This window comes from Nocardioides sp. F233 (genome assembly GCF_057813895.1).
Genome location: NZ_JBVASH010000005.1, coordinates 280084 through 378968 on the forward strand (window position 1 = coordinate 280084; position 98885 = coordinate 378968).

Genomic DNA, 98885 nt, shown 5'->3' on the forward strand with positions numbered 1-98885 from the left:
CGCAGAAGTGGTTCCGGATCGAGGTCCGCGGCGTCGAGAACATCCCGGCCGACGGCGGCGCGCTGGTCGTGTCCAACCACTCGGGCACCATCCCGGTCGACGGCCTGATGACGATGGTGTCGATCCACGACCACACCGGTCGCTTCCTGCGACCGCTCGGTGCGGACCTGGTGTTCCGGCTGCCCGTGGTGGGCTCCGTGGCCCGCAAGGGCGGCGCCACCCTGGCCTGCAGCGAGGACGCCGAGCGGATGCTGCGCGGCGGCGAGCTGGTCGGCGTGTGGCCCGAGGGCTTCAAGGGCATCGGCAAGCCGTTCTCGGAGCGCTACAAGCTCCAGCGGTTCGGCCGCGGCGGCTTCGTGTCCGCCGCGCTGCGCACCGGCGTCCCGATCGTGCCGCTGTCGGTGGTCGGCGCCGAGGAGATCTACCCGCTCGTCGGCAACATCCCGTCGCTGGCCCGGCTGCTCGGAGTGCCGTACATCCCGATCACGCCGCTCTTCCCGCTGCTCGGTCCGCTCGGCCTGGTGCCGCTGCCGTCGAAGTGGCTGCTCGAGTTCGGCGAGCCGATCCGCACCGACGAGTACGACGACGGCGCGGCCGAGGATCCGATGCTGGTGTTCAACGTGACCGACCAGGTCCGCGAGACGATCCAGCAGACGCTCTACAGCCTGCTGATGCAGCGGGAGTCCGTCTTCCGCTGACGGCGCGTCTCGATACGCCGCTCGCTGGCGCGAGCGGCTGCTCGACGAACCCGTCGGGCTACTTGCCGCCGAGCAGGCCGCCGACGATGCCGGTCAGGCCGTCGACCAGGCCGGGCACGAGACCGGGGTCGGTCGCGGTGCCGTCGGTCGTCTGGGAGCCGCCGTTGATGCCGAGGGTGTCGGTGAGGCCCTTCGTGACCTCCCCGACGGTGTCGCTCAGCGGCTTCGGGTTCTTCGTCGGGTTCTGCACGGTCGGGAGGTCGACCGGCGGCAGCACCGGCGGGACGAGCGGGGCGGTCGGGTCCGGGGTGGTCGTGGTCTGCGGCGCCTTGTTCGGCTGCTTCGACGGCAGCGGTGCCGCGTCGTTCACCGGGACGGTGACGTCACCGGCGAGAACCGCGGCGAGCGGCAGCGCGGCGAAGTCGGGCAGCTCGGCCACCGCGCCGTCGGCGCAGCTCGGGCAGGCCTCCCACGCGGCGGCGTCGATCTGGCGGATCGTCTGGGTCGCGGTGATCAGCAGCGAGCGGCTGTCGGACGGGACGGCCGGGCCGAGGTCGGCCAGGACGGCCATGCTGTCGCCGGCGAAGGCACGCAGGTCGGCGATCCGGTCGGACTTGCCGGTGGCCGCGTAGTCGTCGAGCGCGAACTCGGACGCCTGGCGGGCCTGGTCGGTGAAGTCCTGCAGGGTCGCATTGACCTCGTCGGCGCTCCGGTCGCTGGCGACGAGCGACTGGAGCTCGTCGAGGCGGGCCTCGGCGTGCGAGATGAGGGTGTCGGCCTTGGCTGCGCCGTCGGACTGCAGGTTGGTCTGGGCGTTCTCGAGGGCGCGCTTGACCGGGTAGAGCACGTCACCCGGCAGGGCGTCCTGCGAGGCCATGGCCATCGAGCCGGTCGCGGAGACCACGGCGAAGCCACCGATGACGGCGGCCAAGCGGCGCTCGCGGGAGCCGCGGCGCTGGCGCGGCGTGAGGCGGACGGCCAGGGCCTCATCGGCACGAGCGGGCTCCCGCTCGGCGGCTGCCACCAGCTGGGTGCGCAGCGAGGACACGAACTCGGGGCGGGCGGTGACCGGAGGAACGGCGCGCAGGGCGGCGACCAGCTCGAGCAGCTCGGCGTGAGCCTCTGTGTCACCGGCGCGGCCGGAGACCAGAGCGTCGAACTCCTCGGCGCCGCGCGACCAGGCGTTCCCGCGCATCACAACGACCATCCTCGTGTCGGGAGGGTCCGCACTCCCGTGGAGCACGCCCTCGTGTTCTCTCGAACATCCAACGACAGGGAGCGGTGGCTGGTTACGGTCCGTGCGGTCACAGCGGAGTAGTCCGAAATGATCATCGGCCGTGGCGTGCTCATCGGATTCCCTCGGGCATGAGCTTGGCCAGGTTGCGCACGCCGCGCAGCTGGAGCTGCTTGATCGCACCGTCGCTGCGCCCGAGGGCGGCGGCGGTCTCGGCGATGCTCATGCCCTGCAGGAAGCGCATGACGAGGCAGTCGCGCTGCTCGTTGGGGAGCTTGGTGAGCGACTCGAGGAGGATCTCGTTGGTGAGGCTGGCGAGCACGGCGTTCTCGGGACCCTCGGTCGCGTCGTCGTGCTGGCCCATGTCCTCGGTGGTGAGCTCGAGACGGGTCCGGCCGGCCTTGAAGTGGTCGGTGGCCAGGTTGCGGGCGATGGTCATCAGCCAGGCGCCGAAGTCCTTGCCCTGCCAGCGGAACGAAGACATGTTGCGCAGCGCGCGGAAGAAGGTCTCCGAGCACAGGTCCTCGGCGACCACGACGGAGCGGGTGCGGTAGTAGAGGAAGCGGTAGACCGACGGCTGGTAGTGGTCGTAGAGCTGGCCGAACGCCTCGGCGTCGCCGCCACGGGCCAGCTCGACGAGCGCGATCAGGCGCTCGCGCGCCTCGGGGGAGTCCTCGGAGGAGGTGGCGAGGGTGGAGTCGCCGAAGCCGGGCGACGCCTCGCGGTCGTAGCCCTCGGTCTCGGCGTGGGCCTCGCTCAGCAGCCAGTGGTCAGGGGTACGACGCCCGCCGGCCTGGCCGGCCACGCCGCTCGCGAGGGCGAGATCAGGGGACAGCGCAGCGAGCACGGCCGCGCGCAGGGCGTCCAGCCCTCGCGACAGGTCGGTGCGCTGCCAGGTCATGCGGGTCCCCTCCCTACTGCCCCCGCGGGGGATCCTACGGTGGATCCTTCCGCAGTGGTACCGGAACGCGACAACCGGTCGCCCGGATCCCGGACCACCCGAACGGACCAGGTTACCGTCCGGTAGGGGGTCGCTCAGGAGACGTGGCGACGTACCTGGCGTCGTACGACCGCGCCGGCGATCGCGGCCCCGGTGGCTGCAGACCCGGCGATCAGGCCCGCCCGGGCAGCCTTGCGGCCGGTCCGGTAGTCGCGGATCCGCCAGCCGTTGGCGCGGGCGTGGGCGCGCAGCTTCGCGTCGGGGTTGATGGCGCACGGGTCGCCGACGAGGCCGAGCATCGGCAGGTCGTTGGCGGAGTCGCTGTAGGCCGAGCACAGGGACAGGTCGAGCCCCTCCCGCTCGGCGAGGGCGGTGACCGCCACGGCCTTGGCGGGTCCGTGCAGCATGTCGCCGACCAGCTTGCCGGTGTAGACGCCGTCGACGTGCTCGGCGACGGTGCCCAGTGCCCCGGTGAGGCCCAGGCGGCGGGCGATCAGGCTGGCTATCTCGATCGGGGCCGCGGTGACCAGCCAGACCCGCTGGCCCTGGTCGAGGTGCATCTGCGCGAGGGCACGGGTGCCGGGCCAGATCCGGTGGGCCATCGCCTCGTCGAAGATCTCCTCGCCGATCTCCTCGAGCTCCTGCACGGTGTGCCCGGCGATGAACGCGAGCGCGGAGTTGCGGGCCTCGGCGACGTGCTCGGGGTCCTCGACGCCAGCGATGCGGAAGTACGCCTGCTTGTACGCCGCCCCGACCAGGTCGCGGGTCGTGAAGAACTTGCGCCGGTACAGCCCCTTCGCCAGGTGGAAGATGCTGGCGCCCTGCATCACCGTGTTGTCGACGTCGAAGAACGCCGCCGCCCTCGGGTCGACCGGGTGCGCGAGCGCGGTCTCGACCTCCGCGGCTGCGGCTGCGGCCTCACCGGCCAGGCGCGAGCGCTGCTGCAGGTTGAGCCGGCGGGGTCGGTCAGCGGGCGGCACCATGCGCCCCAGCCTAGAAGAGAGAAGACACGTAGGATCCCTCCATGTCGTTGCCGGACGCCGCCGCTGTCCCCGACGTGGCCGCCCTCGTCGCGTCCGCCGCCGCCGAGCACCCCGAGCGCCTCGCGGTCGTGGAGGCGGGCGGCCGGGGCCTGACCTGGGCCGAGCTCGAGGACGAGGTCGGCCGGATCGCCACCGGACTGGGCCGCGCCGGCGTCGTCGCCGGTCACCGGGTGCTGCTCGCGCTCGGCAACCGGATCGAGTTCGTGACCGGCTACCTCGGCGTGCTGCGGGCCCAGGCGGTCGCCGTACCCGTCAACCCGGGATCGGTGCCCACCGAGCTGGCCGTGATGCTCGTCGACTGCGGTGCCCGGCTGGTCCTCGCCGACGCGCAGACCGTGGCCGCCGTCCGCGACGCCGTGGCGCGCACCGAGGTGATCGCCGCCGCGCAGGACGAGAACCGGCCGGCCCCGCGGGTGGTGCTCGTCGGGGCCGAGGCGGACGAGCTCGGCCCGTCCGAGAGCACGTACGACGACCTGCGGGCCGAGCCCGCCGTACCCGTTCCTCCGCTGCAGGACCCCGAGAAGCTCGCCGTGCTGCTCTACACGAGCGGCACGTCGGGTCGCCCGCGCGCCGCGATGCTCACCCACCGCGCGTTGCTGGCGAACGTCGACCAGGTCGCCTCGGTGCAGCCGCCGATGATCCACACCGACGACGTCGTGCTCGGCGTGCTGCCGCTGTTCCACGTCTACGGCCTCGGCGCCGTCCTGGGCGGCGTGATCCGGCACCGCGCCAAGCTGGTGCTGGCCGAGCGCTTCGACCCCGAGGGCACCCTCGACCTGGTCGAGGACGAGGCCTGCAGCGTCGTACCCGTCGCGCCGCCGGTGTTCGCGGCCTGGCAGGGCGTCGACGCGCTCGCCGAGCGCCTCGGGCCGGTGCGGATGATCCTGTCCGGCTCCGCGCCGCTGCCGGCCGAGACGGTCGAGGAGTTCGGCGCGCTGGCCCAGGTCCCGATCCACCAGGGCTACGGCCTCACCGAGGCCTCGCCCGTGGTGACCAGCACCCTGCGCTCCGCCGCGGTGAAGCCCGGTTCCGTGGGCGCCGCGCTCGACGGCATCGACCTGCGCCTGGTCGACGAGGAGGGCGTCCCGCTCGACGAGGCCGCCGTCGACGACCCCGGCGAGATCCAGATCCGCGGCCGCAACCTGTTCAGCGGCTACTGGCCCGACGGCCAGGACGGACCCGCCGACGACGGCTGGTGGTCCACCGGCGACGTCGGCTTCCTCGACGCCGACGGCGACCTGTTCCTCGTCGACCGGGTCAAGGAGCTGGTGATCGTCTCCGGCTTCAACGTCTACCCGACCGAGGTGGAGGCGGTGCTCGAGGACGTCGACGGCGTGCGCCAGGCCGCCGTGCTCGGCGTACCCGACGAGCAGACCGGCGAGGCCGTCGTCGCGTACGTCGTCCCCGACACCGGCGAGGTCACCGGACCCGTCGCGGACGCCGTGGTGAGGGCGGTGCAGGCAGCGGCGGCCGAGCACCTGGCGCCGTACAAGCGGCCGGTGCGGGTCGAGGTCGTCACCGCCCTGCCGCGCACCGTCACCGGCAAGATCCGCAAGGGCGTGCTGCGCGGCGCCGAGCGACGCAAGGCGCTGGGGATCCTGGAGTGAGCGGCGTGAGCGCGCGGATCACCCTCTACAGCCGCCCCGGCTGCCATCTGTGCGACGACGCCCGGGCGGTCATCGAGGCGGTCTGCGCGGAGCTCGGCGAGAGCTACGAGGAGCTGTCCATCGACGACGACCCGGCGCTCGCCGACCGGTTCGCCAACGAGATCCCGGTGACCTTCGTCGACGGTCGCCAGCACGACTTCTGGCGGGTCAGCCCGGACCGGCTGCGGGCCGCACTGCGCCACTGAGCGGCGCCGTCGTCAGCGGAACGGGCGGACCCGTACGACCGCGCTGCGAACCTGTCCGGCGTCGTTGCGTGCGATGACCCGGACTCGGTGGACGACACCGGGGCGCAGGCCGCGGAGCTTCACCGAGGACCGGCTCGGACCGAGGACCTTGACCGTGACCCAGCCTGTCCCGGGACGGCGCACCTGGACGACGTACGACGTCGGGGTGCCCGCACCCGTGGCCGGTGGCTGCCACGAGATGGCTGCGGCTCGCTGGAGCGCGACGGCGCTCACCTTGACCGGGGCGGGAGCTGTCGGGGCAGGAGCGGCAGGAGCGGCGGGTGTGGGCGGGTCCACGGGCGGCTCGCCCGGGCCGGTGCTCTCGGGCGTCTGCGCCACGCCGGTGGCCCAGTTGCTCGGTCCGGCGGTGCTCGTGGCCCGCACCCGCACCGTGTAGCTGGTCGAGGGCGACAGTCCCGTGATCATGTGCCGCCGCGCGTCAGGGGGAAGGTCGGCGCCGGACCAGCCGCCGGCGCCGTCACTGCGCGACCACTCGACGCGGAACCCGGTCGCGTAGCGCTGGGTGAACTGCCAGCGCACGTCGACGGCGCGCTCGGCACCCTGCACGGAGACGACGGGCGGCTCGGGCGCCGCCCGGGCCGCGATCTGCATCGTCCTCGGGGCGCCGTAGTAGTAGTGGGTCCCGTACTCGGTGTCGTCCCACCGGGTTCCGACGACGAACTCGGCCGAGCCGGGGGCCAGTTGGTCGACGTCGAAGGTGGTGCGCCAGATCCCGTCGGCCGAGGCGTTGTGGAACTCGAAGTACCCGCCGTCGCTGAACTGCACCCAGGCCATGTCCAGGGTCATCCCGGGCTCCGAGGTCGGGGTGTACTCGAAGTACACGGTGCCGCTGAGCGGGCCGCCGACGAACGGGCCGGTCAGGTCACCCGGGACGGTGCGGTCGAGGAGGACCCGGTTGGTGGCCTCGGCGCTGTGGCCGGCCCGGTCAGTGATGCGGGCGTGCACCAGGTAGTTGCCGGCCGGCAGCAGGGCCCCCTGGGCGTCGGTGCCGTCCCAGCTGAAGTCGGCGTGGGAGTCGACCTCGTCGAAGGCCTCGGCCGGCCGCACCACAGCGCCTGCCGCCGTGGTGATCCAGTACGTGCCGGACGCGCCGGGGTAGTCCTCGTCGACGCCGAACCAGATGGTCACGGGGTCGAAGGCGTCGGGCCGGGTGAGGTAGAGGGTCCTGTCGATGCCCGCAGTGACGACAGGCGGCCGGGTGTCGACGCGCCGGACCGCGATCGGAAGGGTGCTGAACCGTGCCGTGTTGCCACCCGGCTCGGTGTCCCAGGTGATGTTGGCGGAGAGCGACGTCACGTGGGGCCTCGTCGAGAGGTCGACGCGGGCGTGCCAGAGGCCGGTGTCGGGGTCGCGGGTCGCGAGGGTGGCGTCGACGTACGCCTCGTGCAGCCGGACACCGCCTCCTGCCGGGGTGAGGGTCGCGTGGAAGACGTCGGGGTCGACCGGGTCCGGCGTCACCGAGAGTGTGGCGGGCACCGTGCCGTCGAGGGTGACCACCACCGGTGCGCCCTCCGTGGGGTGACCGTGCGTGTCGCTCACCCGGGTGTGGACCGTGTAGACGCCGGACGGCTGGAGGGTTCCGGCATCGTTGGTGCCGTTCCAGGTGAGCCTCGTGGAGGACCCGCCGCAGGCCTCGAAGGGCCGTTCGGCCACCACGGTGGTGCCGGTCGGGCCGGTGACCCAGTAGCGGCACGAGCCGATGCCGGTGGCGTCGCTGACGCTGAAGTCCAGGGGCTCGGTCAGGTAGGCGGTCGGATCGCGCAGGACCATGCGCCGGTCCGCGGGGACGTGGACGACGGGCGGCTTGTCGTCGATCCCCGTCAGCGTGATCGACGGGGTGGTGAAGTAGCCCGAGGGGAATCCGCCCGGGGCCTGCCAGCTGATGCCGGCCGACAGGCTGTACGGGTTGGTGCCGTAGCTGGTGATGTCGATCTCCCGGCTCCAGGTGGACGTCCCCGCCTCGTGGGTCGACTCTCCCCGCCACGGCAGGAAGCCCACGCTGCGCACCTCGATGTCGGACCGCGTCGTGACGGTCGCGAGGTACTTGGTGGGCTGGCCCGCCACCGGTGCGACGGCCAGGGTCCCGGGAACCAGCGGGTCGAGCAGCAGCCTGGTGTGCTCGGTGGTGCTCCTGTTGCCGAGTCGGTCGGCCGCCCGGAAGTGGACGGTGTAGAGCCCGGGCGGCAACATCCGTCCGGTGCTGTCGGCAGGACGCCAGCGCCAGGTGCCTGCGACCCGGACGCTGGGGGTCGAGCCGAGCTGCACCTCCGGCAGCACGACCTGCCCCGCGGCGTCGGTGACCCAGAGCTGGGCGCTGGCCACGTACGACGAGTCCAGGATCTCGAAGTCGTAGGTGAGCTCCTGGTAGGTCGCCGAGTCGGTCAGCGTCGGTCGGGAGGTGACCGTCGGCGTCGTGATGACCGGCGCGCCGGTGTCGGAGAGGGTGACGTCGATGGGCTCGGCGTAGCCGCCGGCGGGCCGACCCAGCGGGTCGATCCACGAGAACGCTCCCCTCAGCTGGTTGACCCCGCCGGGGCACGAGGTGGTGGTGAGCTCGCCCGTGTAGACACCACCTGCGGGCGGAGCGGCGAGGGCGTAGGCGCAGGAGCCGTCGTCCGGGTCCTCGAGCAGCGCGAACGAGACCCGGGTGACGCCCAGGTCGGCCGGCGGGGCGAGGCTCGGTCGGATCGTGTCGCCCACCGGACCGGGAGCGACGCCGCCGAGCGTCGGACGTGGGCGCCGGTCGACGCCGACGGGCATGCTCGCGCTGTCGACGTTGCCCGAGCTGTCGACCGCGGTGAACCGCAGCTCGTAGGCGCCCGTCGGCGCTGGGTTGCCGTCGTCGTCGGAGAGGTCCCACACGATGTTGTCGCGGGGGCCGCCGACGGTGGACACCCGGTCCAGGACCGTGCGGACGACCCGTCCGCCATCGTCGCTGACGGTGACCGTCAGGTTGGCGTTGCGGGTCATCCAGTAGCGCACGTCGAGGACCGAGTCGTTCGGGTCCAGCAGCGGGTAGGCAACGCTGGGCTGGTCGTAGATGGTCAGGTCGATCGGACCCGTGGCCGCCGTCGCCGGCGCCATCGACGTGAGCAGGAACACGCCTGCGAGCAGGGCGATCCAGTGCGTCCAACGGTGCATCATGCGCCCTCATTTCCCCATGTGTGCGCGGCCGCGACGGTAACACCGGGCGAGGGCTCCGCGTCCATTTTGTTCTCACGTTCACAAACTCCTACAGTGATCGAGCCGCGTGATTGACACCTGATCGGGCGGCTGGAAAGTGGAGCTGTGACCACACGGAGTTCGACGGATGCCGGCCGGGTCATCCCGGAGGCCACGGTCGCCCGCCTGCCCGTCTACCTGCGGGCGTTGACGGCGCTGGCCGACAGCGGGATCCGCACCTGCTCGAGCGAGGACCTCGCGTCCGCCGCTGGCGTCAACAGCGCCAAGCTCCGCAAGGACCTCTCCTACCTCGGCAGCTACGGCACCCGCGGTGTCGGGTACGACGTCGACTACCTCCGCTACCAGATCGCCCGGGAGATCGGGGTGACCCAGGACTGGCCGGTCGTCATCGTCGGCATCGGCAACCTGGGCCACGCGCTGGCCAACTACTCCGGCTTCCGCAGCCGCGGCTTCCGGGTCGTCGCGCTGCTCGACGCCGACCCCGGGATCGTCGGGCGCGAGGTGGCGGGCGTCGTCGTACGCCCCTTCGACGACCTCGAGGAGATCGTCCGCGAGCACGACGTCGCGATCGGCGTCATCGCCACGCCGGCCGTCGCCGCGCAGGACGTCGCCGACCGGATGGTCGCGATCGGCATCACCAGCATCCTCAACTTCGCGCCGGCCGTGGTCGCGGTGCCCGAGGGCGTCGACGTGCGCAAGGTCGACCTGTCGATCGAGCTGCAGATCCTCGCCTACCACGAGCAGCGCAAGGCCAACGGCGCCGACGCGGCGACCGACGCAGACGGAGGTGCCGCGTGAGCGTGCTGGTCGTGGGGATCTCCCACAACTCCGCGCCGGTCTCGCTGCTCGAGCGGGTCGCGCTCGACCGCGACGGCGTGCAGAAGCTGATCACCGACGCCGCTTCGTGCGAGCACGTCAGCGAGGCGACGGTGATCGCGACGTGCAACCGCCTCGAGATCTACACCGAGGTGGAGCGCTTCCACGGCAGCATCGAGCAGATCTCCCGCCTCCTGGTCGACCGGGCCGGCGAGACGACCGAGGCGATGCTCCCGCACCTCTACGTCCACTACGACGACGGCGCGATCTCCCACCTCTTCCAGGTGGCCGCCGGCCTCGACTCGATGGCGGTCGGCGAGGGCCAGATCCTCGGCCAGACCCGCGAGGCGCTGCGCCGCGGCCAGGAGCTCGGCACCGTCGGGTCCGCCCTCAACAACCTGTTCCAGCAGGCGCTGCGGGTCGGCAAGCGCACCCGCGCGGAGACGGAGATCGACCAGGTCGCCCCGACCCTGGTCAGCGCCGCGCTAGACGAGACGACCAAGGTCGTCGGCTCGGTCGAGGGCAAGCACGTCGTGGTGATCGGTGCCGGCGCGATGGCCGGTCTCGCGACAGCGACCGCCAGTCGCCTCGGTGCCGGGCGCCTCTCCGTCGTCAACCGCTCGGTGGACCGCGCGGTCCGGTTGGCCGTGCAGTACTCCGGCGAGGCGGTCCGGCTGGCCGACCTCGGCGACGAGCTGGCCAAGGCCGACATCGTGATCAGCTGCACCGGCTCGTCCGGCACGATCATCGACCGCACCCTGCTGTCCCTCGTGCGCGGCGACGTCGAGCGGCCGCTGGCGCTGATCGACCTCGCGCTGCCCCACGACATCGCGCCCGACGTGGCCGACCTGGCCGGCGTACGACGGGTCGGGCTGGCCGAGCTCGGCGACCTTCTCCACGGCGGCGCCACCGGCCGTGAGGTCCAGGAGGTGCGCCGGATCCTCGGCGAGGAGGTCACCGCCTTCCTCGCCGCCCGCCGCCAGGCCAGCGTCACGCCCACCGTCGTCGCGCTGCGGTCGATGGCGACCAACGTCGTCGATGCCGAGATGACCCGGCTCGAGGGCCGGCTGCCCGACCTCGACGACGCGGTCCGCGAGGAGATCCGGCAGACCGTGCGCCGGGTCGCCGACAAGCTGCTCCACGAGCCGACCGTCCGGGTCAAGGAGCTCGCCAACGAGCAGGGCGCCGTCTCGTACGCCGCCGCGCTCGCCGAGCTGTTCGCGCTCGACCCCGACGCGGTCGACGCCGTCACCCGTCCGGTCGTGTCCGAGGAGGGCCTGTCATGACGACCCTGCGCATCGGCACCCGCCGCAGCACGCTGGCGACCACCCAGTCCGGCCACGTCGCCGACGCCCTCGAGGCGCTCGGCACGCCGACCGAGCTGGTCGAGATCACCACCGACGGCGACCGCAGCCAGGCCAGCGGGGTCTCGCTCGTGGGTGCGCCCTCGACCGGGGTCTTCGTCAGCGCGCTGCGCGACGCGCTGCTCGCCGGCGAGGTCGACGTCGCCGTCCACTCGCTCAAGGACCTCCCGACGTACGCCACCGAGGGCATCGTGCTGGCCGCCGTACCTCCGCGCGAGGACCCGCGCGACGTCGTCGTCGCCCGTGACGGCCTCACCCTCGGCGAGCTGCCGCTGGGCAGTAAGGTCGCGACCGGCTCCCCGCGCCGGGTCGCGCAGATCGAGGCGCTCGGTCTCGGCGTCGAGCTGGTCGGGGTGCGCGGCAACGTCGACACCCGGATCGGCCGCATCGCCGAGGGCACGTACGACGCCGTCGTGCTCGCCCGTGCCGGCCTGGCCCGGCTCGGCCGGCTCGACGAGGTCACCGAGGTGCTCGACCCGCTCCAGGTGCTGCCAGCCCCCGGCCAGGGCGCGCTGGCCGTCGAGTGCCGGGCCGACGACACCGAGACCCTCGCGCTGCTCGCCCGGCTCGACGACCCCGGCACCCACGCTGCCATCACCGCCGAGCGCACCCTGATGGCCACGCTCGAGGGCGGCTGCGCCGCGCCGATCGGTGCCCTCGCCGAGGTCGCCGAGGGCGACGACGGGCTCGAGCTGTGGCTGCGGGCCGTCGTGCTGTCCGAGGACGGCGCGCTCGCCGTACGCCGCTCCGCGTCGGCCGCGCTCGGAACCGACCCCACGTCCTGGCCGGCCGAGGCCGCCAAGCTCGGCGGCGACCTCGGCGCCGAGATGCTGGCCGACGGCGGCGACGAGCTGATGGCCCAGCTGCGGGACGAGTCCCGCACCCCCGAACCGAAGAACCCCCCGTCCGCACGATCTGCAGAGGTGCTCAACCCATGACGCGAGCCACGACAGCCAAGGCTGCTTCGACTCCCGCCGCCGCCCAGGTCCACCCCGGAGGCCCCGGCTTCACGGCCTTCGTCGGCACCGGCCCCGGCGACCCCGACCTGCTCACCGTGCGGGCCGTCAGGTTGATCGAGGACGCCGACGTCGTCATCACGGAGGACCCGGGTCACGCCGACCTGGTCGCCGTGGTGCGCGCGCGGGCCGAGCAGGTCGGCGACCAGCCGGCCCCGGAGCCGGAGATCCTCGACGGCGGATTCGGCGAGGACGGCCAGCCGCTGACCCACGCCGCCCGCGCGAAGGTCGTCGTCAAGCAGGCCAAGCGCGGCCTGCGCGTCGTCCGCCTCCTCGGCGGGGACCCGTTCCTCTACGCGTCCGGTCCGGAGGAGGCCCAGGCGGTCGCCAAGGCCGGTCTCGCGTTCGAGGTCGTCCCGGGCGTCTCCTCGGTCGGCGCCGTCCCGGCGTACGCCGGCATCCCGCTGACCACCAAGGACCACCGCGAGGTGGCCGTGGTGACCTGCGGCGACAAGGTCGACTGGAACCGGTACGCGGACACCCCGACCCTGGTGCTGCTCTCGGCCGTCGGCCAGATCGGCGACATCGCCAAGCAGCTCATCGCCATCGGCCGCTCGCCGCAGACCCCGGTCGCGATGACCCGGGTCGGCACGACCACGGAGCAGGAGACGATCACCTCCACGCTCGAGCACATCGCCGCCGACGTCCGCGCCGCGCGGATCGCCCCGCCGGCGATCACCGTCATCGGTGCGGTCGTCGACCTGCGCGAGAAGCTGTCCTGGTTCGAGACCAAGCCGCTGTTCGGCTGGCGGGTGCTGGTGCCGCGCACCAAGGAGCAGTCCGCGTCGCTGTCCAACCGGATCCGCGAGTTCGGTGGTGTCCCGGAGGAGGTCCCCACGATCTCCGTCGAGCCGCCGCGCAACCCGCAGCAGATGGACAAGGCCGTGCGCGGTCTCGTCGAGGGCCGCTACGAGTGGATCGCGTTCACCTCGGTGAACGCCGTGAAGGCGGTCCGCGAGAAGTTCGAGGAGTACGGCCTCGACGCCCGTGCCTTCTCCGGCCTCAAGATCGCCGCCGTCGGCGAGAAGACCGCCCAGGCGATCGCCGACTGGGGCCTGCGCGCCGACCTCGTCCCCTCGGGCGAGCAGTCCGCCGCCGGTCTCCTCGAGGACTGGCCCGAGTACGACGAGCAGCTGGACCCGATCAACCGGGTGTTCCTGCCGCGCGCCGACATCGCGACCGAGAACCTCGTCGCCGGCCTGATCGACCTCGGCTGGGAGTGCGACGACGTCACGGCGTACCGCACCGTCCGGGCCGCCCCGCCGCCGGCTCCGACCCGCGACGCGATCAAGACCGGCAAGTTCGACGCCGTCGTGTTCACGTCGTCCTCGACCGTGCGCAACCTGGTCGGCATCGCCGGCAAGCCGCACCCGTCGACGATCATCGCGGTGATCGGGCCGGCCACGGCCAAGACCGCCGAGGAGCACGGCCTGCGGGTCGACGTACTGGCTCCCAAGCCGGACGTCGAGCTGCTCGTCGAGGCCCTCGCCGGGTTCGGCGCCAGCCGCCGGGCCGCGATGCTGGAGGCCGGCGAGCCGGTCACCAAGCCGAGCGACCGCAAGCCCTCGGCTCGGCGTCGCAAGGCCTGACCCGGCCCGAACTGGCTCGAATTTCCCGCCGACCCGGCCCGAACTGGCTCGAATTTCCCGCCGACCCGGCAGAAAGTGGCTCGCGTGCAGGCCACTTTCTGCCGGGTCGGCGCATTTCCGGAGCCAGTTTCTGCCGGGTCGGCGCATTTCCGGAGCCACTTTCTGCCGGGTCGGCGCAATTCAGGAGCCACTTTCTGCCGGGTCAGCGGAACTCAGGAGCCACTTTGTGCCGGGTCGGCGGGCCTGCGGGACAATGGCGGGGTGAACGAGATCCTGCGCCCCGTCGTCCGTCCCCGTCGCCTGCGGACCTCGGCGGCGATGCGCGACCTCGTCGCGGAGACCACCCTGCGCCCCGAGCAGCTGGTGCTGCCCGCGTTCGTGCGCGAGGGCGCGAGCGAGCCGACACCGATCAGCTCGATGCCGGGCGTCGTCCAGCACACGCGCGACTCGCTGCGGAAGGCGGCGGTCGAGGCGGCGGAGGCGGGGCTGCGCGGGATCATGCTGTTCGGCGTACCGCAGGCCAAGGACGCCACCGGCACCGGCGCCACCGACCCCGACGGGATCCTCAACGTCGCGATCGCCGACGTCGTCAGCGAGGTCGGCGATGCACTGGTCGTGATGGGCGACCTGTGCCTCGACGAGTTCACCGACCACGGCCACTGCGGCGTCCTCGACGCGGCCGGGCGGGTCGACAACGACGCCACCCTGGTCCGGTACGCCGACATGGCGGTCGTCCAGGCGCAGGCCGGCGCCGGCATGGTCGGGCCGAGCGGCATGATGGACGGCCAGGTCGCGGTGATCCGCGACGCCCTCGACGGAGCCGGGTTCACCGACACCGGGATCCTCGCCTACTCCGCGAAGTACGCCTCGGCCTTCTTCGGCCCCTTCCGCGAGGCCGTCGACAGCTCCCTGCAGGGCGACCGCCGGACCTACCAGCAGGACGGCCGGCGCAACGCCAACGAGGGCGTCCGCGAGGCCCTGCTCGACATCGAGGAGGGCGCCGACGTCGTCATGGTGAAGCCGGCGCTGGCCTACCTCGACGTGCTGCGCCGCGTGGCCGACGCGGCGAGCGAGCTCGGCGTGCCGACGGCGGCGTACAACATCTCGGGGGAGTACGCCATGGTCGAGGCGGCCGCCGCCCACGGCTGGATCGACCGCGAGCCCGCGATCCTCGAGACGCTCACCTCGATCCGGCGGGCCGGCGCGGACATCATCCTCACCTACTGGGCCACCGAGGCCGCCGGGCTGCTCCGCTGACCTCGGCCGACGCCAGCTCCTCGGCGAGGGCCTGGTTGCGGGCCCGCAGGCGCCGATTGGCCTTCCGCTTCCGCTCGAGGGCGGCGGTGGCTGCGTCGAGGGCGCCGCGGGTCGCCTCGAGGTGGGTCCACAGGTTCGCGATCTCGGCGACGGCGTCGTCGTGGGCCACCCGGACCTGCTCGGCGTACGTCGCCGTGGTGGCGTGGTGCGCCCACAGCACGGCGTACGCGCGCGCCCGGAAGTCGCGCTGCGCCCGGTCCGAGCCGAGCAGCTCGGCAGCGATCCTCCGGTTCTCGGCTGCCCGGTCGGCCAGGCCGACGTCGGTGCGCTCGGCGGCGGGCAGGCTGACCCCCTCGACCGCGAACCGGGTCGCCAGCCGCAGGCCCGGGGTGTCGAGGAAGGCGCGCCACATGTGCAGGTCGCTCCACACGTCGGCGGGTGCGGGCTGCCAGCCGCGGTCCAGGCGGCGGTAGGCCGAGAGCCGGTAGCCCGCGACGCTCGGACCGAAGAAGTTGAACCTCTCGGTGCGCATCCGCTCCCGGGTCGCCGGGTCGGCCAGGTCGCCGAGGTGCAGGGCGATCTCGCCCTCGGGCGTCAGCCGGGCCTGGAGCAGGTTGCCGAAGTCGGCATCGGCGAGCAGCTGCTGAAGCTCGGCGAGGTGTCCGGGGAACCAGAGGTCGTCGTCGGCGACCTGCGCCACCAGGGGGCGCGCGGCCTCGTCGACCTCCTCGAGCACACGGTGGCGGTGCGCCTCGCCGTGCCGCTCGCCCTTCGGCAGGTCGAGGACCCGGACCCGCGGGTCACGGTCGGCGTACTCCTGCGCGCAGGCGGCGGTCTCCGGCGGTGCGCCGTCGCAGATCACGACCAGGTCGAAGTCGGCGACGCTCTGCGCCAGCACCGACTCGATCGCCAGCCGCAGCATCACCGGCGGGCGGTGCACCGGGAGCAGGACGGTGAAACCGGTCAACTGCTCGCTCCGGGGAGCCCGGCCATGGTCCGCAGGGTGGCGATGGCCCGGACCACCCCGAGGGCGTCGCTCGCGCTGGAGCGGGGCGGCGGACCGCCGGCCAGGTGGTCCAGGAAGGCCTGCAGCTCGGCCGCCAGGGGGAGCTCGGCCCCCACGGGCCGCTCCCGGGTCTCGGGCGTGATCTCGACGCCGTCGACGGTGCCGGCCAGCACGATCCGGTCGTCCCAGGAGTCGGCCAGCTGGCCAGAGCCCTGCTCGCCGACCACGACGACCGTACGACGGTTCACCGGGTGGTCGGCAGACACCTCGCACGTGACCAGCGGTCCGTCGTCATCGCGCATCACTGCGAGCAGCCCGCTGCCCGAGGCGTCCGCCGTGGCCGCGAACCGTGGCTCCGGGACGCGGCCGAGGATCTCGACCGCGATCGACAGGTCGTGGGGGAGCAGGATCCACACGGCGTCGACGTCGCGGTGCGGGTTGCCCCAGCCGAGCCGGTGGCTGGTGATGCTGCGGATCGGCCCGAAGGCGCCGCTGCGGGCCAGCCGGGCGAGCTCCACGACCCCGGGGTGGTAGCGCCACTTGTCCATCACGAAGATCCGCTCGCCGGCGGCCGCGACCAGCTCGGCAGCGGAGGCCGGGTCCGCGGTGAGCGGCTTCTCGACGAACATCGGGCGGTTGCGGGGGAGCAGCGCCCGCACGCAGTCGGCGTGCAGCACGGTGACCGGTGCGACGACGTAGCCGTCGGCATCGGGCAGGTCCCCGGCCGACGCCACCACCGAGGCGGCACCACTCTCGAGGGCGGCCCGCCGCGAGGCCTCCGACGGCACTGCGACGTGCACCTCGGCACCGAGGGCACGCAGGTCCCGGAAGATCAACCGCCCCCAGCGGCCGAAGCCGACGAGGCCGACGACAGGTGCGCTCACCCCTCGACCCCGGAGAGGTACGCCGAGCGCATGGTCGCGAAGTCCGGGGCGCCGAGGTCCCGCTCGGAGAGCAGCGGGGCGGAGTCCAGCGACCAGTCGAGGCCGAGCGCGGGGTCGTCGTACCGGCAGCCCAGCTCGTCGGCGACGTTCCAGTACCGGTCGACGCCGTACAGGTGGACGCTCGGCACCGGGAACCAGAACCCGTGGCACACACCGGGCGGGATGGCGACGGCCGTCGGCGCGTCGGCGTCGATGGTCAGCAGCGTGGAGCGACCGGTCGTCGGGCTGTCGGGACGCAGGTCGTGCAGGCCCAGCACCAGGGTGCCGGCGAGGACGGTGAGGTAGTCGTGGTGGGTGACGTGCACGTGCACCCCTCGCATCACGCCGGCACGGGAGCGGACTGCGTTCCACTGCACCGGGCGTACGTCGAGCGGCCACTCGTCGCGGAACAGCTCGACGAACTGTCCCCGCTCGTCCGCATGGGCGGTGAGGTCCACGACCCGCACCCCGGCCAGCACGGTGTCCTTGGTCGTGACTGCCACATCTCCTCCTCCGGGTCTCGGTCGAGACCGCGGGACACGGTAGTCGCTGGAGGAAGCGCCCGCGTGGGTTTCGAGACGGCCGTCGCGGCCTCGTTCCTCGGCCGCGGGCCTCCTCAACCTCCCCGGCTGGTCCTCACCGGCCCTCGTTCCTCGGGCCGGCGAGGGCCGGTGAAAAAGACGAGAGCCCCGGACTGGGGGGACAGATCCGGGGCTCTCGCGGGTCGTGCGTGGGGCTACGGCTTGAGGCCGTAGCTGAGCAGGCAGTTCAGCAGCTGGACCGACTGGGTCAGCTTCGGGAACTCGTCGCGGCACTGGGTAGCGGCCTGCTGGCTGGTCAGCAGGCCCAGGACGCCGCTGATCAGGTTGGAGGTCACCGCGCCGACGCCCTCGTCGACGGTGTCGAGCGGGGCGGGCAGCGGCGGGAGGGCCGGGGCCGACGGGGTCTTGCCGCCACCGGTGCCACCACCGGTACCGCCGTTGTTGCCGCCGTTGTTGCCACCGTTGCCGGCCTCCGCGGGCGGAGCCGGGACGGTCGGGTCGGCGGACGGGGCGCCGGTGCCGGTGCCCTTGGTGCCCTTGCCGCTCTTGAACTTGCCGGGGCCGCGGACGTCGAAGCTCGGCGGCTCGGGGACGACGTAGCCCGCGGCGGTCGAGTTGTTCGGCACCGAGGTGAAGTCGCCCTCGAGGTAGGCGTTCATGATCTTGAGGACCAGGTCGACGTACGCCTGGCTGTGGTTGTAGCGGTAGACCGCGGCACGCTGGCCGACGACCGTGGAGAGGTCGCCGTCGCCCGAGCAGAGGTAGACCGCGGCGGCCAGGGCCGCGTCGTCGATGTCCTGCGGGTTGCGGGCGGCGTCGTCGTCGGCGTCCACGCCGACGACCTGCCAGGTCGACGGGATGAACTGCATCGGGCCAACCGCACGGTCCCACTGGGTGTCGTTGTCGTAGACGCCCGCGTCGGTGTCGGAGATGGCCTTGGTGTTGGCCTGGCCATCGAGCGCCGGGCCGTAGATGCCCGGGGTGGCCACACCGTCGTTGTCGAGGACGTTGCCGCCGTGGCGCCCGTGGTTGGACTCCACGCGGCCGATCGCGGCGATGAGCTGCCAGGTGATGTTGCAGGACTCGTCGGCGGAGTTGATGACCGTCTCGGCGCGCTGGTAGGCGGCCAGGGCGGCGGCAGGAATGGCGTTGGTGGACGCGGCGGAGACGATGCCCGCCTCGTTGCCGTCCTCGAGTCCCTCGATCGAGGCCGGGTCGGAAAGGCTCGCGGGGTCCTCGATGGACTCCTCGGGCACGCTGGTGCCGTCGGTCACCTGGCCGGGCGTCTCAGCGGCCTGGACCGGCGAGCCGATGCCGCCGATGCCGGCGACGGACGCGGTCCACGCTGCGGACAGCAAGGCGAGCGGAATGATGGTGGCGACGCGCTGCAGCCGCCCCAGACGCTTCCTCGACATGTGTAACTCTCTCCCCTGGCCACGAGTGGCCCCATTCGCGCGGGCTCTCCCTCAGTGCCCACCTGTGCACCGAGTCAACGAATCGTGACACACCGGCGTTACGGGTGTCACATGATCCCGGACACAAGTTGGTGAACGTGCTATGGGCGTGGCGCACAAGACAGGTGGCCGGGATGAGGGCCATTGGGACCCATCGGCGACAATGGCGCGGTGTCCGCACCCCTGACCTCGACCTCCGAGGCCCTCTTCGCCCGGGCCCGTGCCGTGACCCCCGGTGGCGTCAACTCGCCGGTCCGTGCGTTCAACGCCGTCGGCGGCACGCCGCGCTTCATCCGCTCGGCCTCCGGGCCGTGGCTGACCGATGTCGACGGCAACGAGTACGTCGACCTGATCTGCTCCTGGGGGCCGATGCTCCTGGGCCACGGGCACCCCGCGGTGCTCGACGCCGTGCAGGCGGCAGTGGGCCGCGGGACGTCGTACGGCACCCCGACGGAGGGGGAGGTGGCGCTCGTCGAGGCGATCGTCGCGCGCACCCCGGTCGAGCGGCTGCGCCTGGTCACCTCGGGCACCGAGGCGACGATGTCGGCGATCCGGCTCGCCCGCGGCTTCACCGGCCGCGACGTGGTCGTGAAGTTCGCCGGTTGCTACCACGGCCACGTCGACTCGCTGCTCGCCGCGGCGGGCTCGGGACTGACCACCTTCTCCATCCCCGGTACGCCGGGCGTCCCGGCCAGCTCCACCGAGCTGACCCTGGTGCTGCCCTACAACGACCGCGAGGCGGTCGCCGCGGTCTTCGCCGAGCACGGCGACCGGATCGCGTGCCTGATCACCGAGGCCGCGCCCGGCAACATGGGCGTCGTCCCGCCCGCCCCGGGCTTCAACCAGTTCCTCGCCGAGACCTGCCGCGCTCACGGCGCGCTGTTCATCAGCGACGAGGTGATGACCGGCTTCCGGGTCTCGAAGGCCGGCCAGTGGGGCACCGACGGTGCCGTCGAGGGCTGGGTCCCCGACCTGATGACCTTCGGCAAGGTGATGGGCGGCGGCTTCCCGGCCGCGGCGTTCGGCGGTCGCGCCGACGTGATGGCCCACCTCGCCCCCGAGGGCCCCGTCTACCAGGCCGGCACCCTCGCCGGTAACCCGATCGCGACCGCCGCCGGCCTCGCCACGCTCACCGCCGCGACCGACGAGGTCTACGCGCGGCTCGACGTCGTCGCCGACGCACTGCGCGCTGGGATCGCCGAGACGTTCACCGCCGCCGGGCTCCCGCACGTCATCCAGTCGACCGGCTCGATGTTCTCGGTGTTCCTCACCGAGCACCCGGTGACGGACTTCGCGCAGGCGCAGGGCACCAGCGTGCCGGCGTACGCCGCCCTCTTCCACTCGATGCTCGACCAGGGCGTGCACCTGCCGCCGTCGGCCTTCGAGGCGTGGTTCGTCTCCTCGTCCCACGGCGACCGGGCCGTCCAGCAGGTCCTCGACGCCCTCCCGGTGGCTGCCCGCGCCGCCGCCGCCAGCTTCGGAGCAGCGCTGTGAGCACCCCCGACACGATCGTCCACCTGGTCCGCCACGGCGAGGTCCACAACCCCGAGGGCGTGCTCTACGGCCGCCGCGACGGCTTCCACCTCTCCACCCGCGGCCGCGCGATGGCCGACCGGGTGGCCGAGGCGCTCAAGGGCAACGACATCACCGTCATCCGGTCCTCGCCGCTCGAGCGTGCGCAGGAGACCGCCGCGCCGCTGGCGTCCGCGCTCGGGCTCGAGGTCGGCCGCGAGGCGCGGGTGATCGAGTCCGCCAACCGCTTCGAGGGCCTGACCTTCGGCAAGGGCAACAACGCGCTGCGCAACCCGCTGCTGTGGCGCCACCTCTACAACCCGTTCAAGCCGTCGTGGGGCGAGCCCTACAAGGCGATCGTCGAGCGGATGATGGCGGCCGTCCACGACGCCCGCCGCGACGCCGCCGGCCACGAGGCCGTGCTGGTCTCGCACCAGCTGCCGATCTGGACCACCCGGCTGGCCGCGGAGAAGCGCTCCTTCCTCCACGACCCGCGCAAGCGCCAGTGCACGCTGTGCTCGATCACGTCGTTCGGGTTCGCCGGCGAGGAGCTGGTCGAGATCTCGTACGCCGAGCCCGCCATCGACCTGATCCCGACCGGCGACATCGCCGCGCCGTTCTCCGCCGGTGACGCACCGGAGGAGAACAGGCCCGAGGGGACGCCCTCGGCATGAGACGCACTGCTGTCGCCGTCCTGCTCGGCGTGGTCCTCCTCGCGTCCGGGTGTTCCCGGGTCGGGGGGACCGGCGACCTCGAGTACATCAACGGCGACCAGCAGGTCGTCCTCGTCAAGGACGGCGACCGGCAGAAGCCGCTCGACATCAGCGGCACGACGATCCAGGGCGAGGCGCTCGACATCGCCGACCTGCGCGGCAAGGTCGTCGTGCTCAACGTCTGGTGGTCCGGCTGCGGCCCGTGTCGCAGCGAGATGCCGATGCTGGTGGAGGCCGAGGACGAGCTGGGCAAGGACCAGCCCGACCAGGTCGCCTTCGTCGGCATCAACATCCGTGACCTCGCCCCCGAGACCGCGGCCGCGTTCGAGAAGGACCGCGGCGTCGACTACCCGTCGCTCTACGACCCCGGTAGCGAGACCCTGCTCGACATGGGCAAGTACGCGCCGTACGCGCCCCCCGCCACGTTGGTCCTCGACCGCGAGGGCCGGGTCGCGGCGCTGATCAACGGTCCGATCCCGTCGAAGACCACGCTGACCAGCGTCGTCGAGGACACCTTGGCGGAGTCCGATGGGTGACTGGTTCCGCGAGCAGGCCATGGTCGGCGGGCTCGGCATCGCGATCCCGGTCGCGATGGTCGCCGGGCTGGTCTCCTTCTTCTCCCCGTGCGTGCTCCCGCTGCTGCCGGGCTACCTGTCCTACGCGACCGGCCTGTCCGGCGCCGACCTGGCCGCCGGTGAGGCGAGCCGGCGCCGCGGCCGGATGCTGCTCGGCTCGGTGCTCTTCGTGCTCGGCTTCGCGGTCGTCTTCGTCTTCGCCGGTACGGCGTTCGGCGGGCTCGCCTCCCAGCTGCAGCGCTGGCAGGACCTGATCACCATCGTCCTCGGGGTGGTGCTGATCGTGCTGGGCCTGGTCTTCGCGGGCTTCGTCCCGTGGCTGCAGCGCGACGTACGCATCCACAAGCTGCCCGGCGTCGGGCTCGGCGCCGCACCGCTGATCGGTGCGTTGTTCGCGATCGGCTGGACGCCCTGCGTGGGGCCGACCTTCGGTGTCATCCTCAACCTCACCTACGCCGACGGCGGCACCGCTGCCCGCGGCGCGCTGCTCGCGCTCTGCTACGCGCTGGGCCTCGGCATCCCGTTCATCGTCGTCGCGCTCGCCTACAACCGCACCGTCGGCGCACTGAGGTGGGTACGCCGCCACCAGGCGACCGTGATGCGGATCGGCGGCCTGTTCCTGGTCGCCATCGGCCTGCTCATGGTCACCGGCTGGTGGGACCACCTCGTCCAGTGGGCGCAGCTGCGCACCGTCGCCTTCGGGGAGACCTTCGTATGAGCGGCACCGAGCGCCGTACCGACGAGCGCCAGCCCGGCGAGCTGACCGCGCGCGAGCTCGGCCGGTGGACGTGGCGGCAGATCACCTCGATGCGCACCGCGCTGCTGCTGCTCCTGCTGCTCGCGCTGGCCGCGATCCCGGGCTCGGTGATCCCGCAGGCCGACGTCGACTCGCTCGCCGTCACCCGCTGGAAGGACGAGCACCCGAAGCTGACGCCGGTCTACGAGAAGCTCGACCTGTTCTCGGTCTACAGCTCGCCGTGGTTCTCGGCGGTCTACCTGCTGCTCGTGCTGTCGCTGGTCGGCTGCATCATCCCGCGCCTGCTCGTCTACTACCGGGCGCTGCGGGCCCAGCCGCCCGTGGCCCCGCGGCACCTGAGCCGGATGCCGGTGCAGGCGTCGTACACGACCGAGCAGGCGCCGGCCGACGTCCTGGACAGGGCGCGGGCCGTCCTCGGTCGGCGACACCGCCTCCGGGTTTCGACGAGCTCAACCACCTCGGCTCCCGACGACTTCGTGTCCGCCGAGCGCGGCTACGTCCGCGAGGCCGGCAACCTGGTCTTCCACCTGTCCCTGCTGATCGTGCTCGCCGGTGTCGCGATGGGCAGCCTGTGGGGCTACCAGGGCGGCGTGATCCTGGTGCAGGGCAGCACGTTCAGCAACAACCTCACGCAGTACGACGACTTCAAGCCCGGTGGCCTGTTCCGCCAGGACCAGATGAAGAACTTCCGGTTCACGGTCGACAAGTTCTCCGTCGACTGGCTCAAGCAGGGCCCGCGCTTCGGCCAGGCCCGCAAGTTCGAGGCCGGGCTGACCTACCGGGTCGGCGACGGGAAGCCGCAGACCTACGACCTCAAGGTCAACCACCCGCTCGAGGTCGACGGCACCGACGTCTTCCTCATCGGTCACGGCTACGCCCCGGTGATCACCATCCGCGACGGCTCCGGCGAGGTCGTGTGCACCGGCCCGACGGTCTTCCTGCCGCGTGACGCCAGCTTCCTGTCGTACGGCGTCGTGAAGTGCCCGACCGCGAAGCCCGGCCAGATCGGGCTCGACGGGCTGTTCTTCCCCAGCTTCGAGATGCAGGACGGCAATCCCGTCACCGTGTTCGGCGACGACCTCAACCCGACCCTGTCGATGCTCGCCTACACCGGCGACCTCGGCCTCGACGACGGTCGCTCGCAGTCGGTCTACGTCCTCGACAAGGCGAAGGCGACGCAGATCAAGAAGGCCGACGGCAAGCCGCTGCGCGTCGACCTGCAGCCCGGCAAGACCGTCGAGCTGCCCAACGGGCTCGGCTCCGTGACCTTCGACCGGGTCGACCCGTGGATCCGGGTCCAGATCAGCCAGACCCCCGGCAAGGGGATCGCGCTGACCGGCGTGATCCTCGCCCTCATCGGCCTGTGCTGCTCGCTGTTCATCCGGCCGCGCCGGGTGTGGGTGCGGGCCGTGCCCGACGAAGACGGCAGCGGCACCCGGGTCGAGGTCGCCGTGCTCGACCGTTCCGGCAATGGTGAGATGGACGAGGTCCTCGCCACCGTGCTCGACCAGCTCCAGGAGAAACCCGAGATCGTGAGGCAGTCATGAGCAACACCGCGTGGGAGACACTGAGCAACCAGGCCGTCGCGACGGCCGGCATCGTCTACTTCCTGGCCCTGGTGGTCTACCTGGCCGAGTGGGCCTCGCTGCGCCAGCCCGCGGCCGACCGGGAGCTGGTGGGCGCCGGAGCCGCTGCCGACGTACCGACGGCGGCAGAGCCCGAGCCCGGGCGCACGGCGTTCCTCGGCCGGCTCGGCATCCTGCTCACCGCGATCGCCGTCGCCGCCCACTTCGTCGCGCTCGTCGGGCGCGGCATGGCCGCCGACCCGAACCGGGTGCCCTGGGGCAACATGTACGAGTTCACGCTCGCCGGCACCTTCGTCGTGGCGTTCCTCTACGTGGTCCTCTACAAGAAGCTCGGCCTCGGCTGGATGGGCCCGCTGGTCGTCGGCTTCGTCGTCGCGACCCTCATGGTCGCCGTGATCTGGCTCTACGACGCGGTCGCTCCGCTGACCGAGGCGCTCAACTCGCCGTGGCTGGTCATCCACGTGATGTCCGCGATCACCGCCACCGGCGCCTTCACCCTCGGCGGCATCGCCTCGGCCATGTACCTCGTCCGGATGCGTGCCGAGCGCCGCGCGGCCGCCGCGGAGCGTCCGCTGAGCAGCTGGCTGGAGCGGGTGCCGCAGCTCGACGCCCTGGACCGCCTCGCCTACCGCGTGCACGCCTTCGCGTTCCCGGTGTGGACCTTCGCGGTCCTCATCACCGGCCCGATCTGGGCGCACGAGGCCTGGTCGCGCTACTGGAACTGGGATCCCAAGGAGGTGTGGGCGTTCATCACCTGGGTCGTCTACGCCGGGTACCTCCACGCGCGCGCCACCGCCGGCTGGAAGGGCCGCAAGGCCGCCCTGCTCGCGCTGGTCGGCGTCGCCACGCTGTGGTTCAACTTCATCGGCATCAACTACTTCTCGACCACGAGCCAGCACTCCTACGCGGTCGAGCGGGTGGTCGACGCAACGACCGGACTTGTCGCAGAACTGCGGTTCTGAGGACGAATTCGGTAGTTGAACCGTCGGCGGGCCGGGTCAGGCGTCGGGGGAGTCCGGCGGTTGCGGCCGGTCGCGGTGCCGCTCCTGCTGACGGCGGCGCCACTCGAGGTCGCGCAGGAAGCCCTCGTCGTCGTCCGGGGCGACCGGACGGGTGGGCGGGTGCGGCTTCGGCGTACGACGCCGCGCCGGCTGGTCGCCGTTCCCGTGGTCCTGCAGCCAGCGGACCGCGAGGTAGGTCACGGCCGCGAAGACGAGGACGACGAGCAACAGCTTCACGTCTCCAGAGTAGGACCTGGGCGGTGAGATCGTGCCCCGTCCCGATGACCTTCTCCGGGCTCTTCGCGCCTAGGCTGGACGGGTGAAGGAGTTCTGGATCTACACGGCCCTGCGGGCCGGCCTGTTCGTCGGTGCGTTCTGCGTGGTGGGTGGTGTCTGGCTGCTCCTCGCCGACACCGTCAACGTGCTGTGGGTCATCGTGATCGCCTTCCTGATCAGCGGCGTCGCGTCGTACCTCCTGCTCGAGCGGCAGCGCTCGGCGTTCGCGGTGAAGGTCGAGAACCGCGCGGGCCGGATCACCGAGAAGTACGAGGAGATGCGGTCCAAGGAGGACGGCGAGGACTGAGGCCCAGCCTCAGCCCACGACCAGGCCGACGCCGGCCAGCACGGCCCAGAACAGCTCGGCCACACCGGTCTTCTGCAGCACCGGGATGAGCGCGGGGCCCTGGGCGCCGCCGAGGACGATCCGCGCCCCCGCGACGGCGGGCAGCAGGAAGCCCAGGCCGAGCAGCGCCCACCAGGTGGTGATCACCGCGAGCACGACGACGGCGGCGGCGGAGAGCCCCACGAGGACCGCGTAGAAGCCACGCGTACGACGGTCGCCGAGTCGCACGGCCAGGGTCATCTTCCCGGCGACCTTGTCGGTGGGGATGTCGCGCAGGTTGTTGGCGACCAGGATCGCGCAGGCCAGCGCGCCGACACCGGTGCCGGCGGCGAGGGCGGCCCAGCCGCTGGTGCCCCAGCGCTCGGTCTGCACCCACGTGGTGCCGATGACGGCGACCAGGCCGAAGAACACGAAGACCATGACCTCGCCGAGACCGAGGTAGCCGTAGGGCTTCTTGCCGCCGGTGTAGTACCAGGCGGCGAGCACGCTGACCGCGCCGACGAGCACCAGCCACCACGACGTGGTGGCCGCGAGCACCAGGCCGGCCACGCCGGCGACGCCGAAGGACAGGAACGCCGCTCGCTTCACGGCGCCCGGGCTGGCGAGGCCGGATCCGACCAGGCGCAGCGGGCCGACCCGCTCGTCGTCGGTGCCGCGGATGCCGTCGGAGTAGTCGTTGGCGTAGTTGACGCCGACCTGGAGGGCCAGGCTCACCACGGCGGCGAGCAGCGCCTTCCACCAGACCCCGCGGTCGTCGTACACGGCGACGGCGGTGCCGACGACCACCGGCGCGACCGCGGCCGGGAGGGTGCGGATGCGGGCGCCCGCGATCCAGTGCGCTGCAGTAGCCATAGCGGTCGATTCAAGCAGGCTGGGTCACGGTGTCGTCCAGCCGGGTCACGTGCCGCTCGGCGGCCCGCGCCGCCGGGTGGATGAGCACGGCCGCGACGAGGACGATCCCGGCGATCACGAACCAGCCCGGCGTGCCCCACTCCATGGCGAGGAAGGTGTACGCCGCGGGCGCCCAGACCGTGCCGAGGGTGTAGCCGAGCTGCGAGACACCCTGGTACTCGCCGCGTCGTGCGGGGTCGGACAGCTCGGCCTGCAGGCCCCACTCGCCGGCCGACTGGAACAGCTCGGCGCCGGTCACCGTGACGTGGCCGATCCAGACCAGCGCGATGGTCACCCAGCCGACGGTGTCGTGGGTGACCAGCACGATCCCGCAGGACAGGACGAAGAAGAACGCCCCGCGCCGCTGGGCGCGCAGCGAGTCGGCGACCGTCGTGACGCCGCGGGCGGCCGCGACCTGGAGCAGCACCGCCATCACCGTGTTGGTGCCGAAGAGCCACGCCACCAGCACGTGTGGCGCGTCGGTCTCCTCGACCAGCCACAGCGGGATCACGACGTTGAGCAGCACCTGGTGGGTGCCGAGGATGCCGCCGCAGACCGCCATCGCGACGTACCCCTTGTTGCGCAGCGCGCTGCGCCGGTCACCTTGCCCACCGTCGACGACCGTGTCGAGGACCTCCTCGAGCGGCGCCTCCTCGGCGTGGTGCGCGACCGAGGGCAGCCGGGAGACGAGCGTCGCGTTGAGGACGAGCAGCGCGGCGGTCGCCAGCGGTACGGCGCGGATCACGTGGTCGTCGTTGGTCGCCAGCGCGATGCCGGCGAGCAGCGCACCGAGGGTGTAGCCGACGTTGCGGGCGGCGCGGAAGTACGCGTTGGACGAGACGCGCTCCTCACGCGGGAAGACGTCGAAGCGGTAGGCGTTGCGGGCCGACCGGCTGGCCGAGGTCACGTTCTCGAGCACGATCATCATCGCGATGAACGTGAGCAGTCCGCCGACCGCCAGCCACGCCAGGTAGAGCAGTGCCTCGACCAGCGAGGCGATCGCCCAGACCCGCTTGGCGCCGTACCGGTCGGAGAGCTTGCCCAGTGGTACGGCGAGCAGGAAGGTCGCCAGTCCCGCCACCGACAGCCCCAGGCCGACCTGGGCCGCGGACAGCCCGACGATCTGGGTGAAGAACACCGCACTGCCGGCGAGGAACACCCCGTCGCCGAAGGCGGAGAGGACGGACTGGCCGGACAGGCGGCGGACGAGCGGGGTGGGGCCGGCGAGGCGAGCGACCCGGTCCGAGAGAAGGGTGGGCATCGAGAGGAGAACCTATGCCCGGCACCCGCCGGCTGTCGAAGGACTTCCGGGGGATCCGGGTCACATCGCGACGAGTGCCGTCACGCCGAGCGCGATGCCGGACAGGTAGGTCAGCATCGCGCCGGAGTCGCGGACCGGGCCGTGCGCGGCCAGCGTCCTCGACGTGAGCATGCCGAAGGCGTGCACGAACCGGGCCGTGGTGGCGGCGGTGCCGGGTGACGTTGGCGCCGAGGACGAACAGCAGCATGCCCATCAGGGCGATGCAGGTGATCACGATGGTGCTCATGCGAGGGCCTCTACTCTCGGGAGGACGTTCGGGAGGAGCCGGCGCAGGGTCGCGCCGGACAGGTCGGTGCCCAGCAGGGCGTCGGTCTTGCTCGTGCCGCCGGGGCAGGTGACGTTGACCTCGATCAGCCGGCCGTCGATCACGTCGAGGCCGGCGACGGCGATGCCGTGACGGGCGAGCAGGGGAGCGACCGCGGCGACGATGCGCCGGTCGGTGGCGTCGACGCTCGCGGGGGCGGACGGCGGCCCGATCCGGAAGTCGCCGGGCTCGAGGTGCCGCAGGACCGCGCCGATCACCTCGCCGTCGACGAGGAAGAGCCGCTTGTTGCCAGCGGCGACGGAACCGAGATGGGCCTGGGCGATCACGTGCCGGCGGCCGCCGGCGGTTGCCGACTCGGCCAGCGCCCGGGCGGCCGCGTCGTCGTGGAGCAGCCACACGTCGAGGCCGCCGAACCCGTCGACCGGCTTCACGACCACGGCGCCGTGCTCGGCCACGAACCGCCGTACCTGAGCGGGATCCGGGCTCACCAGGGTCGGCGGGCACAGCTCGGGGAAGTGCAGCGCGACCAGCTTCTCGTGCAGGGCGCGCACGCCCTCGGGCCGGTTGACGACACGGGTTCCGGCGGCCTCCACGAGGTCGAGGAGGTACGTCGTGTGCAGGTACCGCGCGTCGACCGGGGGGTCGATCCGCAGCAGCACGAGCTGGGCAGCGTCGGCCACGTCGACGGTCTCCGGGAACCCGACGTGGCACCAGGGCGTGCTCACCAGCCAGCGGTGGTCGACTCCACGGGCGCGCGGACCGAGCGTCACCGGGGTGGCCCGGGCGACCACCCGGCCGGCACGCACCGCCAGGTCCTCGGGCGTGCAGACCCGGACGGCGACGCCGAGCTCCTGCGCTGCGGCGACCAGCCCGATGGTCGCGTCGACCGCCGGGTCCAGGCCGGGCGCGCCGACATGATCGCCAGTGCCCACCGCGCCGGGTTCAGCGAGCTCACGCCCGCGCACAACGCGGTGTTCGCGACCCTGCCGCCCGGGGGTGCGCGCGCGGCCGACATGGCCGCCCGCGCCGGGATCACCCGTCAGTCGATGGGCGAGGCGGTGCGCGACCTGGTCCGGCTCGACATCCTCGAGATGGTCGCAGACCCGGCGGACGGCCGGGCCAAGCTGGTGACCTTCACCGCCTACGGAAAGCAGGTCGCCCAGGCGGGCTTCGACCACATCATCGAGCTCGATCGCAGGTTCCGCGACGAGCTCGGCGAGGAGGAGTACGACACCGCGCGTCGCGTGCTCGAGCGGGTGCGGGAGCTGCTCACGCCGTAGGCGTCGGCGTGGGCTCCTCGGCGTCGACAGCACGGAAGTTCCGCTCGGCGAACCGTTGCGCCGCGCGCACCGAGGGCCCCAGCCCGATCGAGGCGACGAGGATGATCGCGGCGATCACCAGCCAGCCCTCGGCGCCCCAGGTCAGGGCGAGGAAGGTGTAGAGCGCGGGCGACCACTGGAAACCCAGTGCGCCGGCGACCTCCTGGACGCCCTGGTACTCGCCGCGCCGGCCGGGGTCGGACAGCTCGGCCTCGAACGACCAGCTGGCCGCCGAGATCGCGAGCTCGGCCCCGGTGACGGTGACGTGCCCGAGCCAGACGAGCAGCACGGTGATCAGGCCGATCGTCGAGTGGGTGATCATCGTGATGACGCACGAGGTCACGAAGAAGGCCGAGGAGATCCACGCGTAGCGCAGGGCGTCGTCGAGGGTCCGCACGCCCTTCGAGGTGTAGGCCGGCAGGAGATGCACAGCACCGTGTTGGTGCCGAACAGCCAGGCGAGCAGGACCTGCGGCGCGTCGGTGGCCTCCACGAGCCACAGCGGGATCACGACGTTGAGCAGGATCTGGTTGGTCCACATCACGCCCAGGAAGAAGGTCGTGAGGATCCAGCCGATGTTGCGCAGCGGACCGGGGCCGGTCGGCCGGGCGCGGACCTCGCCGCTCGACACGCGCAGGTCGTGGGGCGCGGCGGGCAGCCGGGTGATGCCCACGGCGTTGAGCGCCATCAGTGCGGCCGTGACGACCGGGGTCCACCGGATCACCTCGAGGCTGTCCGTGGCGAGCGCGAGGCCGCCGACCAGCGCGCCGAAGGTGTGGCCGATGTTGAGCCAGGAGTACATGTAGGACTGCGTCTGGACCCGGGTCTCGGGCGGCAGGACGTCGTAGACGTAGGCCTGGTGGCTCGACCGGCCGAAGGCGGTGAAGGCGCCCATCACGGCAGCTGCGACGACGTACTGGCCGAACCCGTCGACGAACGGGAGCGCGAGGAACACCAGCGCGCGGGCCACCGCCTGGGCCGCCCAGATCCGCTTGGGTCCGACGCGGTCGATGATCCGTCCCGCCGGGTAGGAGAACGCAAACTGGGCGATGCCCATGATCGTCAGCGCCAGGCCGGCGCGGCCCGCGGACATGCCGACGACCTTGGTGAGGAAGACCGCGCTGCCCGTCATGAACGCGCTCTCGCCGAGCGCGAAGACCATGCCCTGGGTGGCGAGTCGTCGCGGGAGACCGGCAGGTGGCATCAGGCGGGCGAAGAACCCGCGTGGATCGCCCGAGAGAGGGGTGCTCATCGCCGACATCCTCCCGCCGGGGACTAGCGTCTGTCGCGTGGATTTCTGGTCGCCCGACGGAACGCCTGACAGCGTGGTCGCGCAGGCGCGCGCCTGGCTCGACGGTCCCGACGACGTCGACCTGGTCGTCGCCACGTCCGGGTCGACCGGGCAGCCCAAGCGGGTGCGGGTCCCGCGGGCCGCGGTGCTCGCGTCCGTCCGGGCCTCGGCCGCGCGGCTGGGAGCGAGCGGACCGTGGGTGCTGGCCCTGCCGCCGTCGTACGTCGCCGGGCTGCAGGTCCTCGTCCGTTCGCTGGTCGCGGGCCACGAGCCGACGGTGCTGGAGCGCGACGGCTGGCCGGCCGGGGACGGGTGGTTCGTCTCTCTCGTGCCGACCCAGCTGACCCGCATGCTGTCCTCCGTCGAGGACCTCGCGGCGTTGCGGCGGGCGCACACGGTGCTGCTCGGTGGTGGCCCGATCGGCGCCTCGTTGCGTTCCCGGGCCGCGGACGCCGGGGTGCACGTCGTCGCGACCTACGGTTCGGCGGAGACCGCCGGCGGGTGCGTGTACGACGGGATGCCGCTCGACGGGGTCGCCGTCGCCCTGGGCGAGAGCGGCCGGATCCGGATCGCCGGGCCGACCCTCTTCACCGGGTACGACGGCCGGCCGGACCTGACCGCGGAGGTGCTCGTCGGAGGCTGGTTCCTGACCTCCGACGCCGGCCGTCTCGACGAGGACGGGCGGCTGGTCGTGGTCGGGAGGGTCGACGACGTGATCGTCACGGGCGGGCTCAACGTGCCCGGGCCGGCGGTGGCCGAGCGGCTGCGCGGGCATGCCGGCCTGAGCGCGGCCGAGGTGCTCGGCGTACCGGATCCGGAGTGGGGGAACCGGGTCGTGGCCTTCGTCGTGGGCGCGGCCGGGCTGGACGAGCTGCGGGACTGGGTGAGCTCCGCGCACCCGCGGGCCTGGGCGCCGCGGCAGGTGGTCCGGCTCGACGCGATCCCGCTGCTGCCCAACGGGAAGCCCGACCGGCAGGCGCTGCTCCGGCATCCGGAGGTCGAGGAGGTTGCGAAGCAACCGTCACGAGACCAGGCGGCGCGATGAGGGTCGTCTCGATCCCGATGCGGATCCGGTTCCGCGGCATCACCGTGCGCGAGGCCGTGCTGCTGCCCGGGGCCGCGGGGTGGGGGGAGTGGAGCCCGTTCCTGGAGTACCCGCCGGAGGTGGCCGAGCCGTGGCTGCGCTGCGCCGAGGAGGCCGCGGCGGGGTTGTGGCCCGCACCCCTGCGCGACCGGGTGCCGGTCAACGTGACCGTGCCGGCGGTCGGGCCCGAGCGGGCGCACGAGATCGTGCTCGCCGGCGGCTGCCGGACCGCCAAGGTCAAGGTCGCCGAGCCGGGGCAGGGCCTCGCCGAGGAGGAGGCCCGGCTGGAGGCGGTGCGCGACGCGCTCGACACCCTCGGCCCGGGCGGCCGGATCCGTGTCGACGCCAACGGAGGCTGGTCCGTCGACGAGGCGGTCGCCGCGATCGGCCGGCTGGACCGGGCCGCCGGCGGCCTGGAGTACGCCGAGCAGCCGGTCGCGTCCGTCGAGGACCTCGCGCTCGTGCGGCGCCGGGTGTCCGTGCCGGTCGCGGCCGACGAGTCGATCCGCCGCGCCGAGGACCCCTACCGCGTGCGCGAGCTCGACGCCGCCGACATCGCGGTACTCAAGGTGCAGCCCCTCGGCGGCGTCCGCGCGTGCCTGGAGATCGCCGAGCGGATCGGCCTGCCCGTCGTGGTGTCGAGCGCGCTGGAGACCTCGGTCGGGATCGCGGCAGGTGTCGCGCTCGCCGCTGCGCTGCCCGAGCTGCCGTACGCCTGCGGGCTGGCCACGGTGCAGCTGCTCACCGGCGACGTCGTGGACGACTCGTTGCTGCCGGTCGACGGCGCGCTGCCCGTCGTACGACCTGCCGTGGAGGACGCGCGGCTCGACGCCCTCGCGGCCACGCCCGAGCGCGTGGCGCACTGGGAGGCCCGGCTCGCGGAGGTGCGGGCGGTGCGGAAGGATCAGCGTCCATGACGGACAGCTCGTTCGCGCTCGCGGACGCCCTCGTCGACCGGCTGCGGCGGGCCGGCGTGAGCGAGGTCGTGGTCGCCCCCGGATCGCGCAACGCCCCGCTGGCGATGGCGCTCTGGGCCGCCGCGCAGGCCGGCGTGTTCCGGCTGCACACCCGGATCGACGAACGCACGGCCGGCTTCCTCGCGCTCGGCCTGACGAAGTCGGGTGCCCGGGCCGCCGTCCTCACCACCTCCGGCACCGCCGTCGCCAACCTGCACCCGGCCGTGCTGGAGGCCCTGCACGCCGGCGTCGGGCTGGTGATCGTCTCGGCCGACCGGCCCGCCCGGCTGCGCGGCACCGGCGCCAACCAGACCACCGACCAGGTCGGCATCTTCGGCGGCCTCGTGTCGACGTACGACATCGCTTCGGTCTCCGCCCTCGCGGCCGTCCCCGTCCCGTGGGACGCCGTCGTCCACCTCAACCTGCAGCTCGACACCCCGCTCGTGCCGCCTCTCCCCGTCGCACCTGACGAATGGGCTGCGATTCAGCCTGAATCACAACCCATTCGTCAGGTGCGACGCGAGAACCCGCTCACCCCGGGGCCGCGGACGGTCGTGGTGGCAGGGGATGACGCGAGCCAGCGGGCGCGGCAGCTGGCCGAGGCGGCCGGCTGGCCGCTGTTCGCCGAGCCCTCCAGCGGCTCGCGGACCGGCGAGAACGCGCTGCGCACCTACCGCCTGCTGCTCGGCACCGACCTCGGGGCGCGGATCGAGCGGGTCGTGGTGTTCGGGCGGCCGACGTTGTCCCGGCCGGTGACCCGGCTGCTGGAGCGCGCGGACGTCGAGGTCCTCGTGGTGCCCGGCCCCGGCGTGTGGCCGGTGCGACCCGACGGGTCCCGCACGATCGAGGGGCCGACCTGGGCCGGCGACCAGCCGGACGACCCGGCCTGGCTCGACGCCTGGCGTACGCCGGACCGCGAGCTCGGGCGGCGCATCGACCAGCTGCTGGCGGAGCAGCCCGCGCTGACGCCGTACGACGTCGCGGCGGCCACCCATGCCGCCCTCCCCGCCGGCGGCCTGCTCGTCGTGGGCGCCTCGAGCCCGATCCGCGACCTCGACATCATGGCCCGCCCGCCCGCGGTCGGCACCCACCGCAAGGTCATCGCGAACCGTGGCCTCGCCGGCATCGACGGCACCATCAGCACCGCCATCGGTGCCGCGCTCGGTCGCCCCGACGGCGCCCGGAACCTCGCGCTGATGGGGGACCTGACCTTCCTCCACGACCAGACCGCACTCGTCCTCGGGCCCCACGAACCCCGCCCGGACCTGACGATCGTCGTACCGAACGACGACGGGGGCGCGATCTTCTCGATGCTCGAGCAGGGCGCCCCCGAGCACGCCGCTTCCTTCGAGCGGCTCTTCGGCACCCCGCACGGACACGACCTCGCCAGCCTCTGCGCGGCCGCGCGGATCCCGCACCTGCGGGTCACCTCGCGCCCCGAGCTGGACCAGGCGCTGGCCAGCCCCAACGGCGGCATCGAGGTCGTCGAGGCCGTCGTGTCCCGTGAGGGACGACGCGAGCTGGACCTGCGGATCCGCGCCCTCGCCACCGAACTCGCAACCCAGGGGGCCTGACCCGTGGAGATCGCCTTCCTGCTCGTCGCCATCGCGGCAACGGTGCTCACCGTCACCGCGATCTCGGAGCGCGTCGAGCTCCCGGCGCCGCTGGCCCTCGTGGTGGTGGGCGTCGCGGCGTCGTACGTCCCCGGCGTGCCGGAGCTGCGTCTCGAGCCCGAGGTCGTGCTGCTCGGCCTGCTGCCGCCGCTGCTGTACTCCGCGGCGGTCAACACCTCACTCGTCGACTTCAACGCCAACCGGCGCCCGATCCTGCTGCTCTCCGTGGGCCTGGTCGCCTTCACGACCTTCGGCGTCGCGGCGGTCATCCGCCTGGTGATCCCGGACGTCGAGTGGCCCCTGGCGCTCGCGATCGGAGCGGTCGTCGCGCCGCCCGACGCCGTCGCCGCGACCGCGATCGGCCGCCGGATCGGGCTGCCACGGCGGATCGTCACGATCCTCGAGGGCGAGTCGCTGTTCAACGACGCGAGCGCCCTGGTCGCGCTGCGGGCCGCCGTCACCGCCATCGGTACGACGGTCACCGCCTGGCAGGTCGGGCGCGACTTCGTCATCGCAGCAGGTGGTGGCGTGGCGATCGGCGCGCTGACCTTCGTGGTCGTCGGCTTCCTGCGCAAGAAGATCACCGACCCGCTGATGGACACCGCCATCTCGCTGGTGATCCCGTTCGCGGCGTACATCGTGGCCGAGGAGATCCACGCGTCCGGTGTGGTCGCGGTCGTCGTCGCGGGCCTCGCGCTCGGGCACGTCGCGCCGGTGCTGCAGACCGCGCAGTCGCGGATCGCGGAGCGGATGAACTGGCGCACGATCGCCTACGTCCTGGAGAACACGGTCTTCCTCCTCATCGGGCTGCAGGCCGACTGGCTGCTCGGCGAGGTCGACAAGAGCGAGTTCGGGGCCGGGACCATCGCCGCCGCCTGTGCCGCCGCGTTCGTGGCCGTCGTGGTGCTGCGGATGACGTGGGTGTTCGCCGGCCAGGCGTTCCTGTTCCGCCACGGCCCGGACCCGGTGACCGGGGAGCAGCGCTCGTGGCGCTACTCGTTCCTCATCGGCTGGGCCGGCATGCGCGGCGTGGTCACCCTGGCCGCGGCGTTCACCGTCCCCGAGCACACGGCCCACCGGGAGGTGCTGCTGATCGTGGCTTTCACGGTCGTGGCCGGCACCCTGCTCGGGCAGGGCCTGACCCTGCCGCTGATCGCCCGCAAGCTGCACGTCCCGTCGCCCGACCCGCACGACGACGCCCTCGCCCGGGCCACCCTGCTGCAGCAGGCCGCGAAGGCCGGTATCCACCGGCTCGACGAGCTGGCCGCCGACTGCGACGACCCGCACCAGGTCCGTGCCCTGATCGTCCAGCGCATCGAGCAGCGCAACTTCGCGGCCTGGGAGCGGCTCGGCACCACCGAGGGCGAGGAGAGCCCGAGCGACCTCTACTCCCGATGGCGCGGCGAGATGATCGAGGCCGAGCGCCGCCGGGTGCTGGAGATCCGGTCCACCGGATCGGTGCCCTCGGAGATCGTCAGTGAGGTGCTGGCCATGCTCGACGTCGAGGAGTCCATGCTCGACGCCGCCGAGGCCGCCCGCGCCGACCTGCGCGCCACCAGCCGCGTCCAGCGCAACGACGGCTGCGAGCACCTCGCCAGCACGCCGCTCCTCGACCCGCCGGACGACCTGGTGTGTGCCGAGTGCGTCGCCGAGGGCACCCGCTGGGTCGCCCTGCGGATGTGTCTGTCCTGCGGTCAGGTCGGCTGCTGCGACTCGTCCCCGAGCCGGCACGCCACTGCCCACTTCCGCGCTGCCCAGCACCCCGTCATCCGCTCGGTCGAGCCGGACGAGGACTGGCGCTGGTGCTACGTGCACCACCAGACCGGCTGAGCCCGCACCCGACAGCCCAGGACTACCGTGGGCTTCATGCGTCTCACCAAGTTCGGTCACTCCGCGGTCCGGCTCGAGCACGCCGGTACGACGCTCGTCCTCGACCCCGGCGTCTGGAGCCAGCGCGAGTCGGTCGAGGGTGTGGACGCGGTGCTGATCACCCACGAGCACGTCGACCACTACGCGCCCGACCACCTGCGCGCCACGGATGCGCCGATCTTCACGATCGACGCGGTCGCGGCCCAGATCCGCGAGCACGCGCCCGACCTGCTCGAGCGGGTCACCGTGGTCGCGCCCGACGAGGCCTGGACGATCGGCGACATCGCGGTCCGCGCCGTGGGCGAGCTGCACGCGGTGATCCACCCGGAGCTGCCGCGCTTCCACAACAGCGGCTACCTGCTGACCGCGGGGGAGAGCACGGTCTTCCACCCCGGTGACGCGCTGATCCCGCCGGGTGTCACGGTCGACGTGCTCCTGGCGCCGGTGTGCGCGCCGTGGATGCGGGTCTCCGAGGGCGTCGACTTCGCCCGCGAGGTGGGTGCGGCGCGCAACGTCGCGATCCACGACCGGGTGTTCTCGCCGGAGGGGCTCGGTGTCGCCGACGCCCAGTTCGGCCGGTTCCTGGAGGCGGCCGGCCAGGAGTACGCGCGACTGGCCGACGGCACCGACCTCTGAGGACCGGATCTCTCTGACCGGCCCGGTCAGCAGACGCTCAGGATGACCCGGCATGATGGCCTGATGCCGATCGCTCGATCCACCGTCGTGGGCGCCACCACCGGCGTCCTCCTCCTCGCCGGAGCCGTGGGCTTCGGCGTCGGCCTGCCGAAGGTCGTCGACGACACGGCCGCGGTGCCCTCGCTGCCGACCAAGCTCGACGACCGTTTCGTCGCGCTCCAGGCGATCACGCCGGAGCAGGCCGGGGCGACCTCGCCCGACCAGGCTGCGCAGATCAAGACCTTCACCGACCGCGCCGCGAAGTCGGAGGCGGAGACCCGCAAGATCCTGGCCAAGCAGTACGACTCCGCCGCCGTGCGTGCGTACATCGACGTGCCGGCTGCGTCCGCGTCCTCGCAGTCCATCCCCGCCCAGATCGCGGTGACGGTCATCCCCGGCGACGCCGGCCTGGTCAACCCGAGCGGTCCGTTCGTCGTCGACGAGTCGGGCTCGCACTACACGCTCGAGGTCATCCGCGGCAGCCACTGCGCCGTCGCGTGGAACGAGCCGGTCGACCAGACCACCGGCACGCCCACCGGCCAGAAGCCCACGGGCGCCGACTACCGCGTCCAGTGCCGCAAGGAGGTCGACGGCCTCACCTACGACCTCTACACCAACGGCCTCACGCCCAACGAGGTCGCGTCGTACGTCGACAAGGTGCTCGAGCTCACCGGAAAGGCCTGACCGGCGTGGCCCGTGCAGCCCTCGACAAGCAGCCCGCCGACGTCCGCCGGATGTTCGACACGGTCGCGCGACGCTACGACCTGACCAACGACATCCTGTCCTTCGGGCAGGACCGTCGCTGGCGGCGCGACGTGCTGGCCGCGGTCGACCCGTCGTACGGCGACCGGGTGCTCGACCTCGCCGCCGGCACCGGTACCTCCAGCCAGCCGTTCCTCGACGCCGGCGCCGAGGTCGTGCCGTGCGACTTCTCGATCGGCATGCTCCAGGTGGGCAAGAAGCAGCTGCCCCACCTGCCCTTCACCGCCGGGGACGGCACGAAGCTCCCGTTCCGCGACGCGACCTTCGACGCGGTCACGATCTCCTTCGGACTGCGCAACATCGTGGACCCGCTGGCCGGCCTCGCCGAGATGCGCCGGGTCACCAAGCCCGGCGGCCGGCTGGTGGTGTGCGAGTTCAGCCACCCCACGTGGAGCCCGTGGCGCACGGTCTACATCGAGTACCTGATGAAGGCACTGCCGACCGTGGCCCGCACCGTCTCCTCGGCCCCCGACGCCTACGTCTACCTGGCCGAGTCGATCCGGGCCTGGCCCGACCAGCGCGGCCTGGCCGACCTGATCGCCGAGGCCGGCTGGACGAAGCCGGAGTGGCGCAACCTGTCGGGCGGCATCGTCGCCCTGCACCGCGCCACCGCCTGACGGACGAGCCCGTGGACTCGCCCGCCGACCGTGTCGAGTGGACGGTCACCAGCGAGGAGCAGACCGCCCTCGTCCGTACGTCGACCTGGCGCCTGTGGCGCAAGCTCGCGCTCTACGTCGTGGTCCTCTTCGGCTGCGGCATGGCCGTGCTCGGCTCGGCTCGCTGGGGCACGCCGGGCCTGCTCCTCGGCCCGGCGACCGGGGTGGTCATGGGGACCTGGTTCTGGCTGTCGGCCCGATCGTCGGTGCGCAGGATGCTGCTCGCCGCCTACCCGGTCGGTGCCACGGTGGCGGCGGAGGCGACCCACGACACGTTGCGGCTCGAGACGGCGGTCGGGGCCAGCGACCTGCCCTGGGAGCGCCTGACCCAGGTGGTGCCGGGGCCGGTCGTCGTGCTGGCCCGGGACGCGGTCGACCGGCAGTGGGTCACTCTCCCGCGCCAGCTGGTCCCGGATGCCTGGCTGCACCATCTCGCACGCTGAATTACGCAACCCTCTCGTTTGTTAAATCCGCAGGTCAGGGCCGGTGCCGGCGTACCCGAGCGTGCCGGGAACCCCTGATGACCACCCCCCTGTGACGAGGTCTCCGGGCAGTGGCAGGATGTGTGACACGCCACTAGTGATTCTGTTCACAAGATCACGAGAGGGAGGCTCATGGAGCTCTACACGCCGGTACTGGTGCTGGCGGCACTGGCCGCGTTGTTCGCGGTCGGGTCGGTCGTCATGAGCACGATGGTGGGGCCGCGGCGCTACAACCGCGCCAAGTACGACTCCTACGAGTGCGGCATCGAGCCGACTCCCCAGGCGCTGACGGGCCGCTTCCCGGTGAAGTACTACATCACCGCGATGCTCTTCATCGTCTTCGACATCGAGATCGTCTTCCTCTACCCGTGGGCCGTGCGCTTCGACGCCATGGGCTGGTACGGGCTGATCGAGATGGTCCTGTTCATCGCCACGGTCTTCGTGGCCTATGCGTACGTCTGGCGTCGCGGCGGACTGGATTGGGACTGATCTGATGGGCGTCGAAGAGAAGCTCCCGAGCGGAGTCCTGCTGAGCACGGTCGAGGGCCTGGCCGGCTACATGCGCAAGGCCAGCTTCTGGCCCGCGACCTTCGGGCTCGCGTGCTGCGCGATCGAGATGATGACCAGCGGCGGCCCGAAGTACGACCTCGCCCGGTTCGGCATGGAGGTCTTCCGGGCCAGCCCGCGCCAGGCCGACCTGATGATCGTGGCCGGTCGGGTCAGCCAGAAGATGGCCCCGGTGCTGCGCCAGATCTACGACCAGATGGCCGAGCCCAAGTGGGTTCTCGCGATGGGCGTGTGCGCCAGCAGCGGCGGCATGTTCAACAACTACGCGATCGTCCAGGGCGTCGACCACGTCGTCCCCGTCGACATGTACCTCCCGGGCTGCCCGCCGCGCCCGGAGATGCTCATCGACGCGATCCTCAAGCTCCACGACAAGGTCCAGCACACCCCGCTCGGTGCCAACCGTCAGGCCCAGATCCGCGAGCTCGAGGCCGAGGGCCTGGTCGCCCTGCCGACGAGCGACATGAGGGGGATGCTCCGGTGAGCGACGAGGTTTCGACAGGCTCGACCGGCGAGGTCGCCGAGACCGAGGACGCCCCGGCCGCCGAGGTCGAGGTCCGCGCGGTCGGCGAGCGCCACGGCATGTTCGGCGTGCAGGGCTCCGGCGACACCAGCGGGTACGGCGGCCTGGTGGCTCCCGTGGTCCTGCCCGGTGCCGCGCAGCGTCCCTACGGCGGCTGGTTCGACGCCGTCGCCGACGTCCTCGACCCGCTGATCGAGCAGGTCGTGATCCACTGCGGCGAGATCACCTTCCACGTGCACCGCGACCACCTGGTCGAGGTGGCGAAGAAGCTCCGCGACGACCCGAGCCTGCGCTTCGAGCTGCTCTCGGGCGTGAGTGGCGTGCACTACCCGGGCGACACCGGACGCGAGCTGCACGCGGTCTACCACCTGATGTCGTTCACCTGGAACCGCCGGGTCCGGGTCGAGGTCGCCGTACCCGACAGCGACCCGCACCTGCCGTCCCTCGTCCCGGTCTACCCCGCGGCCGACTGGCACGAGCGGGAGACCTGGGACATGTTCGGCCTGCAGTTCGACGGCCACCCGGCGCTGACCCGGATCCTGATGCCCGACGACTGGCCGGGCCACCCGCAGCGCAAGGACTACCCGCTCGGCGGCATCCCCGTCGAGTACAAGGGCGCCAGCGTGCCACCGCCGGACCAGCGGAGGAGCTACAACTGATGAGCACCGACTTCTACGCCGACGGCACCGGGACCACCGAGGGCAAGGTCTTCACGGTCACCGGCCAGGACTGGGACGAGATCGCCGCCGACATGGGCGACGCCGACGCCGCCGAGCGGATCGTCGTCAACATGGGCCCGCAGCACCCGTCGACGCACGGCGTGCTCCGGCTCATCCTCGAGATCGAGGGCGAGACGGTCACCGAGGCCCGCTGCGGCATCGGGTACCTGCACACCGGCATCGAGAAGAACATGGAGTACCGCTCCTGGACGCAGGGCGTCACGTTCTGCACCCGGATGGACTACCTCGCCCCGTTCTTCAACGAGATGACCTACGTGCTGGGCGTCGAGCGACTGCTCGGCATCGAGGACGGCCAAGGAAACAGCACAGTTCCGGAGAAGGCCCAGATCATGCGGGTCCTGCTCATGGAGCTCAACCGGATCTCCTCCCACCTGGTGTGCATCGCCACCGGCGGCATGGAGATCGGCGCCCTGACGGTGATGACCATCGGCTTCCGCGAGCGTGAGCTGGTCCTCGACCTGTTCGAGCTGATCACCGGCCTGCGGATGAACCACGCGTTCATCCGTCCCGGCGGTGTCGCCCAGGACCTGCCGCCCGGCGCCCTCGACGAGATCCGCTCCTTCGTGGCCCTGATGAAGAAGCGCCTGCCGGAGTACGCCGCGCTGTGCAACGCGAACCCGATCTTCAAGGCCCGCCTGGACAACGTCGGCCACCTCGACCTCGAGGGCTGCATGGCGCTCGGCCTGACCGGCCCGGTGCTGCGCAGCACCGGCTACGGCTTCGACCTGCGCAAGGCGCAGCCCTACAGCGGCTACGAGACCTACGACTTCGACGTGCAGACCTGGGACACCGCCGACTCCTACGGCCGGTTCCGGGTGCGCCTCAACGAGATGCACGAGTCCCTCAAGATCATCGAGCAGGCCGCCGACCGGCTGGCGAAGCTCGAGGGGGCACCGGTCATGGTCGCCGACAAGAAGATCGCCTGGCCCAGCCAGCTGTCCATCGGCAGCGACGGCATGGGCAACAGCCTCGACCACATCCGCCACATCATGGGCGAGTCGATGGAGGCCCTGATCCACCACTTCAAGCTGGTGACCGAGGGCTTCCGGGTCCCGGCCGGCCAGGCCTACGTACCTGTCGAGTCGCCGCGCGGCGAGCTCGGCGCGCACGTCGTCTCCGACGGCGGCACCCGTCCCTTCCGGGCGCACTTCCGCGACCCGTCGTTCAACAACCTCCAGGCGATGGGCGTGATGAGCGAGGGCGGCCAGATCGCCGACGTCATCGTCGCCATCGCGAGCATCGACCCGGTCATGGGAGGCGTCGACCGATGAGCACCCAGCCCCTCGACGACAAGACGATCGCCGAGCTGCGCGAGATCGCCGAGCGCTACCCCGAGCCGCGCTCGGGCCTGCTGCCGATGCTGCACCTCGTGCAGTCGGTGCAGGGCCGGATCACCCCCGAGGGCATCGAGGCCTGCGCCGCGATCCTCGAGATCAGCGCCGCCGAGGTCAACGGCGTCGCGACGTTCTACACGATGTACAAGCGCCACGGCGTCGGCGACTACCACGTCGGCGTCTGCACCAACACGCTGTGCGCGGTGATGGGTGGCGACGCGATCTTCGCCCGGCTCAAGGACCACCTCGACATCGGCAACGACGAGGTCGCCGTCCAGCGCCAGGGCGACTCCCGCACGGTCAGCCTCGAGCACATCGAGTGCAACGCCGCCTGCGACTACGCGCCGGTGATGATGGTCAACTGGGAGTTCATGGACAACCAGACCCCCGAGTCGGCGGTCCAGGTGGTCGAGGCGCTCCGCGCCGGCCACGAGGTCAGCTCGACCCGCGGCCCCAAGCTCTGCACCTGGCGCGAGGCCGAGCGGGTGCTCGCCGGCTTCCCCGACGGCCGCGTCGACGAGGGCCCCTCCGCGGGCCCCGCCTCGATCGCCGGTCTCGAGATCGCCCGCGAGCGCGGCTGGCACGCCCCCGACCCGGCGGCCGCCCCCGCCGTCGAGGCCAAGGAGAGCGGAGCATGAGCGACGTGCTGACCCCGGTCCTCACGGACATCTGGGACGCCGAGCAGTCCTGGAAGCTCGCGACGTACGCCGGCAAGGGTGGCTACTCCGCCCTCGACGTCGCGTTCGCGATGAGCCCCGACGACGTCATCACCGCCGTGAAGGACAGCGGCCTGCGCGGCCGTGGCGGCGCCGGCTTCCCGACCGGGATGAAGTGGTCGTTCATCCCGCAGGACAACCCGAAGCCGAAGTACCTCGTGGTCAACGCGGACGAGTCCGAGCCGGGCACCTGCAAGGACATCCCGTTGATGATGGGCAACCCCCACGTCCTCGTCGAGGGCGTCATCATCAGCTCCTACGCCATCCGCGCCAACAAGGCGTTCATCTACATCCGCGGCGAGGTCGTGCACGTCATCCGCCGGGTGCAGGCCGCCGTCGCCGAGGCGTACGCCGCCGGCCACCTCGGCACGAACATCCACGGCTCCGGCTACGACCTCGACGTCGTCGTCCACGCCGGCGCCGGCGCCTACATCTGCGGCGAGGAGACCGCCCTCCTCGAGGGCCTCGAGGGCCGCCGCGGACAACCGCGGCTGCGCCCGCCCTTCCCCGCCGTCGCCGGCCTCTACGCCAGCCCGACGGTCATCAACAACGTCGAGTCGATCGCGTCGGTCCCGGCGATCGTCAAGAACGGCGCCGCCTGGTTCGGCTCGATGGGGACCGAGAAGTCCAAGGGGCACGGCATCTTCTCGCTGTCCGGCCACGTCCAGAAGCCCGGCCAGTACGAGGCGCCGCTCGGCATCACGCTGCGCGAGCTGCTCGACCTCGCCGGCGGCATCCGCGAGGGCCACCAGCTGAAGTTCTGGACCCCCGGCGGCTCGAGCACCCCGCTGCTCACGGCCGAGCACCTCGACGTACCCCTCGACTTCGAGGGCGTCGGCGCGGTCGGCTCGATGCTCGGCACCCGCGCCCTGCAGATCTTCGACGAGACCGTGTGCGTGGTCCGCGCCGTCCTGCGCTGGACCGAGTTCTACAAGCACGAGTCCTGCGGCAAGTGCACGCCCTGCCGCGAGGGCACCTGGTGGCTGGTCCAGGCGCTCACCCGCCTCGAGAACGGACAGGGCAGCGAGGCCGACCTCGACCAGCTGCTCGACCAGTGCGACAACATCCTCGGCCGCTCGTTCTGCGCGCTCGGCGACGGTGCCACCAGCCCGGTGTCGAGCTCGATCCAGCACTTCCGCGACGAGTACCTCGCGCACCTGGCGCAGGGTGGCTGCCCGTTCGACCCCGCGCGGTCGACGGCCTGGTCCGGAACGGAGGTCTCGGCATGACGGTTTCGACAGGCTCAACCAGCGGAGGCGTCGAGAAGACCGACCTGGTCACCGTCACCATCGACGGCGTCCAGGTCAGCGTTCCCAAGGACACCCTGGTGATCCGGGCCGCCGAGCAGGTCGGTGTGCAGATCCCGCGGTTCTGCGACCACCCGCTGCTCGCGCCGGTCGGTGCCTGCCGCCAGTGCCTGGTCGACGTCCCCGACGCCGGCAACGGCCGCGGCTTCCCCAAGCCGCAGGCCTCCTGCACGCTGCCGGTCGCCGAGGGCATGGTCGTCAGCACCCAGGTCACCAGCCCGGTCGCCGACAAGGCGCAGCAGGGCGTGATGGAGCTACTGCTCATCAACCACCCGCTCGACTGCCCGGTCTGCGACAAGGGCGGCGAGTGCCCGCTGCAGAACCAGGCGATGTCCAACGGGCAGGGCGAGTCCCGCTTCTCCGACGACCGCAACCGCGGCGTGAAGCGCACCTTCCCCAAGCCGATCAACCTCTCGCCGACCGTGCTGCTCGACCGCGAGCGCTGCATCGTGTGCCAGCGCTGCACCCGGTTCGCCGACGAGATCGCCGGCGACCCGTTCATCGCGCTCGTCGAGCGCGGCGCCCAGCAGCAGATCGGCATCGCCGAGGACGCGCCCTTCCTGTCGTACTTCTCCGGCAACGTCATCCAGATCTGCCCGGTCGGTGCCCTCACCTCCGAGCAGTACCGCTTCCGCTCCCGCCCGTTCGACCTGGTCTCGACGCCGGGCATCGCCGAGCACGACGCGTGCGGCTCCGCGATCCGCGTCGACCACCGCCGCGGCACCGTGCTGCGCCGTCAGGCCGGCAACGACCCGGCCGTCAACGAGGAGTGGATCAGCGACAAGGACCGGTTCGCCTTCGCCTACACGCAGGGCGACGACCGGATCGGCTACCCGCAGGTCCGCGACACCCTGCCTGATGGAGGACGGGGCTCCCTGCGGCCGGCGTCCTGGCCCGAGGCCTTCACGGTCGCGGCCCGCGGACTCGCCGCCGCGAAGGAGGCCGGCGGCGTCGGCGTGCTGACCGGCGGCCGGCTCAGCGCCGAGGACGCCTACGCCTACGGCAAGCTCGCCCGGGTCGCGCTCGGCACCAACGACATCGACTTCCGGGCTCGCCCGCACTCCGCCGAGGAGGCGGCCTTCCTCGCCACCAGCGTCGTGTTGACCGGCCCCGGCAACGGCGGTGTCACGTACGACGACCTGGAGTCGGCGGCGAAGGTCGTCCTCGTGGGCCTGGAGCCCGAGGACGAGGCCGCCGCGATCTTCCTGCGGCTGCGCAAGTCGGTCCGCGCCGGCGGCACCGAGGTCATCAGCCTCGCGCCGTTCACGACCCGCGGCCTGGCGAAGCTGTCCGCCCGTGTGGTCCCGACCGCGCCCGGCGACGAGCCGACCGCGCTGCGCGCCCTCGCCGGCGAGCTGGACGCCACGAGCGTCGTGCTGGTGGGGGAGCGGCTCGCCACGGTGCCCGGCGCGCTGAGCGCCGCCGCCGAGGTCGCCGGCTCCACCGGAGCCCGCCTGGCCTGGGTCCCGCGCCGCGCGGGTGACCGTGGGGCGCTCGAGGCCGGCTGCCTGCCCACCCTGCTGCCCGGCGGTCGCCCTGTCGACGACGCCCGGGCCCGGGTCGACGTCGCCGCCGCCTGGGGCGTCGAGCACCTGCCCGAGACCGAGGGTCGCAGCGCCGACGGGATCGTCGAGGCGCTCCTCGACGGGACGCTGGGTGGCCTCGTGATCGCCGGCGTCGACCCCGACGACACGAGCAACCCCGCCGCCACCCGCGCAGCGATCGACGCTGCCGGGTTCGTGGTCGCGCTCGACCTGCGTCGTACCGAGGTGACCGACCGGGCCGACGTGGTCTTCCCGGTCGCGCCGACCGCCGACAAGGCCGGCACCTTCGTCAACTGGGAGGGCCGGGTCCGCAGCTGGGAGGCCGCGCTCCACCACCCGGCGTCGCTGCCCGACCTGCGCGCCCTGGCCGGCATCGCCGACGAGATGGGCAGCCCGCTGGGCTTCCGCACCGTCGACGAGGTCCGCGCCGAGATGGCCCAGCTCGGACCGTGGGACGGCGAGCGGACGCGTCTCGATACGTCCTCGCTCGTTCCTCACGAGGACTTCTCGACGAGCTCGGGGACGGTCAGGCTCGCGACCTGGAAGCAGCTGCTCGACAACGGCTCGCTCCAGGACGGCGACAAGTTCCTCAAGGCGACGGCCCGCACGCCGGTCGCGCTCGTCACGCCGGCCGACTTCGACCGCTACGGGCCGACCGTCACCCTCACCGGTGACCGCGGCTCGATGACGCTGCCGGCCGAGATCTGCGACGACCTCGTCGAGGGCGTGGTCTGGGTGCCGGCCAACTCGGTCGGCAACGGTGTCCTCGCCGACCTGGCGTCCGCGGGCGCCACGGTCACCATCACGGGAGCGGAAGGGGTGCACGGGTGAACGAGTCGCTCGCACTGTTCGGCAAGGACCCCTGGTGGGTCGTCGGGCTCAAGACCCTGCTGATCTTCGTCATCCTGGTCCTGCTCACGCTGTTCAACATCTGGTGGGAGCGCCGGGTCGTGGCCCGGATGCAGCACCGGATCGGCCCCAACGTGCACGGCCCCTTCGGCCTGCTGCAGTCGCTGGCCGACGGCGTGAAGCTGGCCTTCAAGGAGGACCTGATCCCCAAGGCCGCCGACAAGGTGGTCTTCGTCCTCGCCCCGGTGATCGTCGTGGTGCCGGCGTTCGTGACGTTCAGCGTCATCCCGTTCGGGCCGGAGGTGAGCTTCTTCGGGCACCGGACGCCGCTGCAGCTCACCGACATGCCGGTGGCCGTGCTCTTCGTGATGGCGATCGCCTCGATCGGCATCTACGGCATCGTCCTCGGCGGCTGGTCCAGCGGCTCGACGTACTCGCTGCTGGGTGGTCTGCGCTCGAGCGCGCAGATGATCTCCTACGAGGTCGCCATGGGCCTCGCGCTGGTCGCGGTGTTCATGTACGCCGGCTCGATGTCGACCAGCGAGATCGTCGCCGCGCAGGGCGACTGGTGGTTCGGGCTGATCCTGCTGCCGTCGTTCGTGATCTACACGATCGCCATGGTCGGCGAGACCAACCGGGCGCCGTTCGACCTCCCCGAGGCCGAGGGCGAGCTGGTCGGCGGCTTCCACACCGAGTACTCCAGCCTGAAGTTCGCGCTGTTCTTCCTCGCCGAGTACATCAACATGGCGACCGTCTCCGCGCTCGCGACCACCCTCTTCCTGGGCGGCTGGCACGCGCCGTTCTGGATCGACCACGTGTGGGCCGGCGCCAACGAGGGCTACTGGCCGGTGCTCTGGTTCTTCGGCAAGGTGCTCGGCTTCATCTTCGTCTTCATCTGGCTGCGCGGCTCGCTGCCGCGACTGCGCTACGACCAGTTCATGGCGTTCGGCTGGAAGCGGCTGATCCCCGTCTCGCTGGTGTGGATCGTCGCGGTCGCCACGATGCGGGCCGCCCGCAACGAGGGCGTGTTCGGCGAGAGCTTCGGCACCAACCCGCAGTTCTGGCTGATCCTGGCCGGCGTGCTGCTGGTGGTCCTGCTGGTGTCCTTCTTCGTCCCGGAGAAGGACGAGGAGGCCGCCGCCGAGCCGGTCCGGCCGCGTGCCGGGGGCTTCCCGGTGCCGCCGATGCCCGCGGGCGGTGCCGTGCGCGGTGCCGCCGCGCCGCTGGTGTTCCGCACGTCCGACAACGTCAGTGAGACCGTCCGCGACGCAGGGGTGAGCAATGGCTGACCAGCCACAGGAGAAGGGCCCGACGCTCAAGGAGCAGTTCTGGGACCCGGTCGCCGGGTTCGGCGTCACCTTCCGGACGATGTTCCGCAAGGTCGTCACCGAGCAGTACCCCAAGGAGAAGTTCCCCACCGCGCCGCGCTTCCACGGCCGTCACCAGCTCAACCGCTGGCCCGACGGCCTCGAGAAGTGCGTCGGGTGCGAGCTGTGCGCCTGGGCCTGCCCCGCCGACGCGATCTACGTCGAGGGTGCCGAGAACGTCGACCAGCCCGACGCCGAGGGGAACTCGCAGCGCTACAGCGCCGGAGAGCGCTACGGCCGCGTCTACCAGATCAACTACCTGCGCTGCATCCTGTGCGGGCTGTGCATCGAGGCCTGCCCTACCCGGGCGCTGACGATGACCAACGAGTACGAGCTCGCCGACGACAGCCGCGCCAGCCTGATCTACGAGAAGTCCGACCTGCTGGCGCCGCTGCTGCCGGGCATGGAGCAGCCGCCCCACGCCCAGCTGCTCGGCACGGACGAGGACTACTACCGGGGCGAGTTCAAGGGGGCCGAGCAGTGACCGCCTTCTGGGTCCTCGCGCCGATCATGGTGCTCGCCGCGCTCGGCATCCTGTTCGTGCGCAAGGCGGTTCACGCCGCGCTGCTGCTGGCCGTGGTGATGATCAGCCTCGCCGTGCTGTACGCCGTCCTCGAGGCGCCGTTCCTCTTCGCGGTGCAGATCATCGTCTACACCGGCGCGATCCTGATGCTGTTCCTCTTCGTGCTGATGCTGGTCGGCGTCGACGCCTCCGACTCCACGGTCGAGACGATCAAGGGCCAGCGGCCGCTGGCCTGGCTGGTCGGCCTCGCGTTCGTCGTGGTGATGGTGGTCGGCCTGACCCAGCTCACCTTCGGCACCGCGGTCGGACTCGACGAGGCCAACGCGGGCGGCAACGTCCAGGCCCTGGCCGACCTGCTGTTCTCGCGCTACGTCTTCATCTTCGAGGCCACCAGCGCCCTGCTCATCACCGCCGCAGTCGGCGCGATGGTGCTGGCCCACCGCGAGCGGCTCACCCCGAAGCGCACCCAGGCGAGCATCGCCGCCGACAAGATCCGCGCGTACGCCGAGACCGGCGCCCACCTCGGCCCGCTGCCGCCACCGGGTGTCTACGCCCGCCACAACGCGGTCGACACCCCGGCCCTGCTGCCCGACGGCAGCCCGGCGCCCGCGTCGGTCTCCCGGGTGCTCGCGGCCCGCGGCACGATGCAGAAGACCGGCCTCAAGGACATCGAGGCGATCAAGGACCAGCTCGGGGTTGAGGAGGAGTCCGATGACTGAGTACGTCGTGCTGAGCGCGATCCTCTTCACCATCGGGTCGATCGGGGTGCTCACCAGGCGCAACGCGATCGTCGTGTTCATGTGCGTCGAGCTGATGCTCAACTCCTGCAACCTTGCTTTCGTCGCCTTCGCCCACCAGCACGGCAACCTCGACGGCCAGATCGCCGCCTTCTTCGTGATGGTGGTGGCCGCGGCCGAGGTCGTGGTCGGGCTCGCGATCATCATGACCATCTTCCGGACCCGTCGCTCGGCCTCGGTCGACGACGCGAGCCTGCTGAAGTTCTGAGGACGGGACGATGCACGCACTCACCGCGCTGACCCTCAAGGCCAGCGAGACGCACATCCCCGTGGTCTCGCCGACCGACGCCGACGGGCCGTTCACCCTGCTCTGGCTGATCATCGCGCTGCCGCTGGTCGGCGCCGCGGTGCTGCTGCTCGGCGGCCGCTACACCGACAAGTGGGGCCACCTGCTCGGTACGGCGACCTCCGCGACGTCCTTCGTGATCAGCCTCGTGCTGTTCCTCAACCTGCTCGGTCGCGACGAGGGGGACCGTCAGGTCTCGCAGCACCTCTACGACTGGATCGACGCCGGCAGGCTGCACATCGGCATGGACCTGCTCTACGACCCGCTGGCGGCGCTCTTCCTGCTGCTGATCACCGGCGTCGGCTCGCTGATCCACGTCTACTCGATCGGCTACATGGCCCACGACCCGCGCCGGCGCCGGTTCTTCGCGTACCTGAACCTGTTCGTCGCGGCCATGCTCATGCTGATCCTCGCGGAGAACTACGTGGGCCTGTTCCTGGGCTGGGAGGGCGTCGGCCTCGCGTCGTACCTCCTCATCGGGTTCTGGCAGCACAAGCCGTCGGCCGCCGCCGCGGCCAAGAAGGCGTTCGTCATCAACCGGGTGGGCGACCTGGGCATGGGCCTGGCGATCTTCCTGATGATCGTCACCTTCGGCACCACCAGCTTCAGCGGCGTCAGCGCCCTGGCCGGCGGGGCGACCGAGACCACGCTCAACTGGATCGGCGTGCTGCTGCTCGTCGGCGCCTGCGGCAAGTCGGCCCAGGTCCCGCTCCAGGCCTGGCTCCTGGACGCGATGGAGGGCCCGACCCCGGTCTCTGCCCTCATCCACGCGGCAACCATGGTCACCGCTGGCGTCTACCTGATCACCCGCTCCAACTTCGTCTTCGAGCTCGCGCCGACCGCCCAGACCGCGGTGGTCATCGTGGCCACGGTGACGCTGCTGTGGGGTGCGATCATCGGGTGCGCGAAGGACGACATCAAGAAGGGTCTGGCCGGCTCCACCATGAGCCAGATCGGCTACATGATGCTCGGCGCCGGTCTCGGCGTCGCGGGCTACGCCTTCGCGATCTTCCACCTGCTGACCCACGGCTTCTTCAAGGCCAACATGTTCCTCGGCGCCGGCTCGGTGATGCACGCCATGGACGACGACGTCGACATGCGCCACTACGGTGCGCTGCAGAAGGCGCTGCCCATCACGTTCGCGACCTTCGCGCTCGGGTTCCTCGCGATCATCGGCATCCCGCCGTTCGCCGGCTTCTGGTCGAAGGACAAGATCATCGAGGTCGCGCTGACCGAGAACCCGGTCGTCGGCATCTGTGCTCTGCTCGGCGCGGGCATCACCGGCTTCTACATGACCCGGATGATGCTGATGACCTTCTTCACCAAGAAGCGCTGGGAGAAGGGCGTCCACCCGCACGAGAGCCCGCTGGTGATGACCATCCCGCTGATGGTCCTCGCCGCGCTCTCCGCCCTCGGCGGCCTGATGCTCGCCGGCAACTGGATCGTCGACTTCCTCAGCCCGGTCGTGGGCCACGCCGAGCACGAGGAGCCGCCGCTGCCGGTCCTCGTGCTCACGCTGATCACGATCGCCGTGGTCGCTGCCGGCGTGGCGCTCGCCTGGGTCCTGGTCGGCCAGCGCGACGTACCGCGCACCGCGCCGGCCGACGTCTCCCTCGCCACGAAGGCCGCCCGTGCGGACCTCTACGGCGACGCGATCAACGAGGGCCTGGTCGTCAACCCGGGCCGCGCCACGGTGCGCGCGCTCACCGACGGTGACCGCACCCTCGTCGACGGCCTCTTCATGGGCGGTACGACGGTCCTCGCCGGCACCGGCGAGCTGCTCCGGCGGCTCCAGAACGGCTACGTCCGGTCCTACGCCCTCGGCATCCTCGGTGGCGCACTGCTCCTCGTCCTGACCCTGGTGGTGGTGAACTGATGCTGTCCCTGCTCGTCTGGCTGCCGATCGCCGGTGCGGTCGCCGTCGTGCTGCTCCCGCGCACGGTGAGCAAGACCGCCGGCCTCGGCGTCGCGCTGGCGACCCTGGTCGTCGGCGTGGTCGTCGCCGCGTCGTACGACGCCGACGGCGGTCGCCAGCTCACCGAGGAGCACGAGTGGATCAAGGCGTTCGGGGTGCACTACGCCCTCGGCGTCGACGGTCTCGGCCTGCTGCTGGTCCTGCTGACGGTCCTGCTCGTCCCGCTGGTGCTCGGCGCCGAGTGGTTCAAGGCCGACGCTGAGGGCTCGGCCGGCGCCCGTGCGTTCGTCGCGTGGACCCTCGCGCTCGAGGGTCTCTCGCTCGCGGTGTTCTGCGCGACCGACGTGTTCCTGTTCTACGTCGTCTTCGAGGCGACGCTGATCCCTGCCTACTTCCTGGTCGGCGGCTTCGGCCGCGAGGGCCGGGGCGCGGCGGCGCTGAAGTTCCTGATGTTCCAGCTCGCGGGCGGTCTGATCCTGCTCGCCGCGGTGATCGGTCTCTACGTCGTCTCCGCCCAGCAGGGCGAGCCGTCGTACCTGCTGTCCGACCTCGAGAAGCTCGACATCGGCACCGAGGCCGGACGCTGGCTGTTCTTCGGCTTCTTCATCGCCTTCGCGATCAAGGCGCCGCTGTTCCCGCTGCACACCTGGCTGGCCGACACGACCGAGAAGGCGACGCCCGGCACCGGTGTGCTGCTCGTCTGCATCCTCGACAAGATCGGCACCTTCGGGATGATGAGGTTCTGCCTCGGCATCTTCCCCGAGGCCTCGCAGTGGGCGACCCCGCTGGTCATCACGCTGGCGCTGATCTCCGTGGTCCACGGCGCGTTCATCGCGATCGGCCAGGACGACATCTTCCGCCTCATCGGTCTGACCTCGCTGAGCCACTTCGGCCTGATCACGCTGGGTGTCTTCACGATGACCAGCCAGGGCGGCACCGGCGCGATCCTCTACATGGTCAACCACGGCCTCGGCACCGCTGCGCTGTTCCTGGTCGCCGGCTACCTCTACGACCGCAGCGGCACCGCCTCGATCCGCGAGATGCGCGGCGTCGAGAAGGTCGCGCCGGTCCTGGCCGGGCTGCTGCTCGTCGCCGGCCTGGCCACGCTCGGCCTGCCCGGGCTCTCGCCGTTCGTCAGCGAGTTCCTGGTGTTCGTCGCGGCGTTCGACTACGGCTGGTACGTCGGTGCGATCGCCGTCACCGCGGTGGTGCTGTCCGCGATCTACGTGCTGTGGATGTACCAGCGCACGATGACCGGCCCCACGCCGCCCGAGGTGGAGGCGACGACGAAGGACCTCGGCGTCCGCGAGATCGTCGCCGTCGCCCCGCTGATGGCCGCGCTGGTGTTCTTCGGGTTCTACCCCGCACCGCTGCTCGACGTGAGCAACCCGATGGTGGGCGACCTGATGCACCAGATGGGGATCCAGGACGACGCGCCGACCGTCGTCCACGCCGACCTTGATGGCGGCCACGAGGGCGAGGGGGCCAACTGATGGAGTTCGTGAAGCCCGAGCTCGAGTACGCCGAGCTGCTGCCGATCCTCATCGTCCTCGGCGGCGCCTGCGTCGGCGTCGCGCTGGAGGCGTTCCTGCCGCGCGGCACCCGCCGGCTGCCCCAGGTGGGCCTGGCCGCGGTCACCGTGATCGCCGCGCTCGTGTCGACCGTCGTGGTCGGCAGGAACCTCGACGTGCACAAGGGCGCCGACGGCGCCGAGGGTCGCGGCCTGGTCGGCGCGATGGGCAGCGTCGTCGTCGACGGCCCGACGGTCTACCTCTGGGGCCTGCTGCTCGTCTTCGCCCTGGGCGGCGTCGCGCTCTTCGCCGAGCAGCGGCTCGAGGGCGGCGTCTCCGCCTTCACCGGCCAGGCGGCCGCGCTGCCCGGCACCGAGAGCGAGCGCGAGGCATCGACCCGGGGGCTCGAGCACACCGAGGTCTACCCGCTGCTCCTGTTCGCCGTCAGCGGCATGCTGCTCTTCCCGGCGTCCGGTGACCTGCTCACCATGTTCGTGGCCCTGGAGATCCTGTCCCTGCCGCTCTACCTGCTCTGCGGCCTGGCGCGCCGACGCCGCCTGCTGAGCCAGGAGGCGGCGATGAAGTACTTCCTCCTGGGCGCCTTCGCCTCCGGCTTCTTCCTGTACGGCGCCGCGCTCGTCTACGGCTACGCGGGCTCGGTCTCCTTCGCCGGCATCAACGAGGCGGTCCGCGCCGGCACGGCCAACCACGGCCTGCTGCTCGCCGGCATCGGCCTGCTCGCCGTCGGCCTGCTGTTCAAGATCGGCGCCGCGCCCTTCCAGGCCTGGACCCCCGACGTCTACCAGGGCGCGCCCACCGCGGTGACCGCGTTCATGGCCGCCGGCACCAAGGTCGCCGCCTTCGGCGCCCTGCTCCGGCTCCTGTACGTCGCCTTCGGTGGCGAGCGCTGGAGCTGGCAGCCCATGCTGTGGGTCATCGCGATCGCCTCGATGGTCCTCGGTGCCGTTCTCGCGATCGTCCAGAACGACGTCAAGCGGATGCTCGCCTACTCCTCGGTCGCCCACACCGGCTTCATCCTGGTCGGCGTGCTGGGCGTGCAGAGCGCCGGCGAGCTCGCGAAGGGCCAGTACACCTCGCTCGAGGGCGTGCTCTTCTACCTCACCACCTACGGCTTCGCCATGATCGGCGCGTTCGCGATCGTCACGCTGGTCCGCGACGCGGGCGGCGAGGCGACGGCGTACGAGCGCTGGGCCGGCCTCGGTCGGACCTCCCCACTGGTGGCCGGCGCGTTCGCCTTCTTCCTGCTCTCCATGGCCGGGATCCCGCTGACCGCGGGCTTCATCGGCAAGTGGGCCGTGTTCACCTCGGCCCTGTCCGCGGGGGCGTGGCCGGTGGTCCTGGTGGCGATCGCGTGCAGCATCCTGGCGATCACGTTCTACGTCCGGCACATCCGGCTGATGTTCTTCACCGAGCCCAGCGCGGACGGCGCGGGCGTGGTCACCCGGTCCTCGCTGCTGACCTCCGGCACCATCGCGGTGTGCCTGGTCGCGACCCTGGTCATGGGCATCGTGCCGGGCCCGGTTCTCGATCTCGTGACCCGTACGGGAGACTTCATCAGGTGAACACACCTGGGGCCGAGCTTGCGCTGCCGATCGACGACTCCGCTCTCGCCGACCGCCTGCGGGCGCGGATGGCGACGGTCGAGGAGGCCCTCTACGGCCACGCGTCCAGCCGGGCGCCGTACGTCACCGAGGCGGCGCGCCACCTGCTGGCCGCCGGCGGCAAGCGGTTCCGGCCGCTGCTGGTCCTCCTGGCGGCCGAGGCCGGCCCCCGGCCCGACGCCGACGAGGTGCTCACCGCGGCCTGCGTCGTGGAGATCACCCACGTCGGCTCGCTGTACCACGACGACGTCATGGACGAGGCCGCGCTGCGCCGCGGCGAGGACTCGGCCAACGCCCGCTACGACAACCTGGTCGCGATCCTCACCGGCGACTGGCTGTTCGCGAAGTCCTCGGAGCTGACCGCCCAGCTGGGCCCGGACGCCGTACGCATCCAGGCCGAGACCTTCACCCGCCTCGTCGAGGGCCAGATCCTCGAGACCGTGAAGCCCGGCCCCGACGAGGACGCGCTGGCCCACTACCTCGAGGTCGTCGCCGGCAAGACCGGCTCCCTGATCGCCACCTCGGCTCGGTACGGCGCGCTGTTCTCCGGCGCCTCGGCGTCGGTCGTCGCGGCGTTGACCGAGTACGGCGAGCTCGTCGGCACTGCCTTCCAGCTCTCCGACGACATCCTCGACATCGCCTCCGAGAGCGAGGAGTCCGGCAAGACGCCCGGCACCGACCTCAAGGAGGGCGTGCCCACCCTGCCGGTGCTCATGGCCCGGGCCTCCACCGACCCGGCCGACGCCCGCCTGCTCGAGCTCCTCGACCCGTCCCGGTCCGACCTGGCCGCCGATGCGCAGCTGCACGCCGAGGCGCTCGACCTGCTCCGCAAGCACCCCGCGATGGACCAGGCGCAGGCGTACGTCGTCGCCCGGGCCCAGGAGGCCAAGCAACTCCTCCAGGCGCTGCCCGAGGGATCGGTCCGGACCGCCCTCGAGGCGTTCGCCGACGTCGTGGCGGTTCGCTCCGCCTGAACCGGCTGGTGATCGGCGCCGCCTGTCAGGGGGTCGGCCGATCCGTTGCAGGCTCCTCTCGGCGAACACGAGTAAAACGGCTAACTTGGTCGGCATGACCTTGCTGGGCACGAACCAGGACCTGGACGCGGTTGCCCTGCGCCGGGCCTTCGGGTCCTTCCCGACGGGCGTGGTCGCGCTCGCCGCGGAGGTCGACGGTCGCCCGGTCGGCCTGGCCGCCAGCTCGTTCACCTCCGTCAGCCTCGACCCGCCCCTGGTCTCGATCTCACTCGCCGCGGGCTCCCGAACCTGGCCCACCCTCCGCGGCGCCCCCTGCCTCGGTGTCACCGTCCTCGCCGACCACCACGGCGCGGTGTGCCGCCAGCTCTCCGGCCCCGTCGACGCCCGCTTCAGCGGCCTGCCGCTCACCGTCGCCCACGACGGCGCCGTCACCCTCGACGAGGGCCTCGAGCGGTTCTCCTGCTCGCGCTACCGCGAGGTCGAGGCCGGCGACCACGTCCTCGTCCTGCTCCGGGTCCACGCCGTCGACTCCGGCGCCGGACACCCGCTCGTCTTCCACCGCAGCGGCTTCGGCCGGCTCGAGCGCTCGGCCTGAGCTGCTCCTCCCGATCGCCTCGCGCGGCGGCGACGTGCACCCCGTCTGCCGCCGCGCGAGGTTCGTCATCTGTTTGGCGCTCGTTGCGCTGGCGCGACGGAGATCCTTCGGCGGCTCAGACCGCGCAGTTCTCGGCGGCGATCGCCAGCTGGCGGCGGTGGTGACGGAGCGCCTCGGTGGTGAGGACGACGAGGGCGACCCAGACCAGCCCGAACCCGATCCAGCGGCCGGTGGGCATCTGCTCGCCGAGGAGGGTGACGCCGAGGGCGAACTGGATGGTCGGCGTGAGGTACTGCAGCAGGCCGAGCGTGGTCATCGAGACCCGCGTGGCGGCGCCGCCGAAGCAGAGCAGGGGGATGGCCGTGACCACGCCGCTCGCGACGAGCAGGAAGACATGGCCGGGGCCCTCGCTGGCGAAGTGGGCGTGCCCGGTGCTGCCGAGCCAGACCAGGTAGCCGAGGGCGAACGGCGCGATGACCGCGGTCTCGAAGGCCAGGCTCTCGATCGCGCCGACACCGGCGGACTTCTTGGCCAGCCCGTACGTGCCGAACGAGAGGGCGAGGACGAGCGCGAGAACCGGGGGTCGGCCGTAGTCGAGGGTGAGCACGACGACGGCGGCGAACCCGATGGCGAGGGCGGTCCACTGCACGGGCCGGAGGCGCTCGCCGAGGACGAGGACGCCGAGCAGCACGGTGACGAGCGGGTTGATGAAGTAGCCCAGGGACGTCTCGACCACGCGGTCGGTGTTGACGCCGTAGATGTAGGTGCCCCAGTTGCAGGTGATCGTGGCGGCCGCGACCACCAGCAGCAGTGCCGTACGACGGTCGCGGAGCACCGCCCGGAACGCGCCCACGTGGCGCAGCGCGACAACGAGCACGCCCATGACGACCAGGGACCAGAGCATGCGGTGGGCGAGGATCTCGAGGGCACCACTGGGTTTGAGCAGCGGCCAGTACAGGGGAAAGGCACCCCACATCAGGTAGGCGAGGAACCCGAGGGTGAAGCCGCGGCGCTGGTCCGACACACTGGGACCCTAGCGACGTGCTGCCGTCTCGCAGGGTTCGAGGTGGTTTCAGGTCGTGCCCAGGTGGGCACGAAGGCCGTGTCCACGAACGAACCCGAGCTCGAGGGGGAGTCCCCGATGCGATTCACTCGCACCATCACCGTCCTGGTGGCGGCCATCACCGCCGCCCTGCTTGGCCTGACGCTGGCACCGACCAGTGCCCAGGCCGCCGATTCCGTCCAGGTCCAGCCTGCCCAGCCTGTCGCCGCGAAGGGCGTCACTCCGCGCACCGTCGGCATCGGCGACTGCGGCCCGCGGGTCGGCGACGACTGCCGCGGCAAGCGCCTGTGGGCCAAGTTCGCGACCAACCCGCTGGCGGCGGGCGTGAAGATCTCGGTCTACGTCAAGCGCAACGGCCACTGGGTCCGGATCGCCAAGGTCAAGACGAAGGCCAGCGGCCTGACCAAGAAGATCTACGTCAAGGCTGAGCGCCGCCGGACCACCCGCTACAAGGTCGTCGCCAAGGGTGACGCCGTGTACGCGAAGGCGACCTACAAGTTCAAGATCAACCCGGTCTTCTGAACCTCGCAGCAGCTGCACCAAAGCGAATGCCCCGCCGAGCTCGGCGGGGCATTCGCTTTGTCCGGGGCGTTGCGTGAGCGTCAGTCGATGGTCCAGGTGTCGCCGGCGTTGATGAGGGCGGTGAGCCGCTCCTCGGGGCTGCCCTGGGCAGCGGCGGCCTGGCTGGCGGTGGCGACCTGGGCACGCGCCTGGTCGTCGTACGTCGGCCGCTCGACCTGGCGGAAGATGCCGATCGGGCTCCGGTTGAGGTAGCCCGCGTCGGTGAGCCGCGAGATCGCGAACGCCGTGGACGGGTCGGGGTCCTGCGCGTCGTGGACGATGATCGCCTCGGCCGCGACGGACGCGGTGTCGGCGACCTCGACGCTGCCGCCGGCGCCGCGGACCAGGGCCTTGTCGCCGAGGCCGGTGGCCTCGTCGCGCACGCCGAACGTGATCGGCTCGCCGTGGGTGAGCGGGATCAGCGCGTGCGCGTTGTCGCGGTCCTTGATCGCGTCGAACGCACCGTCGTTGAAGATCGGGCAGTTCTGGTAGATCTCGACGAGCGAGGTGCCGCGGTGCGCGGCCGCAGCGGCGAGCACCGCCGTGAGGTGCTTGCGGTCGGAGTCGATGGTCCGGGCCACGAAGGATGCCTCGGCGCCGAGCGCCAGCGAGACCGGGTTGAACGGGTGGTCGAGCGAGCCCACCGGGGTGGACTTGGTGACCTTGCCGACCTCCGAGGTGGGGGAGTACTGGCCCTTGGTGAGGCCGTAGATCCGGTTGTTGAACAGCAGGATCGTCATGTTGACGTTGCGGCGCAGCGCGTGGATCAGGTGGTTGCCACCGATCGAGAGCGCGTCGCCGTCGCCGGTGACGACCCACACCGACAGGTCCTCGCGGGCCGTTGCGATGCCGGTCGCGATCGACGGCGCGCGGCCGTGGATCGAGTGCATGCCGTAGGTGTCGAGGTAGTAGGGGAAGCGCGACGAGCAGCCGATGCCGGAGACGAACACGATGTTCTCGCGGCGCAGCCCCAGGTCGGGCAGGAAGGACTGCACGGCCTTGAGCACGGCGTAGTCGCCGCAGCCGGGGCACCAGCGGACCTCCTGGTCGCTGGAGAAGTCCTTGGCCGTCTGGGTCTCGCCCTCGGCGAGGGTGGGGACCAGGGCGGTGCCCAGTGCGGGCATGGGGAGATCGATGGTGCTCATCGGACCGGAGCCTCCTCGTGGTCGGCAGGAAGGTTGAGGCCGTGCTCGCCGAGGTCGACCTCGCGACCCTCGGCGTCGCCGACCAGGACGCCGATGGCCTCGGCCAGCTCGGCGGCCTTGAGCGGCAGGCCGTAGACGTGGTTGTAGCCCTGGGCGTCGACGAGGTACTCGGCGCGCAGCATCTTCGAGAGCTGGCCGAGGTTCATCTCGGGGACGAGGACCTTGTCGTAGCCCTCGAGGATCTCGCCGAGGTCCTTCGGGAACGGGTTGAGGTGGCGCAGGTGGACCTGCGCGACGTTGTAGCCGGCGCGACGGACCCGGCGGCAGGCGGCGCCGATCGGGCCGTACGTCGAGCCCCAGCCGATCACCAGGACCTTCGCCTCGCCCGACGGGTCGTCGACCTCGAGCGGCGGCAGGGAGTCGGCGATGCGCTGGATCTTCTCCTGGCGGATCCGGACCATCTTGTCGTGGTTGGCCGGGTCGTAGGAGATGTTGCCGTGGCCCTCGCCCTTCTCGAGGCCGCCGATGCGGTGCTCGAGACCGGCGGTGCCGGGCACGGCCCACGGGCGGGCCAGGGTCTCCTGGTCGCGGAGGTAGGGCCAGTAGTCCTTCGTGCCGTCGCCCTTGTCGTGGTTGGGCTCGGTCGCGAAGTTCGCATCGATCTTCGGCAGCTCGTCGATCGACGGGATCGCCCACGGCTCGGAGCCGTTGGCGAGGTAGCCGTCGGAGAGCAGGAAGACCGGGGTGCGGTAGGTGATCGCGATCCGGGCGGCCTCGACCGCGGCGGCGAAGCAGTCACCGGGCGACTGCGGCGCGACGATCGGGACCGGCGCCTCACCGTTGCGGCCGTACATCGCCTGCAGCAGGTCGGCCTGCTCGGTCTTGGTCGGCAGACCGGTCGAGGGGCCACCGCGCTGGACGTTGACGACGACGAGCGGGAGCTCGGTCATCACCGCGAGGCCGATCGCCTCGGACTTGAGCGCGATGCCCGGGCCCGAGGTGGTGGTGATCGCGAGCTGGCCCGCGAAGGCGGCACCGATCGCGGCACCGATGCCGGCGATCTCGTCCTCGGCCTGCAGCGTGGTCACGCCGAACGCCTTGTGCTTCGACAGCTCGTGGAGGATGTCGGAGGCCGGGGTGATCGGGTACGAGCCCAGGAACACCGGCAGCTCGGAGCGCACGCCCGCGGCGACCAGGCCGTACGACAGGGCCAGGTTGCCGGTGATGTTGCGGTAGGTGCCGGCGTGCATGCGGGCCGGCTTGATCTCGTACTGGACGACGAAGGTCTCGGTGGTCTCGCCGTAGTTCCAGCCGGCCTTGAAGGCGGCGATGTTGGCGCCGAGGATGTCGGCGACCTTGGCGAACTTCTTCTCCAGGAAGGAGATCGTCGGCTCGGTCGGTCGGCCGTACATCCACGACAGCAGACCCAGTGCGAACATGTTCTTCGCGCGGGCGGCGTCCTTGCGGGACAGGCCGAACTCCTTGACCGCCTCGACGGTGATGCCGGTCAGGTCGACGGGCTGGACCTGGAAGCCGGCCAGGATGTCGTCGACCTCGCCCAGCTTGTCGAGCGGGTTGGAGGTGTAGCCGGCCTTGTCGAGGTTGCGCTTGGAGAAGTCGTGGGTGTCGACGATGATCGTCGCCCCACGCGGCAGGTCACCCAGGTTGGCCTTCAGCGCGGCCGGGTTCATCGCCACCAGGACGTCGGGCCGGTCGCCCGCGGTGAGGATGTCGTGGTCCGCGAAGTGGATCTGGAACGACGAGACGCCGGGGATGGTGCCCTGGGGCGCCCGGATCTCGGCGGGGAAGTTGGGCAGCGTCACCAGGTCGTTGCCGAAGACGGCCGACTCCTGGGTGAACCGGTCACCGGTCAGCTGCATGCCGTCGCCGGAGTCACCGGCGAACCGGATGATGACCCGGTCCAGCTGCTTGACCTGCTTGGTCTGGCTCACAACTGCTCCACTTCTCTCGACATCGACGGCGGCCGTGGGGAAGCGGCGACGGCGTCAGGTGGGTCGAGTCTAGAAGCAAACTAGAACACGTTCCACCTTTCGGTGAATGTCTTTCGTCGTCCCCTGCAGCCGGCGTACGACGCGGCTCTCGAAAACTCTTCACCACGATAGACCGCCACGCTCGCGCACTCGGACCCGTGCCGCCTGATGGGCCGCCCAGGGGTCCGCTGGGGCGTGTGACCTCCGTCATGTCGTCGATTTGTCTAGAACTGAGTCGCTTAACTCGCTAATGTGTATTATTCCGATCTAGTTTGAAGGAACCGGCTCCCGAGAGGCCGGCCTGAGCAAGCAAGGAATGGGTGCGATGAAGCGAGTTCTCAAGGCTGCGGCCCTGGCGATGACCGGCGCTCTGGCGCTGACCGCCTGCGCCAGCGCCGACGGTGGCAGTGGCGACGACAAGGGCTCGACGGTCAACATCGTCGGGTTCGCCGTTCCGGAGGCCGGCAACAAGGCCGCCGCGGCGGAGTTCAACAAGACCGACGCCGGCAAGGACGTCACGTTCTCCGGCTCCTACGGCCCGTCCGGTGACCAGAGCCGCAAGGTCGCGGACACCAAGGGCAAGGACGTCGACTACGTCGTCTTCTCGCTCGAGCCCGACATGACCCGTCTGGTCGACGCCGGTCTCGTGGCCGACGACTGGAACGCCGGCCCCAACAAGGGCATCGTCTCCAAGTCGGTCGCCGTGATCGCCACCCAGAAGGGCAACCCGCTCGGCATCAAGAACTGGGACGACCTGACCCGCGACGGCGTCAAGATCGTCACCCCCGACCCGGCCAGCTCCGGCTCGGCGAAGTGGAACATCCTCGCGCTCTACACCTACGCCAAGCAGAACGGCGCCACCGAGGAGCAGGCGGACGCCTTCCTGAAGAAGGTCTTCCAGAACGTCACCACCTGGGCCGCCAGCGGCCGTGAGGCGACCGAGGCCTTCAAGAAGGGTGTCGGCAACGTGCTGCTCACCTACGAGAACGAGGCCATCCTGGCCCGGCAGAACGGTGAGGACCTGGACTACATCGTTCCGCCGCACACCTTCCTCATCGAGAACCCGGGTGCCGTGCTGAAGAAGTCCGACCCGGCCGCGAAGGACTGGCTGGACTTCGTCCTCAGCGACGCCGGCCAGACCGCGTTCGTGGAGAAGGGCTTCCGCCCCGTCGGTGACCTGGACATCTCCGGCATCGAGGTCGAGGGCGCCAACGACCCGGCCAACCCCTTCCCGACCCCGACCTCGCTGAGCACCGCGGCCGACCTCGGCGGCTGGAGCGCCATCAACGCGGAGTGGTTCGGCAAGGACGGCGAGAAGCTCCGCTTCGACAAGCTGTACGCCGAAGCGACCAAGCAGTGACGGACACACTTGTTGCACCCCCTGGGCCGGCTCGCACGACGAGCCGGCCCAGCGGGCTGTTCCGCCTCACCCCCGCATCGCGGGTGGGGCTGGGTGTGGCGCTGGTCTGGTTCAGCGTCCTCGTGCTGCTGCCGCTCGCGGCGGTCGTGGGGGCCGCTGCCGCCGGCGGTTGGGGGGCGTTCTGGAACACGCTGACCGACGCGCAGACCTTTGCCGCGCTGCGCCTCACGGTCGTCGAGGCCGCGGGCGTCACCGTCGTCAACGCCGTCATCGGCACCGTCGTCGCCTGGGTGCTGGTCCGCGACCAGTTCTTCGGCAAGCGGATCCTCGACGTCGTCATCGACATCCCGTTCGCGCTGCCGACGATCGTCGCCGGCCTGGTCCTGCTCAGCCTGTGGGGGCCGGAGAGCCCGGTGGGCGTGAACGTCGTGAACACCCGCCAGGGCATCTTCCTGGCGCTGCTCTTCGTCACGCTGCCCTTCGTCGTGCGCACGGTCCAGCCGGTGCTGCTCGAGCTCGACGCCGACGTCGAGGAAGCAGCGGCGTCGCTGGGCGCCTCGCGGCTCACGACGTTCCGCCGGGTGATCCTCCCGAGCCTGGTGCCGGCGATCGCAGCCGGGTCCTCGCTGGGGTTCGCGCGGGCGATCAGCGAGTTCGGCTCGCTGGTCCTCATCTCGGGCAACACGCCCTACGAGACCGAGGTCGCGTCGCTGAAGATCCTGAAGTTCCTCGAGGGCGACAACCAGGCCGGGGCGGCGGCGGTCGCCGTGCTCCTGCTGATCGTCGCGGTGCTGACGATCGTCGTGCTCGACGTCCTCTCCAGGAGGGTGGCGCGCCGTGGCTGACACCCGACAGATCCGGGCACGTCGCGGTCCGGTGGCGTACCTCCTGCGGACACTGGTGATCGTCTACCTGGCCGTGCTGGTCATCTGGCCGCTCTACGAGGTCGGCAAGCAGACCTTCGCCCCGAGCAAGGCCGGCGCGGCGGGCGGCTTCTCCGCCTTCCTCGACCGGCTCAGCGACCCCTCGGTGACCTACGCCTTCAACCTGACCGGGACCGTCGCGTTCTGGGCCGTCCTGATCAACACCCTGTTCGGGGTGGGCATCTCGCTGCTCATCGTGCGCTACCAGTTCCCGGGCCGGCGCATCCTCTCGGTGCTCGTCGACCTGCCGATGTCCGTCTCGCCGGTCGTCGTCGGTCTGGCCCTGGTGCTGGCCTACAGCACCGGCAAGGGCTGGTTCGGCGAGGCGCTGGCGTCGGTCGGCTTCTACGTCATCGGCACCACGCCCGGCCTGATCATGGCGACCGCCTTCGTCAGCCTGCCGCTGGTGATCCGCGAGATCGTGCCCGTGCTCGAGGAGATCGGCACCGACGCCGAGATGGCGGCCAGCAGCCTCGGGGCGAACGGCTGGCAGACCTTCCGGCGGATCACGCTGCCCAGCATCAAGTGGGCGGTCGTGTACGGCGTCGTGCTCAGCATGGCCCGCTCGCTCGGCGAGTTCGGCGCGGTGAAGATCGTCAGTCCCGGAGCCGAGTTCCGCGGCGAGACCACCACCCTTCTCATCCAGAACCGTTACAGCAACTACGAGGAGCCCACGGCGTACGCCGCCGCGTTCGTGCTCGTGCTGGCCTCCGTGCTGGCCCTCGTGGTCGTCTCCCTGATCCGCAAGGAGGATCACGCATGAGCATCGAAGTGAAGGGTGTCGGCAAGCGCTACGGCGACTTCGTCGCGCTCGACGACATCAACGTCTCCCTGCCGACCGGCCAGCTGACCGCCCTGCTCGGGCCCAGCGGCGGCGGCAAGTCAACGCTGCTGCGCATCATCGCCGGCCTCGAGACCGCCGACTCCGGCGCCGTCGAGATCGAGGGCGTCGACGCCACGAAGCTGCCGCCGCAGAAGCGCAACGTCGGCTTCGTGTTCCAGCACTACGCCGTCTTCAAGCACATGACGGTCGCGAAGAACGTCGCCTTCGGTCTCGAGATCCGCAAGCGGCCCAAGGCCGAGGTGAAGGCGAAGGTCGCCGAGCTGCTCGAGCTCGTGCACCTCTCGCAGTTCGCGCACCGGCTGCCCTCGCAGCTCTCCGGCGGCCAGCGGCAGCGCCTCGCGCTCGCCCGTGCCCTCGCGGTGGAGCCCTCGGTGCTGCTGCTCGACGAGCCGTTCGGTGCGCTCGACGCGAAGGTCCGCAAGGAGCTGCGCGACTGGCTGCGCCGGCTGCACGACGAGGTGCACGTGACGACCGTGTTCGTGACCCACGACCAGGAGGAGGCCCTCGAGGTCGCCGACGAGATCGTGGTCATCAACGAGGGCCGGATCGAGCAGATCGGCAGCCCCGACCAGCTCTACGACGAGCCGGCCAACGACTTCGTGATGGGCTTCCTCGGCGCGGTGACCCGGCTCGGGCCGCTGGTGCTGCGGCCCCACGACATCGAGGTCGCGGTCCAGCCCGGCGTACCCGGTGCGTCGGCGGGTGTCGTCCAGCGCGCGCTGCGCGTCGGCTTCGAGGTGCGTCTCACCGTCGACGTCGAGGGGCAGGAGGAGCCGGTGCTGGTCGTGCTCTCCCGCACCCACGCACGAGCGCTCGACCTGGAGCTCGGCAGCAAGGTCTGGCTGAGCCCCACGACCGGCGCGACGACGGTCCCGGTGCTCGGGGTGCCGCGGGAGGCTGTGACGTCCGCCTAGTCTGGGGCGGTGAGCTATCTGCGGGCGACGCGGGTCCTGTGCTGGCTGCTCGGGATCGCGGTACTGGTGTCGGTCGTCCACTACGTCGACAACTACGTCAACTACGACGACTACCCGGTGCCCCCGGCTGACGCCACGCTGCCGACCGTGACCAGGGGACTGGTCGCGGTCGGCTGGTTCGTGTTCACCGCGCTCGGGGCGGTGGGGCTGCTGCTGTGGTTCCGCCGCCACATCACCACGGCGGCGATCTTCCTCACCGGCTACTCGGTCTCCGGGCTGATCGGCATCGCCCACTACACGGTTCCCGGCGCCACCGACATGGTCTGGTGGCGCCAGGCGCACGTGGTCGCTGACATCGTGTGCGGCGCGGCCGTCTTCGGGTTCGCGCTGTGGGCGGCGAAGAACTCCGACGACCTCATCCCGCCCGGCGCGAGGCCTCCTGCTCCGCCTGCTTCTTGAGTCCCTCGGCGTGGCGGCGGAAGCCGTCGGCGACCCGGCCCGGTCCGGCGAGGCGGACGAGCGGGCCGCTGAACTCCTCGACGGTGGCGTACGTCGTCGGGCCACCCGGATGCTGCGTGAGCCGCTGGTGGCGCACCCCCCTGACCAGCCCGAGCCGCGAGGGCAGGCCCTCGTAGACGTAGGACATCAGCGCGGTCGTCGTCCCGCTGGCGGGGTCGGTGGTCGGGCCGTCGAGCGCGGTGATCCGCTCGGGGGAGCGGGTCCGCCTGCCGTTGGCCCACACGACGTGGAGCACGATCGGGTTGCCGACGGCGGCGGGCTGCGCGGTCTCGGCGCGCTCGACGAAGGGGTTCCACTCGGCGTACCGCTCGGTGTCGGTCATCACGGCCCACACGAGGTCCAGCGGGGCGTCGATGTCGATCTGCGCGGAGGGGTTCACGAGGTCATCATGGCGGACCCGCGATCATGGTCGCGTGAGCGCGGGAACGATCGGCATCGTCGGCGGCGGGATCGTCGGCCTGGCCGTGGGCCGGGAGCTGGTCCGCCGGCGCCCGGGCGTGAGGATCGTCGTCCTCGAAAAGGAGGACCGGCTCGCCGCCCACCAGACCGGCCACAACTCGGGCGTCGTGCACGCCGGGATCTACTACCGGCCGGGCAGCCTCAAGGCCGAGCTGTGCACGCGCGGGCGCGCGCTGATGCGCGAGTACTGCGCCGAGCACGCGATCGCGTACGACGAGTGCGGCAAGCTCGTCGTCGCGGTCGATCCGGCCGAGCTCCCGCGGTTCGAGGCGCTGGCCCGCACGGCGCAGGAGAACGGTGTGCCCGGGCTGCGACGGCTCGACGGCGCGGCACTCCGGGAGGTGGAGCCGCACGCTGCCGGACTGGCCGCGCTGCACTCCCCGCGGACCGCGATCACCGACTACGTCGCTGTCGCGGAGGCACTGGCCCGCGAGATCGTCGCCGCCGGGGGAGAGGTGCATCTCGGCGCGGAGGTCGTGGGCGTCGAACGGGCCGTGGGCGGCCTCGACGTCCGTACGACGTCCGGCCGGCACCGCGTCGACCGGCTGGTGGTCTGTGGTGGGCTGCAGTCCGACCGGCTCGGCCGGCTCGTGGGCGGGCCGGCGACGCCGCGGATCGTGCCCTTCCGGGGCGAGTACATGAAGGTCGCCCCGACCAAGGAGGGCCTGGTGCGGGGCATGGTCTACCCGGTGCCCGACCCGGCGTACCCGTTCCTCGGGGTGCACTTCACCCGCCGCGTCGGCGGCGGCCTGGAGGTCGGGCCGAACGCCTTCCTCGCCTTCAGCCGCGACCACTACGGCCGGGTCTCGCTCTCACCGCGCGACCTCGCCGACACCCTGGCGTACGGCGGGTTCTGGCGGTTCGCGCGCCGGCACTGGCGCACCGGCGTCGGCGAGCTGCGCGGGGTGCTGTCGCGCACGGCGTACATGCGCGGCGCACAGCGCTACGTCCCCGCCATCGGCCCCGACGACGTCTCCCGCGCCGGGCTCGGGCTGCGGGCCCAGGCGGTCGAGGCGGACGGCTCACTGGTCGACGACTTCGTCATCCAGCACGGCTCCGGCGTCACCGTGGTCCGCAACGCGCCCTCGCCGGCCGCGACGTCCAGCCTGGCGATCGCCGAGCACGTGGTCGATCAGCTGGACCGCGAGGCGTAGACGTTCGCCAGGTTCGCGATGTCGGCGACATAGGCGTCGGAGTGGTTGAAGCTGAAGACCGCGCGCCGCCAGGTGTCGGGGGCGGCGAGGTCGCCGGCGTGGCACAGGTAGCGGGCCGCGGCGAGCGCAGCGTCGTCGATCTGGTTGGGGTCGCTGATCCCGTCGCCGTTGCCGTCGGCGCCCCAGGTCTCCCAGGTGGACGGGATGAACTGGAGCGGTCCGACCGCGCGGTCCCAGGTGGTGTCGCCGTCGAGCACACCGTCGTCGGTGTCGTGGACCGCACCGAACGCGCCTCCGTCGAGCACCGGCCCGAGGATCTGCGGGCGCGGGACGCCGTCCTCGCCGAGCACCGAGCCGTGCACGCTGCCGTGGGTGGACTCGATGCCGCCGATCGCGGCCAGGCTGTTCCACGCCACGCGGCACCCGGGCTGCTCGGCCGCCACCCGCAGGTGCGCCCGGGCGTACGCCGCCAGGGCCCGCGGCGCGATCCCCGTCTGCCCCGCCACCCGGGCCAGCCAGGCGTCGTCGGGGCGGTACGGGTCGGGCGCCGTCGCGGGGAGGGCAGGTGCGGCCGGCGCGACGGGCGCCGGGGCGCCGGTGAGCGCGGGCGCCTGCGCGGCCGGGTCCGGGAACGGCGTACGACGGGAACCGGCGTCGTACGCGAACGCCACGCCGACACCGATCACCAGCGCGACCGTGACGACAGCGAGGCCGATCGCGCCGGCCAGGTAGCGGTCGGGACGGGGCATCAGGGGTGCGTCAGCGGTAGTTGGTGAACTGGACCGCGAAGTCGTAGTCCTGCGCCTTGACCAGCGCCTGCACGGCCTGGAGGTCGTCGCGCTTCTTGGAGGAGATCCGCAGCTCGTCGCCCTGGATCTGCGCCTTGACGCCCTTGGGGCCCTCGTCGCGGATCAGCTTGGAGACCTTCTTGGCGTCCTCGGAGCTGATCCCCTCCTTGAGGGTGATCCCGATCTTGGACACCTGGCCGGACGGGCGCGGCTCGGAGGCGTCGAGGATCTTGAGCGACTGGTTGCGCTTGATCAGCTTGTCCTGGAAGACGCTGAGCACGGCGTTGGCACGGTCGTCGGCGGACGCGCTGATCTCGATCGCGTGCTCGCCCTTCCACTCGATGGTGGCGCCAGTGCCCTTGAAGTCGAAGCGGGTCGAGATCTCGCGCGCCGTCTGCCCGAGCGCGTTGTCGACCTCCTGGCGGTCGATCTTGGAGACGATGTCGAACGAGGAGTCGGCCATGGGTGTCACCTGCTGATTCGGAGGGGTCAGTCCTGCTGCGCTATTGTTCCGCGTAGCGGTCCGGTCGCCAAAAGCGGTCCGGATTGCACCGAGGCAGGTTGCCCGAGCGGCCAATGGGAGCGGACTGTAAATCCGTCGGCTTTGCCTTCGAAGGTTCGAATCCTTCACCTGCCACGGCATGAACCGCCCCTGGCCCGCGGAGACGCGGACCAGGGGCGGTTTGCTTTACTCGCCGTCATGACCGACGCCGACCGCCGCGAGATCCACGACACCGTGCTGCGCTACTGCCGAGCGGTCGACCGGCTCGACTACGACGGCATCCGGGCGGTGTACGCCGAGGACGGCGTCGACCACCACACCGGGTTCAGCGGGCCGGCGGACGACTACGTGGCGTGGCTGCGCGAGGTGCTGCCCCGGCTCGACGGGACGATGCACATCATCGGCAACCACCTGGCGGAGGTGGCCGGCGACGAGGCCGTGGCGGAGACCTACGGCACCGCCGTGCACTGGGGGACGCCCTCGAGCGAGGCGCGGCTGAACTTCACCACGGGCTTCCGGTACGTCGACCACGTCGTCCGTACGCCGGCCGGCTGGCGGATCCGGGAGCGGTTCGCCGTGCGGGAGTGGACTCGCAGCGATGCGGGGCGGCTGCTCGCACCGGAGGGCGCCGGTCCCCGGGGCCGCCGCGACGGGAGCGATCCGCTCGTCGTCCTGCGGCAGGCCGTGCTCGGGGACCGGGCCCGGGTCCAGTCCTAGGGCCCCTGGAAGGGGAACAGCGCCCGCGACGCCCAGCCCGAGCCGGACGGCGCGATCGCGGTGGCGGTGCCGGCGACCGCTCCGGTGGGCGTCCAGTCGGCTCGGGTCAGCGAGCCGTTGGTGCCGGCGAACCAGAGCTTCCCGTCGGCGACGAAGGCGCCCCGCATCCCGCTGTAGCTGACGCCGGTGACCGACGGGAACGAGTACAGCTGCTGGCCGACGACCCCGGACTCGACCTCGAAGCCGCGGCGGAACAGCTGGGACGAGCCGGCCTTGGTGAAGTAGATCCAGCCGCGGTCGTAGAAGAGGCTGGTGAGGAGCGGGACGTCGCCGTTGTGCCAGTCGGACTGGAAGACGAGCTGGTCGGCGGCGTTGATCGTCGTCGGTGCGCCGTACGTCGTGCCGTCGAAGGTACGACGGGTCAAGGTGCCGTTGGCGTAGGCCGTGTAGAGGCTGCCGTTGACCATGAAGGCGCCCACCGTCGTACCCCACCCGGTGCCGTTGGGCGCGTCGGTGGGGACGGTGGCCGTGGTCCCGTCGAAGCCGACGCTGACCAGCTGGGAGCCGCCGCTGGCGACCCGGTAGACGGTGGCGGGCAGGGCGGTGGCCTGGCGGGCCGGGAGGGTCGCGCCCGAGGCGAGCGGCACGAAGGCGACCTTGCGGTGCGTCTCGTTCGCGAACACGTCGGTGTCGGAGCCGACGAACAGGCCCTCGGGCGTGGCGACCATGTCCTTCACGCCGACACCGAGGGTGCGGGTCGGGTTCCAGGAGTACGGCATGCCGTTGGCCACGTCGAGGGCACCGATGCCGGGTCGGGACACGGCGCCCTGCCCGGCGGCGTCACCGCGGGTGGGGTTGTTCTGCCAGCGCATGTGGCCGCCGACGTACACGACGTCGGCCGTGACCTCGGTGTCCCAGGTGGTGTCGCCGCCGGTGTAGGCCACCCAGGTGGGGCGGACGTTCGTGCCTGAGGCAGCGGACTCGTAGCGGGCGACGAGGTCGCACCCGCTCGTGCCGGTGAGGCTGGCGGTGCCGCCGTACGCACCGGTGGTCGAGACGATGAAGAAGCTGCCGTCGGGGGAGAACTCGACGTCGGTCAGGTAGGTCTCGAACGAGGAGCTGCAGGCCGACTGGTACTGCGTCGTGTAGTAGTTCGCGAGCGCCATGCTCGCCCCGGAGATGTCGAGGACGGCGAACTGGTGACGCTGGGCGCCGTTGACGGTGCCGAAGTTGCCGACCAGCACCAGCTTGCCGTTGCCGGGGTCGGTCGCGATCTTCTGCACGTTGGTGATGCCGCCGTTGTGCACGCCGGCGATCACGCCGGTGTAGTAGGGATCGCGGGCGCCGGTGGTGGCGTTGAGCGTGCCGAGCGCGGCGCTCGGCTGGCCCTGCAGGTGGGTGAACTTCCCGGCCACCCACAGCCGGTTGCCGATGACCGAGAGGTCGCGCACCTGGCCGTTGATGGTGCCCGGCTGGAAGGCCGCGATCCGGTTGCCCGTGGCCACGTCGGCCTTGTAGAGCCGGCTGACCGCGACACTCGCGCCGCCCGACGTGGCGCTGGTGAAGGAGCCGCCGATGTAGACCGACGTCCCGTCGGCAGCGGGGGCGAGCGTGTAGACACGGTTGTTGGGGTTGGGGACGAAGGTGGTGGACACCTGTCCCGTGAACGCGTTGAAGGCGAACAGGTTCACCCGCGGGATGTCGGTCGAGCTGCCTGCGTTGCGGACCCGGGTGAACGTGCCGCCGACGATGACCATGTCGCCGACCCGGGTCATCGCGTAGACGGCGCCGTCCATCACGTGGGGCGTGAACGCCACCGGGTTGTCGTCCACGATCCGTCCGGTCTGCGGCGCCGAGTTGCCGGTGTCGGCGGCGTGGGCCGGGGGCGAGAGCGTCGCCGCCAGGAAGGTCGCGACGACGATCCCCACGAGGAGCAGCAGACCGGTGGTCCTGCGCGCGTTCACGGTTCCCATGCGAGTGGTTCCTTTCAGTAGGCGCCGCGGCCGCTGAGGACGGCGCCGGCAGTGCGGAGCAGGATCCGGGCGTCGAGCAGCAGTGACCAGTTGTCGACGTACTGCTGGTCGAGCCGGACCGTGTCGTCCCAGGACAGGTCGGAACGGCCGGAGACCTGCCACAGGCCGGTGATCCCGGGGCGGACGACCAGCCGGTGCCGGACGTCGGGCAGGTACGCCGCCACCTCCGACGGCAGGGCCGGGCGCGGTCCGACGAGCGACATCTGGCCGAGGGCGACGTTGATCAGCTGCGGGAGCTCGTCGAGCGACGTACGGCGCAGCCACCGTCCCACGCGGGTGATCCGTGGGTCCTGGTGGATCTTGAACAGCGGGCCGCTGGCCTCGTTGAGCGCGACCAGGTCGGGTCCGTCGGTGCCGGCGTCGCGGCTCATGGTGCGGAGCTTCCACATCGTGAACGGCGCGTCGTCCAGGCCGACCCGGGTCTGCCGGAAGAAGGCCGGGCCCGGCGAGTCGAGCCGGATCGCGAGCGCGAGCAGCAGCAGGACGGGCGACAGCACGAGGAGGGCGAGCGCGGCGACGGCGCGGTCGAGGAGGTGCTTGACCAGGTGGGACGGGCCGAACCGGCGCGGTGCGCCGAGGTGGAGCAGCGGCAGCTGCTCGGCCAGGTCGAGCCGGGTCCGCCCGACGGGCGACGTCAGCAGGCCGGTCCAGACGAAGATCGCGACGCCGGCTTCCTCGAGCTGCCAGCACAGGCGCTGGAGATCGGGCGCGGGGATGGTCGCGTCGGGGGCGAGGATCACCGCGTCGGCGTCGCCTTCGCGGGCTGCATCGACGCAGGAGGAGATCGCGCCCGCACCCACCACCTCGAAACGGTGGGACGGAGAGCTCTCGAGGCGCTCGAGCAGGCTGGGCAGTGCGTCCGTGGTGCCGGCGACCACCACCCGGTGGCTCACCCCGCTGAGGCGGACCCCACTGCGTGCGACGACGGTCATGACGCCACGGGCGACCCCGCTGAGGCCGGCGCTCGCCAGGCACACCGCGGAGACGGTGCTGGCCGACAGGGGGTAGCCGACCAGGTCGGCCACCAGCAGGGCACCCGTCGGCAGCACCAGGGCGGCCACCAACAGCCGTCGGCAGCGGGCGCCGAGGTGACCGGGCAGCTGGTAGTCCCCGGTGGCACACACCGCGACCACCCACATCGGCACGAACAGGAACGCCGGCGCCAGCCGGGAGATCGCGTCGGGCACCAGGCTCGCGACGAGGACGACGAGCAGGGCGGCCACCGCGTCCGAGACCGCGAGCATGCGGCCGGCGTGGTGGAGCGGGGCCGCGGCCCGGGACTCCCCGTGCTCGGCCGTCATCACCGCCGTCGTGCGGGCACCGAGGACCGTCATCGGTGCACGAGGTCCTCGACGAGCGCCTCGAACCGGGCGAGCGTGGGGGAGACCCGATGCTCCGTGGGGACGTGGTGGCCGGTCAGCACGGCGAGTGAGAGCCGGGTCGCGAGCTCGTCCTCGTCGTACGCCGTCACGACGAGGCCGGTCCGGGAGACGAACCGCGCGAACCGCTGTTGGTGGTCGTCGACGTGCTCGCCCTGGTAGGGGTCACGGGGGACGACGATCGGAAGGTGGCCGTGCTCGCGGGCATCCATGATCGAGCCGGGGCCGCCGTGTGTCACGACGGCGGCGGCGCGGTCGAGCAGGTCGGCCAGCGCGGCCGGTCCGAGCAGGGGAGTCCCGGTGAGGCCGTCGGGGAGTGGGGTGGCGCCGTGCTGCACGTGGAAGGCGAACAGGCCCTGCTCGGACAGGCTGACGACCCAGCGCAGCAACCGGTCGAACCGGTGGTGGTCGGTGCCCAGGAAGACCGCGACGAGCGGTGGTTGCGCCGGCGTCACCACAGCTCACCGACCAGCACCGAGGAGCGGTAGAGGTGCTGCTGCTCGGGCCACTGCACGAGGAACAGGTCGGTGGCCGGCCGGCAGAGCTTGCCCGTCAGGGTGCGGGTCTCGACCCGGTCGTAGACCTCGAGGTAGATCGACGAGGTCTGCCGGCGGTGACGCAGCCAGAAGTAGGGGACGGCAACGGCGGCGCCGGTGGAGACCACGATGTCCGGGGCGAACTCGTCGAGCACGTGGTGGGCCTGGACGGAGTTGCGCGCGAGGTTGACCAGGTTGCGGGTCGTCGGGTGGTGCGCCCAGGTCACGCTCTCGCCCTCGAGCTTGGCGACGGCGTCCGCGGTGTCGAAGGTGACCCAGTGCCGGTCGTGCTTCTCCCACCAGGGGCGCAGGCACATCAATTGGGCGAGATGACCTCCCGAGGAGGAGACGAGAAGTACCCGCATGACGCACTCCCGGAGCTTTGGTGGCTGACGGTGATCCCCTGACCCTAGGTAGGCGTCGAAGGGCTGACATGCCCCAAATACGGCATGTCTGAGCCGTTCAGCCGAGGGCTGACGAGGGCGGGGCTCAGGCGGCGTAGTCGTCGGCGAGGACGATGGCCTGCTGTGCGTGCAGGTGGAACTCCGCCTGAGTGATGGCGGTGGTGCCGTCGCCGGTGACGAGTCGGTAGAGGCCGTGGGGTGTGCCCCAGACCCACCTGTCAGGGCCGAGCTGCAGCACGGTGTAGCCACGTACGTGGGTCTTGGCGCGGTGGTGGTGCCTGGTCAGTGGGGTGTCGTTGTGGTCGCCGGTCTGGCCCGGTGGACCGTGCTTGTCGTAGGGCGTGGTGTGGTCGTGGTCGGGCGCCCTGCGCCGCTTGGTGAAGAGGCCGGTGGCGTGGGGGAACACGTCGCCGATGGTGCGGAGCTCGGTGCGGCGCTTGACGTCGGTGGGGTGCTCGTAGCCGTTGACCGACCTGCCGGTGTGGAGGTCGATCACCGGGGTGACCGTGATGTTGGCGTGGCGGCGGAGGAGGTCGCGGACCTGGTCGAGGAGGCGGGGGCCGAGGTTCTCGACGCGGGCGAGCGGGCCGAGGGTGCCGTCGGCGTCCATGGAAAGGTGGATGATCAGGTCCGCGGTCGGGTTGCGGGGGTCTCGTGACGCTCGCTGCGCGAGCTCCTCGACCTCCGGGGTTGGCTGCGCGAGCTCCTCGGCCTCCGGGTCGTCGGACATCGAGGCGAGGAAGGCGAGGACGGCGGCGGGGTCGGCGAGCATCGCGAAGGCTTCGGCTCGCCAGTGGTCCATCCCGAGCGGCTCCTCGCCGTCGGGAACGTCGGCGTGCTCGGCGAGGGCGGTGGCGAGGTCCTCGACCATCCGAGCATGCTCGGCGGCGTCGGCCTCGTCGATCCGCGCGAACACGACCCCGATCCCAGCGGTGTTGTCGGTGTCGTCGACCTGCGAGCCGGGGCGGGGTTGGGGGTACCAGACACCCTTGCCCTTGCGGTTGTCCTGGATCCGCTCGGCGTGGGCGACCGAGTCGGCCTCGATGACCTTGGCCTCCGCGATCGCGAGAATCCGCGAGGGTGCTTCGTCCAGCGCGGCAGCAACAGCATCGTCGACGATCCGGACCTGGTGGCGGTCGAGCTTGCGCGACATCCGGGCGACCTTCCGCACCACCCAGACCTCGCAGCGTCCGTCCTTCACGCCGGCCCACACGGCAGGGAGCCGGTGGCGCAGGTCGAACGCATCAGCCAGAGCGCTGCGGGTCGACATGACCGACTCGTGGCGGGCTATCGCGATCTCGACCAGCGCGAGGTCGACCACCTCAGGTGTGCCGTCGCCGCCGAGGCTGATCAGCTTCGGACCACCGAACCTCACCGGAACCGCGTCGGGCTCGGCCTGCGGGTCACCTGAGTGCAGGTCGGCCCAGGCGAGCAGCAGCTCGAGCTGTCGCACCTCGGCCGTACGACGGTCGCGGACGCCGCCCTCGGAAGCGTGGAGCAGTTGCTCCGGCGTGGCTTCCGAGAGGTCCGAGATCATGATCCGATTCTATCGCACACATGTTCGAACGACCAGTGTTGACGGAGGACTTTCGCCTTGTTTCTAGCGGGTTTTCGAGGTTGTTGCGGTGGTCTCGTGACGGTCGCTGCGCGACCTCCTCGACCTCCGGGGAGGCAGGCCGACCGCGGAACCCAGCCCCCACGTACCCTCCTCGTCGCTGCGCCTTTCAAGAGACTGTGCCGGCTACGCGACCGCAGCCCACCGACATCCAGCGGGAGGACCGCCGGGTTCGAGGCTCGTCGCCGGCGCTCCTCGCACCTCAACCACCGGCGGGGGCTCAGCCCTGGGGCGGGTGCCAGCCGACCTTGTACGCCGCACCGACGGCGGCGAGCTGGGAGCTCATCTCCAGCTTGGCCAGGATCGACTTCACCTGGGTGCGCACGGTGGCCTCGGAGACCACGCTGGTGCGGGCGATCTCGCGCACCGGTGCGCCGCGCATCAGGGAGCCGAGCACCTCCATCTCGCGCCGGGTGAGCCGGTCGAGCCGGGTGCGGATGTCGCGGACCTCGTCGCGGTCGTGCAGGGCCAGCTCGATCAGCGAGCCACGCTCCTGGGCGTTCATGAGCGGGAGGCCGTCACGCGCCCGGCGGACGGTGGCGACCACCTCGTGCAGGGGACAGGTCTTGACGAGCACGGCCTTGGCGCCGCGGCGCAGGCACTCGCCGCGGCGGGCGCTCTCGCCGCTGCCGGTGACCACGACCACGGCGATGCCTGCGGCGGCGAGCGGCGTGATCAGCCGCATGCCGTCGCCGACGCGGCCCAGGTCGAGGTCGAGCAGGATCACCCGGGGCGCACTGCGCAGGGCGGTCGCGAGCACGGTGGCCAGGGTCGTGTGCTCGTCGGTCAGGTCGATCCGGCGTACGGCGTAGCCCTCGGCCTCGAGGGTCAGCGAGACCGACTCGGCGAACAGGGCGTGGTCGTCGATGATGGTGATCCGCATCGGGCGGGGGCGTCCGGTCGACATCGGCGTCAGCTCGCGGCTACGGCCGTCGTGACCGACGGCTCCGGGGACACGGACGAGGGGATGAGCAGTGCCGTCGCGGGATCGACGTCGACGCCCGCGTTGCGCAGCGTGACCACGAAGGTCGCGCCGCCACCGGGACCGGAGGCCATCGGGTCGTGGTGCAGCGAGCCGCCCAGCTCGAGCATCAGCCGGTGGGCCCGCTGGAGGCCGATGCCCTGGCCGGTCGAGCCGGACCCGCGGGCTCCCCACTGGAAGAGCCGGTCCTCGAGGCCGGGCTCGAGGCCGGGGCCGCGGTCGGACACCCGGATCTCGACGCAGTCCCCGCTCACCTGCGACACGACGGTGGTGGCGTGCCCGTGGGCATGCCGGTGGGCATTGGTGAGCAGCACGTTGAGGACCTCCGCGAGGGCGTCGTGACGGGCGAGGACGTGGTGCCCGTCGGGGTGCCAGTGCACGCGGTGACCGAGTGCTTCCTGGGCGATGACGAGTGGCTCGACCACGTCGTCGACCGCGAGCTCGGCGAGCTGGTCGGGACCGTCGTCGGTGCAGGTGCGACCGAGGCGCGCTGCCTCGACGTCGACCATGTGCTTGAGCGCCAGCCGCCGCGGTCCCGGCGGGACCTGGTCACTGGCGAGCAGGTGGACGCCCGCGACGATGCCTGCGGTGGCGGCGCGCATCTCGTGGACCACCTCGCGGTCGTGCTGGACGGTTGCCTCCGCCTCGGCGGCCCGCAGGACCAGGCTCGCCTCGCGGGAGCTGTGCTCACGCAGCGATGAGACCAGCATCCCGATCGCGGTGGTGGCCACCAACGCGCTGCACAGCACCACCCCGACCATCACGACCGGCGGCGGCGAGGTCGCCTCGGTGACCGTCGCCCAGACCCGGGCCGCGAAGATCACGAAGATGCCGCACGCGATCCGCCGGGCCGCCCAGCCGGGCAGCGGCGAGCGCAGAAGTCGCAGGGTCACGAGGACCGTGACGCCGGCGATAGCCGCGAGCACCAGCACGTCCTGCCACTGGTCGATCGACAGGAACGGCGACGGGTCGGTGAGGATCAGGCCGAGCCTGGTCGCCAGCACGCCGAGCCCCAGCAGCAGCCCGCCGAGCATCGGGTTGAGCCGTGGCGGGTGCTGGTCGCGGGTGCCGACGGAGAAGACGCCGTACAGCACCACGACGGTCACCAGGTGCCCTGCGGTGAGCCGGTAGCTGTGCCCGCCGTGCGCGGCGTCGCCGAGAGACATCATCACGAGCGGCAGGTCCTGAACGGCGACCAGGGTCGCCGCGGTCGCCATCCGGGCCTTGGCCTGGCTCTGCCCGATGCTCACGTCGAAGGTCAGGACGAGCGCACTCGCGAGCAGGGCCAGGTCGGCCAGCACCATGCACAGGTGCCCGGCGGCGGCCACGGATCGGGCGGACGGGTCCTCGAGGAGCAGGACGCCGTACGGGTTGAGCATCAGACACGCGAGGAGCAGGGCCCACCACAGGGGCGCGCGGTCAGCAGCTCTCATCGAGGAGAGTGACGGCCGTCCAGCCACCGCCCGAGAAAGCGCTCGGTGAGAGCGCCGGGACTGACGGCCCTGGTGCGGACCGGTCATGTTGGCGATTATGCGCGGGTGTCCGGCCCCACGTCGAGGAAGGCCTCAACGTACCCAATTTTTGGGCGACCTGCTCGGCGTGTTGGTACGGCGTCACCATCCTCAGGGTGTGCTCACGGTGACCTGGCGGGTGGTCGTCGTGGCGACCCCCCAGCCGTCGGTCACCGTCAGCTCGACGGTGTAGGTGCCGGCCGCCGGGAAGGTGTGCGACACCGAGCTCGTGGTCGCGTTCGCGGTGCCGTCGCCCCAGACCCAGCGGTAGGTGATCGTGTCGCCCGTGTCGGGGTCGCTCGAGCCCACGGCCGAGAAGTTGCAGACCAGGGCCGAGCACGCCGGCGGGTTCAGCACCGCCACCGGTGCCCGGTTGCCGGGCGGCGTGGTGATCGTGACCGTCTGCGTCGCGGTGCCGGTGTCGCCCCACTCGTCCCGCGCGGTGAGCGTGACCGTGAAGGTGCCGGGCGTCGCGTAGGTGCGGGTCGGGAGCGGACCGGTGCCAGTGCCGTTGCCGAAGTTCCACGAGTAGGTCAGCGTCGCGGCGTTCTCGTCGGTCGAGCTGCGGGCGTCGTAGGTGCAGACGTTGTTGGTGCAGCTGACGGTGAAGCTCGCTACCGGCGGGTTGTTCGGCGGGTGGGTGACGGTCGCGTGCCGCTCGGACACGGCGCTGACGAAGTCGTGCTGGTCGATGGCCCGCACCTGCACGGTGTAGGCCCCGGCCGGGATCACCGGCGTCGTGTAGGAGAAGTTCGAGCCGGGGGTGCCGGGACTGTTGAGGAAGGCCGTGCGCCAGCTCGCGGTGGTGCTGGTGAACGTCCCCGTCGAGCTCATGTACTGCCCGGCGGAGTTCACGATCCCGACCTGCACCTGCTGCATCGCCTGGTCGTCCTCGGCCCGGCCGCTCACGAAGATCTTGCCGTCGGGGAACTCAGCGCCCTCGGTCGGGCTCAGCAGCGCGTCGGTCAGCACCGGTGGCTGGTCGCCGGGGTAGATCGGGTAGCGCGACGTCGCACCGGTGGTCGACGGGTCCTGCTGGCCCGCGGTGTCCCAGGCGTACGCCGTCACGTTCCAGTCGCCCTGGGTCGGGAGCGCCCGGTTCAACGTCCAGGTGGTGCTCGTCGCTCCGGGACTGGCCAGGGTGGCGTCGAGGTAGGCGAGCGAGGCGGACATGGTGCCGTCCGGTTGCAGGTAGCGGCTGGTGTCGGCGTCGCGGAGCGAGACGGCGACGCGGGCGACGCCCTTGTCGTCGGTGGCCGCACCCGACAGGTTCAGCAGCAGGACCTGCTGGCCGGTGATCGTCCCGGTCGGCGTGATCGTCGCGTTGGGCGGGGCGTCGCCCGGGATCGTGGCGTTGAGCGTCAGCCGGCCCTGGTTGGCGGACGACGTCGACAGGCCGATGTTGTCGTCGGCGCTGACCGTGAAGGTGTAGCTGCCGGGACTGAGGTTGAACGGCGTCGTGTAGCTCCAGTTGTAGCTTCCCTGGTTGATGTTGACCGGCGAGATCCGGTACGAGCCCGCGATCACGTTGGTGCCCCACGAGCCGTCGGCCGCCAGCCGCTCACCCGTCGAGGTGTTGCGCAGCGTCACCCACACCTGGTGCAGGGACTGGTCGTCGTTGGCCGAGCCGGCGAACGTGATCGGGCTGCCGGGCGTCACCGTCACCGGCTGGACCGCCGTCGGCGGCACCATCGACACCGGCTGGCTGATCGACACGGTCGGCGCCTGTCCGTTGGCCGTCACGATCCAGCGCCGGTCGGCGGTGTCGAGCGAGGACTGGCCACCCGTGTCGGAGGAGCGGGCCTGGGCCCACCACTCGTCCTCGAACGGGACGGTCACCTCGTAGGACCAGGTGGTCGTGGTCGCGCCGACCACGTCGGGCGTGATCTGGAAGGAGTTGTAGGTGAAGGACACCGTGCCGTCGTCCTGCAGGTAGCGGTTCTGCGTGTCGCGCAGGGTCAGGCTGACCCCGTTGACGCCGATGTCGTCGGCCGCGCTGCCGGTGATGGTGAAGGTCGTCTGGGCCTGCGGGCTCGGCGGGCCGGTGATGCTCGTCGTCGGCGGCGCGTCATCGGTCCCGAAGGTCTCGAACTTCTTCGACGCCTTGGTGTTGTCGCCGGTGCCGTTGCTCGCCACCGCGCGGGCCCGGACCAGCAGCTCGCGGTTGTTGGTCATCGTGACCGGGAGCCGCCAGGTGCGGGTCGGGCCGGTGCCCGGGTCCAGGGTCGCGTTGAAGGTGTTGAGCGTCGTCGTGCCCCACGTGGTGAGGTCGTCGTTGAGGTAGCGGTTGGAGTTGCGGTCCTGGATCTCGACCTCGACCCGGTTGATGCCGGAGGCCGCGGTCGCCGTACCGGTGATCTCGTACTGCTCGTTCACCGGCTCGATCCGGCCCTCGATGGGCGCGGTGATCGTGGTCTGGGTGCTGTTCTGCGCCGGCACGCTGGTGAAGTCCAGGAAGGCGATCCGGCCGACGTTGTAGCCGCCCTTGGTGTTGCCGTCACCGCCCACGAACAGGCCGCGCGGCGTCGCCTCGAGGTACTTGTCGCCCTCGTTGGAGTTGGACGACACGAACCACTCCAGGGCGTGCCCGTCCACCGGGTCGAGCGCCGCGAGGTGGGCGCGCTTGACCACCACGTCGCCGAGGGCGTACGCCGACAGCCCCTGGCCGGTGCCGTAACCGACGTCGTCCAGGCCGGGCCACGGCAGCGGTGCGGTCGCCGACTCGGACCACTGGAAGTGGCCGCCGACGTAGATGCCTGCCTCGGTGATCGCCACCGAGTACGTCGAGTCGAACTGCCGGGTGATCCAGACCGGCTGCGCGTTCGGGTCGTCGTTGAGGTTGAACCTGATCACCGTGTCGTTGATCGGCGGCCGGTCGCCGCCGGAGCCGCTGGAGACGATGAAGTACGAGTCGTCGGGCGAGATGTCACCGCCGTAGGCGCGCTGGATGCCGCCCACGAACTGGAGGTTGTCCTGCCACAGCGTGGTCTTCCACGGCGTCAGCTTGTTGGTGCGGGTGTTGATGATCGCCACGCCGTACCGGTCCTGGCCGTTGACCTGGCGACCGGTGTGGACCACCAGCAGCCGGCCCTCGTCGTGGCTCAGCTTGAGCCGCTGCACGGCCAGGTCGCCGTTGGTGCCGATGCCGCCGGTGATGTTGTTGACGAAGTCGCTGCGGACCGCGCCGGTCACACCGTCGATGGCGGCGAGGGCACTGCGCGGCACATTGTTGATCGTGGTGAACCGGCCGCCGGCGTACACCGTCGAGTTGGTGACGGCCAGCTCGTTGACCTTGCCGTTGGCGTTGGCGACGAAGCTCGCGATCGGCGCACCGGTCGTGGGACTGATCTGGGCGATCGCCTTCCTGGTCTGGCCGTTCACGGTGCCGAAGGTGCCGGAGATGTAGAGCTTGGTGCCGTCGGGCGTGGCCTCGACCGCGTCCACGCCGCCGTTGGTGAACGTCGGCCGGAAGGTCGTGTCGACCTGTCCGGTGCTCCAGTTGTACGCCGCCAGGCTGGGCTGGTTGATGATCGCGCCGTTGTTGGGCTGCCGGATCGAGGTGAACGTGCCGGCGATGTAGACCCGGTTGCCCACGACCTCGATGTCCCAGATCTCACCGTCGGTGATGGTCGGCTGGTTGGTGCGCGGCGTGTCCGGCACCAGCGTCGTGTGGCCCGGCCTCGGGTCGGACGGCACGGCCGTGGCGGAGCCCGTGGTCTGGTCGGTGTGGCCGTGGCCGTCGTTCACCGTGAGCGTGACCGTCCGGTTCCCGGTGGTCGCGTAGGTGTGCGACGGGTTGACGCCCGTCCCGGTCTGCCCGTCCCCGAACTGCCACGTGTAGGTCAACGTGTCCTTGTCGAGGTCGTAGGAGTGGGACGCGTCGAACTCGCAGGTCATGCCCGCGCAGCCGGTCGAGAAGTCGGCGACCGGGGGCTCGTTGGTGGAGGTCGCGTCGACGCCGGGGTCGATGACGACCGAGAGGAGCATGTCGCGCGAGACGGACGTGCTGGTGGTGGCGGTCCGTCCGGGGACGGGACCGACCGGCACCGCGCCGTCGGAGTCGCCGAGGATCGCGCTCACCTTGCCGGTCCCCGCCGCCGCGGCCTGGGTCCGCGTCTTCTCGCTGGCGGGCAGGGTCCACACGGTGTCGGTGGAGGACTTCTCGCTCCACACGTTGACCAGCCACGAGTTCGCGTTGGCCGCGGTGACGGCCGGTGCGGTGTGGCTGGTGGCCGGGGCGTCCGCACCCCCCAGAGCAGACGCCCCGACCACGGCAGGTCCGGTGCTGCGGTAGGCAGCCACGGTCATCGCGGACTTCACGTACGTCGTGCCGCTCGACACGGTGACGTCGCGGCCGGCGTCGGCCGCGGTCGCACTGCGGGTCCAGGCGCGGCCGCGGATCCCGTTGCCGTCGCGGGTCTGGATCAGGGTCCACCCGGCGGGGTCGTCGATCGGGACGGTCGTGGTGTTCGTGACGAAGAAGAGGACGAGCCGGTCGCCCGGCTGGACGGAGCCGGGGATGGTCACCGAGCGTCCGGGGGCGTTGCCGGCGCTGCTGGCCGCGTCGACGTACTGGATCTGTCCGGCGGTGACCGCCACGTCCGGGTTGACCTGCCGGGTCGTGACGTCCTGGTGGCTGCCGTCGCTGACGGTCAGGGTCACCGTGCGCAGCCCGGCGGTGGCGTAGGTGTGGGTGGGGGTGCGGCCGGTGCCGGTCTGCCCGTCGCCGAAGGCCCACGCGTAGGTGAGGGTGTCGCCGTCCGCGTCGATCGAGCCCGACGCGTCGAAGGAGCAGGTGAGCCCGCTGCAGCCCGCCGTGAAGGAGGCCTGGGGCGCCGTGTCGCTGAGCTGGCCGGGGCTGATCACGACGGAGAAGGTCGCGCTCCGCGAGGCAGCGGCCGTGAGCGTCGCGGTGCGCGCGGACGCCGTACCGGTGGCGACAGGTGCGTTGGAGTCCCCCCACACGCCGCTGACCTTGCCGCTGCCGGTGGTGGCGGCGGTGGCGCGGCTGGTGGTGCCGGCGGGCACCGTCCAGGTGCTGTCGGTCGAGGACTTCTCGGTCCACACGCCGACCAGCCACGAGCCGGCGCCGGCGACGGGGATGGCCGGGGCGTCGACGCTGGTGCTGGAGGTGTCCGAGCCGCCGGCGAGAGCGGTGACCGACGGCGTGACGCCGGTGCTGCGGTAGGCGCCGACCGACATGAACGACTTGGCAGCGGCGGTCGTCGTGACCGTCACGTTGACGTTGGCGTCGGCGGCGACAGCCGTGCGGGTCCACAGCCGGCTGCGGATGCCGTTGCCGTCGCGACTGGCGAGAGGGCTCCAGCCGGCCAGGTCGGGGATCGCCTCCGTCGTGTTCGTGGTGAGCTCCAGGAGCAGCACGTCACCGGCCTGGACGGTGCTCGGGACCCGTACGACGTGCGCCGTCCGGTTGCCGGCGGTGCTCGCCGCGTCGACGAAGGAGACGGCGCCCGGTGCGGCCTGGGCCGGTGGGACGAGTGGGCTGAGTGGCGCGAGTGCGGGGACGACCACGAAGGCGGTGATGATGGGGACGACCGCCCGGGCGACGCGCCGCCATCGTCGGCTAGGGACCGGTTGACGCCGACTGGTGGTGGTTGTGCGCATCTGCCTCACCGTCCCCGCACTCGCATGTTCCCTCGGTCCTTGAGGGCACGGCGATCGTGTCAACGGTCGTGCAGCGAGGGCATGACCGATATTGGGCAGGATTCGCCCGCACTTTCGGGGCTTCCGGCGACGTGCAGCGTACCCATCCCACAAATTGGGGGTATCTGCCGACGCCCTGCTCGCGGGCCCTCGGGGGCGCCCATGATGAACCGGTCATCGAGCGGACCGGCTCGGTCGACCAGACCGATCTGCCGGACCTGGACCGGGGAGGTGGACGTGGAGCAGCGCCGTGTGGTTCCACTGCGAGTCGTCGCGCTCGCGCTCCTGGCGGGCCTGCTCGCGGGCGCCGCGGCGTGGGGCTGGGGACAGCACCGCGCCCAGGAGCACGTCGGGACCGCCACGATCATGCTGCACCCGCTGGAGGGCAACGCCTACAGCCCCGGCGGCCGCGGCGACGACCTGGTCAACCTCGAGACCGAGGCGCAGGTGCTGCGCTCGGACACGGTGGCCCGCGCGGTCCTCGACCAACTGCACGAGGGCGGTACGCCGTCCGACCTGCTCGCGGCGGTCACCGTCGTGGTCCCGCCGAACACCCAGCTCCTCCAGATCACCGCCCGCGGCAAGGACGACGCCACCGCGGTCGCCCGGGCGTCCGCGTTCGGGGACGTCTACCTCAAGTTCCGCCGCTCGCGCACCGAGTCGGCGGTCTACGAGCAGACCTCGCGCCTCGAGGAGCTGGTCAAGCAGCGCGAGGACGAGCGGGACGCTGCGGTCGCCCACCTCGACCAGCTCAAGAGCGACGCTCCGGAGCGGGCCCTGATCCAGCAGCAGGTGCAGGAGGAGGTCGTCCAGATCGGGTCCCTGCGCGCCCAGCTCGCCGCGGCCCAGGCGGTCGCGCTCGACCCCGGCCAGGTGGTGACGCCGGGCCAGGTCGTCGGCGCCGGCCTGTGGGCCTCGCCGACGCGGGTCGGCGGGATCGTGGGCGTCCTCGCGGCCCTGCTGGTCCTGGGGATCGCAGTGGTCCGCCGGACCAGCGCGGCGCCCGACGTGGTGCGGCACCTGGACGACCTCGCCGACGCGGGACCCACCGTCCTCGGTGAGCTCTGGACCCCGGTCCGGGCCGACAGCGACGTGATCGCCCACGCGCGATCCGTGGTGCTCGCTGTCGGTTCGGACCGGCCGCCCGTCGTGGCCGTCGGCGCGGTCGTCGCCGGTCCCTCGATCACCTTCCCCGCACTCGTCGACTCCTTCGTGCGGGCCCGCTACGAGGTCGTCGCCGTCGACCTGACGCGTCGCGCGGACCGCCAGGCGATGGCTGAGCTGGTCCTGCAGGACGCCGTTGTCGCCGACGTCCTCGTCGAGGACGGCCACTTCCGCAACCGGCTGCGGCCCCTCGAGCCGGTGCCGGGTGCCCCCGACGCCGCGCCGCCGACGGACGACCTCGACGACCTGGCCGCCTCCGCGGAGATGCGCCGCATCCTCGCCGAGCTCGCCAAGCGCGCCGACCTGGTCCTGCTCCGCTCGCCCGGCCTGGGTACGACGGTCGGTCGCGCCGTGCTGGCCGCCGCGACCGTCGTGGTCGCCGAGGTCGCGCAGGGATCGGCCACCGAGGCCGATCTCGCCGTGCTGAGCGCCGAGGCAGAGCGCGTCGGGACCGTCGTCGCGGGGCTGATCCTCACCCACGGGCGTGAGGACGAGTCGTGACGGATGCACCCGGCTCGGGCCTCCCGGATCTCGAGGCCCACCACCTGCGCGCGGTCGCGCGAGGCAGCACCGCGACCCTGCTCGGTGCCGTGCTCAGCACGGTCGCCGGCTTCGGGCTGGTGCTGGTCGTGACCCGGGGCGTCGCCCCGGACCCGGCCGGCAGGTTCTTCGCGGCGACGGCCGTCTTCCTCGTCGCGCTCGCGGCAGCCGGGCTCGGGACCGACACCGGGCTGGCCCGGTTCGTGCTGCGGACCGACCAGCCGGCCGCCGTACACAGGCTGGTGGGGATGGCGGCGATCCCGGTGCTGGTGGTCGCCGGCACGCTGGCGCTGGCCCTGGCGGCCTGGTGGCCCGACACCCGGTGGCTGGTGTGGGCGCTGCCGCTCGCCGCCACCTCCGACCTGTGCCTGGCCGCGGTCCAGGCCCACGCGACCTTCCGCGCGGCCGTCCTGATCGACCGGATCGTGCGGCCGGCGACGCAGATCGTGCTGGTGACCGCGGCGGTCGTCGCCGGACTGCCCGGCGCGGCCCTGGCGCTCGCCTGGGGAGCGGCGTACCTGCTCAGTGCGGTGCTCGCCGTCCGTGCCCTGCGGGGCGTGCTGCGCACGACCCGGACCGAGGCCGTGGCGGGCGACCACGTCACGCCCCGCGAGTTCTGGGGGTTCACCTGGGCGCGCGCGGCGGCGCGGATCGCGCAGGTCGGCGTGCAGCGGCTCGACATCGTGCTGGTCGCCTGGCTGCTGTCGCCCACGGACGCCGCCGTCTACACGGTGGCGACCCGGTTCGTGGTGTTCGGCCAGCTGGCCAACCAGGCGGTGTCCTCCGTGGTGCAGCCGAGGTTCACGCTGATCCTCGCCGGCACCGACGACGGGGACGCCGGCGCCCGGCGGGCGCTGCTCAGCCGGGTGTTCGCGGTGACGACCAGCTGGAGCGTGCTGCTGGCGTGGCCGGTCTACCTGTGCGTCGCGGCGGCGCCGCTGGCCTACCTCGGGTGGTTCGGTACCGCGTACACCACCGACGACGCGCGCACGGTCGCCCTCGTGATGGCCTGCGGGATGCTGGTCGCGGTCGCCTCCGGACCGGTCGACACCCTGCTGCTGATGACCGGGCGCAGCACCCGCAGCCTCGCCAACACCCTGGTCGCGCTGGTCATCGACGTCGGTGGCTGCCTGCTGCTGGTCCCGCGGATGGGCATCGTCGGCGCTGCGCTCGCCTGGGCGGTCGCGGTCGTCGTCCGGTGCTCGCTCGCGGTGGTCCAGGTCCGGCCGGACATCGGGCTGCTGCCGGGGCGACGCGTCCTGCTCGTCGCCGCAGCCGTTCCCCTCGGCTGCGTCGGCGTACCGCTCGCGCTCGTGCAGGTCCTGCGCGGCCTGACCCCCGCCACCTGGCTGCTGGCCTCGGCGCTCGTCGCCGTGGCGTACGCCGGCGTCGTGTGGCGGCTGCGCACCCGGCTCGCCGTTGACCTCTTCCTGCCCCGGCGAGAGCTGGTGACGGCATGAGCGGCCTGCGCGCGGCCGTGGGGAAGGCCCGGCGCCGGCTGCCCGAGCCGGGCGTCCGCGCGGCCCGGGCGCTTCTCCTCGGGTGGGGCTGGCTGACCGCCGACCTGCGCGAGGAGCCCCGTGTCATCGTCGTCGGCGCGCAGCGGGCCGGGACGACCACCCTGTTCCGGCTGCTGAGCGAGCACCCGCAGCTGCGCCGTCCCACGGTCGACAAGGGGACCGGCTACTTCGACGACGGCTACCGGCACGGCCGGCGCTGGTACCGCGCCCACTTCCCGCTGCGCCGACCCGGCCGGTGGCGCCGGACCAGCTTCGAGTGCAGCGGCTACTACCTCTTTCACCCGCTGGCCGCGGAGCGGATCGCCCGCGACCTGCCCGGCGTCCAGGTCGTGGCCATGGTCCGGGACCCGGTCGCGCGCGCTCACTCGGCGCACCGCCACGAGCTCGCCCGTGGCTTCGAGACGCTGCCGTTCGCCGAGGCCGTCGACCGCGAGCCGGCCCGGACCGCCGGGGTCTCCGCCCGGCTGGCGGCCGAGCCCGGCACGCTGAGCTTCGAGCACCGGCACCACGCCTACCTGCAGCGCGGAGAGTACGCCGCGCAGCTGCACCGCTTCGTCGCGGAGCTCGGCCCGGACCGGGTGCACGTCGTCGAGGCCGACGAGCTCTTCGCCGACCCGGTCCCGGTGTACGTCGACCTGCAGCGCCGCCTCGGCCTGCCGGTGCACCGCCCCGACGAGGTCGGCCGCTGGAACGAGCGGCCCGGCGATCCGCTGCCACCCGACCTCGAGGCCCGGCTGCGCGGGCACTTCGACGACCACGACGCCGCCCTCACCGAGCTCCTCGGCCGGGTGCCCAGCTGGCGAAAGGAATCACTGCGATGACTGCTCTCCATCCTCCGCGCGGACGCCACACCGTGCTCTCGGGCCCCGTCCGTCACCGGCTGGCGCGGGGCACCCGCTGGCACCCCGGCACCCGCGAGGTGCGGCTGTCGCACCTGCTCCTCGGTGGTCAGAACGGGATGACCGGCCACGAGTTCGCGACGGCGATGATGGACCCGCTGTGGCCCTCGCGCCGGGTGGTCGAGGGGCCCCACGCCGAGCTGCTGGAGAGGGGACCCGGGCAGTCCGACCAGGACATCCTCCGTTCGACCTATGCACGGATGGCGCGGGCGTGCATCCGGCACACCGGCGTCTACTTCGATGCGACCGACGATGCCGGGATCGTGGCCCAGGCCCGGCAGATCCTGTCCCGGGCGGCCGGCGAGTCGGCGGAGGTGCCGACCGGCGTGATGCACTCGCCGCCGGGGCAGCCGGTGCTCGTCGTACCGATCGCGGACTCGAGCTGCTTCCAGGTGATCGACGGGCACCACCGGATCGCCCTGGCGGCCGTGGCCGGGGAGACCACCGTCCCCGTGCGGGTACGCCGCGGCAAGGTCAGCACGCCGCTGCAGGACCTGCTCCACGAGATGTCGTGGCTCGAGGGCGGCCGGGAGCTCTACCAGCCCGTCGACTCGCCCGAGCTGACGGCGCTGTGGCCGATCGTGCGTTGCTGCGTCGACCGGCTCGAGGCGATGGAGGGCTTCCTGCGCCCGCGGGGCCTGCTCGAGGGCCGCTACCTCGACGTCGCCAGCTGCTACGGCTGGTTCGTCGGCCAGATGGCGGAGCGGGGGATGGCGGCCGAGGGCATCGAACGGGACCCGCTCGGCGCCACCCTGGGCCGGCTGGTCTACGGCGTGGACCCGGACCGGATCCGGATCGGGGACGTCGTCGACGTGCTGCGCGGGACCCGGGAGACGTGGGACGTGGTGTCGTGCTTCAGCCTGCTGCACCACTTCGTCCTCGGGCGCGGCGCCTGCGACGAGGTCGAGCTGATCCGGCTGCTCGACAAGTCGACGCGGCGGGTTCTCTTCTTCGACACCGGCCAGGAGCACGAGCGCTGGTTCCAGAAGTCGCTGCGGGGCTGGAACCCCGACCACATCCGCGACTTCCTGCAGACGAACACGACCTTCGACCAGGTGCTCGACCTCGGGCCGGACCGTGACGCAGTGGGCCCGTACGCCGAGAACTACGGGCGGCACCTGTTCGTCTGCATCCGCGAGGGTCGGTGAGAGCGGTGGCCAGCGAGCTCCTCGACACCGTGGCCGAGCTGTGGCCCGGCGCCGACGTCGTTCCTGCAGGGACGGCGGGCGACGGCCGCCCCGTGCGGGCCCGCTACGCGCTGCTCAGCCGCGGCGACGACCCCACCGTCCTGGTGCCCGTCGAGTCGGCCACGGCCGCCGGCGCCTCGCTGCGCCGGTTCAGCACCGCTTCCTCCTGGTGGGAGACGACCTCGCGCGTGGCCGCGGGCGCGGCCGTCCGTGCTGTTCCCGGGCTGCTGCGCCAGCGCGTGGAGGTCCGGGGCGGGCACGACGGGCTGGCCGAGCACCTCTCGGAGGTCCTCGGGACGCCGGTCAGCTTCAGCCTCAGCATCGGCACCGCCCGGGTGAACCGGAAGCCCGTCCTCCAGGTCTTCGACGCGGAGGGCCGGTGCCGGGCGTTCGCCAAGGTGGGATGGTCGGAGAACACCTGCGCCGACGTGACGGCGGAGGGGCGGGCGCTGGCGACGGTGACGGCCCTGGAGTACCAGCACGTCGTACCGCCCCCGTTGCTGGCGCGTACGTCGTGGGCCGGGCGGCCGGTCCTCGTCATCGGGCCGCTGCAGCCCTCACCGTGGCGACGCCACCGGCGGGCCTGGACGCCCCCCGAGGAGGCGATGACCGAGCTGGCGTCGTCCTTCTCCTCACCGGACGGTCGGCTGACCGACTCCGCGTGGTGGCAGCGCCAGTGGGAGGCGACCGGTTCGCTGGTCGACCCGGTGCTGCGCGGCCGCTTCGGGCGGGCGATGGAGCGGGTCGACACGATCGTCGGTCGGCGGGCGCTGAGCTGGGGCGCGTGGCACGGCGACTGGACGCCGTGGAACATGGCGGTGGCCGGCGACACGGTCCTGCTGTGGGACTGGGAGCGCTTCGAGACCGGTGTGCCGATGGGCCTGGACCCGCTGCACTACGTCGTGAACTCGTTCAACGCCGGAGTGCCGACCTCGACCGAGGGGGTGCTGCGCGCGCTGTGCTTCGCGTCGTACCGCGACCGCAGCCTGGGTGGCGAGCCACACGTGACCAGCCTGCTCTACCTGGTCGCGATCCTGACCCGGTACCTGCGCCTGGTCGACGTGCCCGGCGGTGAGCACATCTCGCCGCGCGCGATGCAGACCCTGATAGCACTCGAGCGCCTGACCCAGGTGTGAAACCCGGGGCAGGCGCTCGAGAGGGGTGCGTCAGCGGTGTGCGTCAGCGCAGGCGGGGCGAACCCGCCAGCACCTGGGCGAACTCGTTGCGCTTCTCCGGGGTGCCGAGCGTCCACGGAGCCGTGCTGTTGAGCTCACTGTCGAAGTAGGAGTAGGCGATGCCCCCGAAGTCCTGCATGCTCTTCACGGTGTTCGCGATCTCGGTCGGGCGGTCGATGGCCGCCTTGTCGGTGATCCCGGTCTCGCCGAGCGCCCACTTGACGCCGACGGTGCGGGCCCAGGCCGCGATCTTCTGGAAGTAGCCGGGCATGTCGACCCAGCGCAGGTCCATCTTGCCGTTCTTGACCGAGCCGTACTCCTGGTAGATGTCGAAGCCGGCGATGTCGATCTTCACGCCGCGCGGCCAGATGTTCGCCAGGCTGTACTGCGGGTCGCCGTAGAACTGGTGCCACCCGGTCACGATCACGCTGAACGCCACGTTGGGGGCGTTGTTGCGGATGATCGGCGCGAGGTGCTCCTGCATCCGGCGCCACTCCTGGATGTCGCCGTCGTTCTCCGGCTCGTGGTGGAACGCGATCCAGACCGGCCCGTTCAGTGCGGCGAGGCGCTTGGCCAGGTCGGTGGCCCAGGCGTCACCCACGCCGTTGGCCATGTCGGTCCAGCTGTACGGCGGCTTGAAGCTGATCCACGGCAGCCGGCCGGCGGCCAGGTCGGCCGTGGCGTTCTTGACGGCGCTGGCGACGCCGGTGCCCGTGTAGTAGGTACGGCGCACCGCGAGCTTGTTGCCGAGCTGCTGCTCGAGCGCGGCCGGGTCGGTGTTGCCGCCGTGGGCCGCGCCGATGTAGGTGCCGCAGGACGGGATGCCCCGCGCGTCGCGGCTGCAGCCGTTGGTGAGCGAGCCCGTGGAAGCGTTGCCGCCGCCACGGGTGTTGACCCGCAGGTCGTCGACGAGCAGGCGCTGCGCCGAGGTGAGCGAGGGCGTGCGGAACCGGAGCTTGAACACCGAGTTCGCCGCCTTCGCGGTCATCGTGACCTTCACCCGGGTCCAGGCCCGGCCCTTGGCGTTGACCGTCTTGGTCTTGGTCTGGAGCGTGCTGCCCTTGACCTCACGGACCTGCAGCGCGACGGTGCGCTTGCCCGTGGAGCGGACCCAGGCCCGCACGACGTACTGCGTGCCCTTGGCGTGGGCGCCACCGAACTTGTGCTTGCTGACGGCAGCGGCCGGTCCGTGGTTCTTGGTGCGCACGACCAGCGCGCGGCTGTGGTTGCGGCCCTGGCCGGTGCGCGAGAGCGTCACCCGACTGCCGCCGACACCGGCGAACCCGTCCAGGTGCGACTCGAAGGTCCCCGTGGGGACCGTCGCCTGTGCCGCTCGGCTCGGCTGTGCCGACGTCGGCACCGCCGCGACGGCACTGGTCAGCAGCACGGCTGCCAGGACCGGCAGCCAGAGCCACTTGATACGGCCGTTCTTGTTCTTCGTCTTCTCGGCGTCGTGCAAGACGCCACCTCCCCGGATGTCCGGGGCCGTCGGAGCAAAACTACGGCCCGCGTTCTCTCTTGTCTTCGGCTCGATTGGAACCGGAACGAGAGATCGAGGCCAATATCCTCCCCCATTTGAGGTATGACGAGCGGGGAGTGCCGGGAGGCAGAACGGGGCCGGGGCAGCCAGGGCGAGCGCGGTCATCTCGGCAGGCCCCGTGGGTCTAGATCCCGTGCCCCCGTCGGTGCGCCAGGTGCAGCAGCCGCTCGGCGCTCACCAGGTGCAGGGCGACGGCCGCGGCGAGGTACGCGCGCGGCTCGAGCGGGGAGCTCCAGGCGGTGCGGGCGGCCCACGGCAGGGCGTCGCGCCGGCCGAGGGCGGCGAGGGCGAACGCCTTGCGACCGGTCTCCCGGGCCAGCGCCCTCCTGTCGTCGAAGAAGACCGGGTGCTTGGCCAGGCCGTAGTCGATCGCGGCGGCGATGGTCGCCCACTGCTGCGAGAACTGGGACCCGCCCCACCGCACCCGCACCAGGGGCGCCTCGACCAGGGCGAAGCCGCCCTGCTGGGACGCGCGGATCATCCAGTCGAAGTCCTCGCCGTAGCTGCCGGGGATCTCCTCGTCGACGAGCCCGATCCGGTGCACGAGGTCGTGGCGTCGTACGACGACCGAGGAGGGGTGCGCCGCCATCGTCCGGTGCCGGACCAGCTGCCGCAGCTCGAGCTCGGCCGGCGTCGGCACCCGCCGCGTCGAGGTGCCCTCGTAGGTCACCTCGATGCCGGTGACGGAGGTGGGGGCGTCGCCGGCCGCGAGCGCCCGGACCTGGCGCAGCAGCTTGCCGGGGAGCCAGAGGTCGTCGTCGTCGCAGAACGCGACCAGGTCGCCCTGCCCGGCGAGGATCCCGGTGTTCCGGGCGCCAGCGAGTCCGGGGCTGCGGGTGTTGCGGACGACGTCCACCTGTCGCTCGACCTGGGTGCGCACGAGCAGCGGGTCGGGCTCGGAGCGGTCGAACACGACGATCACCCGGATCCGGCCGGGGTACTCCTGCTCCAGGACCGCTGCGATCGCCTCGCGCACCATGACGGGTCGGTCGTGGGTCGCGATCACGACGTCGACGTCGGGCCAGATGTCATCCAGCATGGACCAGCACCTCCTCGGCGGGCACGCGCGGTGCGGGTGCCGGCTCTTCCGTGTTCCGTGTCTTCTCCCGAGGTCGCCTGCGTCGGGGCAGGCGTACGCCGATCAGCCCGGCCAGCAGGCCGAGCGCGAGTCCGCTGGTCACCGGGATGCCGCGGTCGGCGCCGACGGAGCGCACGGGCGTGAGCCGGATCAGCGTCCCGGCCTCCGGCCGGTGCGTGGTCAGGTAGTCGATCGCGGCCCGCAGGTAGGTGCGGGTGGCGGCCCAGGCGGGGTCGGTCGGGTCGATCGCGGCCAGCCGTTCCTGGAGCCGTGCGACGAGCGTGGTGCGCCGGTCCTCCAGGTAGGTGCGCCGTGCGGTCAGGTACTCCTCGGCGACGGCCCGGGCGGCCGCCCGGGGATCGTGCGCCGCCGTCGTGGTCAGGGTCAGCTCGAGCACGGTCGACAGCGGCGGCGCCGAGACGCTGATGTCGTCGCGCAGCTCGCCCGGCGTCATCGCGACCCGTTGCCCGGCCCTGGCCAACGCCCGCTGCGTACGGACCAGGGCCGCCTCGGTGTCGATCGTCGCGGCGACCGGCTGGACGACGGGCTGGTCGACCAGTGCCCCGATGGTGACCTCCCGGGCGAACTCGCCCACGTCGAGGTAGGTCGGCGAGGGGGTGAGCGCGACCGTCACCGTGCTGGTGCGCTGCTGCGCATGGCCGACGGTGGTGGCCGCGCCGACCAGGCCGCCGAGGGCCGCCGTACTGGCCACGACCGCGACCGCCCGGGCGCCGGGGGCCCGCAGCCGGTTGCCGCCACCCTGCTCGCGCCAGGCCAGCCCGATGCCCGTCATCACCAGCATCATCGGGAGCTCCATGGTGTCGTACACCGACAGCTGGAGCAGGAAGACGCCGATCACGAAGGTGGCGACGGTCTGGTTCACCGTGCGACATCGCCAGGTGCGCCGCAGCGCGAGCACGAAGAAGGTCAGGAAGAAGGCCGTCCCCACCCAGCCCTGCGAGAACAGCACGAGCCAGAGCTGGCCCTGGGTCCCGAGCGGGGGTACGCCGCAGGCCGGGCAGTCGGGTTTCGCCCCGCCTGCGATCGAGGTGAAGGTGCCCGCGACGTTGCGGGTGCTGCCGAAGCCGACCACGGGCGAGCCACGGGTCATCGAGTCGACCGTCGCGACGAGCAGCTGGGAGCGGCGCTCGTTGCTGTGCGGGTGGCTGAGGCGCTCGGAGATCGTCGTACCGAGCGGCGTGCTGGTGAGCGCGAACCCGCCGAGGACGACCACGACGACGAGGCCGGCGAGTGCGGTGTGGTTGCGGCGGGTCGCCAGCAGCACGAGCAGGCCGACGCAGCAGCTGCCGACCGCGAGCCACAGCCCGCGGTTGAGGCTCCACACGACCGGGATCGCGGCGAGTGCCAGCACCACCGGTGCCAGCAGCCGCCACCGGGAGCGCGACCGCGCGATCGTCGCGACGAAGTACACGAGGCCCAGCGACATGATGCTGCCCCACGTGTTCGTGTAGGGGAACGGCGCCTTGGGCCGGGGTTCCGGTACGCCGAGCACGGTCTGCACGTCCGAGGCGCGCGCCGACACGAGGGTGCTCACGAAGCCGTTGCTGCGCAGGCCGTGGGGGAGCACCCGCTCGGCGAGCGTGGTGATCGACAGGTCCGGAGCGAGCAGCCCGAGCAGCCCGCCGGCCACCGCGACGACGAACACCGCCGCCATCATCCGATGCACGACGCGGTCGGAGAGCCGGTCCCTGGGTGTGTTCCCCAGCCAGACCAGCACGACGGTGGAGGCGAGGTACCAGGAGAACCGGTAGCCGAACACCATCAGCCGGCCCGTGCCGCCGCCGGTCTCGGCTCCCGGTGCCGCGGCCCACAGGGTGCCCAGGCCGAGCAGCACCCAGGCCAGGAAGAGCAGCCACCACCCGAAGCCCGGGGGGACGATCACCCGGCGGCGGCGCCGCAGGTCCAGTGCCAGCACGACGGCGACCACCAGCGGCACGACCGATGCCAACCCCAGCACCCACCACACGGGCAGGCCGACGATGCCGACCACGAAGCAGCGCACGGTACGCCGTGTCGGTCCCCGTCCGGGCCGGTCCCCCGGTGACGTGGCGGACGTCATGGACCAAGCGAACCCGGCACCCGCGGATGGCGGCTCACCAATTTTGGGGGACTAACGGCGCACCCCGGCCGGGGCCGGTTGGACCGTCCTAGTGTCGCCAGAACCCGTTCATCGGACCGGTGGGGAGGGGAGGTCGCCATGAGACGGATCGCTGCTGTCGTGCTGTGCTGCGTGACCCTCCTGGGCTCGTCGCTGCTGGTCACGCCCGCCTCCGCCGGCTGGGAGGACGGTGGCACCCTGGTCGGCGAGGTGCCGGTCGCCGGCACCCCGCAGGTGCTCGACGGCGAGGTGCTCGCCATCGTCCAGGTCGGCGGCACGATGATCCTCGGCGGCACCTTCACCCGGGCCCGCGACGACGGCAGCGACGTCGAGCTCACGCGACGCGGCCTGCTCGCCTTCGACGCGGCGACGGGCCGGATCGACCCGGCGTTCCACCCCGACCCGGACGGAGCGGTCAACGCCGTCGCGGTGGGGCGCTCGGGCACCGTGTACGTCGGCGGTGAGTTCTCCACGATAGGCGGCCTGCCGCGGGCCGGGATCGCCCGGGTCGCCCTCGCCGGGGGGACGGTCGTGCCGGCCTTCGACGCCGGCCGGGTCGACGGCCCGGTCCGCGACCTCCGCCTTGTCCGCAACAGGCTGTGGGTCGCGGGAGCGTTCTCCCGGATCGGCGGGCGCAAGCAGCGCGCCCTCGCGGTGCTCGCCGCCCGGACCGGGCGCGCGCGGCCCCAGCCCGACCTGACGATCGCGGGCCGGGCCCGGCACGGCCTGGGCCGGACGTCGGTGTCGCGGATGGCGGTCAGCCCCAACGGGCGGTACCTCGCGCTGATCGGGAACTTCCGCTCGGTCCAGGGAGAGCGACGTGTGCAGCTCGCGGTGCTCGACCTGCGCCACGCAGCGGGGGTCACCTCGTTCCGCACCCGCTTCTACACCGCCACTTGCGCGGACATCTACTACAGCTACGTCCGCGACGTGGACTTCGCGCCGGACGGCTCGTACTTCGTCGTCGCCACCTCCGGCGGTCCGGGCGGTCCGGGCTCGCCCTGCGACAGCGTCGCGCGCTTCGAGACCCGCGGCACCGACCGCGCTGCTCGTCCGTCCTGGATCTCGTCGACCGGGGGTGACACGCTCCAGTCGGTCGAGGTCACCTCCAGCGCGGTGTACGTCGGCGGCCACCAGCGCTGGTTCAACAACCCGTACGGCGTCAACAGCGCCGGCCCGGGCGCAGTCCCCCGTCAGGGCATCGCCGCACTGAGCCCCGCGAACGGACTGCCGTTCCGCTGGAACCCGGGCCGCACCAGGGGTGTCGGTGTGGGTGACCTGCTCGCGACGGGCGCCGGGCTGTGGGTCGGCTCCGACACGGACCGGATCGGTGACCAGGACCGAGCCCGGATCGCGCTGCTGCCGATGGGCGGGACCTCGTACCCGGCCGTGGGGACGCCTGGGCGGCGGGCGACGGTCTACAGCGGCCGGGGCAGCGACCTGGTCCGGCGCAGCCTGCGGGGGAGTCGGGTCGGCCCCGTGTCGGCGGCGCCGGGCGGCGGGCCGGACTGGAGCGCCGTCGCCGGTGCCTTCGTGCTGGACGGCCGGCTGTACGTCGCGGGCCGCGACGGGTCCTTCACCCGCCGTACCTTCGACGGCACGACCTACGGACCGGCCGAGCCGGTCGACGCGGCCGACGGCGTGGTCCCGCTCCAGGCCTGGCACGCCGAGCTGGCCACCGTGACCGGGATGTTCTACGACCGCGGCCGGATCTACTTCACCCTGCCCGGGTCGCGCGCCCTCCACTACCGGTACTTCAACTCCGAGAGCGGCATCGTCGGCGCCCAGCGGCTGGTGGCGTCGCGCCGGGTCGGCGGCTTCGCGCCGCGCCGGGTGCGCGGGATGTTCGTCGCGGGCAAGCACCTCTACTGGGTCACCGGGTCGCGGCGCCTGAGGCAGACCGGGTGGACCCAGAACGCCCAGGCTGGCGCGCCGAGCGGCGAGGTCACCGAGGTCGGCGGTGGTCGGTGGGGGCCGGGCGTGGTGTTCGCGGGTCCGGCGCGACAGGGCGGCTGAGTCGTGTCGGCCCCGTCCCTGGTGGTGGTCCTGCTCGCGATCGGTACCGCGGGCGGGTGCGCGATGAGTGGCGACACCGTGACGCCGACGGCTGCACCACCGTCCGGCCCGCCGGCGAAGGGGCTCGCCAAGGTGGACCTCGGGCTCGGCTTCGATCAGGTGGTCGTGCCCGGCGACATGGTCCCGGGCACGGTCAACGGCGGCACCGCGCGGGTCGACATCACCGTCGTCACCCAGGGCGGTGGCCGGCTCACCTGGACGCCCGGGCGAACCGGGGGCTCGGCCATCCGGACCCCGGCGTACGCCGCCGAGGGGCCGGTCCCGGCGGCCGCGCTCGTCGTACGCACGGACCCGTCGGCCCCCGACCCGCTCGACCCCGGCACCGGCGACTTCCTGGTGGCGGTCGACTTCCGCGCGGATGCCGCGACCGCGGGACGCCCGGAGGACGACGGCGACAACCTCGTGCAGCGGGGTCGCTTCGGCCAGCCCGCACAGCTCAAGCTCCAGCTCGACCACGGGGTCCCGTCCTGCCGGCTCGCCGGGACGCTCGGTGAGGTGCTGGTCGAGGACTCGAAGCCGGTGACCCCCGATCGCTGGTACCGGCTGACGTGCACCCGGACCGGCCCGTCGGTGCGCATGCGGCTGGTGGACCTCGACGGCGGCGCCGATCCGCGGGAGCAGACCGTCACCAGCGACCCCGGCGCCATCAGCTTCGACCACGCCCCTCTGTCCATCGGCGCCAAGGTCTCCGACCGCGGCCGGATCGCCCAGGGCTCCACCGACCAGTTCCACGGAACGATCGACCGTGTCGTCCTCGATGTCCGTTGAGGAGCCGGTCCGGCGCGTCGCGCTGGTCGCCGAGCGGAGGCTCGTCGGCCAGGCGATCGCCGCAGCCCTGCGCGGGCGCGGCCTGGCCCCAGTCCTCTTCGAGTGGCCCGAGCGCGGCGGCCGGCTGTCGTTCCGCCAGGGCCTGGCCCGCAGCGGCGCCTCGGTCGGCGTGATCCTCTGCGACCTGCGCACCCCCGACCTACTGCACGACGTGGAGCTCCTGGTCAGCCGCGGCCCGATCCGCTGGCTGGTCCTCACCGACAGCGAGTTCGGCCCACGCTGGGGCACCGTCCTCGGTGCCGGGGCGACCGGCGTACTGCCGACCACGACGACCACCGCCGGCCTCGCCAAGGCCGTCCGCGACACCCTCGCCGGCGGCTCGCCCACCCCGGACGTCCTCCGCGAGCGGGCGCTGCGCGAGTGGGAGAGCGTCGCCGAGGAGCAGCGCGAACTCGTACGCCGGATGGAGCTGCTCACTCACCGCGAGTACGAGGTCCTCGGCGCCCTCTACGACGGCCTCTCGGTCCGCCGGATCGCCGACGCCTCGGGCGTCGCCGAGGCCACCGTCCGCAGTCAGGTGAAGTCGCTGCGCCGCAAGCTGGGGGTGGACTCGCAGCTGGCTGCGGTCGCGCTGTACCGGCGGTCGCTGGAAGTGTTCCCGCGGGCTCGGCAGTGAGGGTGTTCGTCAGGCGGCGCGTGGTTGCGCGGGTGCGTAGGTGACGCCGGCAGCCCGGAGGCTCTCGAGGGTGTGTCTGGGTGGTGGGGTCCAGACGGGTTGTCGAGTGTCGGGGTCGACGTGGACGGCCCAGGGGGTCTGGTGGATGAGGACGTGGTGGTGGCGACAGAGCATGACGAGGTTGTCGAGGCTGGTCGCACCGCCGTCGGCCCAGTGGACGACGTGGTGGGCATCGCACGCCAGGGGCATGCGGGTGCATCTTGGGAACGCGCAGTGCCGGTCCCGGATGACGAGGGCCATCCAGATCGCGGCGGTGACGAGTCGTTGAGCACGACCGACGTCGAGGACCTGACCGTGGGTGCCGAGCACGGTGGGGATGATCTCGGCGTCGCAGGCCAGGCGGCGTACGGCGCTCGCGGAGAACCGGGCACCGGTCGGGGTCTTGCCGTTGCGGGCCAGACCGGCGTCGATGACCTTCTGCTTGAGTGATTCCTGGTCGATGAGGACCACGATGCGGGGCTTCGAACCGTGGTCGCGGGGCAGGTCGTCGGTGGCGGCGAGCCGGTCGCAGGCGTCGACGAGGGCGTCCCACAGCCGGGCGCCGGCATCGCGGGGGTCACGCCCGTCGTGCCCACAGCCGGGGGTGAGGCACGCAGCGGCAGTGGCGACCCCGTCGTCGTCGAACAATGGCTGACCGGGCTGCCTGTTCACGCCGCCGCAGGTGCCGGGTTCGGTGGTGGCCGGGGCGGAGAGGGGGTGGAGGGTGGCCTTGATCTTCTCGGCGTCCTCGACCGTGCCGTAGCCCTTGACCCGCACTCCGCCGTGGCCGTCCTCGGCGAAGGAGAGGTGGCGGGCGTGATGGGCGGCGCGTTCGGCCTTCGCCTTCTCCTTCTCGGCGTTGATGATCTCCGCGTTGGGGTCGAGCTCACGGACCACGTCACCGAACGCGGTCTGCAGATCACTGGCGTCGTGGCCGTGGGTGTCGA

The 98885-nt window shown here is 71.8% G+C and carries 88 protein-coding genes and 1 tRNA gene (1 of these 89 running past the window's edge); 57 read left to right on the forward strand and 32 right to left on the reverse strand.

Annotated features, from left to right (window positions below):
* Positions 1 to 698 carry the 3' portion of a lysophospholipid acyltransferase family protein gene (locus tag ACZYRU_RS20405; RefSeq protein ID WP_488958926.1) on the forward strand. 505 nt of this gene lie to the left of the window's left edge, so the window shows 698 of its 1203 coding nt (coding positions 506-1203); its start codon lies off the left edge, out of view; its stop codon occupies positions 696 to 698.
* A 58-nt stretch (positions 699 to 756) separates the two neighbouring features.
* On the opposite strand, the gene ACZYRU_RS20410 is transcribed toward ACZYRU_RS20405, so the two are convergent.
* The 3 genes from ACZYRU_RS20410 to ACZYRU_RS20420 all read right to left on the reverse strand — a co-directional run bounded on the left by ACZYRU_RS20410 (position 757) and on the right by ACZYRU_RS20420 (position 3855).
* Complete coding sequence (locus tag ACZYRU_RS20410; RefSeq protein ID WP_488958927.1) at positions 757 to 1893, reverse strand: DUF5667 domain-containing protein; 1137 nt, start codon at positions 1891 to 1893, stop codon at positions 757 to 759.
* A gap of 151 nt (positions 1894 to 2044) precedes the next feature.
* Positions 2045 to 2833 carry a sigma-70 family RNA polymerase sigma factor gene (locus ACZYRU_RS20415; protein WP_488958928.1) on the reverse strand — a complete coding sequence of 263 codons (789 nt, stop codon included), beginning with the start codon at positions 2831 to 2833 and terminating at the stop codon, positions 2045 to 2047.
* 134 nt (positions 2834 to 2967) lie between these two features.
* On the reverse strand, positions 2968 to 3855 hold the full coding sequence (locus tag ACZYRU_RS20420; RefSeq protein WP_488958929.1) for an HAD family hydrolase: 888 nt from the start codon (positions 3853 to 3855) through the stop codon (positions 2968 to 2970).
* Positions 3856 to 3896: 41 nt separating this feature from the next.
* Between ACZYRU_RS20420 and ACZYRU_RS20425 the strand changes: the two genes are divergently transcribed.
* Positions 3897 to 5522, forward strand: a complete 1626-nt coding sequence (locus ACZYRU_RS20425; protein WP_488958930.1) for an AMP-binding protein — start codon at positions 3897 to 3899, stop codon at positions 5520 to 5522.
* Positions 5523 to 5527: 5 nt separating this feature from the next.
* Positions 5528 to 5767 carry a glutaredoxin family protein gene (locus tag ACZYRU_RS20430; RefSeq protein WP_488958931.1) on the forward strand — a complete coding sequence of 80 codons (240 nt, stop codon included), beginning with the start codon at positions 5528 to 5530 and terminating at the stop codon, positions 5765 to 5767.
* 12 nt (positions 5768 to 5779) lie between these two features.
* Here ACZYRU_RS20430 and ACZYRU_RS20435 read toward each other — a convergent pair whose 3' ends face one another.
* A complete protein-coding gene (locus ACZYRU_RS20435) occupies positions 5780 to 8971 on the reverse strand; it encodes a fibronectin type III domain-containing protein (RefSeq protein WP_488958932.1) in 3192 nt (1063 codons plus the stop codon).
* Positions 8972 to 9115: 144 nt separating this feature from the next.
* Here ACZYRU_RS20435 and ACZYRU_RS20440 point away from each other — a divergent pair, with 144 nt between their 5' ends.
* From ACZYRU_RS20440 to hemB, 5 genes are all read left to right on the forward strand, one after another.
* Positions 9116 to 9808 (forward strand): redox-sensing transcriptional repressor Rex, encoded by a 693-nt coding sequence (locus ACZYRU_RS20440; RefSeq protein WP_488958933.1) that lies wholly within the window; start codon positions 9116 to 9118, stop codon positions 9806 to 9808.
* Positions 9805 to 11112 carry a glutamyl-tRNA reductase gene (locus ACZYRU_RS20445; RefSeq protein ID WP_488958934.1) on the forward strand — a complete coding sequence of 436 codons (1308 nt, stop codon included), beginning with the start codon at positions 9805 to 9807 and terminating at the stop codon, positions 11110 to 11112. The genes ACZYRU_RS20440 and ACZYRU_RS20445 overlap by 4 nt, the downstream gene beginning before the upstream one ends.
* The gene (gene hemC / locus ACZYRU_RS20450; RefSeq protein ID WP_488958935.1) at positions 11109 to 12128 is read left to right on the forward strand and encodes a hydroxymethylbilane synthase; all 1020 of its coding nucleotides are present in this window, start codon (positions 11109 to 11111) and stop codon (positions 12126 to 12128) included. Before ACZYRU_RS20445 ends, hemC begins: the two co-directional genes overlap by 4 nt.
* Positions 12125 to 13795, forward strand: a complete 1671-nt coding sequence (locus tag ACZYRU_RS20455; RefSeq protein WP_488958936.1) for a bifunctional uroporphyrinogen-III C-methyltransferase/uroporphyrinogen-III synthase — start codon at positions 12125 to 12127, stop codon at positions 13793 to 13795. The genes hemC and ACZYRU_RS20455 overlap by 4 nt, the downstream gene beginning before the upstream one ends.
* 318 nt (positions 13796 to 14113) lie before the next feature.
* A complete protein-coding gene (gene hemB, locus ACZYRU_RS20460; RefSeq protein WP_488959010.1) occupies positions 14114 to 15052 on the forward strand; it encodes a porphobilinogen synthase in 939 nt (312 codons plus the stop codon).
* Here the strand turns inward: hemB and ACZYRU_RS20465 are convergent.
* The 4 genes from ACZYRU_RS20465 to ACZYRU_RS20480 form a co-directional block, all read right to left on the reverse strand.
* The gene (locus ACZYRU_RS20465) at positions 15012 to 16019 is read right to left on the reverse strand and encodes a glycosyltransferase family 2 protein (protein ID WP_488958937.1); all 1008 of its coding nucleotides are present in this window, start codon (positions 16017 to 16019) and stop codon (positions 15012 to 15014) included. The two genes, hemB and ACZYRU_RS20465, sit on opposite strands and share 41 nt — an antisense overlap.
* Positions 16016 to 16942: a Gfo/Idh/MocA family protein gene (locus tag ACZYRU_RS20470; RefSeq protein WP_488958938.1), complete on the reverse strand. Its 927-nt coding sequence runs from the start codon at positions 16940 to 16942 to the stop codon at positions 16016 to 16018. The genes ACZYRU_RS20465 and ACZYRU_RS20470 overlap by 4 nt, the downstream gene beginning before the upstream one ends.
* On the reverse strand, positions 16939 to 17484 hold the full coding sequence (locus ACZYRU_RS20475) for a dTDP-4-dehydrorhamnose 3,5-epimerase family protein (RefSeq protein WP_488958939.1): 546 nt from the start codon (positions 17482 to 17484) through the stop codon (positions 16939 to 16941). Before ACZYRU_RS20475 ends, ACZYRU_RS20470 begins: the two co-directional genes overlap by 4 nt.
* 233 nt (positions 17485 to 17717) lie before the next feature.
* Entirely contained in the window at positions 17718 to 18938 is a 1221-nt protein-coding gene (locus ACZYRU_RS20480) for a lytic transglycosylase domain-containing protein (RefSeq protein WP_488958940.1), read from the reverse strand.
* Between the two features lie 210 nt (positions 18939 to 19148).
* On the opposite strand from ACZYRU_RS20480, the gene hemL reads away from it, so the two are divergent.
* Genes hemL through ccsB form a run of 6 tightly spaced genes read left to right on the forward strand, consistent with a single transcriptional unit; the run spans position 19149 to position 25082 of the window.
* Positions 19149 to 20471: a glutamate-1-semialdehyde 2,1-aminomutase gene (gene hemL / locus ACZYRU_RS20485; RefSeq protein ID WP_488958941.1), complete on the forward strand. Its 1323-nt coding sequence runs from the start codon at positions 19149 to 19151 to the stop codon at positions 20469 to 20471.
* Positions 20468 to 21163, forward strand: coding sequence for a histidine phosphatase family protein (locus ACZYRU_RS20490; RefSeq protein ID WP_488958942.1), 696 nt, complete (start codon positions 20468 to 20470; stop codon positions 21161 to 21163). The genes hemL and ACZYRU_RS20490 overlap by 4 nt, the downstream gene beginning before the upstream one ends.
* Positions 21160 to 21738, forward strand: coding sequence for a TlpA disulfide reductase family protein (locus ACZYRU_RS20495; RefSeq protein ID WP_488958943.1), 579 nt, complete (start codon positions 21160 to 21162; stop codon positions 21736 to 21738). Before ACZYRU_RS20490 ends, ACZYRU_RS20495 begins: the two co-directional genes overlap by 4 nt.
* Positions 21731 to 22495, forward strand: a complete 765-nt coding sequence (locus tag ACZYRU_RS20500) for a cytochrome c biogenesis CcdA family protein (RefSeq protein ID WP_488958944.1) — start codon at positions 21731 to 21733, stop codon at positions 22493 to 22495. Before ACZYRU_RS20495 ends, ACZYRU_RS20500 begins: the two co-directional genes overlap by 8 nt.
* Positions 22492 to 24081, forward strand: coding sequence for a cytochrome c biogenesis protein ResB (gene resB / locus ACZYRU_RS20505; protein ID WP_488958945.1), 1590 nt, complete (start codon positions 22492 to 22494; stop codon positions 24079 to 24081). Before ACZYRU_RS20500 ends, resB begins: the two co-directional genes overlap by 4 nt.
* A complete protein-coding gene (gene ccsB, locus ACZYRU_RS20510) occupies positions 24078 to 25082 on the forward strand; it encodes a c-type cytochrome biogenesis protein CcsB (RefSeq protein WP_488958946.1) in 1005 nt (334 codons plus the stop codon). Before resB ends, ccsB begins: the two co-directional genes overlap by 4 nt.
* A gap of 36 nt (positions 25083 to 25118) precedes the next feature.
* On the opposite strand, the gene ACZYRU_RS20515 is transcribed toward ccsB, so the two are convergent.
* Complete coding sequence (locus ACZYRU_RS20515) at positions 25119 to 25358, reverse strand: hypothetical protein (RefSeq protein ID WP_488958947.1); 240 nt, start codon at positions 25356 to 25358, stop codon at positions 25119 to 25121.
* A gap of 82 nt (positions 25359 to 25440) precedes the next feature.
* On the opposite strand from ACZYRU_RS20515, the gene ACZYRU_RS20520 reads away from it, so the two are divergent.
* The gene (locus tag ACZYRU_RS20520) at positions 25441 to 25704 is read left to right on the forward strand and encodes a DUF4229 domain-containing protein (protein WP_488958948.1); all 264 of its coding nucleotides are present in this window, start codon (positions 25441 to 25443) and stop codon (positions 25702 to 25704) included.
* A 9-nt stretch (positions 25705 to 25713) separates the two neighbouring features.
* Here ACZYRU_RS20520 and ACZYRU_RS20525 read toward each other — a convergent pair whose 3' ends face one another.
* From ACZYRU_RS20525 to ACZYRU_RS20535, 3 genes are all read right to left on the reverse strand, one after another.
* The gene (locus ACZYRU_RS20525; protein ID WP_488958949.1) at positions 25714 to 26595 is read right to left on the reverse strand and encodes a 1,4-dihydroxy-2-naphthoate polyprenyltransferase; all 882 of its coding nucleotides are present in this window, start codon (positions 26593 to 26595) and stop codon (positions 25714 to 25716) included.
* 10 nt (positions 26596 to 26605) lie between these two features.
* Positions 26606 to 27895, reverse strand: coding sequence for an MFS transporter (locus ACZYRU_RS20530; protein WP_488958950.1), 1290 nt, complete (start codon positions 27893 to 27895; stop codon positions 26606 to 26608).
* Positions 27896 to 28177: 282 nt separating this feature from the next.
* A complete protein-coding gene (locus ACZYRU_RS20535; RefSeq protein WP_488958951.1) occupies positions 28178 to 29152 on the reverse strand; it encodes an ATP-grasp domain-containing protein in 975 nt (324 codons plus the stop codon).
* Here ACZYRU_RS20535 and ACZYRU_RS20540 point away from each other — a divergent pair.
* A complete protein-coding gene (locus ACZYRU_RS20540; RefSeq protein ID WP_488958952.1) occupies positions 29135 to 29500 on the forward strand; it encodes a MarR family winged helix-turn-helix transcriptional regulator in 366 nt (121 codons plus the stop codon). The genes ACZYRU_RS20535 and ACZYRU_RS20540 overlap by 18 nt on opposite strands.
* On the opposite strand, the gene ACZYRU_RS20545 is transcribed toward ACZYRU_RS20540, so the two are convergent.
* Both ACZYRU_RS20545 and ACZYRU_RS20550 read right to left on the reverse strand, forming a co-directional pair.
* Positions 29490 to 29936 (reverse strand): hypothetical protein, encoded by a 447-nt coding sequence (locus tag ACZYRU_RS20545; protein ID WP_488958953.1) that lies wholly within the window; start codon positions 29934 to 29936, stop codon positions 29490 to 29492. The genes ACZYRU_RS20540 and ACZYRU_RS20545 overlap by 11 nt on opposite strands.
* Entirely contained in the window at positions 29879 to 30790 is a 912-nt protein-coding gene (locus tag ACZYRU_RS20550; RefSeq protein ID WP_488958954.1) for an MFS transporter, read from the reverse strand. The genes ACZYRU_RS20545 and ACZYRU_RS20550 overlap by 58 nt, the downstream gene beginning before the upstream one ends.
* Positions 30791 to 30827: 37 nt before the next feature.
* Between ACZYRU_RS20550 and ACZYRU_RS20555 the strand changes: the two genes are divergently transcribed.
* From ACZYRU_RS20555 to ACZYRU_RS20670, 24 genes are all read left to right on the forward strand, one after another.
* A complete protein-coding gene (locus ACZYRU_RS20555; RefSeq protein ID WP_488958955.1) occupies positions 30828 to 31874 on the forward strand; it encodes an AMP-binding protein in 1047 nt (348 codons plus the stop codon).
* On the forward strand, positions 31871 to 32830 hold the full coding sequence (locus ACZYRU_RS20560) for an o-succinylbenzoate synthase (RefSeq protein WP_488958956.1): 960 nt from the start codon (positions 31871 to 31873) through the stop codon (positions 32828 to 32830). Before ACZYRU_RS20555 ends, ACZYRU_RS20560 begins: the two co-directional genes overlap by 4 nt.
* On the forward strand, positions 32827 to 34443 hold the full coding sequence (gene menD / locus ACZYRU_RS20565; RefSeq protein WP_488958957.1) for a 2-succinyl-5-enolpyruvyl-6-hydroxy-3-cyclohexene-1-carboxylic-acid synthase: 1617 nt from the start codon (positions 32827 to 32829) through the stop codon (positions 34441 to 34443). The genes ACZYRU_RS20560 and menD overlap by 4 nt, the downstream gene beginning before the upstream one ends.
* A 3-nt stretch (positions 34444 to 34446) precedes the next feature.
* Positions 34447 to 36312 (forward strand): cation:proton antiporter domain-containing protein, encoded by a 1866-nt coding sequence (locus tag ACZYRU_RS20570; RefSeq protein ID WP_488958958.1) that lies wholly within the window; start codon positions 34447 to 34449, stop codon positions 36310 to 36312.
* Positions 36313 to 36348: 36 nt separating this feature from the next.
* Positions 36349 to 36987: an MBL fold metallo-hydrolase gene (locus ACZYRU_RS20575; RefSeq protein WP_488958959.1), complete on the forward strand. Its 639-nt coding sequence runs from the start codon at positions 36349 to 36351 to the stop codon at positions 36985 to 36987.
* Between the two features lie 63 nt (positions 36988 to 37050).
* The gene (locus ACZYRU_RS20580; protein ID WP_488958960.1) at positions 37051 to 37710 is read left to right on the forward strand and encodes a hypothetical protein; all 660 of its coding nucleotides are present in this window, start codon (positions 37051 to 37053) and stop codon (positions 37708 to 37710) included.
* Positions 37711 to 37715: 5 nt separating this feature from the next.
* Positions 37716 to 38405, forward strand: coding sequence for a demethylmenaquinone methyltransferase (locus ACZYRU_RS20585; protein WP_488958961.1), 690 nt, complete (start codon positions 37716 to 37718; stop codon positions 38403 to 38405).
* A gap of 11 nt (positions 38406 to 38416) precedes the next feature.
* Positions 38417 to 38887 carry a hypothetical protein gene (locus ACZYRU_RS20590; RefSeq protein WP_488958962.1) on the forward strand — a complete coding sequence of 157 codons (471 nt, stop codon included), beginning with the start codon at positions 38417 to 38419 and terminating at the stop codon, positions 38885 to 38887.
* Between the two features lie 171 nt (positions 38888 to 39058).
* The gene (locus ACZYRU_RS20595) at positions 39059 to 39415 is read left to right on the forward strand and encodes an NADH-quinone oxidoreductase subunit A (protein ID WP_488958963.1); all 357 of its coding nucleotides are present in this window, start codon (positions 39059 to 39061) and stop codon (positions 39413 to 39415) included.
* Positions 39416 to 39419: 4 nt separating this feature from the next.
* Positions 39420 to 39974 (forward strand): NuoB/complex I 20 kDa subunit family protein, encoded by a 555-nt coding sequence (locus ACZYRU_RS20600; RefSeq protein ID WP_141800511.1) that lies wholly within the window; start codon positions 39420 to 39422, stop codon positions 39972 to 39974.
* A complete protein-coding gene (locus ACZYRU_RS20605; protein ID WP_488958964.1) occupies positions 39971 to 40672 on the forward strand; it encodes an NADH-quinone oxidoreductase subunit C in 702 nt (233 codons plus the stop codon). Before ACZYRU_RS20600 ends, ACZYRU_RS20605 begins: the two co-directional genes overlap by 4 nt.
* Positions 40672 to 42024 carry an NADH-quinone oxidoreductase subunit D gene (locus ACZYRU_RS20610; protein ID WP_488958965.1) on the forward strand — a complete coding sequence of 451 codons (1353 nt, stop codon included), beginning with the start codon at positions 40672 to 40674 and terminating at the stop codon, positions 42022 to 42024. The genes ACZYRU_RS20605 and ACZYRU_RS20610 overlap by 1 nt, the downstream gene beginning before the upstream one ends.
* Positions 42021 to 42725, forward strand: coding sequence for an NADH-quinone oxidoreductase subunit NuoE (gene nuoE / locus ACZYRU_RS20615; protein WP_488958966.1), 705 nt, complete (start codon positions 42021 to 42023; stop codon positions 42723 to 42725). Before ACZYRU_RS20610 ends, nuoE begins: the two co-directional genes overlap by 4 nt.
* Complete coding sequence (gene nuoF / locus ACZYRU_RS20620) at positions 42722 to 44032, forward strand: NADH-quinone oxidoreductase subunit NuoF (RefSeq protein WP_488958967.1); 1311 nt, start codon at positions 42722 to 42724, stop codon at positions 44030 to 44032. Before nuoE ends, nuoF begins: the two co-directional genes overlap by 4 nt.
* Positions 44029 to 46485 (forward strand): NADH-quinone oxidoreductase subunit G, encoded by a 2457-nt coding sequence (locus tag ACZYRU_RS20625; RefSeq protein ID WP_488958968.1) that lies wholly within the window; start codon positions 44029 to 44031, stop codon positions 46483 to 46485. The genes nuoF and ACZYRU_RS20625 overlap by 4 nt, the downstream gene beginning before the upstream one ends.
* A complete protein-coding gene (nuoH, locus tag ACZYRU_RS20630; RefSeq protein ID WP_488958969.1) occupies positions 46482 to 47792 on the forward strand; it encodes an NADH-quinone oxidoreductase subunit NuoH in 1311 nt (436 codons plus the stop codon). Before ACZYRU_RS20625 ends, nuoH begins: the two co-directional genes overlap by 4 nt.
* Entirely contained in the window at positions 47785 to 48354 is a 570-nt protein-coding gene (gene nuoI, locus ACZYRU_RS20635; protein WP_488958970.1) for an NADH-quinone oxidoreductase subunit NuoI, read from the forward strand. Before nuoH ends, nuoI begins: the two co-directional genes overlap by 8 nt.
* Before the next feature lie 26 nt (positions 48355 to 48380).
* A complete protein-coding gene (locus ACZYRU_RS20640) occupies positions 48381 to 49112 on the forward strand; it encodes an NADH-quinone oxidoreductase subunit J (protein WP_488959011.1) in 732 nt (243 codons plus the stop codon).
* The gene (nuoK, locus tag ACZYRU_RS20645; protein WP_179729154.1) at positions 49105 to 49398 is read left to right on the forward strand and encodes an NADH-quinone oxidoreductase subunit NuoK; all 294 of its coding nucleotides are present in this window, start codon (positions 49105 to 49107) and stop codon (positions 49396 to 49398) included. Before ACZYRU_RS20640 ends, nuoK begins: the two co-directional genes overlap by 8 nt.
* 10 nt (positions 49399 to 49408) lie before the next feature.
* Positions 49409 to 51352, forward strand: coding sequence for an NADH-quinone oxidoreductase subunit L (gene nuoL, locus ACZYRU_RS20650; protein WP_488958971.1), 1944 nt, complete (start codon positions 49409 to 49411; stop codon positions 51350 to 51352).
* Positions 51352 to 52884, forward strand: coding sequence for an NADH-quinone oxidoreductase subunit M (locus ACZYRU_RS20655; RefSeq protein ID WP_488958972.1), 1533 nt, complete (start codon positions 51352 to 51354; stop codon positions 52882 to 52884). The genes nuoL and ACZYRU_RS20655 overlap by 1 nt, the downstream gene beginning before the upstream one ends.
* Positions 52884 to 54485: an NADH-quinone oxidoreductase subunit NuoN gene (gene nuoN, locus ACZYRU_RS20660; RefSeq protein ID WP_488958973.1), complete on the forward strand. Its 1602-nt coding sequence runs from the start codon at positions 52884 to 52886 to the stop codon at positions 54483 to 54485. Before ACZYRU_RS20655 ends, nuoN begins: the two co-directional genes overlap by 1 nt.
* Positions 54482 to 55498, forward strand: coding sequence for a polyprenyl synthetase family protein (locus ACZYRU_RS20665; RefSeq protein WP_488958974.1), 1017 nt, complete (start codon positions 54482 to 54484; stop codon positions 55496 to 55498). The genes nuoN and ACZYRU_RS20665 overlap by 4 nt, the downstream gene beginning before the upstream one ends.
* Positions 55499 to 55592: 94 nt before the next feature.
* Positions 55593 to 56093, forward strand: a complete 501-nt coding sequence (locus ACZYRU_RS20670) for a flavin reductase family protein (protein WP_488958975.1) — start codon at positions 55593 to 55595, stop codon at positions 56091 to 56093.
* A gap of 115 nt (positions 56094 to 56208) precedes the next feature.
* Here ACZYRU_RS20670 and rarD read toward each other — a convergent pair whose 3' ends face one another.
* Positions 56209 to 57117, reverse strand: coding sequence for an EamA family transporter RarD (rarD, locus tag ACZYRU_RS20675; RefSeq protein WP_488958976.1), 909 nt, complete (start codon positions 57115 to 57117; stop codon positions 56209 to 56211).
* Between the two features lie 117 nt (positions 57118 to 57234).
* Between rarD and ACZYRU_RS20680 the strand changes: the two genes are divergently transcribed.
* On the forward strand, positions 57235 to 57678 hold the full coding sequence (locus tag ACZYRU_RS20680) for a hypothetical protein (protein WP_488958977.1): 444 nt from the start codon (positions 57235 to 57237) through the stop codon (positions 57676 to 57678).
* Between the two features lie 80 nt (positions 57679 to 57758).
* Here ACZYRU_RS20680 and ACZYRU_RS20685 read toward each other — a convergent pair whose 3' ends face one another.
* Together ACZYRU_RS20685 and ACZYRU_RS20690 are read right to left on the reverse strand one after the other, a co-directional pair.
* Positions 57759 to 58841, reverse strand: a complete 1083-nt coding sequence (locus tag ACZYRU_RS20685) for a 2-oxoacid:ferredoxin oxidoreductase subunit beta (protein ID WP_488959012.1) — start codon at positions 58839 to 58841, stop codon at positions 57759 to 57761.
* 17 nt (positions 58842 to 58858) lie between these two features.
* Positions 58859 to 60814 (reverse strand): 2-oxoacid:acceptor oxidoreductase subunit alpha, encoded by a 1956-nt coding sequence (locus tag ACZYRU_RS20690; protein ID WP_488958978.1) that lies wholly within the window; start codon positions 60812 to 60814, stop codon positions 58859 to 58861.
* Positions 60815 to 61178: 364 nt separating this feature from the next.
* On the opposite strand from ACZYRU_RS20690, the gene ACZYRU_RS20695 reads away from it, so the two are divergent.
* Genes ACZYRU_RS20695 through ACZYRU_RS20715 form a run of 5 tightly spaced genes read left to right on the forward strand, consistent with a single transcriptional unit; the run spans position 61179 to position 65353 of the window.
* Entirely contained in the window at positions 61179 to 62213 is a 1035-nt protein-coding gene (locus ACZYRU_RS20695; RefSeq protein WP_488958979.1) for an extracellular solute-binding protein, read from the forward strand.
* Positions 62210 to 63058 carry a sulfate ABC transporter permease subunit CysT gene (gene cysT / locus ACZYRU_RS20700; protein ID WP_488958980.1) on the forward strand — a complete coding sequence of 283 codons (849 nt, stop codon included), beginning with the start codon at positions 62210 to 62212 and terminating at the stop codon, positions 63056 to 63058. The genes ACZYRU_RS20695 and cysT overlap by 4 nt, the downstream gene beginning before the upstream one ends.
* Positions 63051 to 63899, forward strand: a complete 849-nt coding sequence (locus ACZYRU_RS20705) for a sulfate ABC transporter permease (protein ID WP_488958981.1) — start codon at positions 63051 to 63053, stop codon at positions 63897 to 63899. Before cysT ends, ACZYRU_RS20705 begins: the two co-directional genes overlap by 8 nt.
* Positions 63896 to 64894, forward strand: a complete 999-nt coding sequence (locus ACZYRU_RS20710) for a sulfate/molybdate ABC transporter ATP-binding protein (RefSeq protein WP_488958982.1) — start codon at positions 63896 to 63898, stop codon at positions 64892 to 64894. Before ACZYRU_RS20705 ends, ACZYRU_RS20710 begins: the two co-directional genes overlap by 4 nt.
* 9 nt (positions 64895 to 64903) lie before the next feature.
* Positions 64904 to 65353 carry a hypothetical protein gene (locus tag ACZYRU_RS20715; RefSeq protein ID WP_488958983.1) on the forward strand — a complete coding sequence of 150 codons (450 nt, stop codon included), beginning with the start codon at positions 64904 to 64906 and terminating at the stop codon, positions 65351 to 65353.
* Here the strand turns inward: ACZYRU_RS20715 and ACZYRU_RS20720 are convergent.
* Positions 65310 to 65792: an SRPBCC domain-containing protein gene (locus tag ACZYRU_RS20720; protein ID WP_488958984.1), complete on the reverse strand. Its 483-nt coding sequence runs from the start codon at positions 65790 to 65792 to the stop codon at positions 65310 to 65312. The two genes, ACZYRU_RS20715 and ACZYRU_RS20720, sit on opposite strands and share 44 nt — an antisense overlap.
* Positions 65793 to 65826: 34 nt before the next feature.
* On the opposite strand from ACZYRU_RS20720, the gene lhgO reads away from it, so the two are divergent.
* Positions 65827 to 67026, forward strand: a complete 1200-nt coding sequence (lhgO, locus tag ACZYRU_RS20725) for an L-2-hydroxyglutarate oxidase (protein ID WP_488958985.1) — start codon at positions 65827 to 65829, stop codon at positions 67024 to 67026.
* On the opposite strand, the gene ACZYRU_RS20730 is transcribed toward lhgO, so the two are convergent.
* Together ACZYRU_RS20730 and ACZYRU_RS20735 are read right to left on the reverse strand one after the other, a co-directional pair.
* Positions 67005 to 67775: a lytic transglycosylase domain-containing protein gene (locus ACZYRU_RS20730; protein WP_488958986.1), complete on the reverse strand. Its 771-nt coding sequence runs from the start codon at positions 67773 to 67775 to the stop codon at positions 67005 to 67007. The genes lhgO and ACZYRU_RS20730 overlap by 22 nt on opposite strands.
* A gap of 10 nt (positions 67776 to 67785) precedes the next feature.
* On the reverse strand, positions 67786 to 68277 hold the full coding sequence (locus ACZYRU_RS20735) for a YajQ family cyclic di-GMP-binding protein (protein WP_488958987.1): 492 nt from the start codon (positions 68275 to 68277) through the stop codon (positions 67786 to 67788).
* Between the two features lie 92 nt (positions 68278 to 68369).
* On the opposite strand from ACZYRU_RS20735, the gene ACZYRU_RS20740 reads away from it, so the two are divergent.
* Positions 68370 to 68451: transfer RNA gene (locus ACZYRU_RS20740), tRNA-Tyr, on the forward strand.
* Positions 68452 to 68514: 63 nt separating this feature from the next.
* Positions 68515 to 69033, forward strand: a complete 519-nt coding sequence (locus ACZYRU_RS20745; RefSeq protein WP_488958988.1) for a nuclear transport factor 2 family protein — start codon at positions 68515 to 68517, stop codon at positions 69031 to 69033.
* On the opposite strand, the gene ACZYRU_RS20750 is transcribed toward ACZYRU_RS20745, so the two are convergent.
* From ACZYRU_RS20750 to ACZYRU_RS20785, 8 genes are all read right to left on the reverse strand, one after another.
* A complete protein-coding gene (locus ACZYRU_RS20750) occupies positions 69030 to 71006 on the reverse strand; it encodes a hypothetical protein (protein WP_488958989.1) in 1977 nt (658 codons plus the stop codon). The genes ACZYRU_RS20745 and ACZYRU_RS20750 overlap by 4 nt on opposite strands.
* 14 nt (positions 71007 to 71020) lie before the next feature.
* Positions 71021 to 72400: a sugar transferase gene (locus ACZYRU_RS20755; RefSeq protein WP_488958990.1), complete on the reverse strand. Its 1380-nt coding sequence runs from the start codon at positions 72398 to 72400 to the stop codon at positions 71021 to 71023.
* Positions 72397 to 72900: a glycosyltransferase gene (locus ACZYRU_RS20760; RefSeq protein ID WP_488958991.1), complete on the reverse strand. Its 504-nt coding sequence runs from the start codon at positions 72898 to 72900 to the stop codon at positions 72397 to 72399. Before ACZYRU_RS20760 ends, ACZYRU_RS20755 begins: the two co-directional genes overlap by 4 nt.
* Complete coding sequence (locus tag ACZYRU_RS20765; RefSeq protein WP_488958992.1) at positions 72897 to 73346, reverse strand: UDP-N-acetylglucosamine--LPS N-acetylglucosamine transferase; 450 nt, start codon at positions 73344 to 73346, stop codon at positions 72897 to 72899. Before ACZYRU_RS20765 ends, ACZYRU_RS20760 begins: the two co-directional genes overlap by 4 nt.
* Before the next feature lie 124 nt (positions 73347 to 73470).
* Positions 73471 to 74922, reverse strand: coding sequence for a hypothetical protein (locus tag ACZYRU_RS20770; RefSeq protein WP_488958993.1), 1452 nt, complete (start codon positions 74920 to 74922; stop codon positions 73471 to 73473).
* A 298-nt stretch (positions 74923 to 75220) separates the two neighbouring features.
* Positions 75221 to 75907, reverse strand: a complete 687-nt coding sequence (locus ACZYRU_RS20775; RefSeq protein WP_488958994.1) for a response regulator transcription factor — start codon at positions 75905 to 75907, stop codon at positions 75221 to 75223.
* Between the two features lie 5 nt (positions 75908 to 75912).
* Positions 75913 to 77415: a sensor histidine kinase gene (locus ACZYRU_RS20780; RefSeq protein WP_488958995.1), complete on the reverse strand. Its 1503-nt coding sequence runs from the start codon at positions 77413 to 77415 to the stop codon at positions 75913 to 75915.
* Positions 77416 to 77604: 189 nt separating this feature from the next.
* Positions 77605 to 83025 (reverse strand): PKD domain-containing protein, encoded by a 5421-nt coding sequence (locus ACZYRU_RS20785; protein ID WP_488958996.1) that lies wholly within the window; start codon positions 83023 to 83025, stop codon positions 77605 to 77607.
* Between the two features lie 384 nt (positions 83026 to 83409).
* Here ACZYRU_RS20785 and ACZYRU_RS20790 point away from each other — a divergent pair, with 384 nt between their 5' ends.
* The 5 genes from ACZYRU_RS20790 to ACZYRU_RS20810 are packed head-to-tail and all read left to right on the forward strand — an operon-like array spanning position 83410 to position 89603.
* On the forward strand, positions 83410 to 84822 hold the full coding sequence (locus ACZYRU_RS20790; protein WP_488958997.1) for a hypothetical protein: 1413 nt from the start codon (positions 83410 to 83412) through the stop codon (positions 84820 to 84822).
* Positions 84819 to 86321: a hypothetical protein gene (locus tag ACZYRU_RS20795; protein ID WP_488958998.1), complete on the forward strand. Its 1503-nt coding sequence runs from the start codon at positions 84819 to 84821 to the stop codon at positions 86319 to 86321. The genes ACZYRU_RS20790 and ACZYRU_RS20795 overlap by 4 nt, the downstream gene beginning before the upstream one ends.
* Positions 86318 to 87202: a sulfotransferase family protein gene (locus tag ACZYRU_RS20800; RefSeq protein WP_488958999.1), complete on the forward strand. Its 885-nt coding sequence runs from the start codon at positions 86318 to 86320 to the stop codon at positions 87200 to 87202. The genes ACZYRU_RS20795 and ACZYRU_RS20800 overlap by 4 nt, the downstream gene beginning before the upstream one ends.
* Entirely contained in the window at positions 87199 to 88428 is a 1230-nt protein-coding gene (locus ACZYRU_RS20805; protein ID WP_488959000.1) for a hypothetical protein, read from the forward strand. Before ACZYRU_RS20800 ends, ACZYRU_RS20805 begins: the two co-directional genes overlap by 4 nt.
* 5 nt (positions 88429 to 88433) lie before the next feature.
* Positions 88434 to 89603: an aminoglycoside phosphotransferase/kinase family protein gene (locus ACZYRU_RS20810; RefSeq protein ID WP_488959001.1), complete on the forward strand. Its 1170-nt coding sequence runs from the start codon at positions 88434 to 88436 to the stop codon at positions 89601 to 89603.
* Positions 89604 to 89646: 43 nt separating this feature from the next.
* Here ACZYRU_RS20810 and ACZYRU_RS20815 read toward each other — a convergent pair whose 3' ends face one another.
* The 3 genes from ACZYRU_RS20815 to ACZYRU_RS20825 all read right to left on the reverse strand — a co-directional run bounded on the left by ACZYRU_RS20815 (position 89647) and on the right by ACZYRU_RS20825 (position 94340).
* Entirely contained in the window at positions 89647 to 91101 is a 1455-nt protein-coding gene (locus ACZYRU_RS20815) for a carbohydrate binding domain-containing protein (protein ID WP_488959002.1), read from the reverse strand.
* Between the two features lie 205 nt (positions 91102 to 91306).
* Positions 91307 to 92221 (reverse strand): glycosyltransferase family 2 protein, encoded by a 915-nt coding sequence (locus tag ACZYRU_RS20820; protein WP_488959003.1) that lies wholly within the window; start codon positions 92219 to 92221, stop codon positions 91307 to 91309.
* Entirely contained in the window at positions 92211 to 94340 is a 2130-nt protein-coding gene (locus ACZYRU_RS20825; protein WP_488959004.1) for an O-antigen ligase family protein, read from the reverse strand. Before ACZYRU_RS20825 ends, ACZYRU_RS20820 begins: the two co-directional genes overlap by 11 nt.
* A 138-nt stretch (positions 94341 to 94478) precedes the next feature.
* Between ACZYRU_RS20825 and ACZYRU_RS20830 the strand changes: the two genes are divergently transcribed.
* From ACZYRU_RS20830 to ACZYRU_RS20840, 3 genes are read left to right on the forward strand one after another with little or no spacing between them, the layout of a single operon-like run.
* Entirely contained in the window at positions 94479 to 96395 is a 1917-nt protein-coding gene (locus ACZYRU_RS20830; RefSeq protein WP_488959005.1) for a hypothetical protein, read from the forward strand.
* Between the two features lie 3 nt (positions 96396 to 96398).
* Entirely contained in the window at positions 96399 to 97223 is an 825-nt protein-coding gene (locus ACZYRU_RS20835; RefSeq protein ID WP_488959006.1) for a LamG domain-containing protein, read from the forward strand.
* Positions 97213 to 97899 carry a response regulator transcription factor gene (locus tag ACZYRU_RS20840; protein ID WP_141800469.1) on the forward strand — a complete coding sequence of 229 codons (687 nt, stop codon included), beginning with the start codon at positions 97213 to 97215 and terminating at the stop codon, positions 97897 to 97899. The genes ACZYRU_RS20835 and ACZYRU_RS20840 overlap by 11 nt, the downstream gene beginning before the upstream one ends.
* 9 nt (positions 97900 to 97908) lie before the next feature.
* Here ACZYRU_RS20840 and ACZYRU_RS20845 read toward each other — a convergent pair.
* Positions 97909 to 98885: HNH endonuclease signature motif containing protein (locus tag ACZYRU_RS20845; RefSeq protein ID WP_488959007.1), on the reverse strand; the 977-nt coding region annotated here is incomplete at its 5' end.

Bases quoted from the DNA above. Each gene is read 5' to 3' on its own strand.
- ACZYRU_RS20420 (WP_488958929.1), bottom strand. From the start codon at position 3,855: ATGGTGCCGCCCGCTGACCGACCCCGCCGGCTCAACCTGCAGCAGCGC.
- ACZYRU_RS20575 (WP_488958959.1), top strand. From the start codon at position 36,349: ATGCGTCTCACCAAGTTCGGTCACTCCGCGGTCCGGCTCGAGCACGCC.
- ACZYRU_RS20805 (WP_488959000.1), top strand. From the start codon at position 87,199: ATGACTGCTCTCCATCCTCCGCGCGGACGCCACACCGTGCTCTCGGGC.
- ACZYRU_RS20840 (WP_141800469.1), top strand. From the start codon at position 97,213: ATGTCCGTTGAGGAGCCGGTCCGGCGCGTCGCGCTGGTCGCCGAGCGG.
- ACZYRU_RS20780 (WP_488958995.1), bottom strand. From the start codon at position 77,415: ATGAGAGCTGCTGACCGCGCGCCCCTGTGGTGGGCCCTGCTCCTCGCG.
- ACZYRU_RS20500 (WP_488958944.1), top strand. From the start codon at position 21,731: ATGGGTGACTGGTTCCGCGAGCAGGCCATGGTCGGCGGGCTCGGCATC.
- ACZYRU_RS20820 (WP_488959003.1), bottom strand. From the start codon at position 92,221: ATGCTGGATGACATCTGGCCCGACGTCGACGTCGTGATCGCGACCCAC.
- nuoF (WP_488958967.1), top strand. From the start codon at position 42,722: ATGAGCGACGTGCTGACCCCGGTCCTCACGGACATCTGGGACGCCGAG.
- hemB (WP_488959010.1), top strand. From the start codon at position 14,114: ATGCGCGACCTCGTCGCGGAGACCACCCTGCGCCCCGAGCAGCTGGTG.
- ACZYRU_RS20745 (WP_488958988.1), top strand. From the start codon at position 68,515: ATGACCGACGCCGACCGCCGCGAGATCCACGACACCGTGCTGCGCTAC.
- ACZYRU_RS20655 (WP_488958972.1), top strand. From the start codon at position 51,352: ATGCTGTCCCTGCTCGTCTGGCTGCCGATCGCCGGTGCGGTCGCCGTC.
- resB (WP_488958945.1), top strand. From the start codon at position 22,492: ATGAGCGGCACCGAGCGCCGTACCGACGAGCGCCAGCCCGGCGAGCTG.
- ACZYRU_RS20710 (WP_488958982.1), top strand. From the start codon at position 63,896: ATGAGCATCGAAGTGAAGGGTGTCGGCAAGCGCTACGGCGACTTCGTC.
- ACZYRU_RS20670 (WP_488958975.1), top strand. From the start codon at position 55,593: ATGACCTTGCTGGGCACGAACCAGGACCTGGACGCGGTTGCCCTGCGC.
- ACZYRU_RS20765 (WP_488958992.1), bottom strand. From the start codon at position 73,346: ATGCGGGTACTTCTCGTCTCCTCCTCGGGAGGTCATCTCGCCCAATTG.
- ACZYRU_RS20425 (WP_488958930.1), top strand. From the start codon at position 3,897: ATGTCGTTGCCGGACGCCGCCGCTGTCCCCGACGTGGCCGCCCTCGTC.
- ACZYRU_RS20640 (WP_488959011.1), top strand. From the start codon at position 48,381: ATGGTGCTCGCCGCGCTCGGCATCCTGTTCGTGCGCAAGGCGGTTCAC.
- ACZYRU_RS20735 (WP_488958987.1), bottom strand. From the start codon at position 68,277: ATGGCCGACTCCTCGTTCGACATCGTCTCCAAGATCGACCGCCAGGAG.
- ACZYRU_RS20410 (WP_488958927.1), bottom strand. From the start codon at position 1,893: ATGCGCGGGAACGCCTGGTCGCGCGGCGCCGAGGAGTTCGACGCTCTG.
- nuoI (WP_488958970.1), top strand. From the start codon at position 47,785: ATGGCTGACCAGCCACAGGAGAAGGGCCCGACGCTCAAGGAGCAGTTC.
- menD (WP_488958957.1), top strand. From the start codon at position 32,827: ATGACGGACAGCTCGTTCGCGCTCGCGGACGCCCTCGTCGACCGGCTG.
- ACZYRU_RS20685 (WP_488959012.1), bottom strand. From the start codon at position 58,841: ATGCCCGCACTGGGCACCGCCCTGGTCCCCACCCTCGCCGAGGGCGAG.
- nuoK (WP_179729154.1), top strand. From the start codon at position 49,105: ATGACTGAGTACGTCGTGCTGAGCGCGATCCTCTTCACCATCGGGTCG.
- ACZYRU_RS20830 (WP_488959005.1), top strand. From the start codon at position 94,479: ATGAGACGGATCGCTGCTGTCGTGCTGTGCTGCGTGACCCTCCTGGGC.
- ACZYRU_RS20680 (WP_488958977.1), top strand. From the start codon at position 57,235: ATGCGATTCACTCGCACCATCACCGTCCTGGTGGCGGCCATCACCGCC.
- ACZYRU_RS20595 (WP_488958963.1), top strand. From the start codon at position 39,059: ATGGAGCTCTACACGCCGGTACTGGTGCTGGCGGCACTGGCCGCGTTG.
- ACZYRU_RS20435 (WP_488958932.1), bottom strand. From the start codon at position 8,971: ATGATGCACCGTTGGACGCACTGGATCGCCCTGCTCGCAGGCGTGTTC.
- ACZYRU_RS20730 (WP_488958986.1), bottom strand. From the start codon at position 67,775: ATGCCCCGTCCCGACCGCTACCTGGCCGGCGCGATCGGCCTCGCTGTC.
- ACZYRU_RS20560 (WP_488958956.1), top strand. From the start codon at position 31,871: ATGAGGGTCGTCTCGATCCCGATGCGGATCCGGTTCCGCGGCATCACC.
- ACZYRU_RS20750 (WP_488958989.1), bottom strand. From the start codon at position 71,006: ATGGGAACCGTGAACGCGCGCAGGACCACCGGTCTGCTGCTCCTCGTG.
- ccsB (WP_488958946.1), top strand. From the start codon at position 24,078: ATGAGCAACACCGCGTGGGAGACACTGAGCAACCAGGCCGTCGCGACG.
- ACZYRU_RS20770 (WP_488958993.1), bottom strand. From the start codon at position 74,922: ATGATCTCGGACCTCTCGGAAGCCACGCCGGAGCAACTGCTCCACGCT.
- ACZYRU_RS20755 (WP_488958990.1), bottom strand. From the start codon at position 72,400: ATGACGGTCCTCGGTGCCCGCACGACGGCGGTGATGACGGCCGAGCAC.
- ACZYRU_RS20480 (WP_488958940.1), bottom strand. From the start codon at position 18,938: ATGTCGAGGAAGCGTCTGGGGCGGCTGCAGCGCGTCGCCACCATCATT.
- ACZYRU_RS20495 (WP_488958943.1), top strand. From the start codon at position 21,160: ATGAGACGCACTGCTGTCGCCGTCCTGCTCGGCGTGGTCCTCCTCGCG.
- hemC (WP_488958935.1), top strand. From the start codon at position 11,109: ATGACGACCCTGCGCATCGGCACCCGCCGCAGCACGCTGGCGACCACC.
- nuoE (WP_488958966.1), top strand. From the start codon at position 42,021: ATGAGCACCCAGCCCCTCGACGACAAGACGATCGCCGAGCTGCGCGAG.
- ACZYRU_RS20415 (WP_488958928.1), bottom strand. From the start codon at position 2,833: ATGACCTGGCAGCGCACCGACCTGTCGCGAGGGCTGGACGCCCTGCGC.
- ACZYRU_RS20625 (WP_488958968.1), top strand. From the start codon at position 44,029: ATGACGGTTTCGACAGGCTCAACCAGCGGAGGCGTCGAGAAGACCGAC.
- ACZYRU_RS20800 (WP_488958999.1), top strand. From the start codon at position 86,318: ATGAGCGGCCTGCGCGCGGCCGTGGGGAAGGCCCGGCGCCGGCTGCCC.
- ACZYRU_RS20455 (WP_488958936.1), top strand. From the start codon at position 12,125: ATGACGCGAGCCACGACAGCCAAGGCTGCTTCGACTCCCGCCGCCGCC.
- ACZYRU_RS20540 (WP_488958952.1), top strand. From the start codon at position 29,135: ATGATCGCCAGTGCCCACCGCGCCGGGTTCAGCGAGCTCACGCCCGCG.
- ACZYRU_RS20600 (WP_141800511.1), top strand. From the start codon at position 39,420: ATGGGCGTCGAAGAGAAGCTCCCGAGCGGAGTCCTGCTGAGCACGGTC.
- ACZYRU_RS20775 (WP_488958994.1), bottom strand. From the start codon at position 75,907: ATGTCGACCGGACGCCCCCGCCCGATGCGGATCACCATCATCGACGAC.
- ACZYRU_RS20530 (WP_488958950.1), bottom strand. From the start codon at position 27,895: ATGCCCACCCTTCTCTCGGACCGGGTCGCTCGCCTCGCCGGCCCCACC.
- nuoL (WP_488958971.1), top strand. From the start codon at position 49,409: ATGCACGCACTCACCGCGCTGACCCTCAAGGCCAGCGAGACGCACATC.
- ACZYRU_RS20550 (WP_488958954.1), bottom strand. From the start codon at position 30,790: ATGAGCACCCCTCTCTCGGGCGATCCACGCGGGTTCTTCGCCCGCCTG.
- ACZYRU_RS20825 (WP_488959004.1), bottom strand. From the start codon at position 94,340: ATGACGTCCGCCACGTCACCGGGGGACCGGCCCGGACGGGGACCGACA.
- ACZYRU_RS20580 (WP_488958960.1), top strand. From the start codon at position 37,051: ATGCCGATCGCTCGATCCACCGTCGTGGGCGCCACCACCGGCGTCCTC.
- ACZYRU_RS20610 (WP_488958965.1), top strand. From the start codon at position 40,672: ATGAGCACCGACTTCTACGCCGACGGCACCGGGACCACCGAGGGCAAG.
- nuoN (WP_488958973.1), top strand. From the start codon at position 52,884: ATGGAGTTCGTGAAGCCCGAGCTCGAGTACGCCGAGCTGCTGCCGATC.
- ACZYRU_RS20525 (WP_488958949.1), bottom strand. From the start codon at position 26,595: ATGGCTACTGCAGCGCACTGGATCGCGGGCGCCCGCATCCGCACCCTC.
- ACZYRU_RS20695 (WP_488958979.1), top strand. From the start codon at position 61,179: ATGAAGCGAGTTCTCAAGGCTGCGGCCCTGGCGATGACCGGCGCTCTG.